This window comes from Actinobacillus pleuropneumoniae (genome assembly GCF_003290385.1).
Taxonomy (GTDB): domain Bacteria; phylum Pseudomonadota; class Gammaproteobacteria; order Enterobacterales; family Pasteurellaceae; genus Actinobacillus; species Actinobacillus lignieresii.
In genome coordinates, this window is the sequence record NZ_CP030753.1 from 692,057 (window position 1) to 807,399 (window position 115,343).

The following is a 115,343-nucleotide window of genomic DNA, read 5'->3' on the forward strand; positions in this document are numbered from 1 at the left end:
TAACATAGACGGCTCTCAAGTTAGCAAATAGATTTTATATTTTATAGAAATTTAGCTGTCGGGAAAATATGACATTTTATTCGTGATTAAATTCTTATGTTTTATATAATTGTATAAAATCTAGTGAATAGGAAAAAGGCTTATTTTTCATTTAGATAGCTCGCAACCGTTTGCTTGACGGTTATTTGAGAAACAGATCACAAACTTACTAAAAAGATGAAAGAAATCATTTTTATTTATGTTATTTTCCGCTAGGCTATATATGTTTTATCATTTATTTTTTAGTATAAGGAATTGCTATGAGTACAATTTTTACTATCGCACAAAACTGGTTGGCACAAGATCCGGATCAAGAAACTCGTGCCGAATTAGTTCGACTTATCGAAGCAGCGCAAGCAGGCGATGAAAAAGCCTTAGCGGAATTGACCGCTCGTTTTGACGGTCGTTTACAATTCGGCACGGCTGGTTTACGTGGTCGCTTACAAGCAGGTTCTATGGGGATGAACCGAGTATTAGTGGCTCAAGCTGCCGGCGGTTTAGCGGATTACTTGAAAGGCTATGATAAAGAACCTTCAATCGTTATTGGTTATGACGGTCGTAAAAACTCGGACGTGTTTGCACGTGACACCGCGGAAATTATGGCGGGTGCAGGTATCAAAGCTTACTTATTACCTCGTAAATTGCCAACGCCTGTACTTGCATATGCAATTAAATATTTTGATACTACAGCAGGCGTTATGGTAACCGCAAGCCACAACCCACCGGAAGATAACGGTTATAAAGTGTATTTAGGTAAAGCAAACGGCGGCGGTCAAATCGTTTCGCCAGCGGATAAAGATATTGCGGCATTAATTGATAAAGTGGCGGCAGGTAATATTGCGGATCTACCACGTAGCCAAGACTTTACCGTATTAGATGATGAAATCGTAGAAGCATATATCGAAAAAACAGCTGCATTAGCGAAAGAGCAGGCAGCAGAGATTAACTATGTTTATACCGCAATGCATGGTGTCGGTTATGAAGTGTTAAGCAAAACGTTAGAAAAAGCCGGCTTACCGCAACCGCATTTAGTGGCAGAACAAATTCAACCGGACGGTTCTTTCCCAACCGTGAATTTCCCGAATCCGGAAGAAAAAGGTGCATTAGACTTAGCAATTAAATTAGCGAAAGAGAAGAATGCGGAATTTATCATTGCAAACGACCCGGATGCAGACCGTTTAGCGGTAGCTATGCCGGATGCACAAGGTAACTGGAAAGGTTTACACGGTAACGTTGTTGGCTGTTTATTAGGTTGGTATTTAGCTAAACAGTATCACGCACAAGGTAAACAAGGCGTATTAGCTTGTTCATTAGTGTCTTCGCCGGCATTGGCTGAAATTGCGAAAAAATACGGTTTACAATCGGAAGAAACTTTAACCGGCTTTAAATATATCGGTAAAGTAAACGGCTTATTATTCGGTTTTGAAGAAGCGTTAGGCTATTTGGTTGACCCTGATAAAGTACGTGATAAAGACGGTATTTCAGCGGCTATTGTGTTCTTAGATTTTATCCGTAACTTAAAAGCACAAGGTAAAACGTTGCAAGACGCAATCACCGATTTCAATAATGAATTCGGTGCTTATGTAAGCGGTCAAATTTCAATTCGTGTTAGCGATTTATCTGAAATCGGTAAATTAATGACGGCGTTACGCAACAACCCGCCGAGTGCAATCGGCGGTTTCAACGTAGCTCAATTAATTGACCATACGAAAACGGATCGCCAAAGCGATATTTTGGTATTCGTATTAGAAAACGGCAGCCGTTTAATCACTCGTCCGTCCGGTACGGAACCGAAAATTAAGTTCTACTTAGATGCGAAAGGTAAAGATGCAGCGGATGCAGATAAAGTATTAAGCCAATTTGACGAAAGCGTACGTGAATTGCTACGCCAAGAGCAATACGGCAAACAAGATTGCTAATTAGCATAAAGAAAAGCCCTGTGTTTACAGGGCTTTGAGCTATTTTTGAAATGAATTGAAATTAACTGAAAAGCGGATTTTTTATTCCCATTCAATCGTTGCAGGCGGTTTACCTGAAACGTCATATACCACGCGAGAAATGCCGTTTACTTCATTGATAATACGGTTTGAGATTTTACCGAGTAAATCGTATGGTAAATGCGCCCAATGTGCGGTCATAAAGTCGATAGTTTCTACCGCACGGAGTGAAACAACCCAGTCGTATTTACGACCGTCACCCATTACACCCACCGATTTTACCGGAAGGAATACGGTAAACGCTTGGCTTACTTTGTAATACCAATCCGCTTTGTAGAGCTCTTCGATAAAGATTGCATCCGCTTTACGCAGTAAATCGCAGTATTCTTTCTTGATTTCACCTAATACACGCACACCTAAACCCGGACCCGGGAATGGGTGGCGATTTAACATTTCTGCCGGTAAACCAAGTGCTAAACCAATTTTACGTACTTCATCTTTGAATAATTCACGTAACGGTTCCACTAAACCGAGTTTCATATAATCCGGTAAGCCGCCTACGTTATGGTGAGATTTAATCACGTGCGCTTTACCGGTTTTGCTCGCAGCAGATTCGATAACGTCAGGGTAGATTGTGCCTTGTGCCAACCATTTTACTGAGGTCAGTTTTTTCGACTCATCATCGAATACATCGACAAACACTTTACCGATGGTTTTACGTTTTGCTTCCGGTTCATCAATACCTTTTAACGCATCTAAGAAACGGTCTTCGGCATTTACACGAATGATATTTAAACCGAATTTATCGCCGAACATTTCCATCACTTGATCGCCTTCGTTTAAACGAAGTAAACCGTTATCCACGAATACGCAGTGTAAGTTTTTGCCGATTGCACGATGTAGAAGAAGTGCGGTTACTGATGAATCCACGCCGCCTGATAAACCTAAAATGACTTCGTCATCGCCTACTTGCTCTTTAATACGAGCGACAGCGTCTTCGATAATATTTTCTGCCGTCCATTTACATTCGCAACCACAAATGCCTACTACGAAGTTAGTTAATAACTCTAAACCGCTTTTCGTATGAGTTACTTCCGGGTGGAATTGCACACCATAGAAACGACGGCTTTCGTCTGACATTGCTGCAATCGGGCAAGTTGGCGTTATACCTGTTACTTGGAAACCTTGCGGTAAACGAGTTACTTTATCGCCGTGGCTCATCCAAACGTCTAATTTCGGCTCGGAAGCGGTCAAATTATCGTTTAATTTTGCAAATAACGCATCGGTCGCTTGTAAATCAACGGAAGCATAACCGAATTCACGATGATCAGAAGTTTCAGTTAAACCGCCTAATTGCATCGCCATGGTTTGCATACCATAGCAAATACCAAGTACTGGCACGCCTGCGTTAAATACATACTCCGGCGCACGAGGGCTGTTTTCTTCAGTGGTACTTTCAGGACCACCTGAAAGAATGATCCCGGTCGGGTTAAATTCACGGATTTGTTCTTCGGTGACATCCCACGCCCAAAGCTCGCAATAAACCCCAATCTCACGCACACGACGTGCGATTAATTGCGTGTATTGTGAACCGAAGTCCAAAATTAAAATTTTATGATTGTGAATGTTGGTCATTTTGTTTCTCTGTTTTATTGTTTAATTGGTTTTATTGAAAGGTAAGTTCCACCTTTGGGATCAGCAATATAATAAATATCAAATTTTTCGGTATGATTACAACCTGTTGCAGTCCAAATTTCGTGTGCATTCCCTTGCTTAGGGATCTCAATAATTTCAGTATAAATAGAGCCAGGGATACAATTATGATCAGCTCTGAAAAAAGTATTTATCATCATTTCAGTATCAAATTTAAGAAAATAATCCGCAGTAGTATTTCCTGAATATGATGGACCGAAAATAGCACAACCCGATAGTAATAATGTTACTAATGTAGATAACTTTTTCATTTTATATACTCTCAGACCTAAATTATTTAAGGAATAATCAAGCGGTCAAATTTTGCAAAAAATTGGCAAAATCCGACCGCTTGTCAAGATTAACCCATACGATAGTTAGGTGCTTCTTTAGTAATCGTTACATCGTGAACGTGGCTTTCTTTGATACCTGCACCGCTAATACGTACAAATTGTGCTTTAGTTCTTAGATCTTCAATGGTTGCCGAGCCGGTTAAGCCCATACAAGAACGTAATCCCCCCATTTGTTGGTGGATGATTTCTTTTAAGAAACCTTTGTAAGGGATACGGCCTTCGATACCTTCCGGTACTAATTTATCTGCCGCGTTGTCCGATTGGAAATAACGATCTGAAGAACCTTTGCTCATTGCACCTAATGAACCCATACCACGGTAAGATTTAAATGCACGACCTTGGTAAAGTTCGATTTCACCCGGTGCTTCTTCGGTACCGGCAAACATAGAACCTACCATCACACAGCTTGCGCCCGCTGCGATTGCTTTTGAAATATCGCCGGAGTAGCGGATACCACCGTCAGCAATAACCGGAATACCACGACCTTCTAATGCCGCCGCCGCTTCTGCAATTGCAGTAATTTGCGGTACACCTACGCCGGTCACGATACGAGTAGTACAGATCGAACCCGGACCGATACCGACTTTTACCGCGCTTGCACCGGCATCCGCTAATGCGATTGCACCTTCGGCAGTTGCGATATTACCGGCAACAATCGGTAAATTAGGATATTTTGCACGGGTTTCACGGACACGTTGTAATACGCCTTCAGAATGACCGTGCGAAGAGTCGATTAATAACACGTCCACTCCTGCTTTTACTAACGCATCAATACGTTCTTCATTACCCGGACCTGCACCAACCGCTGCGCCGACACGTAAACGACCGAATTCATCTTTACACGCATTCGGTTTTTGTTCCGCTTTTTGGAAGTCTTTAACGGTGATCATACCTTTTAGTTTGAAGTTATCATCAACCATTAATACTTTTTCAACGCGATGTTGATGCATTAATTCAAGGATTTCTTCACGATTAGCACTTTCTTTTACCGTGACTAAACGTTCTTTAGGCGTCATTACTTTAGCAACCGTTTTAGTTAAATCTCTTACAAAACGTGTATCACGTCCGGTAATAATACCAATCAGATTATTTTCACTGTCCACTACCGGATAGCCGGCAAAACCGTTTTTCTTAACTAATTCCGCAAGCTCGGCAAGCGTAAGATCCGGAGAAACCGTTACCGGCTCGGAAACGATACCGCTTTCGAATTTCTTCACTTTACGCACACGATCCGCTTGGCGTTCGATCGACATATTTTTATGGATAAAACCGATACCGCCTTCTTGTGCTAAAGAAATGGCTAATTTCGTTTCGGTAACGGTATCCATCGCCGCCGAAAGCATCGGGATATTAAGACGAATATCTTTAGTAAGTTGAGTTGAAAGATCTGCGGTATTCGGAAGCACGGTAGAGTGTGCAGGGACTAGAAGAACATCATCGAATGTGAGGGCTTCTTGTTTGATACGTAGCATTGCAATAGTTCCTTTGAGATTCAAATAAAAAAATAGGTATGGGAAAAATTGCGAGCGGATTATACAGAGGTTTCCTTTTTTTGTAAATTTGAATTTTGGCAAACGATTGCTTTTTGCTGAAATTTTGATGAATATTTTTGTTTATTACAAAAATTTAACTTTCCGATAGCTTTTCTCTCTTGAATTGAGTTAAATTGCCCTTATTATGGTAAACTATATTTTTTAGGTAGATAGAGAAGAGATTATTAGAGAATGGGCAGAAAAAGAAGTGCCAGTTCCTCTCGCTGGTTGGCGGAGCATTTTAAAGACCAGTTCGTACAGAAAGCACACAAACAAAAGTTGCGTTCGCGCGCTTATTTTAAATTGGATGAAATTCAACAAACCGACCGTTTGTTCAAACCGGGCATGACCGTAGTGGATTTAGGTGCGGCACCGGGCGGTTGGTCTCAATATGCGGTAACACAAATCGGCAGTAAAGGTCGTATTATTGCTTGCGATATTTTGGACATGAATCCGATTGTCGGTGTGGACTTTTTACAAGGCGATTTCCGAGAAGAATCGGTACTGAATGCGCTGTTAGAGCGTGTCGGTGATGATATGGTGGATGTGGTAATGTCGGATATGGCGCCGAATTTCAGCGGTATGCCGTCGGTCGATATTCCGCGAGCAATGTACTTAGTTGAACTGGCTTTGGATATGTGCCGTCAAGTGCTTGCACCTAAAGGCAGTTTTGTCGTCAAAGTATTCCAAGGTGAAGGCTTTGACGATTATTTAAGAGATATTCGCGCAATGTTTACGACGGTGAAAGTACGTAAACCGGAGGCTTCTCGAGATCGTTCAAGAGAAGTTTACATTGTCGCAACGGGATATAAAGGTTGAGATAAGCGGTCAAATTTTGCAGAAATTTTGTAAAATCCGACCGCTTGTTAAAATGAAGATAACGAATTTTTTATTCTAAAAGAGGAAATTAACCTTGAACGATATGGTTAAAAATATAGTCCTTTGGGTAGTGGTCGCTATCGTGTTGATGACTGCTTTTGAAGGGTTTAATTCAAACTTTGGTAACAACAATACGGTTGCTTATTCAACTTTCTTGAACGATATTAAATCGAATAACCTCAAAGAAGTGGATTTCAAACGTAACGATGAAACCATTTCCGTGACTAAAAACGACGGTACGCAATACCAAACCGTAATGCCGATGTATGACGAATACTTATTAGCGGATTTGGCGAAAACAAACGCTACCGTGACCGGTCAGCCGGAAGAACGTCGCGGTTTGTTATCTCAAATCTTAATCTCGTGGTTCCCGATGATAATGCTGATCGGCTTCTGGCTGTTTTATATGCGCCAGATGCAAGGCGGAGGCGGTCGAGGCGCAATGAGCTTTGGTAAGAGCAAGGCTAAAATGCTGACGGCAGAGCAAGTTAAAACACGTTTTACCGATGTTGCGGGCTGTGATGAAGCCAAAGAAGAAGTCGGTGAAGTGGTGGACTTCTTAAAAGACCCGAGTAAATTCCAAAAATTGGGCGGACGTATTCCAAAAGGTATTTTGATGGTCGGCCCTCCGGGTACGGGTAAAACATTATTGGCGAAAGCGATTGCCGGAGAAGCGGGCGTACCGTTCTTTACGATGGCGGGTTCCGACTTCGTAGAAATGTTTGTCGGTGTCGGTGCTTCTCGTGTGCGTGATCTTTTCGAACAAGCGAAGAAAAATGCACCTTGTATCATTTTTATCGATGAAATTGATGCGGTAGGTCGCAAACGTGGCGGAGCCGGTTTCAGCGGCGGTCACGATGAGCGCGAACAAACGCTTAACCAAATGTTAGTTGAGATGGACGGTTTTGAAGGTTCGGAAGGGGTGATTATTATTGCTGCGACTAACCGTGCCGATGTGCTTGATGACGCTTTAACTCGTCCGGGACGTTTCGACCGTCAAGTAACGGTCGATTTACCGAATGTAAAAGGTCGCGAGCAAATCTTAAAAGTACATATGAAAAAAGTACCGCTTGCACCGGATGTTGATCCGATAGTGGTCGCACGCGGTACGCCGGGCTATTCGGGCGCACAATTGGCAAACTTGGTTAATGAAGCGGCATTATTTGCAGCGCGTAAAAATCAGCGCGTAGTCACTATGCTCGATTTTGAGCAAGCACGCGATAAAATCAATATGGGACCGGAGCGTCGTTCAAATACGATGACGGAAAAAGAATTGATGAATACCGCTTATCATGAAGCCGGTCACGTAATTGTCGGTTATTTAATGCCGGAACACGATCCGCTCAATAAAGTGACGATTGTGCCGCGCGGTCAAGCGCTTGGTTTTGCGCAATTTTTACCGGAAGGCGACCGTGTGAGCGAAACCTTTACTAAGTTAGAAAGCCAGCTTTCAACCTTATTTGCGGGACGAATCGCCGAAGGACTGATTTTCGGTGAAGATAAAATTACCACCGGTGCGTCTTCGGATATTCACCGTGCGACACAAATTGCTCGTGCGATGGTAACGCAATGGGGCTTCTCGAAAGCGTTAGGCCCGTTATTCTATCAAAATGAAGACGGTATGGGCGCAATCAAAGGCGTATCGGAAGAATCGCAAAAACTGATTGACCAAGAAATGCGTAAGCTTATTGATCGTAACTATGAGCGAGCGAAGAAAACCTTAGAAGACAATATAGATATTTTACATGCGATGAAAGATGCGTTGTTAAAATATGAAACCTTAGATCGTAAACAAATTGACGATTTAATGAATCGTCGTCCGGTTGGTGAACCGGCGGGTTGGAACGATAAAGGTGATGACAGTTCGTCAAGCGATTCCGCAACGACATCAAAAAGTGATGAAGAACAGCCGTCTAAAGATGTTCCGCATACCGATGCGGTAGCCGATAAGCAGGCGGATGCTTAATTATTCGTCATAAATGAATAAAGCCGAGAAGCGAAAGTTTCTCGGCTTTTTTGTGTAAGAAATTGTCGATTTTACAAGCGGTTGAATTTCATTGGAAACTTACAACGGATAAAGTGAAACTAAGTCATTGATTCTAAATGGTGTAATAATATGTTTACAGTGAAATTTTTTCGTTACATTTTGTTTTTGTTCTTGTAGAATACCTCGACTGATAACAATCTTAGAGGTTATAAGAATATGCAAAATAAAACTTTTGGCAGCACATTGATTGTGGCGGGGACGACAATCGGTGCGGGAATGCTGGCGATGCCTCTCACTTCTGCGGGAATCGGTTTCGGCTGGACGGTGGCATTACTCATCGCACTTTGGTTATTATTGTCATTTGGTGCGTTATTATTCGTAGAACTTTATCAAAATGCCGAAAGTGATGCGGGTATCGGTACTTTAGCCGAAAAATATTATGGAAACTTCGGTCGAATCGTTTCTACCGCAGTGTTAGTGATTTTCCTGTATGCAATTCTTTCCGCTTATGTGTCCGGAGGAAGCTCGTTATTGGCAGGTATCATGCCGACGATCGGCGATAGCGAAACCACCAAAAGAATTGCAGGTGTGATTTTTACCCTTGTGTTCGGTACTTTTGTGGTTATCGGGACAACCAGTGTGGATGTGGTAAATCGTATTCTTTTCTTAACGAAAATCGGTGCGTTTTTCTTAGTCTTGGCATTATTATTACCGAATATTTCCGTGGATAATTTACTTGAAATGCCGATTGATAATGCGCTATTGATTTCCGCTACACCGGTTTTCTTTACGGCATTCGGCTTCCACGGTTCAATTCCGAGCTTAAATAAATATTTAGACGGTAATGTCAAAGCGTTACGTATTTCGATTTTAGTCGGTACGGCGATTCCGTTAGTCGCTTATGTATTATGGCAGCTTGCAACACACGGTTTATTGAATCAAACCGAATTTTTACAATTGATTGAGAAAGATCCGACATTAAACGGTTTAGCGGAAGCGATTCAGCAAATGACAGGCAGTTCGTTAATTGGCGGTACGGTTAAATTATTCTCGGCATTGGCGTTGATCACCTCATTTTTAGGGGTTGCATTGGGTTTATTTGAGTGTTTAGAGGATCTATTTAAGCGAGTACATATTAACGCGCCTCGAATTTCACTCGGTCTTTTAACCTTTATTCCGCCGATGTTATTTGCCTTTTTCTATCCCGAAGGTTTTATTGCTGCATTAGGTTATGCAGGGCAAATGTTTGCTTTCTATGCGCTAGTTTTACCGATTGCGATGGTTTGGAAGTTCCGTAAACAATATCCGGAGGCTAAATACAAAGTATTCGGCGGAAATATTGCATTGTTAGTTGCATTATTATTAGCAATATTTATTATTAACGTTCCATTTATTATTGAAGCGGGTTATTTACCGAAAGTAGTGGGATAATAGGGAGTGTAAGCGGTCCGATTTTGCTAATTTTTTACAAATTTCGACCGCTTGTTAAAATTAAATTGTAAACACAATGATTGGTTATATTAGAAATGAAAAATAAAATTTTAGGTAGTGCGTTAATGATTGCCGGCACTACGATTGGTGCGGGGATGTTAGCGATGCCGCTGACTTCTGCGGGAATGGGATTCGGAGCGACGGTTGTTTTACTGGTTTGTTTATGGGCGTTATTGGCTTATACCGGTTTATTGTTTATGGAAGTGTATCAAACTGCTCCCAAGCAAGACGTCGGCGTAGCGAGTCTTGCAGAGCAATATTTCGGCATAACCGGACGAGTATTGGCAACCGCAAGTTTATTGATTTTGCTTTATGCTTTATTAGCCGCCTATATTACCGGCGGCGGCTCGTTGCTTTCGGGATTACTACCTGAAATCGGTGATGCGCATACCACGACTCAAGTAGGGATTTTACTCTTTACCGTATTACTCGGTTCGTTTGTCGTGATTGGGATTAAAGGCGTTGATGGTTTAACTCGTTTATTATTTATCGGGAAAATCGTTGCTTTTGTCTTTGTATTACTAATGATGCTACCAAAAGCAAAATTGGAAAATTTAACCGCTGTACCGTTAGATAATCTGTTTGTTGTTTCAGCCGTGCCGATTTTCTTTACTTCGTTCGGCTTCCACGTGATTATGGCGAGTATCAATACCTATTTAGATGCGGATATTCGTAAAATTCGTATTGCGATTTATATCGGTACCGCGATTCCGTTAGTGGCGTATTTATTGTGGCAACTTGCAACCCACGGCGTTTTAACGCAAGCGGAATTTGTGGAGATTTTAAAACAGGATCCGACCTTAAACGGTTTGGTTAAAGCAACCAGTCAAATTACCGGCAGCACGATTTTAGGCGAAATGGTACGTTTATTCTCGGCACTTGCATTGATTACCTCATTCTTAGGTGTGGCAATGGGCATTTTTGAGTGTGTTGGTGATTTATTAAAACGTGTGAATTTACCGGCAAATCGTTTATGGCTGACCTTAGCGACCTTTATTCCGCCGGTATTGTTTGCATTATTCTATCCGAACGGATTTATTGCGGCGTTAGGTTATGCGGGTTTATTATTTGCATTCTACGGCATGTTATTGCCAATCGGTTTGGCGTGGAAAGCGCGCCAGCAACATCCTAATTTGGCGTATCGCGTGATTGGCGGCAAAGCTGCGCTGATAGTCGCACTAATTGCCGGCATTATTATTATGATTATTCCGTTCCTTATTCAGCTGGGGTACTTGCCGCAAGTTGCAGGTTAAATATAAATGCCAAGCGGTCAGAAATTGCAGAAATTTTGCAAATTCTGACCGCTTTTTTATATGATAAAGATGATTGCTTTACAGGATTTTTAGTTAGGAATAGCAGATGAATATTGATGTTAAGTCACAACTTGCCGAGTTTAATACGAAACAACGTCACGATTTTTCCCAAGAAGACGCTTTTGAACTGATTTATCAACGCAGTGATTTTTATGACGAATTACTTGTTAGCTTGTGGCGTCAGTTCGGTTTTGAGAAACGTAGCGATATGGCATTGATCGCGGTCGGAGGATACGGCAGACGAGAAATGTTCCCGCTTTCCGACGTAGATATATTGGTGCTAACGGAACAGAGTGTCGATGAGGAAACCGCGGAAAAACTTAACGCATTATTTAATGCATTGTGGGATTGTAAATTACAAGTCGGTGCGAGTATTCGTACGCTTTTCGAATCCCTAGATATCGGTCGCGAAGAAATTTCGGTGGCAACCAATATTTATGAAGGGCGTTTTCTAACCGGTAATAAAAAATTATGGACGGCATTAGTCGAGCAAATTTATCAAGCCGACTATTGGCCGATAGAAGCTTTTTTTCAAGCTAAAATCGAAGAAAAGAATGAACGTTACGCCCGTTATCATAATACCAGCTATAACTTAGAGCCGGATCTCAAACATAACCCGGGCGGACTGCGTGATCTGCATTTGGTTTCTTGGATCTTTTTACGTCATTTCGGAACCTACTCCTTCGAAAGCCTATTGAATAAAGGCATTTTATTTGCGGAAGAGTTTAAGGAATTGAATAGCGCGCAAGCGGTATTATTCCGTATGCGTTTTGCCTTACATCTGCAGCTCAAGCGTTACGACAATCGCCTACGCTTTGATCGCCAATTGCAATTGAGCGAGTTGCTTGGTTATCAAGGCGAAGGAAATCAGCCGGTCGAAGCGATGATGAAATCGTATTTCCAAGCGACTCAAACGATTTCTCAATTAAGTCAATTATTACTGAACAGTTTTGAGCAACAAGTATTACGACCGCAAAATAATTTGGAAAAACAACCGCTTGATCAATATTTTTATCTACAAGGATCGGAAATTTATTGCCAAGATCGTAGATGCTTTACTCACACGCCGGCATCAATTTTGGATTTATTCTTTTATTTAACGCAATATCCCGATGCGAAAGCAAGTGCAACGATGTTAAGACATCTGCGTTTGTCATTACATAAACTCGGGCAACCGTTAAGCGAATTACCTGAAGCAAGAACACGTTTTATTCGTTTATTGGAACAACCGAATGTAGTTAAAAAGGCGATCGTACCTATGCACCAATTAGGCGTATTAACCGCCTATTTGCCGCAGTGGCGACATATTGTCGGCTTAATGCAGTTTGATTTGTTCCATATCTATACGGTAGATGAGCATACGATTCGCGTGATGCTAAAAATCGAAAGTTTTTTAGATGCGGAAACAACGGAACAACATCCGCTTTGTTGCCAATATTTTACCGCTTGTCAGCATAAACCGTTACTTTATTTAGCCGCATTATTCCACGATATAGCGAAAGGGCGAGAAGGCGATCATGCAGAAGTCGGCGCATTAGATATGGAACAATTTGCGCTACAACACGGTTTTGATCCGATGCAGGTTGCGAAAATGGTGTGGTTGGTACGCGAGCATTTAACTATGTCGATTACCGCACAACGCCGCGATATTCATGATCCGTTTGTGATTAAAGCCTTTGCCGAAAAGGTAGAAAATCAGACCGCTTTATCGGATTTGATGTGTTTAACCGTCGCCGATATTTGTGCGACTAACGAAACGCTTTGGAACGATTGGAAGCGGTCGCTTTTCGCTCAACTTTTTCAATTTACCAATCAGCAACTGACGAAATCGCTTGATTACCGTAAAGAAGCCGAAACGAACCGCCAACAAGCATTGGAATTGATTAAATTTGCCTTAAAACCGGATGAACGAACCCGCTTGCAGCAATTCTGGCAAGTCTGTCCGGACAGTTATTTTTTACGCCATAAACCGAAACAATTGGTTTGGCACGCGTTAGCTTATCTTAAACAACGGATAATGCCATTAGTGCTGGTAAGTAACGAATATGCCAGAGGCGCAACCGAAATTTTTATTTATTGCGAGGATCAAGCCCAGCTTTTTTTACGAATCGCACAGATATTAAGCCAGAAAAAAGTCAGTATTCATGACGCACAAATTATTACCAGTCAAAACGGGTTGGTTTTAGATAGTTTTATTGTGACGGAATTAAACGGTAAACCGCTTGAGGAAATGCGTTGCGAGCAAATTAAGCAATCGCTAGAGAAAGTATTGAATACAAGTGAGCCGAAAGTATGTAACTTGGAACGCAAGCCGGTAAAACATCAATCGTTCAAACGCCAAACCAAAGTGAGATTTTTAGCGGATTCTCAGCAAAATCGAACCGCTTTCGAATTGTTTACGCTTGACCGCGAGGGATTGTTAGCTCGGGTGAGCAGTGTGTTTAATCAATTGGGTTTAAATTTAGTCAATGCGAAAATTACCACGATTGGCGAAAGAGTGGAAGACTTTTTTGTGGTCACGACACAACAACATCAGGCATTGGACGATAAGGCTCAGAAAGCATTGAAATCGGCATTGTTAGACGAATTGTCGGAGTAGTGTAGAGGGCGTAACGCCCTCTAATTTAAGTATTAAGATTGGGTTTTAAGCAAACCGGACGAACCTTCGGAATAATCGCGAGGTTGATTACCGTTAGTATTTTCAACATTATGCGTAATTTGCGGTTGTTTAAAAAATTCCGCTTGTTTTGCTTCCGGCACCAGTTTTTCCGAACCGTTTGCTAAATGCGTATAAAGTTTTTTATAGTCTTCGGCAAGCGTTGAAAGCAGTGCGGCGGATTGTTCGAAATGTTGCTCAAGCTGTTGTTTTTGCTCCTCAACTTTTTCTTTTGTCGCTTTAAGCTCGGTTTCAAGTTGAATATGCTGTTTTACATTACCTTTAAGTACTCGAACAATTGCACATCCTACAACAATGCCGACAAAAAATGCCGCTCCAATCGCAAGCCATACATCAGGTGTCCATTGTTCCATAGTAGAATCCTCTTGGTTGTGAAAATTGACCTTTTGTACCATGTTAATTTAAGTAATAGAAGCGTTTCGGACGATAAAATTTTGAAAATTTGAGCTTTCCGACATTTTTCAGATTTAATGCAAAAAAACTTAGCTTTTTAGATAAAATATCTGTATAATCCTCACACCCTGTTTTGTTTGGATTTTCCCGCCGAACAAGTTTGGTCAGATTTTGACTCGAAGGGGTCGGATTCTACCGTCATATAGGTAATTCGCTTATTGATAAGCGGATTGGGTTATAACTAAAAATATTGGTATTTAATTAATGAAAACTTTTGTAGCAAAACCAGAAACAGTAAAACGTGACTGGTACGTAGTAGATGCGACAGGTAAAACTTTAGGTCGTTTAGCTACTGAATTAGCACGCCGTTTACGCGGTAAACATAAAGCTGAATATACTCCGCACGTAGATACAGGTGATTACATCATCGTTATCAATGCAGAGAAAGTAGCGGTAACTGGCAAAAAAGAAACCGATAAAATCTACTACTGGCACACTGGCTACGTAGGTGGCATCAAAGATGCAACCTTCAAAGAAATGATTGCACGCCGTCCGGAAGCAGTGATCGAGATCGCAGTTAAAGGTATGTTACCAAAAGGTCCTTTAGGCCGTGAAATGTTCCGTAAATTAAAAGTTTACGCAGGTAACGAACACAACCACGCTGCACAACAACCACAAGTTTTAGACATCTAATCACGGAGCATCGAAAATGACAGCAGCAAATCAAAACTACGGCACAGGTCGCCGCAAAAGCTCTTCAGCTCGTGTATTTATCAAACCGGGCAATGGTAACATTACCATTAACCAACGTTCTTTAGACGTTTACTTCGGTCGTGAAACTTCACGCATGGTAGTTCGTCAGCCGTTAGAATTAGTTGAGTTATTAGATAAATTAGATTTATACATCACTGTTAAAGGTGGTGGTATTTCTGGTCAAGCAGGTGCGATCCGTCACGGTATCACACGTGCATTAATGGAATACGACGAAACTTTACGCCCTGCATTACGTGCAGCTGGCTTCGTTACACGTGACGCACGTCGCGTTGAACGTAAAAAAGTGGGTTTACACAAAGCACGTCGTCGTCCACAATACTCAAAACGTTAATTTCGAGTATTATCGATATACGAAAGTATTATCAGCAGAAGGCAGGATTATTCCTGCCTTTTCTGTTTTTATCGTCTGACAAGTGCTAAAATAAGCTAAATTTTTAACCAAGGTATTTTTTATGTTAGCCATTATTTCTCCTGCAAAAACATTAGATTTTGAAACGCCCGCACTTAATTTCCCATTTGCAAATTCTCAACCGAAATTAACCGCTTATAGCCAACAACTGATTGATATCTGTAAACAATTCTCGCCGGCGGAATTAGGTTCTTTAATGTCTATTAGCGATAAACTCGCGAGTCTGAATGTAGCCCGTTTTGCCGAATGGCAATTAGAACATAACGAACAAAATTCTAAAGCGGCTTTATTTGCGTTTAAAGGCGATGTTTATACCGGGCTGGATGCGGAAACCCTTACTCAAGCACAAGTAGAATATGCACAGGTTCATTTACGTATGCTATCTGGCTTATATGGATTACTCAAACCGCTGGATTTAATGCAGCCATACCGCTTAGAAATGGGAACGAAGTTAGTTAATCCGAAAGGCAAAGATCTTTATGCGTTTTGGGGCGATATTATTACTCAACATTTACAAACGGCGATGGATGAACAAGGCGATAATATCTTAGTGAACCTTGCTTCTGACGAGTATTACGGTGCGGTGAAGCCACAAAAACTACAGGCAACCATTATTAAACCGGTATTCTTAGATGAGAAAAACGGCAAGTTTAAGCAAATCAGTTTTTATGCGAAAAAAGCGCGCGGTATGATGGTACGTTTTATTTTAGAAACGCAGCCGACTAGCGTGGAACAATTAAAAGCCTTTAATTACGGCGGCTATTGGTTTGATGAAGATGCTTCCGGCGCAACGGAATTGGTCTTTAAACGTGAGGAGCAAGCGTAATGCGTTGGCTTTTTCTTGCAGGATTTTCACTGTTTTTAACCGCTTGCGGCTTAACGCAAAAACAATTCGATTTGCCTGAAAAAGTGGATTTTCAAGGCAAATCCTATGTGAAGGTAACGGATAATCTTATCGATGAAATGCGACAGTTACTTTATTTACCGTCTGATGGAAAACAAGATCCCGAACATTGGAATACGGGAATATTATTCTTTTTAGATCAAAACTCGCAGGGTAACACGTTACAGCAACGTGTCGAACTTCGCCAAGCGGCTTTTGCTCAGCAAAATAATACGCAATCTAAAATTCGCATTGAGAATCAAGAGCTACGTAGCGAAGTGATTTATCCGCCGACAGAACGGTTTAACGACGTATTGCTTGAGGTTTCCCGAGGTAGAAATTTGCAATGCGGCTACGGGCAGATTCAATATTTGGACAAGCGGTCTGTTTTGACAAAAAAAGAACGAAATTCAACCGCTTACCAAGCTTCATTGCTTCAATTGGCACAGCAACTTGCGGCAATGCCGTGGTTAGTCACGTGTAAATAAACCGAATAGGGTATAAGGGAGGTGTATGGAACAGCAATATATAAAACTAGTAAAACGAGCGGCAAATTTAGCGATTACCATTGCTTGCGTATTAATTGTTATCAAAATGTTTGCATGGTGGAAAACCGGCTCAATTTCGATTTTAGCGGCGGTAACCGATTCGGTTGTCGATTTATTAGCCTCGATCACTAATATTTTAGTGTTACGTTTTGCGCTTTTGCCGGCGGATGAAAACCATACTTTCGGGCATGGTAAAGCGGAATCCTTGGCTGCGATTGCGCAAAGTGCGTTTATCGGCGGTTCGGCGGTGTTTCTAGTGCTGCAAGGCGTGCATAAATTGATGCATCCGCATTTTATTAACGGATCTGAAATCGGGATAATTGTCAGTCTGATTTCGATTGTTTTTACCGCCGGGTTAGTTTGGTACCAAAAGCGGGTGGTTGCATTAACTAAAAGTCCGGCGATTGCGGCGGATTCGCTCCATTATCAAACCGATTTATTAATGAATGCGGCGATTTTAGCGGCAATGTTGCTTAATTTATACGGTTTTGTGTATGCCGATGCGATTTTTGCCATCGGAATTGCACTGTATATCAGTCTTAATGCGCTAAAAATGTTTTGGGAAGCGGTACAAGTGCTGCTGGATAAAGCGTTACCGCAAGAAGAGATTGATCAAATTATCGAATTGGCGGCAAAACACGAACGAATTATCGGTATTCATGATTTACTGACACGTCAAGTGGGAGCCGTGCGTTTTATCCAACTTCATTTGGAATTAGCCGATAATCTCACTTTAATTGAAGCGCATGATATTACCGATTCGTTGGAACAAAAAATTCTGGCGATTTTTCCGCGTTCGGAAATTATTATTCATCAAGAACCGACCTCAATTGTTCAGCAAGAGCTTAAATTAGGGCAAGTAAAAGATTATGTACCAAGTTATCGCTAATTTCAGTTATCAAAATTTTGAAAGCGATCCTGTCACGTTTATTAGTCAAATTGTTAATCAATGGCGTTTTAACGGGCAAATTATCGGGCGTGAATTTGCGGTGACTTACCATCAAAATCCGCAGGCACATTTCCAAGTACGAGTTTCAACTCCGGAGCAAACCAGTCTAATGTCGGAATGGAATAGTGCGGAAGTCAATGAGGCATTATTACAAGCGGAAGAAAACGGCGTAGAGTTTGAATCGTTTGAAGTTGTCGGTAGAGATTACCAAGCGGAGCAAACCAGTGAACAAGAACAACCGGCATTCCAAATTCTCTACACGACGCATTTAGATAGTTGTTCACCAGTGTATAACGGAGAGGATTTCGGTGCGATTGCGCTATACAAAGCCACCAAACAACAGCAACAGCTTGGCGAGCAGCTGATTAAGTGGCAAGAAAATTGGCAAGCCTGCGATCAGCTACAAATGAACGGCGAAACTTTGGAACAGCAGGCACTGGCGCAAATCAGCGAAGTAGATAGCGAACTTTCCCAAACGGGAATAGATCTTTGCCGGCAGCTTGAAGCGATGAATGGGGTGCCGACTTTTTATTATTTATATCGTTTAGGTAACGATTTATCCGCAGAACATCAACGTAAATGCCCTAAATGTGGCGGAGAATGGAAATTAGCACAACCGTTACATCAAATATTCCATTTTAAGTGTGATAAATGTCGTTTAATTTCTAATTTAAGTTGGGAAATTCAATAAAGATATAACTTTTAGATCTATAAAATGAAGAAGTTGTATTGAAACGATAAGGCGAGAGTTATATGCTCGCCTTTCTTTTTTATTGTGTGGAGGTTCGGATGACTATCCTTAATCTAGCGGTGTTTACCGCATTATTATACCTACTTTCCTTACTGTATAAACATACGCAAAAGCTAGGGCAAACCGTATTTATCGGCTTATTACTTGGATTGGTAAGCGGTGCGATTTTGCAAAATTTTTACCAAAAAGCTGAAATTGATGCGACATTGGAATGGATCAATTTAGTCGGTAACGGCTATGTACGTTTGTTACAAATGATCGTAATGCCGTTAGTGTTTATTTCGATTTTATCGGCAATTACCCGTCTAAAGCAAGCCGGTTCACTTGGAAAAATCAGCTTTAGTGTACTATCGGTTTTATTGGTTACTACTGCAATTGCGGCGGCAATCGGTATTGCGATGGTGTATTTATTCGATTTATCGGCGGAAGGATTAGTTGCCGGCGAGAGAGAATTAGCTGCCCAAGGCAAAGTAGCGGGGCGTGCGGAGCAAGTATCAAACTTATCCGTCCCGGCGATGTTGCTCTCTTTTATTCCGAAAAATCCGTTCTTAGAATTAACCGGTGCAAACCCGACTTCAATTATTAGTACGGTAATTTTCTCGGCATTTTTAGGCGTAGCGGCATTAAGTTTGGCTAAAGAAGATGCGGCATTAGGCGAACGTATTGCCAGCGGTGTGGATACGTTAAATAAACTGATTATGCGTTTAGTCCGCTTTGTGATTCGTTTAACCCCTTACGGCGTATTTGCATTAATGGTAAAAATGGCGGCCACCTCAAAATGGGCGGATATTGTCAATTTAGGCAGCTTTATTGTGGCGTCTTACTTAGCAATCGCTTTGATGTTTTTGGTACACGGCATTTTACTTTTTGTCGCAAAAGTGAATCCGTTCGAGTATTACAAGAAAGTTTTACCGACACTTAGTTTTGCGTTTACTTCTCGCTCAAGTGCGGCGACTTTACCGTTAAATATTGAAACGCAAACGGATAAATTAGGTAATAACAATGTGATCGCCAATTTCTCAGCAACCTTCGGCGCAACTATCGGGCAAAACGGCTGTGCGGGGATTTATCCGGCAATGCTAGCGGTAATGGTCGCACCGACCGTAGGCATTGACCCGTTTAGCTTAGGCTACGTTGTCACGTTAATTTTGGTTGTGGCGATTTCTTCATTTGGTATTGCTGGTGTAGGCGGTGGTGCGACCTTTGCTGCAATCGTGGTGCTTTCGACCTTAAATTTACCGATTGAATTAGTTGGTCTATTGATTTCGGTCGAACCGTTAATTGATATGGGCCGTACTGCATTAAATGTAAACTGCTCAATGGTGGCGGGTACGTTAAGCAACAAGTGGCTTAATCGAGCGTAACAAGCGGTGATTTTTGGCAAATTTTTTACGAAATTTGACCGCTTGCAGCAGAAAATAGAAAAGGGGCATTAGCCCCTTTTTTGTTGCTATAGTCGAATAGTTTATTCCACCCAGCTAATTACATCTTCAGCCGGTTTACGGTATTTTTTGGTAATCGGTTTTGCACGATAACCAAAAGTCACCATACAAGAAACGCCGTATTCGTTAGCGTCAAACAAGCCTTCTTTCGCTAAGATTTTGTTTACCGCATCATAGTTAAAGCCTTCAATCGGGCAAGAGTCAATCCCAATCATCGCCGCACCGGTCATCATATTTCCAAGTGCGATATAAGTTTGTTTTGAACACCAATCGAATAAGCTACGCTCACTTTCTAACACTTTAATATCATCGGTTTGGAACGATTTATAACGAGCAATAGTCGCTTCCATTTGTTCCGGCGTTAAGCCACGTTTAGATAATCCTTGACGGAAGAAATCCGAATCGTAGCGCGCATTTTTCTTTGCAAGAATGATGACTAAATGGCTCATTTCGTGCATCGGGTGTTTAATTCCCCAAGAAACCGGTGCAATTTTTTCACGAATCGCTTCGTTTTGCAGCACAATAAATTTCCATGGTTCGGAACCGACCGAGCTTGGAGATAATCGCCCGAGTTCCAAAATATATTCCATATCCTCACGGCTGATTTTTTTAGCCGGGTCATAGCTACGACAAGCGGCACGAAAGCTAAATGCGTCTAATACGTCTTGTTTTGCGATATGTGACATAGTTTCCTCATCATATTGTAAATAAGCACTGCGATAATACGCTTTTCTCAACTATTAAGCTAATGCTTCATAAAAGCAAATCACCAAACTTTGTTTTATTTCTAATTTTTGCAAAAAAACTCCAAAAATAAACCGCTTGTATAGATAAATCATTCAAATTAATTGTTTTTGTGAAACCTTAAAAATCAACACTTTAGCCTAACTTTACATTTACTTTCTTCAGGCAAAGTATTATCATCACAATAATTTTTCATCAATATATTTAGAGGATAGGTAATGCAACACCTAAAAGAATTAACAGAGAAAGCGAGAAATGCTTTAGATGCCTTAGATCAAGGTTTAGATGCGTTAGAAGAGTTCCGTGTTGAATATTTCGGTAAGAAAGGTCATTTTACTGCGTTAATGCAAGAATTACGCAATGTGGCGGCGGAAGAACGTCCGGCTATCGGTGCGAAAATCAATGAAGCGAAGCAAGCGATTCTTGATATTTTAAATGCGAAAAAAGAAGCATGGGAACAAGAAGCATTAAATGCAAAATTAGCGGCAGAAAGTATTGACGTATCATTACCGGGTCGTAAAACCGAATTAGGTGGTTTACATCCAGTCTCAATTACGATTGAACGTGTCGTAAAATTCTTCTCTGAATTAGGTTTTACCGTGGCAAGTGGTCCGGAAATCGAAACGGATTACTATAACTTTGATGCGTTAAATATTCCTGCTTACCACCCGGCACGTGCGGATCACGATACGTTCTGGTTCGATGCGCAACGTTTATTACGTACACAAACATCAGGCGTACAAATTCGTACCATGGAAAATATGCAGCTGCCAATCCGTATTGTGGCACCGGGTCGTGTATATCGTAACGACTACGACCAAACACACACACCGATGTTCCATCAAATCGAGTTGCTTTATGTGGACAAAAAGGCCAACTTTACCGAGTTAAAAGGTTTGATTCACGATTTCTTAAAAGCGTTTTTCGAAGAAGATTTACAAGTGCGTTTCCGTCCGTCATTCTTCCCGTTCACAGAGCCTTCGGCTGAAGTGGACGTAATGCGTCAAAACGGTAAATGGTTAGAAGTATTAGGTTGCGGTATGGTGCATCCTAACGTATTACGCAACGTAGGTATCGATCCGGAAGAATACAGTGGTTTTGCGGTAGGTATGGGCGTTGAGCGTTTAACGATGTTACGATACAACGTAACGGACTTACGTTCGTTCTTTGAAAATGACTTACGTTTCTTAAAACAATTTAAATAATAGTTAGCTACGGAAATTCACTGAATACACGGGAATGACAAGCGGTCAAAATTAAGTGGAATTTTGCAAATTCCGTGTAAGAAAATAGAGGATATAAAATGAAATTTAATGAATCTTGGTTGCGTGAGTGGGTAAATCCTGCAGTATCAACAGAGCAATTATGCGACCAAATCACCATGTTAGGTTTAGAAGTCGATGATGTTGAGCCGGTTGCCGGCGCATTTAGCGGTGTGGTTGTCGGTGAAGTGGTTGAATGTGCTCAACACCCGGATGCGGATAAATTACGTGTCACTAAAGTTAATGTTGGTGGCGATCGCTTATTAGATATCGTATGCGGTGCGCCAAACTGTCGTCAGGGCTTAAAAGTGGCGTGTGCAACGGAAGGCGCGGTATTACCGGGCGATTTTAAAATTAAGAAAACTAAATTACGTGGCCAACCGTCAGAAGGTATGCTTTGTTCATATTCTGAATTAAGTATCAAAGAAGATCATAGCGGTATCATCGAATTACCGGCGGATGCGCCAATTGGTAAAGATTTTCGTGAATATTTAGATTTAAATGATGTGGCTATCGAAATCAGCTTAACGCCAAACCGTGCGGACTGTTTAAGTATTGCCGGTATTGCACGTGAAGTAGGTGTAATTAACCGAGCGGAAGTGAAAGCACCGGTGATTTCAGAGGTACCCGCAACGATTGCGGATAAAGTAGCCGTAGAATTACAAGCACCGGAAGCTTGCCCTCGTTATCTTGCTCGTGTGGTGAAAAATGTAAACGTAAAAGCAACTTCGCCATTATGGTTACAAGAAAAATTACGCCGTTGCGGTATTCGTTCGATTGACCCGATTGTCGATATTACTAACTTAAGCCTGTTAGAACTTGGTCAACCTATGCACGCTTTCGATGCGTCTAAAATTGACGGTGCTATCCAAGTACGTATGGCAAAAGAGGGTGAGGAATTAGTTTTATTAGACGGTACAACCGCAAAATTACAGCCAAATACTTTAGTCATTGCCGATAGCAAAGGCGCATTAGCAATGGCGGGTATCTTTGGCGGCGAAGCAAGCGGTGTAAATGAAAATACGACTGACGTAGTATTAGAATCCGCATTCTTTGCGCCGTTAGCGATTACCGGTCGTGCACGTCAATACGGTTTACACACCGATGCGTCGCACCGTTTTGAACGTGGTGTTGATCCGCAATTAGCACGTGATGCGATGGAACGTGCAACTGCATTATTACTTGAAATTTGTGGCGGTGAAGCGGGTGAAATCGTAGAAGCAGTAAGTGAACAACATTTACCAAAACGTAATACGGTTACCTTACGTCGTAGCAAATTAGATGCGGTAATCGGTCATCACATTGAAGATGAAACGGTAACCGATATTTTAACTCGCTTAGGTTTAAACGTAATCTTTGCAAATGATAGTTGGACTGCAGTAGCTCCAAGCTGGCGTTTCGATATTGAGATCGAAGAAGATCTTATCGAAGAGGTTGCACGTATCTACGGTTATAACAGTATTCCGAATAATTCTCCGCTTGCGCACTTAACGATGAAAGGCACACCGGAGAAATTATTAGAAGTAAACCGTATTCGTACTGCATTAGTGGATAGCGACTATCAAGAAGTGGTGACATACAGCTTTGTTGATCCGAAAAAACAAGCATTATTGCATCCGAATCAAGAAGCGTTAATTTTACCTAACCCGATTTCAAGCGAAATGTCGGCAATGCGTTTATCACTTTTAACCGGTTTATTAGATACGATTGCTTACAACCAAAGCCGTCAGCAAACACGTGTTCGTATTTTTGAAGGCGGTTTACGCTTTATTCCGGATGCGGCGGCAGAATCCGGTATTCGTCAAGAACTCGTATTCGGCGCGGCAATTGTCGGTGATAAACGTCCGGTACATTGGGAAAGTAAAGGCGAAGCGGTAGATTTCTTCGACTTAAAAGGCGATATGGAGCGCGTATTGTCTCTAACTTCGGCTCGCCATGATTTAAAATTTGTGGCAAAACAATTCCCTGCATTACATCCGGGACAATCTGCAGCGATTATGTTAGACGGTAAAGAAATCGGCTTTATCGGTTCCGTTCATCCGTCAATCGTGCAAAAACTCGGCATCAAAGGTAAACCGGTGGTATTTGAAATTCTCGGTGATGCGATTGCAAATCGTCCGGTTCCTGCGGCAAAAGAAATTTCTAAATTCCCTGCGAATAACCGTGACATTGCGGTTGTGGTAGATGAAAATGTACCTGCCGGAGATGTATTGGATGCGTGCCGTCACGCCGGCGGTGTAAAATTAGTTGCAGTAAACTTATTTGACGTTTATCGTGGTGCGAATTTAGCGGCAGGTAAGAAAAGTTTAGCAATCAGTTTAACGGTTCAAGACACGGAAAAAACGCTTGAGGAAGAAGAAATTTCGACTGTAATTCAAGCGGTCTTAGCAGAATTGGCACAACGTTTCCAAGCATATCTAAGAGATTAGATTTAAGGATTATTTTTATGGCACTCACTAAAATTGAACTCGCAGAAAGCCTCGTTGAAAAATGCGGCTTTGATAAACGTATCGCCAAGCTCTTTGTAGAGCAATTTTTTGAGGAGATTCGAAGTTCTTTGGAAAAAGGCGAAGAAGTTAAATTATCCGGTTTCGGTAATTTCTCGTTACGAGAGAAAAATGCACGTCCGGGTAGAAATCCGAAGACTGGTGAAACGGTTGCGGTTACCGCTCGTCGAGTGGTCGTCTTTAAGCCCGGTCAAAAGCTTAGAGATAGAGTTGAAAATGTAAAAGTGAAGGCATAAATAAGACATTCCATAGCCTCTATTGGGGCTTATGGAATGTTTTTTATAGGTAACCTTATATGATTAAATTCAGTCAAAAATATTTACCGCTGGCGGCGGTTATGTCTTGTGCCGTATTATTAACCGCTTGTTCAAATGATATTAGCGTTTCAGGTCCGATTAAAGCGAGGGCGGGGATTTTTCGTACCCATCACAGCACTTTATCCGATCCGATAATGGCGATTAGTAGCTTGAGCGAACAGCAACATGAATGGAAGGGAACACGCTATCGTTTAGGCGGTAACAGTAAGGCGGGTATTGATTGTTCCGGCTTTATGCAAGTGACTTTCCGAGATTTATTCGGGATTGATTTGCCAAGAACGACTTCCGAGCAAGCGGAAGAAGGAACACGAATCGACCGTGAAGAAATTAAAACCGGTGATTTGGTGTTTTTCAAAACCGGACGAGGACCTAACGGAAAGCATGTCGGTGTGTACGTGAAAAACGGACAATTTTTACATGCTTCAACAAAAGGCGGGGTAATTTATTCGGATATGAATTCCCCGTATTGGTCGAGAACATTTTGGCAAGCACGCCGTTTATAATGATTTAATGTGAAGTAGTTCACATTTTTAAGAAAAAGAAGCAAATTATTGAAAGTAATGCTTGCAAAGTTTAATAAATTGACATATTCTATACAAACTTAATAAAAAGTGTTGTGTACAGCAACCGATTTCATAAATTTGCTTTCCGAGTAGCCCCTAAGTTGAGGGGCTTTTTTTATGCCGTTTTGTTGCAAGCGGTCAAATTTTTAATTTATTTTGTTGAGTGCAGTAAAAAGCTCCTTAACTGATCTGACCCCAAAAAGTTAGACTGTTTAATTTAAGGACTGAGTTCTGTATTGTACAGGGCTGAGTCCTTTTAATTTCACTTGAATACGCTCATTGTTGTAATAATGAATGTACTCGTGAATCACTTTCTCAAGTTGTTCGAAAGTTTCAAATCGCTTACCAAAGTAACATTCCGTTTTCAATCGCCCAAAGAAACTTTCCATTGCCCCATTATCCAAGCAATTCGCTTTTCTCGACATACTTTGTTTAATATGATGTTTTCTCAGCATGTCTTGATAGTCTGCCATCTGATATTGCCAACCTTGGTCGGAATGTAAAATCGGTTTAGCGTCCTTAGGCAGTTTTGCGACCGCTTGCTTTAGCATCCGCATCACTTGCTCAAAGTCAGGGCTTCTTGCTAAATCATAAGCAAGAATTTCACTATTAAACAAGTCCTTAATAGGCGATAAATAGAGCTTACCTTCCGCACATTTAAACTCGGTGATATCCGTGACGAGCTTTTCATTTGGCGCCGTTGCGTGAAAATCCCGTTGCAATACATTCTCGGCAATTTTACCCACTTCACCTTGATAAGAACGATATTTCCTCTGCTTACATTTCCCTTTTAAATCAAGCTGTTGCATTATCCTTTGAATACGCTTATGGTTAATCGCACCCAAAAAATCACGTAACTTTAACGTAATACGACGATAGCCGTAATTGCCATCATTATCTTGATAAATCTCAATCACTTTCTGCCTAATCACTGCATTTTTATCGATTTTAGGCGGTAAGTGATAAAAGAGCGTACTACGTTTTAAACCAGTCAAAGGGAGGAGGATTTCTAAGGGAAAATCCACTCTCAACGTTTTTACGATGGCTGCTTTAGCCGCATTTTTTGTTGGTTGAACTCCCGCAACTTTTTTAGGTAAGCATTCTCCGCTTCCAGCTCTAAAATACGATAACGTAAGCGTTCTTCTTCAGTTTTAGGTGGAGGAGGCATTTTGGGGTATTTCGGTTTCATTGTCGGACGACCTTTGGGCTTGGGTAATAAGCCGTTTATACCTTGTTCTTCAAAGATGTGCAACCATTGGCTAATCGAACCTGAATTAGCAATGCCAAAATGAAGGGAGGCGCTTTCCGCAGAAAATTGCCCCTTTTTGACCGCTTGTATGACGGTTAATTTGAATTCGGGGGAATATTTTTGCTTCTTACCTATCACCGCTAGCCCATTGATTCCGTTATGATTAAATTGAGCAATCCATCGAGTTAAGGTTTTCTTGGATAATTGAAAATGTCGTTGAGTGAATAAACGGTTTTTGTCATTTTGAAGATAAAACTCGATGACTTGTTGTTTGAATAGCGAGTTATATTTAGTCATAAAAAATCTGCACCTTAATCCGTTGGAGGTTTAGTCCAACTTTTGGGGGGCAGATCAAACGGAGCTTCTGTCTTATTTATTAAAATATTGTAATAACGGTTCGGGATTTTGAATATACGGCGTGAGATCTCTAGTGTACGGGTGTCCGATATAAGGAATCTGCCCGAGCAGAGGAGCATCAATTTTTTTACTCAATAATTCAATGAGTTCCGCATAATGTCTTAATCCCGGATTGACTCTATTCGCAATCCATCCAACTAATTTAACCCCTTGTTGCTTAATCGCTTGTGCCGTCAGTAACGTGTGATTGACACATCCTTCCTTGATCCCGACAACCAGTATAACCGGCATATTATTTTCTTTTACCCAATCGGCAAAACTTAAGTCTTTATTAATCGGCGTAAGCCAACCGTGCGTACCTTCTACGACAATATTAGTGTATTTTTGTTGTAAACGGTCGAGGTCATTATTTAATTTTTCTTCTTGAATATGATGAACCGCATCTAATGCCGCAAAAACTGGCGTGCTGGAATGAATAAAGGTATAACTGTTAATTTCTCGATATTCCACCGGTAAAGGGCAGCTATCGAGAATGGTTATAACATCAGGATTATCTTCACTGGCATAATCGACTTGATTTTGTTCTGTAGGTAACGAATCGTCGCCACCGCAAGCAATAGGCTTATAGCCTACCGCTTGGACATGATGCAGTGTGAGCGTTTGTAAAATTGCACGAGTGGCGGTTGTTTTTCCTACATTGGTATCCGTACCGGTAATAAATAATGAAGGCATATGCTATTCTCTAACAAAAAAGTTACAAAATTGCCTATATTTTAACGGATTTTTTAAGGCTGAATGATGTCCTTGATCAAATTACCTTCATAAATTCCTTGTTTTATCGCCGAACAAGCAATCAGCGGGTCGTTCCACGCATATTGACTGGAAACTAAATCTACAGAGTTGTCAATGAGTAAATTCTTGCCCAATTTAGCTTGTATTTGTTCAAACAATTTATGTTTTATTTGTAACAACGGTGAATTCAACATAATTTTCTCGGTAGAGAAAATATTGATAAGATTCATTAATACATAGGCTAAGTTATCACTGATATGGGATAATATCCGTAACGCTTCGGGATTATTCGATTCCACCTGTTCACATAAAAATTGAATTTTTTCATTTTGATGCTCTAAATTATTCGGCAAATATTTATCAATTAAGCGAATAATTGCCGAGAATGTAATTTGATTTTTTAATTGATATTTTTCAATATCATTACAATCGATAGCGGTAGTTTCATCGCTTAACGTACTGAATTTAGGCATAAGCATCTTATCTACATTCATTTTGGATTGCTGATGCAATAAGGTTCCTCTTAATAATACGCTTAAATTCACCGAATCGTCTAATTGTAGGAAAATTACGTTGTCATTACTAATCAAACTGCCTAATGTGGATTCGGTAAACAGCCATAATTGAAAATGCTCGTTAAGTAGAATCGGTCGCTCAAAATGGTTTTGTAACGTAGTAACAATTGGGCAATGTAATTCGGTTTGTCCTAATTGAATAATTTCCGTTTTATTTGCATTAATCCGTCCGATTACACTGACGGAAACGGCTAAAATACGATGTTCCTCCAGGGGAGAATGCCAGAAAAAGTCTTTTAAGCAGAGAAGAGTATGCTCGGCGAGTATCGGATAATCCGTTTCAAGCAGAGGATATTCTTTGGATTGAATCGGTTTGCCATTTAATTCGCAAAGTGAAATTTCAATTTTCTCGGGAGAAACGGTAAAACAAAGCAATTGCCAAAAGAAATTAGACACCGAAAGACCGACGGCGGGACGTCCTCTAGACGTATTATTTTGTACGGAACGTTCTAAAATAAATTTATGGTCGATAAGCGATTTGGTCAGATTCGTAATGGAAGCGGGCGCAAAACCGGATAATTTTGCAAGATCCGTACGCGAAATTAATTCGAATTGTTCAACAAGGCGATAAATTGTGCCTAAGTGTTGGGTTTTATTATCAGAAATCATAGTATAATCCTTAAATAGACCAAAGATAAAATCAGGTCAAAAAATTTAATTTAAACACTCCATACGATAATTATTTTGCTTCAATATTGGGGAATCACAACTGTTTTATGTTAATTCTGTGAATTAGCTCACAGAATTAATTTATCTTTTAAAAAAATTGGTGAGAAAGAGAATAAAAATGAATCAAATCATTCACTATCATTGGATTGATACGGACGAAAAATTAAAAACGGTTTGCGAGAACGCTTGTCGGAAATCGGCAGTGGCATTGGATACCGAATTTATTCGAACCCGTTCGTATTATCCGAAACTTGGTCTTATTCAGCTTTTTGACGGCGATACTGTCAGTTTGATTGATCCTAATCCAATCTCCGATTTCTCTCCGTTTATCGGTTTATTGACGTGTCAAAACGTCGTAAAAGTATTACACGCTTGCAGTGAAGATTTAGAGGTTTTCCAGCACCTTTTCAAACAGTTGCCTACACCTTTGGCTGATACGCAAATCATGGCAGGATTTGCAGGGGGCGGCATTTCGCTAGGTTTTGCTAAACTTGTCGCGCATTATTTAAATGTCGAGCTGGATAAAGGCGCCTCCAGAACGGACTGGCTCGCACGACCATTAACGGAAGAACAATTACAATACGCAGCGGCGGATGTATGGTATTTGTTACCGGTTTATCAACGCTTGGTTTCGGATCTGGATGCGACACGTTGGCAAAATGCCGTTGAACAGGAATGTCGATATTTATTAAGTAAAAGAGAATCCGTCGCAAATATTGCTCAAGCGTATAAAGATATTTCAAACGCATGGCGTTTAGAACCTCAGCAACTGGCTATATTAAAAGTACTGGCGAAATGGCGAATAGAAGAAGCGGAAAAACGAGATTTAGCATTAAATTTCGTCGTGAAAGAAAATTGTTTATTTGAAATAGCTAAATTGCAACCGAAACATACTTCGCAATTATTGGAATTTATGCATCCGAACGAAGTACGTATTCATGGTAAAAAATTGTTAATGCTCGTTGAACAGGGGTTAGCCGTATTACCGGAAAACTATCCTGAAAAAATTATACGTTTAGTAGATCAGGCAAACTATAAATATAAATTGAAGGCGATGCAGCAAAAATTAGCGGAAATTCAACCGCCTGATTTAGCACCCGAGTTATTAGCCAGTAAACGGCAATTAAATCAACTTTTCAGTTGGCATCAACAAGGGCAAAATGAGGATAAACTACCGGAACTACTGAGCGGATGGCGTCGAGAGTTCGGTTTACAAATTCTTTCGGTTTTGTGACCTTTCTTCAACCAACATCATTAGACCGAATAAGATAAAACTTGTAGAATTAAATATTAGTAAAAAAACTGGGAAGACAGGCAAATGGAACATAAAAAACTACCTAAAGCACTAGATGCTATTGACTTAAAAATCTTAAATGAGCTACAACGTAACGGAAAAATCTCTAATATTGAACTTTCTAAACGTGTCGGTTTATCGCCGACACCTTGTTTAGAACGAGTAAAGCGTTTAGAAAAGCAGAATGTGATTATGGGATACCGTGCATTACTGAATCCGGAATTGCTTGAAGCACCGCTATTAGTGATTGTGGAAATTACCTTAGTCAGAGGTAAGCCGGACGTATTTGAGGAATTTAATCGTGCCGTTCAACAATTGGATGAAATTCAAGAATGTCATTTGGTTTCGGGTGATTTCGATTATTTACTCAAAACAAGGGTAGCGGATATGGCGGCTTATCGAAAACTTTTAGGTACGACTTTACTGCGATTACCCGGTGTGAACGATACGCGAACCTATGTCGTAATGGAAGAAGTGAAACAAACCAATTATCTGTTATTAAAATAAGGAGTTAATCGGTGATTGAACGATTAAAACCGCGATTAAAGGGTAAAGAGAATTTAATCAATCTGATGTTTATCTTACTGGGATTACTCGGATTATATTTAATCGTGGCATGGGCAAGCTATAGCCCGCTGGATAACGCTTGGAGTGTCGGAAGCAGCGTGACGGAACTGGAAGTATTAAATAAGACGGGGGCTTTAGGCGCTTGGTCTATTGATTTACTTTATACTTTTTTAGGGAAAGTTGCCTTTATTGTACCGTTTGCTTTACTCGGCATCGCCGCATATTCTCTTATATTGGGATTAGCTAAAGAATGGACGTGGAAACGTTTGCTATTCCGAGCCGTTAGCTTTCTATTACTTATAGCCGGTTTAGCCGGACTGTCTGGTGTGATTTTTTCAAATAGTGCTTATTATGTATCCGGCGGTTTTATCGGCGGAATGATTCAGACGTTATTAACGGATGTTATCGGACAATTCGGCGCATTATTCGTTGCGATGATCTTTACCGCAGTAGGTTTTTATTTCTGTTCCGGACAATTATTACTGCCGCTATTAGCTCGATTTTATGACTGGATTGTAGCAAAAGATAAAGCTAAAACGGTAAATGATAATACAGTGACGGAATTGCAACAAAATGACGAAAACCAACCGCTTGTTGATAACGAATCGTTAAAGCATTCTTCTGTTGCAAATGAAAATACGGAACAGGAGCAATTAACCGATCTTTCGTTATTCAATAGACCGAATATTAGCGGATTACATAAAGAGCAAGAAATATCTGAAGATGCTTTAACTAATCCCGCTATGTTTAAGGTGGAAAAAGAATTAGAGTTACCGAAAATTAATATGCAAGGGCAAGAGTTTTCTGTTGAATTAGCGACAAATTCAGCGGAGGAGTATGTTGCCGACCTAGACTCGCCGACTTTACCGAAAGTTCGCTTAAATGTATCGTTAGCGGATAATTCCTATGAAGAACCTGCGGTTAACCATGTCGAAACAAGCGAATCTCCGGAAGAAGACATCACAACCGAATTACAAGATCCAACGGTAATGCCTGCTTTTGTACAGGAAGTTAAACCAACCGTTCGTTTGCAATCGATAGAAGAAACCGTTTTCAAGCAAACGGAAGAAACCGAAACGGATTACGAGGCGGAACTAGCCAGAGAATTTGAACAGGCCGAACAAATGCGTCTGGCACAAATGGAACAGCGAGCTAAAGCGCAAGGACTGGAGCAAGCGTTTGAGCAAATTATCAATAGCAAATCTGAAGTTGTCGTGCCAACGGTAAAAATGGCGAATGAATCGGAAAATGCGCTGTCCGTATCCTCGAATAAATCTCCCGACTATCCGAAAGGATACGGTAATACGTTGATACACCCGTTATTACAGCGAAGCCATAGCGTTGAAAAACCGACCACGCCGTTACCGACCTTAGATTTATTGGATGAAGCGCCACGCCAAACGCAGCAAATTACCGAGCATGAGATTGTTGAAACCTCTCATCGTTTAGAAAGTGCGTTAGCCAATTATGGGGTGAAAGCAACGGTCGAAGACGTATTGGTCGGTCCGGTTGTTACTCGTTATGAAATTAAACCGGCTGCTGGTGTAAAAGCGGCGAAAGTAGTCGGATTAGCCAGCGACCTTGCCCGTGAATTAATGTTCAAAGCGATTCGTATTACGGAAGTAGTGCCGGGTAAACCTTATATGGGGATTGAAACGCCGAATAAGCAACGTGAAACGGTTTGGCTTCGTGACGTATTAAACAGCGATGCGTTTAAACACAGTAAGGCAACATTACCGATGGCACTCGGTAAAGATATTAGCGGCGAGCCGATCGTTGTCGATATGGCGAAAATGCCGCATTTGTTGGTTGCAGGGCAAACCGGCGGCGGTAAATCGGTCGGTGTCAATACTATGATCTTGAGTTTATTGTTTAAACTCTCGCCGGAACAAGTACGTTTTATTATGATCGACCCGAAAGTAGTCGAGCTTTCCATTTATAACGATATTCCGCATTTATTAACGCCGGTCGTTACCGATATGAAAAAAGCGGCAAATGCGTTACGTTGGGCAGTGGAAGAAATGGAACGCCGTTATTTATTAATCAGTCATTTAAACGTGCGTAATATCGAAGGTTATAACGATAAAATCGAACAAGCGGCGGCAATGAACTTTCCGATTCCCGATCCGACTTGGCGTCCGGGAGATTCAATGGATCAACTGCCGCCGGCGTTAGAAAAACTCAGCTATATCGTACTGATTGTGGATGAGTTCGCCGATTTAATGATGTCTGCCGGCAAAGAAGCGGAAGAGTACATTATGCGTATAGCGCAAAAAGCACGAGCGGTCGGAATTCACTTAATTCTTGCAACGCAGCGTCCATCAACCGACGTAATTACCGGCGTGATTAAAGCGAATATTCCGAGCCGTATCGCCTTTACCGTCGCAAGCCAAATCGACTCGCGTACCATTTTGGATGTCGGCGGTGCGGAAGCGTTGCTAGGGCGCGGCGATATGTTGTATTCCGGTGCGGGGAGTCCGGATATTATTCGTATTCACGGTGCATTTATGAGTGATGCGGATGTGCAACGAGTGGCGGATAACTGGCGTGCAAGAGGTAAACCGCAATATTTGGAAAGCATTGTCGCTTCCGTCGAAGAAAGCGAAGGCACTAGTCGTGCAGACAGCGGTGCGGACGTAGATCCTCTTTTTGACGAAATCGTCGAGTTCGTAATTGAAAGCGGCGTAACTTCGATTAGCGGTATTCAGCGCCGTTTCTCGCTCGGTTTTAACCGAGCGGCACGTATCGTTGATCAAATGGAAGCCCAAGGCATTATTTCCGAACAAGGTAAAAACGGAAAGCGTGAAATTTTAGCCAGATAAATAGCGACATTGTCACGTTATTTTTATAAAGCAAGCGGTTGAATTTTTCCCTAAATTTGCAAACTTTAAGGAAAATTCGACCGCTCTTTTATTGCCGACTAAAACAAATCAATTACTTGTAGGATATAGATTGATATTCGTATAAAATTAATACCGTATTTTTACTTTAATTAAGGAAAGCAATATGCGTTTAGATAACGAAAGAGAAAGTTCGAATGTGGAAGATCGCCGCGGGCAATCCGGTTATGGTGCTCGTCGTGGCGGCGGACGAGCCAAAGGCGGAATTTTAGGTTTTATTATCGTATTGGTCGGCGCTTATTATGGGGTCGATTTAACCGGCTTAATGGGTTATAGCGATTCATCGTCTTATCCGCAACAGCAAACGACTCAGATGCAAACTTCTGCGGAAGAAGAAGCGCTAAATACGATTGCCCGTAAAGTGTTATATACTACGGAACGTATTTGGGGCGATTATTTTAAACAAAACGGTTTGACTTACAGGGAGCCTAAATTAGTGCTTTATCGAGGCGTTACGCATACGGCTTGCGGAACGGGTCAATCTGCGATGGGGCCGTTTTATTGTCCGGCGGATCAAAAAGTTTATCTCGATTTATCCTTTTATGACGATATGAAATCACAATTAAAAGCATCGGGCGATTTCGCATTTGCCTATGTAATTGCGCATGAAGTCGGACATCACGTACAAAATTTATTAGGGATTAGCGAACAAACGCAACGAGCGCAACAAACCGCTCGCAATCAAGCGGCGGCTAATAAAATTTCCGTGAATGTAGAGCTTCAAGCCGACTGTTTTGCGGGAGTTTGGGGTTATCAAATTCAAAAAGAAGGCAAATTGGATGCCGGTGACGTAGAGGAGGCTTTCGTTGCCTCACAAGCCGTAGGCGATGATCGCTTACAGAAACGCTCTCAAGGTTATGTCGTTCCCGATAGTTTTACTCACGGTTCATCCGCAGAACGCTTAACTTGGTTCCGCAAAGGGCTACAATCGGGTAATCCTGCCGTTTGTAATACTTTTACAAGCCGTTAATTCAGATAAATTGTTTTGTACTAGTAAAATAGTTCAAAACAATTTGACATACTTCTCTAATTCATCTACTTTAGTTCCACCCTTATTAATTTTGCCTATAATTTAAAACAAGAGAGCACACAATGTCTTATAAAAATGATGATCTTCGTATTACGAATATTGAACAACTTTTACCGCCGGTTGCGCTATTGGAACGTTTTCCCGCAAGTGATATTGCCGCCGAAACCGTAGAAAAAGCACGTAAAGCCATTCATAAAATTATTCACGGTGCGGACGACCGTTTATTGGTGGTGATCGGACCTTGTTCCATCCATGATCCTAAAGCGGCGCTAGAGTATGCACAACGTATAAAAACAATTCGTGCGAATCCTAAGATTAATCAAAACCTTGAAGTGGTAATGCGCGTTTATTTTGAAAAACCGCGCACGACCGTCGGTTGGAAAGGGTTAATCAATGATCCTTATCTTAACGAAACTTACGCGTTAAACGACGGTTTACGTATCGCTCGTAAAGTATTATCGGATATTAACGATTTAACCGTACCGGCGGCAGGCGAATTTTTAGATATGATCACACCGCAATATATGGCGGACTTTATGAGTTGGGGTGCAATCGGCGCACGCACGACCGAATCGCAAGTTCATCGTGAATTAGCATCCGGTTTATCTTGTGCGGTCGGCTTTAAAAATGCGACAAACGGCGGTGTAAAAATCGCATTAGATGCAATCGGTGCGGCGGAAGCTCCGCATCATTTCTTATCAGTCACCAAATTCGGACATTCCGCAATTGTTTCTACGGCAGGTAATCCGGATTGCCATATCATTTTACGCGGCGGTGATAAAGGGACGAACTATGATGCCGAATCGGTCGCCAAAGTATGTGCGGATATCGAGAAATCCGGTCGCCGACCGCACGTAATGATTGATTTCAGTCATGCCAACAGCCAAAAACAATTTAAACGTCAGATGGACGTTTGTGCGGACGTATGCCGACAAATTGCAAGCGGTTCGGAACTAATTTCCGGTGTGATGATTGAAAGTCATTTAGTGGAAGGTCGCCAAGAATTAGGTGACGGTAATTTAGCGCATTTGGTTTACGGACAAAGTGTAACGGATGCCTGTATCGGTTGGGAAGATAGCGAAAAAGCGTTGTTTGCCTTGGCTGATGCGGTTGAACAACGCCGCAAACATATTTAATTCAGTAAATTTATCAAAACACGGAAATAGAGGGTTTTACAAAATTCTTTGTAAAATTGACCGCTTATTTCCGTGTTTTCTGTCGTTTTAAGGTAATAAATTCATGAACAACACCATTCTTGCTATTGATACAGCTACGGAAGCCTGTTCGGTAGCGTTACAACATAACGGAAAACTAACTTCATTAGATGAGTTAAGTCCGAGAACACACACACAACGTATTTTGCCGATGATTGACGAATTATTGGCACAAGCGAATATTTCCATTAAACAAGTGGATGCGCTCGTATTTGGTCGAGGCCCGGGAAGTTTTACCGGTGTACGAGTCGGAGTAGGAATCGCTCAAGGGCTTGCAATGGGAGCAAATCTACCCGTAGTACCGATTTCCAACTTATTGGCTATGGCACAAGCCGCTTATGAGCAAACGGGTGCAACAAATGTCGTTGCACTGATTGATGCTCGTATGAACGAGATTTACTTTGCTCAATATGAAAGAGTGGGGCAAATTTGGCAAGAAATGGTAACCGAGCAAGTATGTTCTCCGGAATCCGCAATTAACCAAATTCAACTTAAAGCAAATACCGTCGTCGTCGGTACCGGTTGGGCGGCATATTCACAATTTGCAGAGGCAAAACTCCCCCTTTCAATCAGTGATATTACCTTACCTTCGGCAAAATCAATGCTTAAATTGGCAGAACTGGAATTAGAGCAGGGTAAAGCGCTATCCGCGCTACAAATAGAACCCGTCTATTTGCGTAATGAAGTCACTTGGGAAAAATTGCCTCACAAACGATAAATCGTTTTACTTATTCTTTTGTATAAAAATACAAAAAATATGAGAAAGGTACGCATAAAAAAACGTACCTTTTTTATTTTGTAAGATCCTACAAAACCCTCTCCGATAATAAATTCCTCCGTATATTCCTGCTTACAAGCACGTAAATAGCATTAATCCGTACATATATTGAGCAAATGCTCACATTTAAGCGTATAATTTAACCATTGTCATACCTAAATTGGAGTGTAATGCGGATCTTGGAGTGAGTGTTTTTAGTTTGCTTATCTTTGTAAATAGATCGTTACGCTCCATTTTGATGAGCAAACGCTCACTTATTATTTAACTGAAAGACGGAATAAAGACTTAAATACAGGAAATAAAAACAGAGGAAAAGAAAGATAAAGAAAAAGCGGTTGTTTTCGTAAAAATTTTTGTAAAAACAACCGTTTATAAATTAGATTAGAGTTTATTGAGTTTTTGTTTGTAATGATAACGACATACGGAAAGATATTTATCATTTCCGCCGATTTGAATTTGGTCTCCGTCGGCGACCGCTTCACCTTTTTCGTTCATACGAATCACAAAATGCGCTTTTCGACCGCAATCGCAAATCGTTTTAAGTTCTTGCAGTTCGTCCGCCCATGCCAATAGGTATTGACTGCCTTCAAAAAGTTCGGCTTGGAAATCGGTACGTAAACCATAACAAAGCACCGGAATCTTAAGTTTATCCACCACGTCGGTTAATTGATAGACCTGCGCTTTGGTCAGAAATTGGGCTTCGTCAATTAAGATACAGTGTAACGTTTCTGTTTGATGAGCCAGTTCGATTTCGTTAAATAAATTAGTGTCCGACTGAAACAATAATGCTTCTTGTGAAATTCCGATACGAGAACTGACTTTACCGATGCCGTAACGATCATCAATCGCTGCGGTATAAACCAACGTATTCATACCTCGCTCTTGGTAATTATAAGAGGATTGAAGCAGGGTGGTTGATTTGCCCGCATTCATTGAAGAGTAATAGAAATAGAGTTTTGCCATAATGTTATACAAATAAAAAACGGCTAATGCAAATTAGCCGTTCTATTGAAAAGGAACAATTATACGTTATCGATTTGACCTAAAAGCGAACGTAAACGATCTTGGAAACTTTGTTGCTCGGATTTTAATTGTTCGTATTCTTGGCGTAATGTTTCTTTTTCTTGCTCTACGGTAGTATTTTTTTCTTTTAATTCTTCCACTTCTAATTGGAGTAATTGAATGGTTTCCACCGCTTGTTTAATTTTTTCTTCAAGTTGGTCAAGAATTGGTAATGACATAATTGGTTCCCTCTTAAAAACAGATATGTAAAGTGTAAGAATTATAACTCAATTAGGTGTTGATTTCATTGAAAAGTTCATACATTTTGGAATTTTTCTTCATTTGCCGATTTTTTAGTAACCTAATCGATTGCGAGCTGATAAAATATAAATAATATCGGTTATTTTATATAAGGAACATAAGATGAAACGTGCTATTTCTTTTGAGTTTTCTCGGGTAACGGAAGCTGCCGCACTTGCCGCTTACGAGTGGATCGGTCGAGGTGATAAAAATGCCGCCGACGATGCGGCGGTAAAAGCGATGCGCTTAGTTATGAATAAAATGGAAATACGCGGCGAAATCGTAATTGGTGAAGGCGAGATTGATGAAGCGCCGATGCTGTATATCGGTGAAAAAGTAGGTCGTTCTCAGCCTGAAGATAAAGAAGTGGCAATTGCGGTTGATCCGATTGACGGTACTCGTATGACGGCGATGGGGCAAGCCGGGGCGTTATCGGTTTTAGCGGCAGGTAGCAAAGAAACGTTTCTCCAAGCACCGGATATGTATATGGAAAAACTGGTGGTGGATAGCGAAGCAAAAGGTATGATCGACTTGGATCTGCCACTTGAGCAAAATATTCGCCGTGTTGCGTCTAAAAAAGGCAAATTGCTTACACAAATGACGGTGGCAATCTTGGCGAAACCGCGTCACGATGAAATTATTAAAACCGTGCAGAAATTAGGTGTAAAAGTTATGGCGATTCCTGACGGCGACGTTGCCGCCGCAGTACAATGTTGCTTACCGGATAGCGATTTGGATTTAGTTTATGGTATCGGCGGTGCGCCGGAAGGAGTGGTTGCCGCCGCTGCGGTTCGCGCTTTAGGCGGCGATATTCAAGGTCGCCTTATTCCTCGTAATCAAGTCAAGGGTAATTCGCCGGAAAATCTTTCCGCCGCAGAAAAAGAGCTTTCTCGCTGTGCGCAAATGAATGTACCGGTTAATAAAGTATTAAAATTGGAAGACTTGGTACGTGACGATAATGTGTTGTTTACCGCAACGGGTATTACTACCGGCGATTTGTTAAAAGGCGTGCAACGCAAAGGCAGTATGATGTTTACCGAAACGTTATTAATTCGAGGTCGTTCCCGTACGATTCGTAAATTGGCTTCTTATCACGATATTTCTCGTTTATCTGAAGACTAAATCCCAGTAAAAAAGTCGTACCTTTTCCGATACGACTTTTGCATTTTAGGTTCTTTCAAAGATTACGCCGGGTTATCAATATCAATAAATTCCACTTCTAAGCCGTATTCTTTTGCCAGCCATTCGCCGAGTGCTTTTACGCCGTCTCGTTCCGTTGCGTGGTGTCCGCAAGCGAAGTAATAAATACCTTGCTCACGTGCGGAATGGGTAGTCTGTTCCGAAATTTCACCGGAAATAAACGCATCACATCCTTTACTTGCCGCTAAATCGATATAACCTTGTCCGCCCCCGGTACAAATGCCGACTTTTCGGATTAATTTATGCGGATAATCCGCAATAAATTCATGGCACAAAATTGGTTTACGATTAAGCGCTTGTTCGATACGCTTCGCTAATTCTTGTGCGGAAATCGGCGTATCCAGCTCACCATAGACAGGAATGGAATTAGGACGATCTTCCAAGCCTTGTAGATTCGTCACACCTAATTTCGCCGCCAATTGTGCGTTATTGCCTAATTCCGAATGGATATCCAACGGCAGGTGATAACCGAATAAATTAATGTCATTTACGAGTAATTGTTTGATGCGTTTACCTTTCATTCCGCGAATACAAGGCGATTCGCTTTTCCAAAAATAACCGTGATGCACCAAAATCGCATCGGCATTTTTCTCTATCGCTTTTTCAATCAGCGGCAGACTTGCGGTCACGCCGGTAATAATTCGTTGAATATGCGTCTTACCTTCCACTTGCAAGCCGTTCGGTGCGTAGTCTGTAATCGCTTTGCTATTTAATTTTTCATCAATAATTTGTTCAAGTTCGAGATTCGACAGTCCCATTTTTATTCCTTTTTTTAAGAAAAACAAGCGGTTAAAATTTATGAAAAATTTGCAAATTTAACGCTAAATTCAACCGCTTGTCGTGAATGAATTACTCTTGTGCCAATGCGGTAATCGGATTGAGTTTGGAGGCGTTTTTTGCCGGCATATAACCGAATACGACACCGATTAACGTAGAGCAGAATACCGCCAATACTACGGAAGCAGGCGAAAGAATCATTTTGAAATTTGTACCTAAGGTATTGAACGAGAAAATTATCGCCATTGCAAACAGAATCCCGATAATACCGCCTAATAAACAGATTAATATCGCTTCAATTAGGAATTGCTGCAAGATATTGTTTTGTTTTGCTCCGATTGCCATACGTACGCCGATTTCTTTAGTACGCTCCGTTACCGATACCAACATAATATTCATTACACCGATACCGCCGACAATCAAAGAAATCATCGCAATAGACGAAATCAATAATTTCATCGTATTGGTGGTACTGGTAATCGTTTGTTTGATGGTATCGCTGTTCATCACAAAGAAATCTTTTTTACCGTGCTTAGCGGTAAGTAGTTCGTTAATACTTTTTTCCGCCGTTTGGCTTTCGACATTGTCTTTCACTTTTACCGTCAATGAATCGATAAATTTTTCGCCGGAAATACGTTGCATAAGCGTAGTATAAGGCATCCACATTTTTAAACTGGTTTGATTCAAATTATTCGATTCTTGTGCCATACCGATAACGGTAAGCGGTTTTTTATCCACCAAAATGACCTTGCCTTCGACGGGGTCGGTTAAACCGAGATCTTTTTTGGTATTGCCGTCAATCACGACAACTTGTGATGATAATTTAACTTCATCGGCATCAAAAAAACGCCCTGAAATCATTTTCAACCCTTTAACATTGACAAATTGTTCGCCTACACCATTGATTGAGGCGGTTACATTCGTATTGCCGTAAATCACCGTACCGTTTAAATTACTCGAAGGGGTGGTACTATCTACAAATTGTTGCTTGTTCAGCATCATAGCGTCACTAATGGTTAAATTTTTAGTCAAATTCGCTCGACGATCGCCGAAACCGGTACCGTTCATAATCGTCATAGTATTGGTACCCAAGCTATTAATATTGGAAAGGATTTGTTGCTGAGAACCTTGTCCTAACGCTACAACGGAAATTACCGAGGTAATACCGATTACAATGCCCAACATGGTTAATAATGCACGTAATTTATGTGCCGTAATCGCATTAATCGCCATTTTAAACGATTCGATTAATTGGTCAAAAAAACGCGGCTTTTTATATTCACGCTTAGTGAGTTTCAGATCTTCCGAATAAGGTTGCTGGCGTTCGTCTCGAATAATATAGCCGTCTTTAATTTCAATGATTCGACTGGCATTCGCCGCAATATTCGCATCATGGGTCACCATAATAATCGTATGACCTTCTTTATGCAGATCTTTTAAGATCTCAAGTACGGTTTCACCGCTTTTTGAATCCAATGCACCGGTAGGTTCGTCGGCTAAAATAATTTCGCCGCCGTTCATCAAAGCTCGGGCAATACTGACACGTTGCTGCTGACCGCCGGAAAGCTGATTCGGACGATTTCCCGTTTTATCGGCTAAGCCGAGTTTCTCTAATAATTGATTAGCCCTTGCTTTACGTGAAGTATTGTCCATTCCCGCATAAATTGCAGGGAGTGCAACGTTTTCGTTTGCCGTAAGAGCGGGGAGCAGGTTATAACGTTGAAAAATAAAACCGAACTTACGCTGACGTAAATCGGAAAGTTCGTCGGACGTCATATTTAACGTTTCTTTTCCGTCAATTTTACATACGCCGGAACTTGCGGTGTCTAAGCAACCGATAATATTCATTAAGGTGGATTTACCCGAACCGGAAGCACCGATAATCGCAACAAAATCACCTTGTTCAATAGTAAGATTAATGTCTTTTAACACATGTGCGGTATTTTCACCCGAACCGAAATATTTGTTTAGTTTTTCAATTTCAATCAATTTCATTTTATTGCCGATATTCTTGGATGGGGTACTTAAACGAATTTTAGCGTAATAGATTATGTATTTAAATATATAAAGAAAGGTTATAGAGTAGAAACAAGCGGTCATTTTTGCTTAATTTTTTGCAAAATAAACCGCTTGCTAATTTATTCAATCCATAAAGGTAACTTAATTTCAATTCTTAAGCCGCCTAACGGACTTTTCATCGCTTGTACGCTACCTTTATGCTGTTGAACCGCATTCGCCACGATAGCAAGCCCTAGCCCCGTACCGCCGGTTTGACGGTCACGAGCTTCATCGACACGATAGAAAGGACGGAATATTTGTTGATATTCCGTTTCGGGAATGCCTTTGCCATCATCATCAATCGCAATAATTAAATCCGTATTATCAATATAAGTCAGAACCTTAATGCTTTTCTTGGCATATTTTTGTGCATTACGAATAACATTTTCCATGGCACTTGCCAAAATATTTTGGTTACCGTTAATAAAGAAATTTTCAGGATGCGTTATTCGCTGACTAATAAATAAATCAAGATGATTTTGTTCGGCATCGAATTTCGCATCTTCCAACAAATCGTCCCAAATTTTATTGATAGAGAAAATTTCGCGGGTCAAATGCTGATTGACTTGTTGTCGCGAGAGAACTAATAAATCATGAACCATGGTATCCAATTTTTGGATTTGATTTTCGATCCGAGTTAGTTCCGGCGATTCGCCGTTACGGCGACGAATTAATGCGGTTGCCAAATGCAAGCGTGCAAGCGGCGTTTTCAGTTCATGCGAAATATCCGATACTAAACGTTGTTGGTGTAAAGTTAAATCTTGTAATGAAGTGATCATTTGGTTAAAACTTTTTCCCACTTCACGTAACTCGTTAATGCCTTCCGTTTCTAAAGCGGGGTTTATAGCAAAGTTACCGGTAGCCACCGCATTGGCCGACAGACGAAGCGCTTTTACCGGACGAGAGATTTTCCATGACAGCCATAATAGAATAGGAATACTTACCCCTAGCACGATCAATAACATTAGCCACGGCGAATCAAAAATTTGATTGAACAGTTCTTCTTGAGGATCAACGGACTGGGCGAAATATTGGAAATATTCCCTTTTACTGGATTTTACTAAAAACGGGCCGTAAATTTCTAAATTACCAAAGCGACGTTGTAACGGCTCTGCCGGGCTATCCGCTCGGTATAAGAATACTTGGAACGATTTTATCGTATGCGGATCAACACCGACAAAAACACCCGTTTTCCAGTCTAATAGGATAACGCCAAAGCCGTTTGTCGTCGCCACGGAAAGTTTACGCTCAAAAATTTCGTCTAAATTATACTGCATTTCCGTACTATGACTTTCTTGCTGGAAAAAATCTCGTTCATCCGTTTCAATCGGTAAGAATGAACGGGCATCAAAATTAGGGATGGCTAGTGTAATAGCAAGTAAGATAGCGAAAGTTAATCCGAAATAAGCAAAAAGTTGGTAAGCAAGATAATTTCTCACCGATTTAATCTTACTTAAGATATAAGCAATATATTTAGACATGAATTTTTACACTTAATTTAAAAAGAAAATCCCTCGATAAGCGAGGGATTTCAAAGAAAAGGACTTATTTTTCAGTAACGAGTAAATAACCTCGACCGCGTAACGTTTTAAACCAAGGCAAGTTATCGTTTCGTTCCGGTAATTTTTTACGAAGATTAGAAATATGCATATCGATAGCACGATCATAAGGAGTAAGGCGTTTGCCTAAAATTTCTAAACTTAATAATTCACGGGAAAGAATTTGCCCCGGATTGCGCATTAACATTTGGAGTAATGCAAATTCCGTACCGGTCAGATCTAAATCTCGACCTTCAAAAATCGCTTGTTGGCGACCCGGATGCAATTCGACATCGCCGAATGAAAGTTGTTTACTATTTTCTTTCGGAGACTGGTTGGAATAAGTAATGACATCGGGATTTGATAAAATATTGGATGTCGTACGACGTAAAATCGCTTTAATACGAGCAACTAGTTCGCGATCGTTAAAAGGTTTAGGTAAATAATCGTCTGCGCCTAATTCTAAACCGAGGACGCGATCAATTTCATCGTCTCTGGCGCTTAACATCAATACCGGCGTAGAGTGTTTTTGACGTAATTGTTTTAAGGTTTCAATACCGTTTAATACCGGCATCATCACATCTAAAAGGATAAGATCATAACTTTGTAATTCTAATTCCGTAAGTGCATCTTGACCGTTATGCACACAATGAATCTCGAAACCTTCCAGCGAAAGTAATTCGGCTAACAGTTCCGTCAGTTCAATATCGTCATCAACGAGTAAAATTCTAGGCATAAATAATTCCTATTTTTATTTAATTATGTTTATTACTGTAACTAATTGACATAGTTATGATAATTTACAACTTTATCAAGGTTTGTCAATTCATTATAGTGATTTTATTTGATCCCAAATAAAATCAAGTTCGTGCAGAGAGCATTCTTGTACGGATTTCCCTTGCGCTTTCACTGCGTTTTCTACTTTTCTAAAACGGTTTTCGAATTTAACGTTCGCATTCCGTAAACTTGTTTCGGCATCAATTTTATAATGGCGGCAAAGATTAACGGCGGCAAATAGGAAATCTCCCAGTTCTTCTTCCAATTTACTTGCGCTTTGAGGGTATTGCGCCATTTCATCTTTGACCTCTTGCAATTCTTCTTCGACTTTAGCCAATACGGCGTGCGGATTATCCCAATCGAACCCGACTTTAGCGCAACGTTTTTGCAGTTTATTTGCTCGAGTTAATGCCGGTAAAGCGAAAGGCACATCATCTAAAACGGACTCCTGTTGTCGGCGTTTAGTTTCGGCAGCTTTTTGTTCTTCCCAGTTTTTTAAAGCTTCTTCACTGTTTGAAGCGGTTTTATCGCCGAATACATGAGGATGTCTGTAAATTAATTTTTGATGAATGTCATTTAGTACGTCGTCAAAAGTAAAAGTTCCTTCTTCTTTTGTCAATTGACTAAGAAATACGACTTGTAATAATAAGTCGCCTAATTCTTCGCGCAAAGAGGCTCTATCTTTAGCATGAATGGCTTCTGCGACTTCGTAAGTTTCTTCTAATAAGCAGGGGAGCATAGAATCGAAATTTTGTTTTATATCCCACGGACAGCCCGTTTCGGGATCACGTAATTTTGCAACGACTTCAAGAAATTGATTGATAGTAGCCATAAACTTTTCCGGTTAATTTATATAATATTTCGCTTATTTTGGCAGGTTAGTGATGAGATTCAACTAAAAATTCACACTTTCTACAGAAAATTGTTAAAATAATCAAAATGAACAAGTTTTCTAATGTGGAAATATGGCGGCTGAAAAATTAACAAAGAAACGATTAATACAAATTTTAGTGATGTTAGGTATTCTCATCGCTGCATTTATTTATCGTACTTACACATATAGCTGATATTTCGGCTGATCAGAGCAGATTGTATGACTAAAGCATATTCAAAAGGCTGAAATTATGCTTTAATAACAATAATTTTTTGTCAAAAGAATAAGGTTAAAAAATGAGCTGGATTGAAAGAATTTTAGGTAGAACCTCTTCATCGTCAAGCAGTAGCAAATCTAAAGTGCCGGAAGGCGTTTGGACAAAATGTACCAGCTGTGAACAGGTGCTATACAGCGAAGAACTTAAACGTAATATGCACGTTTGCCCGAAATGTAATCACCATATGCGTTTTGATGCACGTACTCGTTTATTATCGTTATTAGACCAAGATAGCGCACAAGAGATTGCGGCGGAATTAGAACCGCAAGACGTCTTAAAATTTAAAGATTTAAAAAAATATAAAGATCGTTTAACCGCAGCGCAAAAACAAACCGGTGAGAAAGACTCTTTTATTACCATGTACGGTACGTTACATAATATGCCGGTAGTTGTCGCATCATTTAACTTTGAATTTATGGGCGGCTCAATGGGCTCGGTTGTCGGTGCGAAATTCGTGCGTGCGGCGGAGCGAGCTTTAGCGGACAATATTCCGTTTATCTGTTTCTCGGCATCCGGCGGTGCTCGTATGCAAGAAGCATTGTTCTCTTTAATGCAAATGGCGAAAACCAGTGCGATCTTAGCGAAAATGCGTGAAAAAGGCATACCGTTTATTTCCGTATTAACCGACCCGACATTAGGTGGCGTTTCGGCAAGTTTAGCGATGTTAGGCGATATTAATATTGCGGAGCCTAAAGCGTTAATCGGTTTTGCCGGCCCGCGTGTTATCGAACAAACCGTACGCGAAAAACTACCGGAAGGTTTCCAACGTGCAGAGTTCTTATTAGAACACGGTGCGATTGATATGATTGTGCAACGTAAAGATATGCGTGATACGCTTGCTCGTTTATGTGCAAAAATGACTAACAAGCCAACGCCTTTTAAAACGGCAGAATTAATTGTTGAAGAAGCCTAATTTTATTTAAGCATAACTTAAGCCACGTAATACGTGGCTTTCTTTTTGAGAACGATATGATGAATACTTTAACTGTTCCGACTATTAATGATAGCCTCGCCATATGGTTGGATTACTTAGAAAAATCACATTTTAAGCCGATTGATATGGGCTTAGAACGCATTAAAGGCGTAGCACAAGAATTAGACTTACTTCAACCGGCGCCTTATGTTATCACCGTTGCCGGTACTAACGGTAAGGGTTCAACTTGTCGTTTATTAGAAGTAGCTTTGCTAAAAGCCGGTTATCGAGTCGGTGTCTATTCATCGCCTCACCTAATTCGTTATAACGAACGGGTAAGAATTCAAGGCGACTTACTCAATGACGAAGCGCACGTGCAATCATTTGTAAAAATCCAACAAAAAAAGACCGCTTCTTTAACTTATTTTGAGTTTAGTACGCTTTCGGCATTACAACTTTTTAAAGATACAAATTTAGATATTGTGATTTTAGAAGTTGGACTTGGCGGACGTTTAGATGCAACCAATATTGTTGATCCGAATTTAGCTGTCATCACATCTATTGATATTGATCACGTTGAGTTTCTTGGTGATAACCGAGAAGATATCGGTCGAGAAAAAGCAGGCATTTTCCGTGAAAATATACCGGTGATTATCGGTGAACCGGATTGTCCGAGGAGCATTTTACAGCAAGCGAAAGCACTTAATTGCCAAGTGGTTAGACGCAATATAAATTGGAAATATTCCGTAGAAAATAACCACTTCCACTGGCAATCGGAATCTATTGATTGGCAAGATTTACCGATGCCGCAAATTCCGATTCCGAATGCCGGTACCGCTTTAGCCGCGTTGGCTCAACTTCCGTTTGAAATTAATGAACAAGTGGTTAGAGCCGCACTGCAAGAAGCGCAAATGACCGCTCGTTTCCAAACGCTAAACGAACAAAATTTTGCAAACTTTTCCGGAAAACGACCGCTTGCCCAAGTGATCATTGATGTCGGACACAATCCGCATGCGGCAAAATATTTAGCAGGGCGACTAACGTCACTGAAACAGCCGAATCAAAAGATTTATGCGGTATTTAGCGCATTAGTTGATAAAGACTTAAGCGGCATCGTAGAGCCATTAGAAAATGTGATTGACGAATGGCATTGTGCCGGTTTAGCCGGATACCGCGGGCAATCGGGTGAAGAGGTTTATCAAAAACTTGCAAAAGTTTTACCAAATTCGACCGCTTGTTATTACCGAACCGTTCCCGAAGCGGCCGAATCATTATTCGCCAAAACGAGCAAAACCGACATTATCCTGATTTTCGGCTCATTCCACACTGTGAGCGATTTTTTGGTTTGGGTTGAACAGTAATTTGTTGTTTTGTTCACCAAACGAAAATAAATTCGCAAAAAGTGCTTGCATTGGTTTTGGAAATCTCTATAATAAGCCACATCAGACGCGGGGTGGAGCAGCTTGGTAGCTCGTCGGGCTCATAACCCGAAGGTCGTTGGTTCAAATCCGGCCCCCGCAACCAGTTTTAAGGCTCACAGTTTTGGTTAAAACTGTGAGTTTTGTTTTATATAGTCTGTACTGATTTTCGATAACGAACATAAACGTACAAAATACGGTATAAAACAAACCGCTTAAAGCCCCACGGTTTTCCGTCTGGGGTTTTTTTGTGGCTGGTACATAATAATCGTATCAAAAGAGCTGGTTAAGGCTCTTTTTTTATATCTGTCATTTAGGAGGCTTCCTTGGCAACTTTAGAACAAAAATTAGAAGAACTCGTTTCCGATACCATTGAATCAATGGGCTGTGAATTAGTCGGTATCGAGTGTCAGCGAGCAGGGCGTTTTTTAACCGTACGCTTATATATTGATAAAGAAGGCGGTGTAACGATTGATGATTGTAGTGATGTAAGCCGTCAAGTGAGTGCGATTCTTGATGTTGAAGATCCGATTGCGGATAAATACAACTTAGAGGTTTCATCACCGGGTTTAGATCGCCCGCTCTTTACCCTTGCTCATTACCAACGTTTTATCGGGCAAGAGATTGTAATTCATTTACGTATTCCAATGTTTGACCGTCGTAAATGGCAAGGCAAATTAGAGAGTGTGGAAGGTGATTTAATTACACTTACTGTAGATAACGAAGCTCGTCAATTTGCATTCGGTAATATTCAAAAAGCAAACTTAGTTCCAGTTTTTAATTTCTAGAAGGTTAATTCAGAAAATGAGTAAAGAAATTTTATTAGCCGCAGAAGCGGTATCTAACGAGAAGTTACTGCCAAAAGAAGCTATCTTTGAAGCGCTTGAAACGGCATTAGCCATTTCGACTAAAAAGAAAAAAGAGATGGATATCGATGTGCGTGTGGTTATCGACCGTAAAACCGGTGATTTTCAAACTTTCCGCCGTTGGATTGTCGTTGAGCAAGTACACAATATGACTCGCGAGATCAGTTTAGACGCGGCGCAATACGAAAATCCTAGCGTGCAATTAGGCGATATCGTTGAAGACGAAGTGGATTCGATTCCGTTCGACCGTATTACGATGCAAACGGCACGCCAAGTGATCAGTACAAAAATTCGTGAAGCGGAACGTAATAAAGTGATTGAACAATTCCGTTCACAATTAAATACCATCATTACTGCAACCGTTAAAAAAGTAAACCGCGAGCAAATTATCTTGGATTTAGGTAATCAAGCGGAAGCGGTAATCGTGCGTGAAGATATGCTTCCGCGTGAAAACTTCCGTCCAGGCGACCGTGTACGCGGCGTATTATATGCGATTAAACCTGAATCAAAAGGCCCGCAACTTTTCGTAACACGTGCAAAACCGGTAATGTTAGAAGAGTTATTTAAACTGGAAGTACCGGAAATCGGTGAAGATGTCATTGAAATTAAAGGCGCATCACGTGATCCGGGTTCTCGTGCGAAAATTGCGGTGAAATCACATGATAAACGTATCGATCCGGTAGGCGCTTGTGTTGGTATGCGCGGTGCACGTGTGCAAGCTATTAGCAATGAATTGGGCGGTGAGCGTGTAGATATCGTACTTTGGGACGATAATCCGGCGCAATTCGTGATTAACGCAATGGCACCGGCGGAAGTAAGCGCGATTGTCGTGGATGAAGATAAACATGCGATGGATATTGCGGTTGAAGGTAAAAATTTAGCCCAAGCAATCGGTCGTAACGGTCAGAACGTACGTTTAGCGACACAATTAACCGGCTGGACGTTAAATGTCATGACTACCGAAGATTTAGATAAGAAACATCAAGCGGAAGATAACAAAGTTATTAGTTTATTTGTTTCCGCGTTAGAAATCGACGATGAATTCGCTCAATTATTAGTGGATGAAGGCTTCTCTAGCTTAGAAGAAATCGCATTCATTCCGGTAAGCGAATTAACCGCAATTGACGGTATCGAAGATGAAAATCTAGCGGAAGAATTACAAACTCGTGCGAAAAACGCAATTACCGCAAAAGCGTTAGCGGAAGAAGAAGCGTTAAAACAAGCGCATATTGAAGATCGTTTATTAAATTTAGAAGGTTTAGATCGCCATATTGCATTTAAACTGGCTGAAAAAGGCATCACAACGCTTGAAGGACTGGCGGAACAAGCAACTGACGACCTTTCGGATATTGAAGAATTATCAGCGGATAAAGCAAGCGAATTAATTATGGCTGCACGTCAAATTTGCTGGTTTAGCTAATCGTTGTGAGGAGATAAAACAATGAGTGATAACGAAATTAAAAACGAAGCACCTAAAAAATTGAGCTTACAACGTCGTACTAAAACTACTGTCGCGGACGGTAAAGTCCAAGTTGAAGTACGTAAGTCACGTAAAATTGATACGGCAGCGGTTAAAAAAGCGCAAGAAGAAGCGGCGTTAAAAGCGAAACAAGAAGCGGAAGCAAAAGCTCAAGCGGAAAAAGCGGCGGCAGAGCAAGCGAAGGCGGAAGCAGAAGCGGCTAAAAAAGCGGAAGGAGCAAAAGTAGAAGCGACCAAAAAATCCGCACCTGCCGTACCGGTAATGCCGAACAGTAAACCGAAAGCAGCCGCACCGAAAGCGGAACAACCTAAACAAGAAAAAGCGCTTGATCCGGAAAAAGAAGCGAAGAAAAAAGAAGAAGCTGAACTTCGTCGTAAACAAGAAGAATTAGCACGCCAAAAAGCGGAAATGGAAGCAAAACGTGCGGCGGAAAATGCCCGTCGTTTAGCGGAAATCGCTCGTGAGGAAGCGGCTGAAAGCGGCGAAGAATTTGAAGATGATCGTTTCACATCTTCTTATGCGCGTGAAGCGGATCGCGATAACGACCGTCGTAGCGAAGCAAACCGCGGACGTGGTAAAGGCGGTGTAAATAAAGCGAAAAAAGGCGATCGTGAAGATAAAAACGAACGTAACGCAGACCGTCGCAACCAAAAAGATGTGAAAGGTAAAGGTAAAAATGCGAAGAAAGGTTCGGCATTACAACAAGCTTTCACTAAACCGGTTCAAGTGAACAAAGCGGATGTCGTTATCGGCGAAACCATCACTGTTGCGGAACTTGCGAATAAAATGGCGGTAAAAGCAACCGAAATCATCAAAACTATGATGAAAATGGGTGAAATGGTTACGATTAACCAAGTTATCGACCAAGAAACCGCTCAACTTGTTGCGGAAGAAATGGGCCATAAAGTAATTTTACGTAACGAGAACGAACTTGAAGATGCGGTAATGGAAGATCGTGACGTGGATGCGGAAAAAGTAACACGTGCGCCGGTTGTTACCATCATGGGTCACGTTGACCACGGTAAAACCTCATTACTTGACTATATCCGTAAAGCGAAAGTCGCTGCCGGCGAAGCGGGCGGTATTACGCAGCATATCGGTGCTTATCACGTTGAAACCGAAGACGGCAAGATGATTACCTTCTTAGATACTCCGGGACATGCGGCGTTTACTTCTATGCGTGCACGTGGTGCGAAAGCAACGGATATCGTAGTTCTTGTTGTGGCGGCGGATGACGGCGTAATGCCTCAAACAATCGAAGCGATTCAGCACGCACGTGCGGCTGGTGCGCCGATTGTAGTTGCGGTAAACAAAATTGATAAACCGGAAGCGAATCCTGATCGTGTAGAACAAGAGTTACTTCAACACGAAGTAGTTTCGGAAAAATTCGGTGGCGATGTGCAGTTTGTGCCGGTTTCAGCGAAAAAAGGTTTAGGTATCGATGACTTGTTGGAAGCGATTTTACTTCAATCGGAAGTATTGGAACTAACGGCGGTTAAAGAAGGTATGGCAAGCGGTGTGGTAATCGAATCTTACCTGGATAAAGGTCGCGGTCCGGTAGCAACCATTCTTGTTCAATCCGGTACGTTAAACAAAGGAGATATCGTACTTTGCGGTTTCGAATACGGTCGTGTGCGTGCGATGCGTGACGAAAACGGTAAAGAAGTAGATTCTGCAGGTCCGTCAATTCCGGTTGAAGTTTTAGGTCTTTCCGGCGTACCGGCTGCCGGTGACGAAGCAACGGTTGTACGTGACGAGAAAAAAGCACGTGAAGTAGCGTTATTCCGTCAAGGTAAATTCCGTGAAGTGAAACTTGCTCGTCAGCAAAAAGCGAAACTTGAAAATATGTTTAGCAATATGACGGCAGGTGACGTTGCAGAATTAAACGTAATTGTAAAAGCGGACGTACAAGGTTCGGTAGAAGCAATCTGTCAATCATTAGCGGAACTTTCAACCGACGAAGTAAAAGTGAAAGTAGTGGGTTCCGGTGTCGGCGGTATTACTGAAACGGATGCAACATTAGCGGCAGCTTCAAATGCGATTATGGTCGGTTTCAACGTACGTGCGGACGCATCTGCTCGTCGTGTTATCGAAGCGGAAAACATCGACTTACGTTATTACTCAATCATCTACGAATTGCTCAACGAAATCAAAGCGGCGATGAGCGGTATGTTACAGCCTGAGTTCAAACAAGAAATAATCGGCTTGGCTGAAGTACGTGACGTATTCCGTCATCCGAAATTCGGTGCAATCGCAGGTTGTATGGTAACCGAAGGTGTGGTTAAACGTAACAACCCAATCCGCGTATTACGTGATAACGTAGTCATCTTTGAAGGCGAGTTAGAATCTCTCCGTCGCTTTAAAGATGACGTTTCGGAAGTACGTAACGGTATGGAATGCGGTATCGGCGTGAAAAACTATAACGATGTGAAAGTCGGCGACCAAATCGAGGTATTCGAAGTAGTTGAAGTGAAACGTAGTATCTAATCTCGTTTCATTACTCACAAGCGGTCAGATTTCTGCATAAATTTGCAAAAATTTAGTGGAAACTGACCGCTTGTTTTTGGCTTAACATCGCTAAAAAAGACAAATTAGGGTATAATCCCAACAAAATTTTGAGGCGCTTTTGGAGTGCCTCGTTTGCATTTTGGAGAAAACATGAGCAGAGAATTTAAACGCAGTGATCGTGTAGCGCAAGAGTTACAAAAAGAGATCGCTGTCATTTTGCAACGAGAAGTAAAAGACCCTCGTATCGGGATGGTAACGGTATCGGATGTGGAAGTAAGCCGTGATTTGGCGTATGCGAAAATCTTCGTAACATTCTTATTCGATAATGATCAAAGCGTAATTGAACAAGGGATGAAAGGTTTAGAAAAAGCAAGCCCGTATATTCGTTCGTTAGTCGGTAAGGCTATGCGTTTACGTATCGTACCGGAGCTTCGTTTTATTTACGATCAATCCTTAGTCGAAGGTATGCGTATGTCTAACCTTGTCTCGAACGTGATTAAAAACGACGAAGCTAAACATAAAGAGGAAGAATAGGTGTCCAGACCTCGTAAAAAAGGGCGTGATGTTCACGGCGTATTTTTATTAGATAAACCGCAAGGAATGTCGTCAAACGATATTTTGCAAAAGGTTAAACGCCTGTTTCAAGCGAATAAAGCGGGGCATACCGGCGCATTAGATCCGCTTGCGACCGGAATGCTTCCGATTTGTTTAGGCGAAGCGACCAAGTTTTCACAATTTTTGCTTGATTCGGACAAACGTTATCAAGTTACTGCAAAATTAGGCGAACGCACCGATACGTCCGATGCGGAAGGTCAAGTGGTGGAAATCCGTGCGGTGAACATAGGTGAAGCGGAAATTATTACGGCATTGGAGCAATTTCGCGGCGATATTTTACAAGTGCCGACTATGTTTTCCGCATTAAAACATAACGGTAAACCCCTTTATGAATATGCTCGCCAAGGCATTACGGTAGAAAGAGAAGCTCGCCCGATTACGATTTTCGAATTGCGTTTTATCGAATATGCCGCACCTTATCTTACGTTAGAGGTACATTGCTCGAAAGGCACTTATATTCGTACTTTAGTCGATGATTTAGGCGAAGTATTGGGCTGTGGTGCGCACGTGACGGTTTTACGTCGCTTAGCGGTGGCAAATTATCCGATTGAAGCGATGATGAGCTATGCGGATTTGCAAAATTTAAGTGAAAATCAACCGCTTGAAGAATTAGATAAATATCTTTTACCTTTAGATACCGCAGTAGAAAGCCTACCAAAACTAAACTTAACCGCAGAGCAGACTAAAGCGGTCGGTTTCGGTCAAAGAGTGAAATTTGAAAATAACGATCAAATTTACGGACAAGTTCGTTTATTTTCGCATAATATGCAATTCCTCGGTGTCGCGGAAATTACGACCGATAATGTCATTCGCCCAAGCAGAATGGTAAATATTTAATTTACAAGCGGTCGGTTTTAAAGATCGCTTTACTATATAAATGCTATGAAATTACGATTTTTAACGATTCCGGTAATGTTTAGCTTATTCCTTGCCGGATGTTCAAATAAAAATAGTACGTATCCGGAGCTTCCGATGGACGCTCAATACACTAAAGCGCGTACGCTCAATAATTTTAATGATTACGTACATTTTCTTAAGCAAAAGGCTGCCGGTGCCGGTGTGTCGGATAACGTATTAAATACCCAAAAATTTATTCGATATAACGCCAGATCCATTCAGTTGGATCAAGCTCAGGCAGCTCGTAAGCGTGATCCGAATACGACTCCGCCACCGCCGAATCCAAACGGTGTCACTAACTATTTAAGTAAGGTACTCACTCAAAATAAAGTGAATTTGGCCGCTGAATATTGGTATGAATTTAATACGCAATTAACTCATGCCAGTAACAAATATAATGTTCAGAAAGAATATATTTTAGCGTTGTGGGGGATGGAGAGCAGTTTTGGTCGTTACCAAGGCGATTTTGACGTATTGTCCGTGTTAGCTACACTTGCTTTTGACGGACGCCGTGAAAAATTATTTACCCAAGAATTCGTCAATGCGATGAAAATGTTAGATGACGGCACGATTAATCGTTATGAAATGCTAGGTTCTTGGGCGGGGGCAATGGGGCAAACTCAGTTTATGCCGACCGCCTATTTGAATTACGCGGCGGACGGCAACGGTGACGGCAAAAAAGATATTTGGAATACGGAAGCCGATGCTTTTGCCTCTATCGCTTCTTATCTTTCAACGGTAGGTTGGGATGATGAAGTGCCTTGGGGCGTAGAGGTAAAACTTACCAGCCCGATTGATCTGTCTTTCTCCGGCATTGAAGCAAACAAAGCCAAAACCCTCGGAGAATGGCAGTCTTGGGGTGTTTACCTCGCTTATCCGACCGCTCGAGAAACCGCAAAATTAAGTGCGTTAAACGGTAATAAATTATGGTTGATTCGACCGGATAAAGAAGCCGGACGAGCTTTCCTCGTATCAAATAATTTCCGTACCTTAATGGACTGGAACAAATCGAATAATTTCGGCATCAGCATCGGTAAGTTTGCGGATCGCATTTTAGAAAGCGTGGGGCGGTAATCGTTCTACAAGATTAAAAGATACGTAAATAAGCGGTAATTTTTACCGAATAAATTGCAATTTATACCAGAATCGGTAAGCTATTCATACCAAACATAAGTTTGGGATTTTCAGATAAGGAAAATGGTATGTATTTTGAAATTTATAAAGATGCAAAAGGCGAATTTCGCTGGCGTTTAAAATCCGGCAACCATCAAACAATCGCAACCGGTGGTGAAGGATATGCGACAAAACAAAACTGCCAAAAAGGCATTGAAGCGGTAAAAAAAGTTACTGTTGAAACTGAAGTTAAAGATTTAACAAAAGAAGCATAATGAGAAAAGTCCTGTGATATCGCAGGGCTTTTTTTGTGGCAAAAAGATTGAGAAACATCACCGCTTATCAGCATAAAAAAATGCCCTCATTTGAGGGCATTTCGCTATTTGTAAGATAATTAACCTTGTGTCGCTTGGATTGCGGTTAATGCGATCGTATAAACGATATCATCAACTAACGCACCGCGAGAAAGGTCATTCACCGGTTTACGCATACCTTGAAGCATTGGGCCGATAGACACTAAATCCGCAGAACGTTGTACCGCTTTATAGGTCGTATTACCGGTATTTAAGTCAGGGAATACGAATACTGTCGCTTTACCCGCTACCGGAGAGTTCGGTGCTTTAGAGCGTGCAACATCTTCCATTACCGCCGCATCATATTGTAACGGACCGTCAATGATTAAATCAGGGCGTTTTTCTTGTGCGATACGAGTCGCTTCTTTCACTTTCTCAACATCCGCACCGGAACCTGAAGTACCGGTTGAGTAAGAAATCATTGCCACACGCGGGTCGATACCGAACGCTTTCGCCGATTCCGCAGATTGAATTGCAATTTCAGCTAATTGTTCTGCCGTCGGATCCGGGTTCACCGCACAGTCACCGTACACAAGCACTTGATCCGGTAATAGCATAAAGAAGATTGAAGAAACAATCGAGCTACCCGGTGCGGTTTTGATGATTTGCATCGGCGGACGAATCGTATTTGCCGTAGTATGTACCGCACCCGATACTAAACCGTCCACTTCGCCGGCTTCTAACATCATTGTACCGAGTACTACCGTATCCGTTAATTGCTCACGCGCAACCACTTCCGTCATACCTTTATTTTTACGTAACTCGACTAAACGAGCCACATAGTTTTCACGTACTTCTTCAGGATTGATAATCGTAATACCTTTACCTAATACCACACCTTGAGATTCCGCTACACGTTGAACGTCCGTCGGATTTGCTAAAAGCACACATTCCGCGATACCGCGTTCGGCACATAATGCCGCCGCTTTAACGGTACGAGGTTCGTCACCTTCCGGTAATACGATACGTTTTTTCGCTTGACGTGCATATTCGGTTAATTGATAACGGAATGCTGCCGGAGATAAACGACGAGCGCGTGTTGCCGCTTTAGAAATTTCATCAATGAAACCGTGGTTAAATTGGCTTGCAACATATTCTTTAATCGATGAAATACGTTCTTTCTCATCCGCAGGCACTTCTAAGCTGAAACTTTGTAAGTTAAGTGCAGTTTGCCATGTATTACCTTCTACACGGAACACCGGAACGCCGGATTCAAATGCTTGTTGGCAAAGTTTTGCAATCGGTGTTTCGATTTTATAGCCGCCGGTTAATAAGATTGCGCCGATTTCCACACCGTTCATTACCGCTAAAGACGCTGCAACCAATACTTCCGGACGGTCTGCAGAGGTCACTAATAAGCTGCCCGCTTTAAAATGATCAACCATATGCGGAAGACTACGCGCACAGAATGTTACGCCACGGATACGACGAGTTTGTAATTCACCTTCATTGATAATAGCCGCACGTAAGTGTTTCGCTAAGTCGATAGCACGTGTTGCAATTAAATCGGATTTCCACTCAACACAAGCGAGTAATTTAATCGGACTTTTTGCAAATAACGCTTCAACTTCCGCAATATTTTGTGTGCTGTGTTGGAAAGAATCGAAAATTTCGGTTAAGTCCGGACGAGTACGACCCGACTCATCAACCGGTGCGTTAAATTTATTGATAATTACGCCTAATAAGTTAGGGTTGTGACGACCGCCGAACTCTGAAGCGGCCGCTTCTACACGCTCTTTTAATTGGGTCGGTTTATCCGAACCCGGTGCGGCAACTAAGATAATTTCCGCATCTAATGCTTGAGCAATATCATAGTTTACACTGTTAGCGTATGAATTTTTACGAGTAGGGATTAAACCTTCAACAACAACGATTTCATTGTTTTTGCTGAGTTGTTGATGACGTTCAACCACTTTTTCTAATAAAACGTCCGATTGGTTTTGACCGATTAACGCCTCCGCCTCGCTCAACATAAACGGCTCGCCGACTTCTGTCGTTTGCGCCGAACGAATAATCGAAGTAGAGCGGTCTAACGTATCTTCGCCGCTGATAGGTTGCGCGATTGGTTTTAAAAAGCCGACTTTAGAACCTTTTTGTTCCAAAGCATGTACTAAACCGAGACTAACACTCGTTAAGCCGACACCGGTTGTTGTTGGGATTAAGATAATAGTTCTGGACATATTTAAATTCCGTTTGTGTGAAATAGTAAAAGGGCAGAATATCTGCCCTTGGAAATTATAGTGCTAATTTAGCCGTATCTTGTGCAATCACTAATTCTTCGTTAGTCGGAATTACGACCGCTTTGAATGTTGAGTCGTCCGCAGTGATAACGCCGGATTTACCGAAGCGCGCCGCTAAGTTACGTTCAACGTCTAATTTAACGCCGAATAATTTTAAGTGATTTAACGCTAATTCACGTACGTGACCCGAGTTCTCACCGATACCGCCGGTAAATGCGATAGCGTCTAAGTGGTCATCACCTAAGATCGCCATATATGCACCGATGTATTTTGCTAAACGGTAGCTATATACGTCTAATGCACGTTTTGCTTCAGGTTTTGACGCGTCCTCGTAGTTATCTTCCGCATAACGACAGTCGCTGGTTACTTCAGTTAAACCTAAAAGACCCGATTTTTTCACTAACGTATCTTCGATTTGCTCCATTGACATACCTAAGTTTTTGTATAGGTAGAAAACGATTGCAGGGTCGATATCGCCCGAACGAGTCCCCATCACTAAACCTTCTAACGGTGTTAAACCCATTGACGTATCGATACATTTACCGTTACGTACCACAGATACGGAACCGCCGTTACCTAAGTGACAGATAATCGCATTGGTTTGATCTACCGGTTTGCCCGCTAATTCGGCAACTTGTGAGGTGATGAATAAATGGCTGGTACCGTGAGCGCCGTAACGACGGATACCGTGTTCTTTATAGAGTTTGTACGGAAGTGCGTATAAAAATGCTTCTTCCGGCATAGTTTGGTGGAAAGCCGTATCGAATACCGCAACGTTTTTCTCTTTTAACTCAGGGAAAATACGGAATGCTTCTTTGATACCGATTAAATGCGCCGGATTGTGAAGCGGTGCGAATTGAATTGCGTGTTCGATGCCTTTAACTACATCATCATTGATTACTACGGATGAAGTGAATTGCTCACCACCGTGAACGATACGGTGACCGATAGCACCGATACTGGATTTTAATTCTTCTGATAATAATTCATTTGCAATGAAAGTTAATGCTTCGCTATGCGCTGCACCCGCACCTAAATCTGCATTGCCTTTTTCGCCGTGTAATTTCCATTTAATACGAGCATCTTCTAAATTAAATGCTTCCGCTAAACCGGATAATTTCTCGTCACCCGTTTTAGGATCTAACACCGCAAATTTTAAAGAAGAACTACCGCAGTTAAGGATAAGGATTAAGTTTTTAGACATGTCAAACACCTTTATTTCTTTGTTTATGAAAGGATTGATAACTTGTGTGACGCAAATATGCGTACGTCTTTATAAGCATACACGTTTCATGCGCTAAAATAAATTCCTATTCAAAAAATATCCTTAAAAATTGCTCAAAATTTAAGAATTATTCTCATTTTTAGCTTAATTTGTGCAGATTACCGTCCGTTAATTTGGCAAATATCATCAAACCTATAAAAAGCACTAGAGTACAAGCGGTTATTTTTCTACAATAATTTGCAATATCCAATATATTGATAACGTAGGAGAATACAATGTTAAACAGACGACGTTTTATACAATTAGGCGCAAGTACCATGCTCATACTCGGAACGAATAAATTAGCTTTCGCAAAAGCCGGCAATCAAGCGGATTTGCGTATTATCGCTACCACCGATATTCACGGCTTTTTAACGGATTTCGATTACTACAAAGACGCACCGACAGAGAAATTCGGTTTTACCCGTACGGCAAGTTTAATTGAACAGGCGAGAAAAGAAGTTAAAAATAGTGTGTTAGTTGATAACGGCGACTTAATTCAAGGTAATCCGATTGCCGATTATCAAGCTGCCGTAGGTGCTAAACAAGGAAAAGCCGATCCGGCAATTGCTGCTTTAAATGCAATGAAATACGAAGTGGGAACACTAGGAAATCATGAGTTTAACTATGGTTTGGATTATTTAACCGGCGCAATGAAGCAAGCGAATCATCCTATTATCAATGCGAATATCGTTAAACCGGGAACGGACGAGCCTTTCTTCCAACCTTATTTTATTCAAGAAAAAGCCATTATTGATACGCACGGTCAAAAACAAACGATTAAAATCGGCTATATCGGCTTTGTACCGCCGCAAGTGATGGTTTGGGATAAAGCAAACCTTGAAGGTAAAGTGGAAGCTCGAGATATTGTAAAAACCGCAGAAAAATACGTACCTATCGTGAAAGAGAAGGGGGCTGACGTCATTATCGCCTTAGCACACACAGGACCGTCCGATGAACCTTATAAAGAAGGTGCGGAAAATTCGGCATTCTATTTAGCCGATGTAAAAGGCATCGATGCGGTTATTTTCGGTCATTCGCATCGTTTATTCCCGAATAAAGAATTTGAAAAATCACCGAATGCCGATATTGCAAAAGGGACGATGAAAGGTGTTCCGGAAAGTATGGCAGGATACTGGGGAAATAATATCAGCGTAGTTGATTTAAGCTTAGCCGAACAAAACGGCAAATGGGCGGTAGTTGATGGTAAAGCGGCGCTTCGCCCGATTTATAATGCAGAAACTAAAAAAGCGGCGATTGAAAATCATCCGGAAATTGTCGCATTACTTAAAGAAACGCACGAGGCAACCCGTAAATTCGTATCCCAACCAATTGGTAAAGCAACGGATAATATGTACAGCTACTTGGCATTAGTACAAGACGACCCGACCATCCAAATCGTAAACCAAGCGCAAAAAGCCTATGTTGAAAATGTAGTGGTTAAAGGACTGCCGGAACTTACCGGTTTGCCGGTATTAAGTGCCGGCGCACCGTTTAAAACGGGCGGGCGTAAAAACGACCCGACGGGCTTTACCGAAGTGGATAAAGGTCAATTAACCTTCCGTAATGCGGCGGATCTCTATCTCTATCCGAATACGTTAGTCGTTGTAAAAGTCACCGGAGCAGAGTTGAAAGAATGGTTGGAATGTAGTGCGGGTATGTTTAAACAAATCGACCCAACCAATACACAACCGCAAAGTCTATTAGACTGGACCGGCTTCCGTACTTATAACTTTGACGTGATCGACGGAGTAGAGTATCAATTTGATATTACTCAACCGGCTCGTTACGATGGCGAATGTAAATTAATTAATGAAAACTCGCACCGTGTGGTGAATTTAACCTTTAATGGAAAACCGGTTGATCCGAAACAGGAATTTTTAATCGCCACCAATAATTATCGTGCATATGGGGCTAAATTCCCGGGTACCGGTGACAGCCATATCGTATTTTCCGCGCCGGATGAAAACCGTCAAGTGCTTTCCAATTACATTTCGGCGGAAAGTAAGGAGAAAGGTCATGTCGTACCGACCGCAGATAAAAACTGGCGTATTGCACCAATCAATGCCAAAGCGAAATTAGATATTCGTTTTGAAACTTCTCCGACTGAAAAAGCGGCGGCGTTTATTAAAGAAAAAGCGCAATATCCGATGACATTGGTCGGTACGGACGAAATCGGCTTTGCGGTATATCAAGTTGATTTAACGAAATAATTTGCGTTATTTTAATCATTACGGAATACTCGGAAGTTTTATCTAGACCCATCCGAGTATTCCTTGGTGTTATATTTGCATATTAATATTCGCTCTAATTTGATCGAAACTAATACGTTTCACTAATTTGCCATTCTCAAAAACCAGCTCGAGTAAATCATCAGAAAAATCATCTTGTGAAGTTAATCCGTCAATATAATGTTCGGATGAAAGAACTTTTACCCGACCTTTTTGCGATTTCTTCAACCCGTCATCCGTTTTCGGATTTTTAAAAATCGCTTTTTCAACTCCATTAATCGTAATCGAGGTTGCTTTTACGGCAAAACCGAGCGTATCTCGCGTATTGCGTTGATAAGTTTGCGCACCCACACCGAATACAATATTACTGGATGCGAATCCTTTTCGTTCGAGTCCTTCTAAAATAGACAGCATTTTATCGTAAGTCACGACATCGCCATAAATTGCGCCGATATGCGGATCTAACACTTTATAGCCTTTAGTTGCTGTCCCACCAAATATATCCCATAAACATTCAATAAGCCCCTTGCGTTCATGCTCATCACAAGCGGTCGGATTTCCGCAAATAATTGCAAAAAAATCACCGCTATCCGGACGTATAACCACTCGAGCATGCGTAGGGCGAGCCATGATTTCATCTTTCAGTAATGGCAAATTCACGCTGATGTTATGCCAAATATTTTATATTTATAGATAAATCTATTAAATAGATAATTATTTATAACATATACAACTCATATTATGAATCCATAAAACTTCGCATAAGATAGATTATGTTAAATAATAAACTGGTTTGGTATTCTTTATAGTAAAACAAAACCCCAACAGTTTTTACTATTGGGGTTTTTTTAAAGCTTATTTTTAAAACATTGGTAACAAATTACCAGTAAACACGCATACCTACACCGATAGCTTTATCAGTTACACGATCTTTCAAGTTACCAGTTAAATTTCCATCTTTATCGAAGCCTTTATTTTTAACATATTTACCTTCAACAAATGCTACAACTTGTTTATGTAATTGATAATCAACACCTAATAAGAATCCATGAGTTTTACCTTTTACATCTGAATCTGATACTTCAGTACGCTCATATAAATAGTTACCATAGATACGTGAAGCAGGGATAACTTGGTATTGGAAGCCTGGAGCTACAAAGAATGCTTTAGTACGCGCTGCACCATTTTTCTCATATTTATAACCGAAATCGGAAACTAATTTAAAGTCACCAATAGCATAACCTAATGCTAATTCATAACCATCTTGGTAATGTTTGTGGTTTGTACCTGTTGCATAGTTAGAACGACCGATACCACCTTCAACATTAAATGTGTTACCACCTAATTGCGTTTCATATACCGCACCTAAACCATATGCATTTTTGAGTTCATTTACTAAAACTTCACCTCTCGCATTACGTTTTTCAGCGAAATTATAGTTTGCACCAATTTGTAAACCTTCAATACCTTTATAGTCATAACGGATCACTTGGTTACCTGAAGTTGCGATATATGATGGTACGATACCGTATTCGTAATCATCTGTTTGACCGTAATCATCAGCAATTGTTAATTGACGACCAAATGTTACTTCACCATACTGTTTGCTACCTAAACCAACATATGCACGTTTAGCGTATAAATCACCAAATTGGTCATCTGAATTGTTTTTATCAAAACGAATTTCTAAACGACCTAATGCATAGAAATCATTACCTAAGTCATGATTTACACGTACACCAAAACGTGAGCCAGCATTACGTAATTGTGAATGCGCATTTTTATTTTTTACTGTTTTACCGTTTGCATATTTAGTTTTTGAACTTGCTTGTTCAAGCACTAAACGTAAAGAACCATCAACCTGTACTTTAGTACCTTCTGCGTCATACACTGTTACAGCTGAAGCTGATGCTGCGAATGCCGTTACTGCTAATGCAACTAGAGTTTTTTTCATAATGTTCACCTTAATTTTTAATTTTAAGTTTATTTAAAATTACTCTCGATAAGGTGTAAGAGTAATTTTCCAAAACTGACATTTACTTATGGAAGTTTAAGTAAATGCTGATTGCGAGTGAATAATGGCAAAATCATTTATCTATGTCAATAGGTAAACTCTCTCTTTGAAATAAACCAAAAACAATAATAAAAACAAATGGTTACATTGTTTTTTGATTTAAAAAAACAATAAACGTTTAAAAAATGGTTATATACTCCATTTTTAGGTAATTCGTAACATATTGAATTATAATGACTTTATCTTAAATTCTTGATATTTATTAACTTTTTCCCATAAAGCATTTTTTTGTGACTGAAATCACATTTCCGGAAAAAAGTAAATTTTTAGTTGTTTTTTTAAACATAAATAACGCATTACAATTGTTCCGAACCATTCTATAATATAGAAAAACACAATGTAATTAACTATGTTTTCAGACTTCCTTCAAGTTATTCAACAAAAATTAACGGTATTTTCTCCTTTTTTAGAGCAAGAAGTTATCGTGAAAGGAAATCTCTTTTCGCAAAATCAGAAAAAAGTGAGTGATTTTATACAAGAGATAATACACACGGCACAGTTGCTTTCTCAACAAACAACGGAAGATTACGCCGATTTCTATGCCACCAAACTTCTTCGCCAGTTTGATGCGTTAAATCATGCCGTTTTTATGCTTGAAAAAGCGGATTTATCTGCTAGAGAAGTATTTACTACGTCTTTTTCATTCCCAAAAAACATTCACGCCCTCCCCCCTGCCCGTCGATTAAATGAATATCGTAAGGCATTAAGGGCATTAAATGAAAAAATTAGTTGGTTATTAGAAAAAAGCTATGCTGCTAATGAGAACGAAAAAATAATGTGGCAACAGCAAGTTGAAGAAACCGAATATCGTAAGATGAAATGCCAAAAGGCTATTGAAGAGTTGGAAGAAAAACTATCTAAAATATAAGGACGCTAATTGCGTCCTTAGTTATTCTTGGTTATAACGTTTTAGCTAATTTTTTAATAAATTCTTTAAAGTTATTGCCGAACTTATCATGACGTAAACTATATTCGGTAAATGCCTGCATATAACCTAATTTATCGCCGCAGTCGAAAGTACGACCTGTCATATGAAATGCTTCTACCGTTTCTTGCTCAATTAACATATCAATAGCATCGGTTAATTGGATCTCATCGCCTACACCAACCGGTGTTTTCTCTAATAAATCCCAAATACCTGCGGAGAATACGTAACGACCGACAACCGCTAAATTAGAAGGTGCTTCTTCTACACTCGGTTTTTCAACCATTTTCACGATTTTTGCAGTTTCACCTGCCGGAATTTCAACACCGTCACAATCCGCTACGCCATAGCTGCTGACATCTTCTCTCGGTACCGGTGCAACCATAATTTGGCTATGTTGTGTTTCGTTGAAACGTTTAATCATCGCCGCAAGGTTTTCCGTTTTTTGATTCGCAGTAAAATCGGCTAAAATTACATCCGGTAATACGACTGCAAAAGGTTCGTTACCGACTACAGCTCTACCGCATAATACCGCATGACCTAAACCTTTAGCTTGACCTTGACGTACATGCATTAATGTAACGTCTTTTGGCACAATTGAGCGCACTTCTTCTAATAATTGGCGTTTAACACGTTTTTCCAACATAGTTTCAAGTTCAAAAGACGTATCAAAATGGTTTTCGATAGCATTTTTTGAAGAATGAGTCACTAATACGATCTCTTTAATACCAGCCGCTACACATTCGTTCACGATATATTGAATAAGCGGTTTATCCGCAATCGTCAGCATTTCTTTTGGAATCGCTTTTGTTGCAGGAAGCATTCGCGTACCTAAACCCGCTACCGGAATAATTACTTTCATTACATAATCCTTACAAGGTGCATAGCACCGTTTAAATCAAATACGATATCGTATCACATAATAAAGACCGCTCGCATAAGCAAGCGGTCTAATTTCATCTAAATTTTACTCGTTACTGACGAAGTAATGCAAGGATTTCATCAGTTTTCTCTTGCATTAATACTTTATCGCCGCGAGTTTCTAAATTTAAGCGTACAACAGGTTCGGTATTTGAACTGCGTAAGTTGAAACGCCAGTTTTCAAATTCAACGCTGATACCGTCTAAGGTTTCGACTTTACCGTCTTTATACGCTTCTTTAACACGTTCGATAGCCGCTTTAGCATCAGTTAATTTACTGTTAATTTCACCCGGTGACGGGAATTTATCCAAACGAGCACCGACTAATTCGCTTAACGGTTTACCTGTCGTACATAGTAGTTCTAACGTTAATAGCCATGGAATCATACCGCTATCACAGTAGAAGAAATCACGGAAATAATGGTGAGCAGACATTTCACCACCATAAATCGCATCTACTGCGCGCATTTTCTCTTTAATAAACGAGTGACCCGATTTTGACATCACCGCTTCGCCGCCGGCTTCCGATACTAATTCTTCCGTATTCCAAATTAAACGCGGATCATAAATAATCTTAGCACCTTTATTTTTCGCTAAGAATGCTTGAGATAATAAGCCTACTACATAGTAACCTTCGATAAACCCGCCTTTTTCATCAAAGAAGAAGCAACGGTCGAAATCGCCGTCGAATGCAATCCCCGCATCCGCATGATTCGCTAATACGGCTTTAATTGAATCCTCACGGTTTTCATGCAGAATCGGGTTAGGAATACCGTTAGGGAAATTGCCGTCCGGATTATTATGTACTTTAACAAATTCTACCGGCACGTTACGCGCTTTAAATTGTGCTTCAATCGCATCAATGATATGACCTGCCGCACCATTACCCGAGTTAATTACTAGTTTTTTCGGGGTAAGTTTATCTAAGTCGATATAAGAGAGTAAGTGTTCTACATATTCGCCCTGCACGCTTTTTTGCGTATAGCTTCCTCTTTGTGTAACCGGTGGAAAATTATTCTCTTCGGCTAGGCGTTGGATATCGGCTAAGCCCGTATCGGCACTAATCGGACGAGAACCTTCTCTGACTAACTTCATCCCGTTATAATCCATCGGGTTATGGCTTGCCGTTACTTGAATACCGCCGTCGGTTTTAAGGAACGATGTGGCGAAATAAACTTCTTCCGTACCGGTAAGGCCTAAATCAATGACGTTCACTCCCGAATCTAACAAGCCGTTAGTCACCGCACTTTTTAATTCGTTACTTGTTAAACGAACGTCCCCACCGACAACAATACTTTTCGGTTTGAGATATTGTCCAAAAGCACGTCCGATACGGTATGCAATATCCGTATTCAATTCTGTGCCTAATTGACCGCGAATGTCATAGGCTTTAAAACAAGTGAGTTTACTCATAGATTAGTCCTTACTCTGTTAGTGATAAAAATATTTACTGTTGCGTGTCACTAGCGACATCATCCGCTAATGCTTTGATTCTTTGATAAATTTCTTCTCGATGAACAGAAACTTCTTTCGGCGCATTCACACCTAATTTAACTTGATTGCCTCGAACGCTGAGAACGGTAATCTCAACATTATCTCCTATTAGTAAACTTTCCCCAATTTTACGAGTGAGTATAAGCATATAGCCTCCCGAGTCAAAAGCTCTAAAAATTTAGAACTTACGGCAAGATCAATCCGTAGATCTTGCCTAATAATTTAATTAAAGTTTTGCCTGAATCCATTCTTCCGCAAATTTGAGTGCGTTGTCTAAGTTTTGAGGTTCAGAACCGCCTGCCATTGCCATATCCGCTCGACCGCCGCCTTTACCGCCGACTTGTTGCGCCATAGCGCCGACTAATTCACCCGCATTCACTTTACTTGATAAATCTTTCGTTACACCGACAATTAAATTGACTTTCTCGTCCGCTACCGTACCGAACACGACAATTGCGCTTTCAAGTTGATTTTTTAAATCATCCACCATAGTACGTAACGATTTAACTTCTACATTTTCAAGTTTTTGCACCACAACATTAACACCGTTAATCTTGTTAGCTTGCTTCACTAATTCCGAACCCGCCTGTGCGGCAAGTTTATCTTTAAGCTGCTGCAGTTCTTTTTCCGTGCGTTTTGCCTTATCTTGCAATTGTTGAATTTTTTCAACTAATGAATTACTGTCCGCTTTTAAGAATTCCGCACTTTGTTGCAATACTTTTTGCTGATTGTGTAACCATTCGATTGCCGTTTCCGCAGTTACCGCTTCAACACGACGGATTCCTGCGGCAACCGCACCTTCGGATACCAGTTTAAATAAGCCGATATCGCCGGTTCTTTGTACATGAGTACCACCGCAAAGCTCAATAGAAAATTCCGTCATACCGACAACGCGAACAACATCACCGTATTTTTCGCCGAATAATGCCATTGCACCTTTTTTCTTCGCCGATTCAATATCCATGGTTTCAATCGTTACTTGAATATTTTCACGAATTTTACGGTTTACAATACGTTCGATTTCTTCTAGTTGAGATTTACTAATTGCTTCCGGCTGTGAGAAGTCAAAACGCAAAATATTCTCGGAAACCAACGAACCTTTTTGCGCTACATGATCACCTAATACTTCTCTTAATGCGGAATGTAATAAGTGTGTCGCACTATGGTTTGCGGTAATCGCTACACGACGAGTAGCATCAACAGTTGCCGTAACTTTATCGCCGATAGATAAACTACCCGATGTTAATTGACCGATATGTCCGAATACTTGACCGTATTTTTGCGTATCATTTACCGCAAAATTGCAAATTCCCGTTGAGATTAGACCGCTATCCCCTACTTGCCCGCCCATTTCCGCATAAAATGGCGTTTGGTCTAGGATAATTACCGCTGATTCGCCGGATTGAATCGTATCAACCGCTTTACCGTTACTAAATAAACCGACGATAGTCGCTTGAGCTTCTAGATTATCATAGCCGATAAAATCGGTTTGACCTTCCACTTTAATCACATTGTTATAATCGGTACCGAAATTGCTGCTTGCTTTCGCACGCTCGCGTTGAGCGGTCATTTCCGCTTCAAAACCTGCTTTATCAATGGTGAGCTCACGTTCACGGCATACGTCGGCAGTTAAATCTAACGGGAAGCCGTAAGTATCGTAAAGTTTAAATGCCACTTCGCCCGAAAGCGTATTGTTTTCAACTTTTGTCAGAGCATCTTCTAATAATGCCAAACCACGCTCAAGCGTGCGCGCAAATTGTTCTTCTTCCGCTTTTAATGTTTTTTGAATATGCGCTTGTTTTTGCGTTAAAACTTCGCCGGCATGACCCATTACGGTTGCAAGTGTCGGTACTAATTTATAGAAGAACGCTTCTTTTGCACCTAAAAGGTTACCGTGACGAACCGCACGACGGATAATACGACGTAACACATAGCCACGACCTTCATTTGACGGAACTACGCCATCCGCAATTAAGTACGAACACGCACGAATATGGTCTGCCACTACACGTAACGATTTATTATCTAAATCGCTTACATTCAATAAACCGGCAACTTCCTTGATGAGCGTTTGGAAAATATCCGTTTCATAGTTTGAGTTCACGTGTTGCATTACAGCGGTCATACGCTCTAAACCCATCCCCGTATCTACGGACGGTTTCGGTAATTTTTCCATCGTACCGTCTGCCAAACGGTTAAATTGCATAAATACGATATTCCACACTTCGATATAACGATCGCCGTCTTCTTCCGGACTACCCGGTAAACCGCCCCAGAAAGTTTCGCCGTGATCATAGAAGATTTCCGTACAAGGACCGCACGGACCGGTGTCACCCATTGCCCAGAAGTTATCCGAAGCATACGGTGCACCTTTGTTATCACCGATACGAATAATATGATCGGTCGGAACACCTACGATTTTATTCCAAATGTCATAGGCTTCATCATCCGTTTCATAAACGGTTACATATAATTTTTCTTTCGGCAGACCAAGCCATTGCGGAGAAGTTAAATATTCCCAACCGAATTGAATCGCATCATGTTTGAAGTAATCACCGAAACTGAAGTTACCCATCATTTCAAAAAATGTATGGTGGCGCGCGGTATAGCCTACGTTTTCTAAATCATTATGTTTACCGCCGGCACGCACGCAACGTTGTGCGGTGGTCGCACGAGTATAAGGACGTTTTTCTAAGCCGAGAAAAACATCTTTAAATTGATTCATCCCGGCATTAGTGAATAATAAGGTAGGGTCATTTTCAGGTACCAATGAGCTACTCGGTACAACGGTATGTCCTTTACTGTGGAAGAAATCCAAGAAAGATTGTCTGATTTCTGAAGTTGTTTTCATTTAATAACACTCTAAATAATGTATAAGTAAATAACTAGTGATAAATGCCTTTATTCTACACGTTTTTCATTCCTTTGATAATTGACTACGGCTTTTTTAATGAAAAACTTCTTATATTTACTATAATTTATTAAAAAACAACCGCTTGAAAAGCTAAAGAACTTTTAAGCGGTTGAGTTTAAGGTTATTTATCTGCTTTTATATCAATGTTTTTTAGCATTAGCGTTATTCGTCGGCTAACGGCACCACAAGCATATCTACGGTAACGTTGTTCATTACTTGGCGAGTGGACGACATAAACTTACTCCAGAAATCCTGATGATGACCGGTAATTAATAAGTCAATTTTGTGTTTTGCCACGGCGTCTTCCAATACCTGACTGAAATCGCCCGTGCCGTTAAGACGTTCCGAAACCGGATAATTCACTTTAGCCGATAATTCGGCTAACGCTTTAGTGGTTTCTTCCAGTACGCTATCTTGTACTGAAGACATATTAATATCAATTAATCCCGTATAAAGATCGGAGAAATTAACGTCCACATGAATCAAAGAAAGTTTTGCGCCGCATTTTTCCGCTAAATCCGCGCCTTTACGAAGTAAAACAAGACTTTCTTCAGAGAGATCAACCGCAACTAAAATATGTTTATACATAAATAGACTCCTTCTTGTATGCCTAATCATTTTTTGTTTGAAGATACTAGCATATTCTTTTTAGAGAAAACTTGAGCTAGATCTCATTTTTGAAAAAACATTTCAATGTCTGAAATATTTTTTAATTCGGAGCATATAAGCATAAGATTGAAAATAACTTTTTAAGGTTAAATAAACCGATTACCGACTTTATTATCCTAATAAATAATGTTAAAATTTGCTTGAAATCAAACTTTTACCTATTTTAAAAGACGGTAGCCCTTATGAAAATTGTATCTGACGCTAAACATACAGGCCGAACGGCTTGCACTATTCATTGCCAGAATTGCAGTATTAGCCAACTTTGCTTACCTTTTACGTTGAGCGAACACGAATTAACTCAGCTTGACAATATTATCGAACGCAAAAAACCGGTTCAAAAATCTCAAATCATTTTCCAATCCGGCGATGAACTTCGTTCCATCTATGCGATTCGTTCAGGTACAATTAAAAGCTATACGATTAGTGAAAGCGGCGAAGAACAAATTACGGCGTTCCATTTACCCGGTGATCTGGTCGGATTTGATGCGATTATGAATATGAAACATGTCGGTTTCGCACAAGCGCTCGAAACGTCGATGATTTGCGAGATTCCATTTGATATTTTAGACGATCTCGCCGGCAAGATGCCTAAAATCCGTCATCAAATTATGCGTTTGATGAGTAATGAAATTAAAAGCGATCAAGAAATGATTTTATTACTTTCAAAAATGAGTGCGGAAGAAAAGTTAGCGGCGTTTTTACATAATTTATCTCAACGTTATGCGGCACGCGGTTTTTCCGCTCGTGAATTCCGTCTGACTATGACTCGCGGCGATATCGGCAACTATCTCGGCTTAACCATTGAAACTATCAGTCGTTTATTAGGACGTTTCCAGAAAAGCGGTATGATTACGGTACAAGGTAAATATATTACCATCAATCGTATGGACGAACTGACCGATATGGCGGGTGTAACACGTTCACAAATTCCGGTAATACAAACGGCGTAAGCCTTATAAAAACAAAAATACCACTATTTTCTAATAGTGGTATTTTTTTTGTTCGGAACATATTGCAAATAACTTAAGAAATTTAACCGCTTATTTATCTATTTGACTAATTTCAAATGTGTCGGTTTTTTCTTAGCTTTAGGCTTACTTTCTTCTCTGTCGGCTTGCTGATTAACCCTTTCGCTATATGCTTGTTCACTATAATAAGCCTCGTCTTGGAACATAATTCCGTCGCCGGTTTCTTGCGCATAAATGGCTTCCGTTGCACCAAAAGGAATATAAATATCACGCAACATCCCTTGGAAACGAGCATTAAAGCTGATTGACTCGTCATTAATTACATATTGTCCGATGGAACGCGGTGCGATATTCAAAATAATTTTGCCGTCCCGAACAAATTCGACCGGCACATCCACATCCGGATATTCCGCATTTACTAATAAATAAGGCGTATTATCGTTATCTAAAATCCAGTTGTAGTACGCGTGGTAAAGATAAGGGCGCAAAGGTTTCATTAGTCTTTATCATCCATTAAGTGTTTCGGAGCCGCACCACCGATAGACTGAACGAAGCTCTCACGTTGGAATACGCGAGTCATATAGGTTTTAATTGCCTTACTGCCCGCACCGCTAAATTCAATTCCTGAACTGTGCATTTTCCATAATAACGGCGCAACGTAACAATCGACCAAACTGAATTCTTCGCTCATAAAATACGGTGTTGCGGCAAAGACAGGACCTAATGCCAACATTTCGTCACGAAGCTCCATCAACGCTTTTTTCGCTTCTTTAGATTCAGGATCTTTGTTTGCAATATCAATTAATGAGTACCAATCTTGTTCGATACGGTGCATGGTTAAACGACATTTACCGCGTAATACCGGATAGACCGGCATTAACGGCGGATGAGGAAAACGCTCGTCTAAGTATTCCATAATGATACGTGAATTAAATAATACTAAATCGCGATCAACTAATGTCGGTACATTACCGTATGGGTTTACTTCCACCAAATCTTCAGAAATCGTATCAGGACTAATATTTTCAATTTCATAAGGAACGCCCTTCTCTGCCAATACGATACGTACTTGATGACTGTAAATATCGTTTTTATCTGAAAAAAGGGTCATTACTGAACGTTTATTCGCACTACTCGTCATATATCTTCTGTCTCCGATTCTGCTTGCAAACACATAAATTTTAAAAATGGTCGTATATCGTAACACATTTAGCAACCGAGTTGATAGTTTTAAATTGTGCTTTGTCGATAATTCTTTACATTATTTGGTCTGATTCGTCCGTATAAATTCACAAGCAAACGTTTGCCTATTATGTTATACTGAAAAAGTTTTCCCCTCTTGTTTCAAAAGGAATCAATATGTCTGAAAAACCTGAAATTACAATTGTTATGGGTTCAAAAAGCGACTGGGCGACCATGTCGGAAGCAACACAAATCTTAGATCAGTTTAATCTTGCTTATCACGTTGAAGTGGTTTCGGCACACCGTACGCCGGACAAACTTTTCTCATTTGCGGAAAGTGCGGAACAAAACGGTTATAAAGTGATTATCGCTGGGGCAGGCGGTGCGGCGCATTTGCCGGGTATGATTGCGGCAAAAACCATCGTTCCTGTATTAGGCGTTCCGGTAAAAAGTTCGATGCTAAGCGGTGTAGATAGCTTATACTCTATCGTTCAAATGCCTAAGGGTATTCCGGTCGGTACGCTTGCGATTGGCCCTGCGGGTGCGGCGAATGCAGGTTTACTCGCTGCTCAAATTTTAGCGGCGTTTAACCCTGAGTTAGCTCAAAAGCTACACGCATTCCGCAATGAACAAACGCAATCGGTATTAGATAATCCAGATCCACGTAACTAATAGATTTTCATGACAAAGAAACTTTTAATCCTACATACGGGCGGTACGATTTCAATGAGTGAAGGCGAAGACGGTAAAGTTTCGCCTTCCGAAAAAAATCCGCTGCTTGCCGCATTAGAACGTTTAAATCACCCGGCTCAACTCAGCCAAGAATCGGTGCTTAATGTGCCTTCGCCTCATATTACTTTACAGCATTGGTTATTATTAAAAACACGTATTGAAAAAGCGGTAAATGAAGAACAGTATAACGGTATCGTGATTACCCACGGTACGGATACGTTAGAAGAAACCGCTTATTTCCTTGACTTAGCGCTGAATGTAAATGTACCGGTTGCAATTACCGGCGCAATGCGTTCAAGTAACGAATTGGGTTCGGACGGTTTAATTAACTTACAAAGTGCGATTTTGGTTGCACTTTGTCCGGAAAGTCGAAATAAAGGCGTATTAGTGGTGATGAACGATGAAATTCATAACGCTAAATTTGTGACTAAAACGCATACGACCAACGTAGCGACATTCCAAACGCCGACTTTCGGCCCTTGCGGCTTAATTGCGAAAAACCGCGTACTGTATTTTCAACAATTAACCGAATACGAACGCTTCCCGATACAAACCGTTACCCGTACTAACGTACAGCTGGTTAAAGCCTATGCCGGTATGGACAGTTTCTTATTGGAACAATTAGCTCATCACGGCTGTGACGGAGTGGTAATTGAAGCATTAGGTGCAGGTAATTTACCACCGAGTTGTTTAGCCGGTTTAGACGCGCTATTACGTGCCGATATTCCCGTTGTATTAGTTTCTCGTGCGTTTAACGGCGTTACTCAGGATGTGTACGACTATTTAGGCGGTGGTAAGCAGCTTAAACAACAAAATGTGATTTTTACCACCGGTTTAAGCGGTCAGAAAGCACGTATCAAATTGTTAGTCTTGCTAAATCAAAACTTGAGTAAACCGCTCGCCGAATATTTTTAATCTCTGATAAACACAGAAAGTTTGAGGTTTCCGAGCCGTACAAGCGGTCAAATTTACCCCAAAAATTGCAAATCGAGCCTCAAACTTTCCGCAAACGGAATCATAAAAAATGCAAAAAAGTGCCATTTATCCCCCAATTTATGTGCTTGGTAACGGTCAGCTCGGCAGAATGTTACGCTATGCCGGCGCACCGCTTGATATTGAAGTAAAACCGCTTGCGTTTGATGCGCCGGTTTTTGAGCTTGAACAAAACAGTATCATTACCGCAGAAATCGAACGTTGGGCAGAAACGCCGCTCACACAATTACTCGGCAATCATAAAAACTTTGTCAATTTAAACGTATTCGGCACAACGGCGGATCGTTTTACCCAAAAATCCTTATTAGACAAGCTCCAACTTTCCACTTCACCATGGCAATTATTGGAATCTGCCGAACAATGGCAAAGCGTATTTAGCAATGTCGGCGAAAAAGTGGTGGTAAAACGTCGTACCGGCGGTTATGACGGCATAGGTCAATGGATTGTGACACAAGACAGCATTGACCAAATCACACCGGATCTGTTCGGTGAAGTGATTGCGGAAAAGTTTATTCCGTTTGACGGTGAGATCTCGATTGTCGGCGCCCGTTTCCGTGACGGTTCTACTCGCTTCTATCCGATTAGCCATAACTTGCAACAAAACGGCATCTTGCGTTACTCCGTTTGTGATGTGAATTTACCGAATCAGCAAACTTACCAAACTCAAGCAGAACAAATGCTTGGCACGATTATGCAAGATTTAGAATATGTCGGCGTAATGGCAATGGAATGTTTTGTGGTGGGCGATACGTTATTAATTAATGAACTCGCTCCGCGTGTGCATAACAGCGGACACTGGACGCAATTAGGTTGCTCAATCAGCCAGTTTGAATTGCATTTACGTGCATTGCTTGACTTACCGACACCGCAACTTAAACAAATTGCACCGAGCGTAATGGTCAATCTGATTGGTATTGAACACAATAATGCGTGGTTGGAAGTCCCGTTCTCACAACTACATTGGTATGGCAAAGAAGTTCGTGCAGGGCGTAAAGTCGGACATATCAATTTATGCCATCCGGAACAAGCTCAGTTGATCCAATTACTCGAACAGCTTCGTCCGTATTTAACCGATGATTTCCATTCAGGGTTAGATTGGGCGATTAATAAACTCAAATAAGTACAGGCGGTCTATTTTCTTGTGAAATTTGCAAAAAATTTTCAAAAATAGACCGCTTCTCTATTGCTAAAATAGCTAATGGATTGTATAAATATTTCTAATTTCAAACACAACTTTATAGAGGACACATTATGTCAATGTTCAACCACATTCAGGCTGCTCCGGCAGATCCGATTTTAGGTTTAGGCGAAGCGTTTAAAGCGGAACAACGTGCAGGGAAAATCAACCTTGGTATCGGTGTTTATATGAATGCGGAAGGTAAAACACCTATCGTGAAAGCGGTAAAAAAAGCGGAAGCGTTATTATTAGAACAAGAAACGAATAAAAACTACCTCACGATTGACGGTGTACAAGCATTTAATGCTTATACGCAAGAACTTTTATTCGGTAAAGGAGCGGAAATTATCGCTTCAGGTCGTGCAAAAACCGCACAAAGCTTAGGTGGTACGGGCGCATTACGTATTGCGGCGGAATTTATCAAACGCCAAACGTCAGCAAAAAATATCTGGATTTCCAACCCGACTTGGCCGAACCACAATGCGATTGCCGAAGCGGTCGGTTTAAATGTCAAAGGCTATCGTTATTACAACCCTGAAACACACGGTTTAGATTGGGATAACTTGCTTGCCGATTTAAGCCAAGCGGAAGCCGGTGATGTGGTGTTATTACACGGTTGCTGTCATAACCCGACCGGTATCGACCCTACACCGGAACAATGGGACGCATTAGCGAAACTTTCTGCGGAAAAAGGTTGGTTACCGTTATTTGACTTTGCTTACCAAGGTTTCGGTAACGGTTTAGACCAAGACGCATACGGCTTACGTGCGTTTGTGAAAAACCACAAAGAATTATTAATCGCAAGTTCATACTCAAAAAACTTCGGTTTATATAACGAGCGTGTCGGTGCATTTACCTTAGTGGCGGAAAATGCGGATGTGACAAATAAAGCATTCACCCAAATTAAATCAATTATTCGTGTGCTTTACTCTAACCCGGCAGCACACGGTGCAAATGCGGTTGCTCGTGTATTAGGCGATGAAGCGTTACGTGCGGAATGGGTCGCGGAATTAGATGAAATGCGTGATCGCATTAAAGGTATGCGTAGCCGTATGGTGCAATTATTAAAAGAGAAAGGAGCAAAACAAGATTTCGATTTTATTGCAAAACAAAACGGTATGTTCTCATTTAGCAGCTTAACACCGGAACAAGTGGATCGCCTACGTGAAGAGTTTGCAATTTATGCGGTACGTTCCGGTCGTATCAATGTTGCAGGTATCACCGACCAAAACATTGGTGCACTTTGCGAAGCGATTGTAAAAGTGCTTTAATTCAAAGCATAAGTACAAACAAATTAAAGGCACAATTTATATTGTGCCTTTTTCTATTTTACCGAACGTTCATAATCGCTTCAATATCAGCAATTTCTTTCGGGCAACCGCTTGTCAGATTTTTATTGCCATATTCAGTAATCAATAAATTATCCTCAATACGCACACCAATGCCTTTGTATTGCTCCGGCACATCCGCATCACTTGAAATATATAAACCCGGTTCAAGCGTTAGCACCATACCGATTTCAAGCGGACGATCTCGCTCCGTGCCATAATTACCCACATCGTGAACGTCTAAACCAAGCCAATGCCCCAAGCCGTGCATATAAAATTGACGATAGGCTTTCTCTGCGATTAATTGCTCTACTTCGCCCTTCAGAATGCCTAAGCGGACTAAACCTTCGGTTAGCACTTGTACCATTTTTTCATTGGCAATTTTGATCGAACTTTGTGGAACAAGCCATTTAGTTGCTTCTTTCATTGCGTCTAAGACTAACTGATAAATTTCTCGCTGAGGTTCGGAAAACTTACCGTTAATCGGGAAAGTACGGGTAATATCACCGGCATAGTGAGCAAACTCCGCTCCGGCATCAATCAGCAATAAATCGCCGTCTTTTAGCACCTGATCATTTTCATTGTAGTGCAAAATACAGGCATTTTTACCGCTTGCTACAATCGAATTATAAGCAGGGAATCTCGCCCCAAAGCGGGTAAATTCGTGCTGAATTTCGCCCTCAATTTCCAATTCATAACGATTTGGACGAGTTTGCTTCATCGCACGAATATGTGCCAAACCCGAAATATGGCACGCTTGCTGAATTAAAGCGATCTCCGCTGTCGATTTAATCAAACGCATTTCCGACAACATCGGCTGCCAGTCAATCACGTCAACAAACTGTTCCGCAACTACGCTATCGCCCCATTCCTGTAAACCTTTGGCATAGTAACAAGCGGTCAAATTTTGCGTTTTTTCTGCAAAAACACGAGAAATATCCTCAATATCAAACGCTAAATCTACGTTCAAATTTTCAGGGGCTTTTTCAATCCCCAAACGGCGACCATTCCACGTTTCCATTAGCGGATCTTTTTTACGCACAAACATCACACTCTCATTTTTGCCGTCTTTTTTAATCAACAACAATGCCGATTTCGGCTCGGCAAAACCGGTTAAATACCAGAAATAACTATCCGGACGGAACAAATAATCGCAATCGCTATTACGGCGTTTCTCGGTTTCGGTAAACACCACCAACGCAGAATTATCCTGCATTTGCTCAAACACACGACTTCTACGCTCAATAAATTCTTCTCTCGGCAATTCGGCTAGGTAGGCAAGATCCATACTATTCTCCTCTTCAAATGTCTGTTTATTCTAACACAAGCAAGCGGTCTGATTTCTCGAAAATTTCACAAAGCCACCACATAAAAAAGAAAAAGTCAGTTTAATTTAAGACAACATCATAAATTAAACTGACTTTTGGGATATTTTCCCCCTCTCTCTGCTTGTTTCGCTACACGCTTCAACAAGCTGTCTCTCTCCCGCAAGGGGCGAGAGTGTAATGTAGTACAACATTTCCTAGCACATCCGCCTAAACTTTAGCTCATATAACAAGCGGTTAAATTTTCTGAATTTTTTGCAATTTGCAAAGTTTTTAGAAAATTTAATCGCTTGTTAAACAACTCTCTCCCCCTTGCGGGAGAGAGACAGATTTGAGCAAAGTAACAGCTTTGCGAAAATCAGAGAGAGGGGACAGAGTTATATCAATATTAATCTTTATTCCTAAACGGATTTGAAGAGCTTTTAACTTTATTTTCGCCTAATAAAATTCTAAAGCTTTCTTTATATATATTTGCACCTTGAGATAAATATACTCTATGAATATTTTCCTTAACAGGAACCGCATACTCTACATAAGTCTGGTTATATTCAGTATCCAAAATAATTTTCGGATTATCCAACGGAGAGATATATACCATTCTACATTCTTGCTCTTCTTTAAAAGCAACGTGTTTAACTAAATATCTTAATGGTAAAATAATCTCACTTATTACTTCCAATAGTTCATTTCTATTTAGCTTGTTAGCTTTTTTAGATAATACTATGTCTATGCAAGATTTAATTTCTTTTAATAGATTCGTTACTTCTTTATTACTTTCAGATAGTTGTTTATTATATCTTTTTAAATCTTTTTGGTTTGTTGCTTTTTCTCTATAAAAAGTAATATCTTCTCGTCTTGCTAAACTGATATAAGCACTTTCAGGATCAATATAAATACAACGATACAGTGGAAGTTTATCAACTAATCGCTTCTCTTTTTCAATATCCTCTTGAAGATAATTTAGCTCTTTGAGTAATTTCGAACTATAATCTAATGCGATAAATTTTTCTAAGCTTTGCTCAAAGAACAGAGAGCCATCAAAAACGACACTTACGCCCGTTACTTCTTTGTTATTCTCTTTACCATATAATCTAAATTGATTAAGGCTATCATGGTTAAAAGTAAAACAACTAATAAATGTAATATAACTATCTTCTAGCTCATTAATGCCTAGATATTGAAATAAAATTTTTCCTTCTGTTGGATCATTAACGCCATTAATCGAACTTAATCTAAATCTAGAAAATATATCTTTCTTTCCGTCTTTACTAAATTCATTTGGTAATAATTTAAATAAAGTACTTGGTCTAGTATAATGTGCTATATGTACCTCACTAGGATTATTTATACGTAACAAACTCGAAATATCATCTATACAGCGATGTATATTAAACAAAGATATCCTAATTTCTTTCTTACCTATATTCAGTACCTTAAGGTACACCTGAGCTTTCGTATATAATTCAACACTATCACTTAATCTTATATTATTAAAAGCATCTCTTGCCTCATCTAGCTTATCTTGGCTCTCGAAAATAAGCCCAAGTAAAAATTGTACTTTCACATACAGTTTCGCACTATCTTCACGATTTACATTACGATAAGCAACTATCGCTTCATCTCCCCTCCCCTGCTTTCTTAAAGTAATGCCTAGATTCACCTGTGCTATAGCATACAATTCCGTACTATCTTCACGGCTTACATTGTTAAAAGCAGCTATTGCTTCATCAAATTTTCCTTGTTCACCGAGAGTAATACCAAGATTTATTTGTGCTCTTACATACACCTCTGCACTATCTTCACGATTTACATTGCGATAAGCAACTATCGCTTCATCAACTTTTCCTTGCTTTCCTAAAGCAATACCAAGATTCACTTGTGCTATAGCATACTGCTCAGCACTACCCTCACGAGTTACATTGCGATAAACAACTATCGCTTCATCAACCTTTCCTTTCTTTTCTAAAGTAATACCAACATTCAGCTGTGCTCTTACATACGCCTCTGCACTATCTTCACGATTTACATTGCGATAAGCAACTAGCGCTTGATCAACTTTTCCTTGCTTTCCTAAAGCAATACCAAGATTCACTTGTGCTATAGCATACTGCTCAGCACTATCCTCACGAGTTACATTGTAATATGCTTCAATTTCTTCATCAATTTTCCCTTGCTCACCGAGAATAATACCAATATTCAGCTGTGCTTTTGCATACTGTTCCGCACTATCTTCACGATTCACATTGCGATAAGCAACTAGCGCTTCATCAACTTTCCCTTGCTCACCAAGAGTAATACCAATATTCAGCTGTGCTCTTGCATACGACTCTACACTATCTTCACGATTTACATTGCGATAAGCAACTATCGCTTCATCAACTTTCCCTTGCTTACCGAGAATAATACCAATATTCAGCTGTGCTCTTGCATACTGCTTTACATCATCTTCTTGCGAAATTGTAGAAAGAATCGCTACAACCTTATCCAAATCACCTTTATCAAAGAAATGCTTAGCTTCTTCAAATTTCTGTTTAATATCATTCATAGTTATTCCTTAAGAAATCTCTAAATTTCTAGCAAATACGCCCTCAACTGCCCAATCTTATCCCTTACCTCAGCCGCTTTTTCGAACTCTAAATCTTTAGCGAAATCTCGCATTTGTTGCTCAAGTTGTTTGAGTTCTTTTTCCAGCTCTTTGCGGGATTTTGGTTTGTAGGTATTTGCAGATTTTTCTTCGACTTTGACCGCTTGTTTGCCTCGTTTCGGCTTGTCGGTTTGTCCGATGTCGAGCAATTCGCCTACTTTTTTGTTGAGGGCTTGCGGAGTAATACCGTGTTCTTCGTTGTATTTTTGTTGTTTTTCTCGGCGGCGTTCGGTTTCGGTAATCGCTTTTTGCATAGAGTTAGTAATGCGGTCGCCGTAAAGAATTGCTTTACCGTTCAGGTTTCGAGCTGCACGTCCGATGGTCTGAATTAATGAACGTTCGGAACGTAAAAAGCCTTCTTTATCCGCATCTAAAATCGCCACCAGCGACACTTCCGGCATATCCAAGCCCTCACGCAATAAGTTGATGCCGACCAATACGTCAAACATTCCCATACGCAAGTCGTGAATAATTTCTACCCGTTCAACCGTATCAATATCGCTATGCAGATAACGCACACGCACGCCGTGTTCATCGAGATAATCGGTTAAATCTTCCGCCATTTTTTTGGTTAGCGTAGTAATTAACACTCGTTCATCAACCGCCACTCGTTTATGGATTTCCGATAACACATCATCAACTTGCGTGGCCACAGGGCGAACTTCTATGATCGGGTCTAATAATCCCGTTGGGCGAACCACTTGATCCACCACATCACCGTTTGATTTTTCTAATTCATAATTGCCCGGTGTTGCCGAAACATAAATTGTCTGTGGGGCTAGGCGTTCAAATTCTTCAAAGCGTAACGGGCGGTTATCCAATGCAGACGGCAAGCGGAAACCGTATTGCACCAACGTTTCTTTTCTGGCTCGGTCGCCTCGATACATACCGCCGATTTGCGGCACGGTAACGTGGCTTTCGTCAATAATCAGCAAGCCGTCCGCCGGCATATAGTCGAATAATGTCGGAGGCGGTTCGCCCTCTTTTCTGCCCGACAGATAGCGTGAATAGTTTTCAATGCCCGAGCAATAGCCCAGCTCATTCATCATTTCAATATCGAATTGCGTGCGTTGAGTAATACGTTGTTCTTCCAACAATTTATTTTCTTTGATGAAATACTCGCGGCGTTCCACCAGCTCTTGTTTAATTTCTTCAATCGCATTCAAAATGCGTTCACGAGGGGTAACGTAGTGCGTTTTCGGATAAATAGTATAGCGAGGCACTTTGCCCAAGCTATGTCCGGTAAGCGGATCAAACAACGAAAGGCTTTCGATTTCATCGTCAAACAATTCAACACGTAATGCAATTTCGTCCGATTCGGCAGGGAAAATATCAATCACTTCGCCACGCACACGGAAAGTCGAACGCTGAAATGCTTGATCGTTGCGAGTATATTGCAATTCGGCAAGGCGAGCGAGAATCTCTCGTTGATCGATAATCGCCCCCACTTGTAAATGCAACATCATTTGCATATAAGCGTCCACGTCCCCCAAGCCGTAAATGGCTGAAACAGAAGCAACTACAATGGTATCTCGGCGTTCAAGGAATGATTTGGTTGCCGACAGTCGCATCTGTTCGATTTGTTCGTTAATCGACGCGTCTTTTTCGATAAAGGTATCGCTACTCGGCACATAGGCTTCCGGTTGGTAATAGTCATAGTAAGAGACAAAGTATTCCACCGCATTTTCTGGGAAGAAGGCTTTCATCTCGGCATACAGCTGAGCGGCAAGCGTTTTATTCGGCGCAAGCAACATTGCCGGACGATTGAGTTGAGCGATCACATTAGCAATGGTAAAGGTTTTACCCGAACCGGTTACCCCCAGTAACGTTTGATGCGCCAATCCGTCATTTAGCCCTTCGGTCAATTTGGCAATCGCTGACGGCTGATCGCCAGAGGGTTTAAACGGGCTATGTAAAATAAAAGGTTTGCCTTGCTTGCTCATATCACATCCTATCCAAGAAATTTCGGATAGGATTTTAGCACAAGCAAGCGGTCAATTTTCTAAAAAAATTTACAAATTAAAATGTGAATCAGATCACAAAATTAATACTCTTGTTTTGATAATGATTATTAATAAGAATATGATTACCACACTATTCTTAGATAGAGGAAATTTTTATGCGTTTAACAAAATTAGCCGTGCTACTTTCCGGTGTATTACTGACGACTCAATCTTTTGCATTAGACTTAAGCAAAGAAACCGAAACTTATAAACAATTTGTGGTTGAGCAAATCGACCGCTTAGTTACCGACACCGAGAAATTTGTTGCTTATTTAGATAAAGGCGATGTGCAAAAAGCGAAACAAATTTACCCGCTTGCACGAATGTATTTTGAACGTTCCGAACCGATTGCCGAGAGTTTTGGCGATTTGGATCCTCGTATTGACGCACGCCTTGCCGATTTAACCGAAGAAGGCAAAACGGAAAAAGATTGGTCCGGCTTCCATAAAATCGAAAAAGTTTTATGGGAGAAAAATACCACTAAAGGTACAAAAGCGACTGCGGAACAACTGCTAAAAGACGTTAAAGAATTACGCGCTAAAATTCCGACGGCGGAAGTTACTCCCGAATTAATGATCACCGGTGCGGTGGATTTATTAAATGAGGTGTCCACCACTAAAGTAACCGGTGAAGAGGAAATTTTCTCTAAAACCGACCTTTACGATTTCAAAGCGAATATTGAGGGGGCGGAAAAAATCTATGAAATCTTTAAACCGCAATTAGACAAAACCGATGCGAAACTTTCGGCGGAAATCGCCGCTCGCTTTGCTACGGTCAATAGCTTACTGGCAAAACACAATAAAGCGAAAAACGGTTACGATTACGTAGCATATAACAAACTGTCAAAAAACGATGTTAAAGCATTAGCCGAGGCAGTAAACCAACTGGGCGAGCCGTTGGCGCAATTAGGCGTTCTCTTAGAGAAATAAGGTAGGAATAAATGATGGCAGAAATCCGTTCTCGCCGTGATTTTCTAAAAAATACCGCATTGGTAGGAGCTGGCTTATTGTCGGCTCCTGCTTTTGCTTTAGAATCACGACAACTCACTGCGCAAGCACATAACCAATATCCTTTTTATGGTAAACACCAAGCCGGCATTGTTACCCCTGCACAAAAACATATCTATTTTCTCGTCTTGGATTTAGATACCGCCGATATTGCAAAAGTGAAAGAGATTTTCCAAACTTGGACGCGTTATAGTAATAATCTGACACAAGGTAAAAATGTAAAACCCTATAGCAACAACGCTTATGTTCCGCCTGCGGATACCGGTGAAGCGGATAGTTTGGACCCGCAAGACCTCACTATCACTTTCGGTGTAAGTGCTTCGTTCTTTAAAAAACTGGGTATTGAAAAGCATAAGCCGACCGAATTACAAGATTTACCGCACTTTCCTCGTGATCAATTGCAAGCCGAATTTAGCGGCGGCGATATTTGTATTCAAGCCTGTGCCGATGACCCTCAAGTCGCCTTCCATGCAGTGCGTAATTTGGTACGTGCGGCTCGCGGTGAAGTCAAAATGAAATGGTCGCAAATGGGCTTTAATTCATTTTTAAATAATGAAACGCCGCGTAACTTATTTGCATTTAAAGACGGTACGGCAAATGCCGAGAGTTTAAAAGCTCAGGACAATGTGGTCTGGGTACAAGACGGTTGGCTGAAAGGCGGTTCCTATTTAGCCGTTCGCCGTGTCAAAATGTTCTTAGAAACCTGGGATCGTACGCATTTAAGATCGCAGGAAGAAACCTTCGGTCGTTATCGCGATTCCGGTGCGGCACTCGGCTATAAACATGAATTTGAAAAATTCGATCTGGCGAAAAAAGATGACAAAGGTAATCCGGTGATGCCGGAAATTTCACATACGCACCTTGCCCATAAAACCGGAGTAAAAATGCTCAGACGTTCGTTCTCCTACGCCAGCGGTATTGACGATAAAGGGCAATTTGACTCGGGCTTACTGTTTATTTCGTTCCAACAAAGCCCCGAGCAATTTATCAAAGTGCAAAACGCTTTAGGAAATATCGACAAAATGAACGAATATATTACCCATATCGGCAGCGGCTTATTTGCCTGCTTTGCCGGTGTAAAAGACGAAAATGATTATCTTGGCAAAGCCTTATTCGATTTACTCTAAGGAATAGCAAATGACATTAAAAAAATTAATCATCATTCCTCTGCTCTTTGCTAGTTCAATCACATTAGCGAAAGTAGATGTTAGCCCGTTATTCGTACAGCTCTCTGAAGCAATGGCAGAACTTAAAAAAGGTGAAGTTGCAAAATCTCAGCAAAATTTGACCGCTCTACAGCAAGCCTTTAATCAGTTTGAGGGACATCATTCGGAAGCGGGCAAAAATGTAGCGGACGCTTTAAACCAAGCGATTAAAACTACGGATCTAGCCAACGTAGAAAATGTCGCTAAGCATCTATATCGTTTTGAAAAAGCACAAAACCCGGTGGACTATGCGGCTAAACAGCAAACTTTCGTTAAACAAATGACACCGCTTTATCAAAATTTGCAACTTGCAGTACAGACCAAAGAGATTAAGCAAATCAGAACGGCGGCACGTCATTTCGGTAAGAATTGGGCAAAATATGAAAAACCGATACGTGAGATGAGTTTAACCCACTATGGTAAATTTGAACGTTCACTGGGCTTAATGCGTATTGCAATTACGGCAGAAAAACCAGATATGACTAAAATTGAACAAAGAGTGGCGGCTCTCGGCGAGGTCATGGCTGAATTTAGCCAATTTAAAGTGAAATAATTCAGATAAAGCAAAGGGCGTTTAACACGCCCTTTTCCTTAAAATAAATCCCAAATCGGTTTGCAATCCGCCGGCAGTATTAGCCCTCTGCCAAGCTCAATCCAACCGGTCGGGTAATGGAAATCCGAACCGACCGAAGCATATAAATCAAACTCTTTTGCCCAACGAGCGATCAGTTGGCGTTGATCCGGTGTTTGCCCACAGCCGGCAACTTCAATGCCGTCGCCACCGGCTAATTTAAAGTCAGCGGTTAAGCGGCGAATCCAACGTCCGGTTAATTTATAACGCAACGGATGTGCAATGCAAATCACGCCGCCCGCTTGGTGTGTGACTTCAATCGCTTCTTCTAAACTGCACCACATTGGCTTAACGTAAGCCGGCTTACCGCCACAGAGATACTTTTTAAAGGCGTGTTCGATATTTCGGACATGACCGTTTTCGTGTAAAAAACGCCCGTAATGCGCACGAGTCACCTCTCCGCTTGCTAACGCTTTTGCCCCTTCATAAGCATTCGGAATACCGGCTTTTGCAAGTTTTTCGCCGATTTCGACCGCTCTTTGCTCACGCAGTAACGCTTGCTTATCTAACAATGCCACTAATGCAGGATGCGTTTCATCCACATTTAAAGCGGCAAGATGAATACTTTTGCCTTCCCAAACGATAGAAATTTCCACGCCGGCAATAAAGCGAATCGGTTGCCCTTGTGCTGCGTGTTTTGCTTCTTGAATCCCCGCTACGGTATCGTGATCGGTTAAGGCAAGCATTTCTATTTGTTGCTCTAACGCACGCTGAACCAACTCGGTCGGGCTAAGCATACCGTCCGATGCGGTACTGTGTGAATGTAAATCATATTTCATGCGTTAAAGTAATCCTGCTTGAATAAAAAATTGTCGGTACGCCTCAATTTTCTTAGCTAAACTCAATGGATAAGCCCGAGAGGTAGAAGGCAAACGGTAAAGGAAAAGTTCACGCTCGGCACAGTACGGATAGTGAATCCATTCGTTTGTTTTCGGCGCTTTAATTTTCTCATTTAATAAACCGAGTAACGTATCTGTTGCCAAACCGCCGGTAGTAAAAATCCATTTTACATGGGGTAACGTTTTTAATAATTGCGACATATCCACCGGTTCAACGATTTTTAAATCCTTATCCGAAGCGTTACCCTTTAAACGAATTGCCGTTTGTGCCGATGAACACAACGCAATGCCCTTTTCTCGTAAAAACGCTTCGATTTTTATCGGATCAAAACGTTTTTCATCGCCGACACGGAAATGGTCGGTATCATCATAGAAAACCGCGCCCATAATACGCCACATATCATTTTGGAAATTCGGGTAATGAAATTCCATACAGCGTTTTTCGCCTGTCGGCGGAAAAGTCCCCATCATCGCTACGGTTGCGGAGGTTGGTAGCACCGGTTCAAACGGATGATGTTCTAAAGGTTGTTGCATAGCCGTTTTCTCTCACTTATTTAATTAATGTCTTTAGCATTTCCAACTTCGCCGCTTTATTCACCCTCTGTTCCGCTACTTGGTTTAAGGCTGAAACCAACTGTTCATTTTGTTCATTAGCGGTGTGTTTAACTACCTGAAATTCCGCAATTTGTGCAGCGTAAGCGGTCAAATTTTCCAATAATTTTACCTTTTCCGGATTATCGTGATGAATTTGGAATAAGCTATCAATCGCTTCGGCAAATTGTGCCGATTTGGCATCTATCTGCTGATGACAATATTTCTGCCATTTAATCTGTTCCGCTCGGCTCAATGTTTCGGGATAATGTCTGGCTCGATAATGAAATAACAAAGCTTCTACTCGTTCATCGGCGAATTGTAAGCCGTGATGCGCCAATTCTTGCGGCGGTAACGTACGCAAAATCGACATATTATTTTTATCTGCCGGTGAGAAAAAGCCGTCATACAGAGTCGTTTCCACATTCGCAGAAGGTTCAAAGCTCCGTTCTTCCATAAAAATTTCGGTCACTTTCTCACGCACTAAACTTTTATTCGCCTTCAGTAATTTGAGATTTTCCAAACAACGCTCACGATCAATGCCTAAGCGAGCCGCATTTTCAGGCAACAACACTTTTGCCGGGGCAATAATCGGACAACGATTAATATGTACCCCTTTTAATGGAACGGGTGCAACACCTTCAGCCAGCTCTTCTTTTTTAGTGTATAGACGAGTACGTAATTCTTCCGCTGAATCCGTTAATAAGGCACTAACATCGCCGGATAGATCGCAACATAACACTTGATTTTGATTAGTTGGGTGCCACGCAATCGGTGCAATCCAAGCGGTATTAGCACGCGCATTACCGAACATACCGGAAACGTGTACCAACGGGGTCATTTCACCGGTATCAATCATTTTCTCAATTTCCTTCTTACCACGATTCTCAAAGAAAAATTGGAAAAGTTTCGGCTGTTTTTGCTTAATCAATTTCGCCATCGCAATCGTGGCGTAAACGTCCGCCATTGCATCGTGCGCATTTTCATGAGCAATGCCGTTCGCTTTAGTGAGATTCTCTAATTTGAAATTCGGCACACCGTTTTCATCTATTACCCATTCAATGCCGTCCGGACGCAGTGCATAACAAGCTCGAACAAGATCTAACAGATCCCAACGAGAATTACCATTTTTCCAGCTATATTCATACGGGTCAAAGAAATTGCGGAAAAAGGTATAACGGGTCATTTCATCGTCATAACGAATATTGTTATAGCCTAAAATGCAAGTGTTCGGCTGGCTGAATTCAGCGTGGATTCGTGCAGCAAATTCCGGTTCCGGCACGCCTTCAGCGTTACACTGTTGCGGAGTAATACCCGTCACCATCACCGCTTCAGGCGAAGGTAAATAATCCGGTGTTTGCTTACAATAAAACATCACCGGCTCACCGATGATATTAAAATCACTATCGGTACGAATACCGGCAAACTGTGCCGGACGATCTAACGCCGGACCCACACCGAAACTTTCGTAATCATAAAAGAAAAAAGTAAGATTTTTATTCATTGATCGCTTCAATTAGGAAAAATTAGTCACATTGTAGCATAGCTAAGCGGTTAAATTTGCAGGAAATTTTACAAATTAAAAGAATTGCGGGCATAAAAAAACCCGGCACCAAGAAAGCGATGCCGGGGGAGGTCTTACCTAAGGAAATGAAAAAAACTTACATAAATTCTGTCAGTTAGCGTTATTTAAGACTGAGCCGTTTTAAAAAAGTTCCAAATATTTTAAATAAAATATAATATTTTTATTTAATCCTTTTATCTTCTTGTTTTAGAAGGGATTTCTCACGTTTTTCTTCTTGTACTCTTTGTCTGAAACGACCGGCAGCCAAGTGATAAAAAGGTTTTGGACAAAAATAGCGGGAAACGATTGAGGCAATCAGGCTTGCAATCAGCACCCAAAAAAGAACCGGTTGGCTTCCCGTCATTTCCATAACGACGACGCTGGCACTGATCGGCGACTGCGTTGCACCTGCCAAAAACGCCGCCATACACAATAAAACCAATAATCGCTGATCAACCGTACCGCCGCTCAAAAACCATATTTCGCTGCCGATTCCCGCACCTATTGTTAAAGACGGCGTAAATATTCCGCCGGCAATACCCGTCCAATAAGTGGCGACCGTTGCAAAGAGTTTGGCAATTCCGACCGCTTGCGGGGTAATTTCCTCTCCTTCCAATGCTCTTGCAACAACATCATAACCCGTTCCATAAGTTTGACCTTGCGTATAATGCCCTAATGCCGCAAGAATAAGCCCTAAGATGAATGCAATATAGATTGGATGACGACGAACCCAACCTCTGATTTTAGGCGGAGAAATACCGGCAACGCCTTTCGCTAATAAACGGGCGAATACGCCGCCCAGTATTCCGCACACCACACCGCATAATGCAACCCATAAGATCATTTTAGGGACAGAAGACGCACCTTGATACTGGGGAAAATACGGATTATTTCCTTCAATCGCAATTAAAATAAATCCAGAGGCTAACACACCGAGAACAACTCGTCTGCCCCAACGCAATAATACGCCTCGTCCTAATTCTTCAATGGCAAAAATCACACCGGCAAGCGGGGCGTTAAAAGCGGCCGCTAATCCACCGCCGGCTCCTGCCGCCATAAGCTCGTTTGCACTTAAACCTTTAAAGGCATAGCCGTGTTTATGACAGAAATTGCCCCAAGCCAACATTACCGCCGCACCGACTTGTACGGAAGGACCTTCCCGTCCGACGGAAGCCCCGCATACCATGGCTAAAAAAGTAAGCGGAATTTTCCAAAGCGTTTGCCAAAATGCGACTAATTTACTTTTCAGCGCACCGTGCGGCAGGCTCATTGAGGCTATCACTTGCGGAATACCGCTTCCCGCCACATAAGGCGTATATTTCGCAGTAAACCAAGCTAATGCGGCCATTCCCAACGGCATTACAAACCAAACGGCTAACGGATATTTGGCCGTCCATTGTGCATTCAAATGTAAACCGAACTCGGCTAATTTAGCAAAACCTAACGAAAAGAATGCCACCAAAGCGGCTCCGATAAGCAAACAAGCAAATTCAATACTTTTTCGAGAAATCTGATGTGTTTGGTGAATTTTTCTATGCAAAAAACGATGTAATTGAAAAGTGAAAGTTTTAGAACGGGTAAACATAGTTTGGAACGCGTATATAAGAAATTTTTGTTAAGGATAAAGATTCATCAAGGATTTTCAATTTATTTTTCTTAGAACGGCGCAAATATGTCATATCCTGCGTAAATATCCAAAAAAATCGACAATTTCCTTTATTTCCTTACTTATTCTTGTAAAATACCGAACGATTATTTTCTGTAAAACTCACCATAAAGATTGAGGTATTCAATGTCTAAATTTCCAACAGTTTCGGAAATCCTATCGGGCAAAGTAGCGGTAGGCGAAGAAGTTGCGGTACGCGGTTGGGTACGTACCCGCCGTGACTCAAAAGCAGGTTTATCATTTTTAGCCGTTTATGACGGTTCTTGTTTTGATCCGATCCAAGCGATCATTAATAACGATTTAGCAAATTATAACGATGAAGTATTACGTTTAACCGCAGGTTGTTCCGTTATCGTCACCGGTAAAGTGGTTGAATCGCCGGCAGAAGGTCAAGCGGTCGAATTACACGCAACGCACGTGGAAGTGGTCGGTTGGGTTGAAGATCCGGATACTTATCCGATGGCGGCAAAACGTCACTCAATCGAATATTTACGTGAAGTTGCGCACTTACGTCCTCGTACCAACTTAATCGGTGCGGTTGCGCGTGTTCGTCACTGCTTAGCACAAGCGATTCACCGTTTCTTTAACGAGCAAGGTTTCTACTGGGTAGCGACTCCGCTTATTACTGCATCGGATACGGAAGGCGCGGGCGAAATGTTCCGTGTTTCAACATTAGATTTAGAAAACTTACCGCGCACTGAGGAAGGCAAAGTCGATTTTAGCCAAGACTTTTTCGGTAAAGAGTCTTTCTTAACCGTATCAGGTCAGTTAAACGGCGAAACTTACGCTTGTGCATTAAGCAAAGTTTATACGTTCGGCCCGACATTCCGTGCGGAAAACTCAAATACCACTCGCCACTTAGCGGAATTCTGGATGGTTGAGCCTGAATTTGCATTCGCAACCTTAGCGGACAATGCAAAATTAGCGGAAGATATGCTGAAATATGTGTTTAAAGCGGTACTTGAAGAGCGTAAAGACGATATGCAATTCTTCGCAAAACATATTGATAAAGATGTTATTACTCGCTTAGAAAACTTTATCGCTGCACCGTTTGCGCAAGTTGATTACACCGATGCAATTGAAATCTTATTAAAATCAGGTAAAGAATTTGAATTCCCGGTTTCTTGGGGTATCGATCTTTCTTCCGAACACGAGCGTTTCTTAGCGGAAGAATATTTCAAATCGCCGGTGGTTGTGAAAAACTATCCGAAAGACATTAAAGCATTCTATATGCGCTTAAATGATGACGGTAAAACCGTGGCGGCAATGGACGTATTAGCACCGGGAATCGGTGAGATTATCGGCGGTTCACAGCGTGAAGAACGTTTAGACGTATTAGACACACGTATGGTTGAAATGGGCTTAAATCCGGAAGATTACTGGTGGTACCGCGATTTACGTAAATACGGTACGGTTCCGCACTCCGGCTTCGGCTTAGGTTTTGAACGTTTAATCGTTTATGTAACCGGTTTACAAAATATCCGTGAAGTAATTCCGTTCCCACGTGCACCGCGTAATGCGAATTTCTAATCGAAACTAACGAAAAAGGGCGAATAAGATTATTCGCCCTTTTGCATATAAGCGGTCAAAATTTGCAAAAAATCAGCAAAATTTAACCGCTTGTTTATACGCTATCCCATCAATGTTTTATTTGGCTCTCTCGCAATTTCTCTGGCTAATTTCGGTACCAAATAACCCGATGTTATTCTCTGCAGTTCTTTATAAATTTCCGCCGCTTGTCGATCTTCGATAAAGAAATGACTTGCGCCCTCCACTTTATCCAATAAATGTAAATAATACGGCAGTACGCCGCTCTCAAATAATTTATTACTTAATGCTTTCAATATTTGCGCATTATCATTTACTCCTTTGAGTAAAACGGATTGATTGAGTAACACAACCTTTGATTGGCGCAATTGATTAAGTTTATCGGCTAAGACTTCATCCACTTCGTTAGGGTGATTGATATGGGTCACCATTACCACTTTTAAACGAGATTTTGATAATCGGTCACACAATTGTTCGGTGATACGGCTCGGAATCACCACCGGTAAACGGGTGTGAATACGTAAAGTTTTGATATGAGGAATCTGTTCCAAAGCGGAAATCAGCCAGTCTAATTCACTGTCTTTCGCCATCAGCGGATCACCGCCGGAGAAAATCACTTCTTCTAATTCCGTATGTGCCGCAATATAGTCCAGTCCTTGTTGCCAAACCGCTTTACCGCTTTTTACTTCATCATAAGGAAAATGACGACGGAAGCAGTAACGGCAATTAATTGCACAGCTATTTTTAATCATAAATAGCAGACGGTTATGATACTTATGCAAAATATTTGGTGCAGGGCTATGCTGCTCTTCCAATGGATCTTTCACAAAGCCTTCTACCTGTACAAACTCTTCCGCTGCCGACATTGCCTGTAAAAAAAGCGGGTCATTTTTATCGCCCTTTTGCATTTTTTCCACAAACGGACGAGGCACACGTAATGCAAACAATTTACGTGCTGTTATTGCCGTTTCAAACTCTTTCGGATTAAGCTCAAGATGTTCTAATAAGGTGATAGGATCATTAAAAGCCTGTGCCAATTCAATAAGCCATTGGGGTTTGGAAGATTCAATTAGGATTGGTTGCATAATTCGTAGAGGTGTATTGCATACACCCTAAATATTAATAAAAAACAAAAAAGGGCGTAATACTACGCCCCTCCGCAAAATTAGAAATTATTGTACTAAATTACACGCAAGCGGTGAACCGTTTGGATTAACCATTACAACCGGCGCAGACGGACTACCTTGGGCTGCAATTAAATACTGCACGCCGGAAATACAATAACGGCGATAGCCGTCTGTTTTTTCAACTAAGAACGGATCAACTTGACCACCAATGCTCTTAAATGTCGCTACTGCAGCCGGTGCGGTATTTGCAGCATTTTGTGCATTTTGAACCGCTTGCGGCTGAGTTGTCGCCGCAGCTTGCTGTGTCTGAGTTTGCGCTTGTGCTTCGGTCGGCGCAAGCATTTCACTTAGCACATAACCTGCCGCCGCACCGGTTGCGAAACTCGCTAAACGGTTTCCGCCATTCGCTTGTGGCTGTTGATTTGGAATCGCACGATTTTGTTTGTTATCAAATGTTGCATCTTTTTGCGTATTTGATTGAATAGATTGCGTTTTTTGTGCCGCAATCGGTTTACCCGTTACCGAACGAGACAAACCTCCGCGCTTTGCTTCCGCAACGGTTGCGATAGATAATGCGATGACGGCAGAAAGCGTAATAACTTTTTTCATTGAGTTTCCCTTATAAAACAAGATTTTTGAAGTATAGCGTAAAAACTTTTAGAGATCTTTCGCTAATTGCTGTATTATATGGGTCTTTTTGACAAATCCAATAGCGGATTTTTAAATTTTGTTAATCTCTTGTTAATTATTGAGGAAAAAATGGCTAGTTACAGCACTAATGACTTCAAACCGGGTTTAAAATTTATTCAAGATGGCGAACCTTGCGTAATCGTTGAAAATGAATTCGTAAAACCGGGTAAAGGTCAAGCGTTTACCCGTACCAAAATCCGTAAATTAATCTCTGGTAAAGTATTAGAGATCAACTTCAAATCAGGTACTTCTGTTGAAGCAGCGGACGTTGTAGATTACAACTACACTTACTCATACAAAGACGAAGATTTCTGGTACTTTATGCACCCTGAAACGTTCGAACAAATCTCTGTAGATGAAAAAGCATTAGGCGACAACGACAAATGGTTAGTTGATCAAGCCGAATGTATCATCACATTATGGAACGGTTCCGCAATCTCTGTAACTCCACCGAACTTCGTTGAATTAGAAGTGGTTGAAACCGATCCGGGCTTAAAAGGCGATACGGCAGGTACCGGCGGTAAACCGGCTACATTAAGCACCGGTGCGGTTGTTCGTGTACCGTTATTCGTACAAATCGGCGAAGTCATCCGTGTTGATACTCGTTCAGGCGAATACGTTTCACGTGTAAAATAATCTGATTTTATAAAAATTCAAGCGGTCGAATTTCTTGCAAATTTTGCAAACAATTCGACCGCTTTTTTATTTCTCTCTGTTTGTCGCTTTATGAAATTTGCAATACGGTGTAGAATACTCTGTTATTTTTATTTAAAGGCAACAGAGAACAATTATGACAGAAGAAATTTTAGAAAATGCGCCGGAAACCCGTGCGAATTTTATTACCCATATTATTGATGAAGATTTAAAAAGCGGTAAACACAATAACGTTTACACTCGTTTCCCACCTGAGCCGAACGGCTACTTACATATCGGTCACGCAAAATCTATCTGCTTAAACTTCGGTATTGCCCAAGAATATAAAGGCTTATGTAACCTTCGTTTTGATGATACGAATCCGGTAAAAGAAGATGTTGAATACGTTGATTCAATCAAACAAGACGTAGAATGGTTAGGTTTTAAATGGGAAGGCGAACCGCGTTATGCATCTGACTATTTTGATCAACTTTACGGCTATGCAATTGAGTTAATCAACAAAGGTTTAGCTTATGTGGACGAACTTTCGCCGGATGAAATGCGTGAATATCGCGGTACATTAACCGAACCGGGTAAAAATAGCCCGTATCGTGACCGTAGCGTGGAAGAAAACTTGGCGTTATTCGAAAAAATGAAAAACGGCGAGTTTGAAGAGGGTAAAGCGTGTTTACGTGCTAAGATTGATATGGCATCGCCGTTTATCGTAATGCGTGACCCGGTTATCTATCGTGTCAAATTTGCTCACCATCACCAAACCGGTGATAAATGGTGCATCTATCCGATGTACGACTTCACTCACTGTATTTCGGATGCGATTGAGCGCATTACTCACTCGTTATGTACACTTGAATTCCAAGATAACCGCCGTTTATACGATTGGGTACTTGAAAATATTTCTATCGAGCGTCCATTACCGCACCAATACGAATTTTCTCGTTTGAACTTAGAAGGCACGCTCACTTCTAAACGTAAATTATTAAAATTAGTCACAGACGGTACGGTGGACGGTTGGAATGACCCGCGTATGCCGACAATTTCAGGTTTACGTCGTCGTGGTTATACACCGGCATCATTACGTGAATTTTGTCGCCGTATCGGTGTGACAAAACAAGATAACGTGGTGGAATACTCTGCACTTGAAGCTTGTATTCGTGAAGATTTAAACGAAAACGCACCACGTGCAATGGCAGTAATCAACCCGGTTCGTGTCGTGATTGAAAACTTTGGCGATAAAGAAATCTTAAAAGCACCGAATCACCCGAATCGTCCGGAATTAGGCGAACGTGATTTACCGTTTACACGTGAACTTTATATCGATGAAGCGGATTTCCGTGAAGAAGCGAATAAACAGTACAAACGTTTAGTATTAGGCAAAGAAGTGCGCTTACGTAATGCTTATGTAATTAAAGCCGAACGTGTAGAAAAAGACGAAAACGGTAAAATCACTACCATTTTCTGTACTTACGATCCGGAAACTTTAGGTAAAAATCCGGCTGACGGCCGCAAAGTAAAAGGTGTGATTCACTGGGTATCTGCAGAAGATAATAAACCGGCTGAATTCCGTATTTACAACCGTTTATTCACGGTAGCGAATCCGGGTGCAGAAGACGATATTAATACGGTATTAAATCCGGAATCACTGGTAATCAAACACGGCTTCGTTGAGCAGAGCCTCGTTAATGCGAAAGCGGAACAAGGCTACCAATTCGAACGTGAAGGCTATTACTGCTTAGACAGTAAAGACGGTTCGGCTGAAAATCTAGTGTTTAACCTAACCGTAAGTTTAAAAGAAGGCTTTACGGCTTAATTTTGATAATAAGCGGTCAAAAACGGCCGCTTTTTTACACTATTCGAGGCAATATGAAAAAAGTGATTTTATTAGTCGCAAGCATTTTGGCAATTAGTGCTTGTTCGCAATCTAAAAACGTTTATTTTAACGGAGCAGAAGGTTCAAATTCCGGGATTAAATACGAATCAACAACCAAAGAGTTTTCTCTAAACTAGATTTAAACAAAAACGGTCATTAAGACCGTTTTTTATGCTTGTTTACTATGTAAATGATTGCCGTCTTGTTGAGCTAAACGGGCAATATTAAGTGCCAATATTAACCCGAATATTGCCGAGGTAAGGAAAGTATAACTGAATGCCTGCGTTAATAATGCGTCCGTTTCACCGATATTCGCACGATACATACCGAGAATCACGGCAGATACCGCTATTCCTATTCCGATACCGACTTGCTGAACCACACTCATCATGGTTGAACCGGCACTGGCGTATTGATCGCTTAAATCGCACACCGTTAGGATATTTACTGCGGTAAACATAAACGACATACAAGTCCCGAACCACATCACCAATAAAATAAGCCAAAGCGGTGATTGAGCGTCTAAGAACGACATTCCGATAATGGCGCACGTCATCAATAACGCATTAATCAATAAGGTATTTCGATAACCCAGCTTTTCTAATACCGAACCGATAAACGACTTTGCCAGAACCGAACTTAATGCTAAAGGTGCCATAAGCCAACCGGCGATATCCGCACTATAACCAAAAGCGACTTGTAGCATTAACGGTAATAAAAACGGGATACCGGAACCGCTTAACCGAATCAACATATTGGATAAAATACCGATTCGGAAAGTGCGAATCTTAAACATCGCCAAAGGCAATAACGGCTCCGCTACTCAGTAAGCATAAAGACAATAGGCACAGATAAGAATAAAACCGACCGTTAAAATCGGTACGGCTCTCATAACATTATCCGTATCTTCCGCCGCAAATTCTAAACCTAGCGTTAATCCGACTAAACCGCTTGCAAATAGCAAAAAACCGATCCAATCCAATTTACGCGGCGGTTGTGTGAGATTCGGCATATATCTGCCGGCAATAGCGATGCCTAGCAATCCGATCGGAATATTAATTAAGAAAATCCAATGCCACGAGGTATAAGTAACCAACCAGCCGCCTAAAATCGGCCCGAGGATCGGTCCGGTTAAACCTGCCATCGCCATTAAATTCCAAGTAGCGACCAGTTGCGTTTTCGGTACGCTACGAATAATCGTCAAACGAGCAACCGGCATCATTAATGCTCCGCCGACACCTTGTACGATACGAGCCACTACTAAGCTGTTTAACGACCAAGACAACGCACAAGCGACGGATCCTAATACAAATAACAAAATCGCACTGCGAAATACTCGCAATGTACCAAATTTATCCGCTAACCAGCCGCTTAACGGAATTAAAGCGGCAACGGTCAAAGCATAGCTGATAATTGCCATTTGCATATCTAACGGCGATTCTTTTAGACTGTCGGAAATCGCCGGTAAGGCGGTATTAAGAATGGTTGCGTCCAATGCTTGCATAAATAACGCTAGTGCGGCAATCCATGCCAAGCCTTTATTTGAAACGTCTCCCATTATAAACCTCATAAGATAAGGATAAGATAAGCGGTTGAATTTTTGAATTATTTTGTAAAATCGCTGAAGAATTTAACCGCTTGTATTATACGCTTCATCACTATTTTCGTATATTCGTGATAACCACTTTTTATCTATCGCTAAAAAAAGCAAGTAGGTTAATCCACTTGCTTTTCAAACTTAGTATTTTCTCTGCCATTCGTCTTTATAGAACATTATCGGCTTCTCTACTTTTTGTAACAACTGTTGATAATAATCGTAAGCGACGACATTTTGTACATAACCGCGCGTTTCATAAAACGGAATAGAAGCGACAAATTCGTCTAAAGCAAGTTTTCCGTTTGCTCTGGCAAGCCAACGCTCCACCCTGCTTGCTCCGGCGTTATAAGCGGCGGCAATCAGAAATCGATTATTCGAATATTTTGCATTAAGCTCCGCAAGATGTGTCGTACCCAACATAATATTGTTAAACGGCTGTAATAAATCCTGCTCATTACGATAAGGCAGTTGATTATCTTGCGCCGTTTTTTGTGCGGTACTCGGTAGCATTTGCATTAATCCCAAGGCATTAGCGTGCGATCTGGCTTGGAAGTTCCATGCACTTTCTTGACGGGCAATCGCCATCGCAAAGGTTTTGCTTATCGGCTTACCTTCCAAATTCAGATCAAACCAATCGGAATAGGCATTCGGCAAACGCAGCGATAAATAATCGAATGCTTTTGCCTGAATCGTACCTTCCACCGCCAAATCATACCAATTTTGTTGTTTGGCATAATCGGTAACCGCTAATTTATCATCGACGGAAAGTTCATCCAGTAATTCAATCCAAGCCGTTTTAGCTTGTGCAAAACGCTGTAAATCACGCAATTCTTTAATGCGATCAAATTGCGGCTGTAAACGGCTTTGTACATCCGATTTCAACAATAATCCTTGCGTTGGCACATACTGTTTTCCGAGTAACTGTGCGGCTAACATCGGATAAAAACCGCGCTCTTTAGACAGAGCGATAAGCGATGCTTCCCGTTTTTTCGCTTCTTTTTCGTTTTTTGCCGCCCAATAACGCCATTCCGGCTTACTCTTAGCCTCATTCGATAACAACGACAGCCAGTCGGCTAACGGCGCTTGCTGCAAAATGGCTAAACGAATCCGACGTTCGGTCAGATTATCCGCTTGTAATTGTTGGATCTGCTGATCTCGCCATATTTGGAAATTGCCGTTCTCATTATCAAACAAACGATTTAAGAAAGTCACTTTCCAAGCTTTTTGTTCCTCAGCGGATAAGCCCAATTTATCCGCCCACGTTTGATAAGGAGTAAAATCCGGATTTCCCGTATTCTCGGCGATTGTTCTCATAAACTGCGGAAACGCCTTATTGGCAATCATACGGCTCTGTTCATCCGCCGTGGCTTGTTCGATAAAAGCCGGCAATGTTGTCGGTTGTTTAGCTAATTGCTCCACCGTAACCAGCCAATTTTTAAGTTCCGGCGTTTGATTCTCTGCTATCGGCAACAGATTACTCAATTCGGATTTTGCATTTTTATCAAATAAATGCACCGCTTTTAAACGAATTTTCTCCGCAGTAATACCTGACTTCGCTTTCCAATAACTTTCCAATTCCGTACATTCAGACGGCAAAGCGGTCGTTTTTAGCCATAATTTTTCAAACTGCGCCAATAAATCGGCAATAAGAAACCTATTACTTTCCGTTTGCGCTTGCGGCGATTCCGATTGCAACTTTTCCGATAAGAGTTGGAATTGTGACGCCAATACTCGACACTGATTATCCATTCCGACCGGCGTAACTTTTTCGCTGTATTTTAATAAGTCAGCCCATTTTTTCCGCTCATATAATTGCGCAAAAGGCAATTGCTCGAATTGCTTTTGATAAGGTGAATTCGGATATAATGCCGAAAATGCGCGAATATCGTCCGCCGTAACTTGTTTACTCTCAATTTTGGCTTTTAATACCGCCCAATCAATATCACGTTTAAGCGGATACGTATCTAATGAACGAATAAGGGCATTTACCAATCGCTGCGTTTCCGCCGAAAATTGTTTGCTTGAGATCGCCGTTTTAAGCAAATTATCGGCAATTAAAAAGGCTTCCCGTTGTTTCTCTCTTTGTCCCGCTTGTTGTAACCATTGCGTTTTCTGTTCGGCAAGCCATTCCGCTTTTAATGCGGTTACCTCGCTTTCGCTAAATGTCTTTTGCGCATGAGATTTTTTCTCTGCCGCCCATACTGAAGAACTTAAGACAAGTAGCGTCAATAACGTTTTTTTCCAAATCATAATATTCCCTACTATTCTATGTGATAATGCGTAAAATTTTAGTAAAAGAAAACCGCTTGAAGTTCACTTAAGCCTTACAAGCGGTCAAATCTTAGTAAAAGATTGCAACTATGCGTCCATTACAACCTTACCGATAAAATCAAGATTACGATATTTCTGTGCATAGTCGATACCGTAACCTACGACAAATTCATCCGGAATCGCAAAACCGACCCATTCGACCGGCACTTCCACTTCACGACGAGAAGGTTTATCCAGTAAGGTACAAATCGCTACCGAACGAGGCTCGCGTAAATTCAAAATATCACGCACTTTGCTCAAAGTAAAACCGGTATCAATAATATCTTCGACGATTAACACGTCTTTACCGTGAATTTCACCGTCAAGATCTTTTAAGATCTTCACGTCACGGCTCGACTCCGTACCGGAACCATAGCTGGAAGCGGTCATAAAATCCACTTCAACCGGTACATTAATCAAACGCACCAAATCCGCCATAAACATAAACGAACCACGTAATAGCCCCACGACCACCAGATTTTCACTGCGTGCGTGTTCATAATAATGATTAATTTCTTTCGCGAGTTCGATAATGCGAGATTGAACTTCTTCACGAGAAATAAGGGTTTCAACATGGTGTTTTTTCATAATGTTTAAGCTCTCTTAATAAAAATAGAGGGTAATGATAATGACAATTAATACTAAAATCAAAATAAATTTGGCATAACACCAAAATGTTATGCCAATTTACTTATTTTAGTTGTCCGAACGCTTGGCGTAAATCCGCTTTTAAATCTTCAACATGTTCCAAGCCAACTGAGAAACGCAGTAAGTTATTGGTGATACCACGTGCAATACGCTCCGCTTCCGGAATATCCATATGTGTTTGAGTGGACGGATAAGTGATAAAACTTTCCGTACCGCCTAGACTTTCTGCAAAGGTAATTAGATTGATCGCTTTTAAGAATTTCGGTACCCACTCTTCTTTTTGTAAACGGAATGAAAGCATACCGCTCTTACCTGAATAAAGTACGCTATCAATCTCTGGTTGCTCGCTTAAGAATTTCGCTAATTCCGTTGCATTTGACTGATGGCGCTCCATACGTAACGCAAGGGTTTTTAAGCCACGCACCGCAAGGTAAGAATCAAACGGCGAAAGCACCGCACCGGCACAGTTTTGGAAGTAGAATAAACGTTCCGAAAGCTTTTGACCCGCTTCGTTTTTGGTTGCTTCCGAATCTTTCGCAACGATTAAACCGGCTAACACATCATTATGACCGGAAAGGTATTTCGTTGCACTGTGAATCACGATATCCGCACCGTGTTCAATCGGACGGAATAAAATCGGCGTTAAGAAGGTATTATCCACAATTAACATTAAGTTATGTTTTTTCGCAATTTTAGAAATTGCATCAACATCACACTCTTCCATTAATGGGTTTGACGGTGTTTCAACAAAAATCGCTTTAGTGTTTGGGGTAATTGCCGCTTCAATCGCCGCCAAATCTGCGGTATTTACATAAACCGGTTTTACTGTATTGTGGTGTTTATGACTGAAATCGAATAAACGGTAAGAGCCGCCATATACATCACTTGAAATAATCCACTCATCAGGCGCTTTAAACAATGACATCACTAACTGAATTGCCGCCATACCCGATGCCATTGCGAAACCTGCATCACCGCCCTCTAAATCTGCAATACCTTGCTCTAACACGGCACGGGTCGGGTTTTTGGTACGAATATAATCCCAACCGGTCGATTCGCCCAAACCGTCACGACCATAAGCGGTCGATAAAACAATCGGTGTGGCTACCGCTCCCGTTCTAGGGTCGGTGCGGTTGCCTAACTGTACTAATGTGGTTTCAATGTTACTGTATTTGGTCATTTTCATTCCTTTTTGAGTTTATTTTGGACACACTCAATGCGCCCCTATACACAATTCTTGCAATTTTACCAATAGGGACACGCTAGGTGTATCCTTTCTAATATTTCAATTAGTTATAAGTTATTCAAATCCAGCACATCCGTCATATCAAACAGACCGTTTTGTTTTGTATTCAACCATTTTGCCGCACGCACCGCACCGTTGGCGAACGTCATACGGCTAGACGCTTTATGAGCAATTTCCACTCTTTCGCCTTCATCGGCAAACCATACCGAGTGTTCGCCGACCACATCGCCGGCACGAATGGTTGCAAAACCGATTTCATCACGTTTACGTTCGCCGATAATGCCTTCTCGGGCAAATACACCGTGCGTTTTGAGATCACGTCCAAGTGTTTTAGCGATATGTTCGCCCATTGATAGTGCTGTGCCGGACGGTGCGTCCACTTTATGACGGTGGTGAGCTTCAATCACTTCGATATCGCAATAATCGCCCATCACTTTTGCCGCTTTTTCTAATAATTTGAATACGAGGTTCACACCGACACTATAATTAGAAGCAAACACAATCGAAATTTGCTCTGCCGCCGTTTGAATCGCTTGTTTACCCGCATCATCAAAACCGGTTGTACCGATGACCATTTTTTTACCGTTTGCTACACAAAATTTAATATGCTCGAGCGTGCCTTCCGGACGGGTAAAATCAATTAATACGCCAAAATTGGTATTTTGGCTTAAATCATCGCTGATTTTTACCCCTGTTGCACCAATGCCCGCCACTTCACCGGCATCCGCACCGACTAAACTTGAACCTTTACGTTCAAATGCCGCACCTAACTCCACGCCTTCCGCATTTTGTACCGCAGTAATCAGATTGCGTCCCATACGACCGCCGGCACCGACGATTCCGATTTTTAATGTCATTGTGTCTTCCTCTATAACGTCTTGTTCTTGTTAAAATAAGCGGTCTGATTTTGCCATAAATTTGCAAAATTTTGTGAAAATTTTACCGCTTATTTATGTTGGTTTTGCTTATTGGGGTTTACGTCCCATGACCGCAATATGTACGGTAATTTCTTCTCTATCATGATAGAGATGTTTTGCTTGAATTTTAAACCAAAAACCTTGTTTTTCGAGTTCTTCTTCAAGATACGCTAAACATAATTGCACTTCTTGATAACGTTTTTTCATCGGCAATTTCAAGTTAAAAATCGTTTCACGGCACCAACCGTTAATTAACCATTTACCGATTAATTTACTAATCCGCATCGGCTGTTCCACCATGTCGCACACCAACCAGTCGATAGTTTTACGTTTAGGCGGTTGGAATTTAAAACCGTCTTCTGGACAATGCTCAATACGCCCTGTTTCGTGCAGGCTTGCCGCCATTTTGCCATGATCCACCGCATACACGAATACGCCACGTTTAACCAGTTGATAAGTCCAACCGCCCGGGCAAGCACCTAAATCTACCCCGGTCATTTCATCGGTAAAACGTTTTTTCTCTTCCGCTTCCGGAATAAAAGTGAGGATCGCTTCTTCTAATTTTAAGGTCGAGCGACTTGGGGCTTCCGCCGGGAATTTCAAACGGGGAATCCCCATAAAAAACGGCGACTTATTATCGTTATAGGCATAGCCGACATAGCAACAACCCGGCCGCACAAATAAAATATGTAAACCAATACTACCCTTTGCACGTTCAGACTTGGTTAGCCAACCTTGTTTTTTCAAACTATTACGTAGCGGTACGGTAAATTTACGGCAAAAGGTCAGTAATTCTTTTGCTTCGTTAGTATCCGGCGTTTCAACAAAAATATCCGAACTGTGGCGAGGATTTAACGCTTGGTATTGGGCTACAATCGGTGAAATACGATCTTCTGCCGGCAAGTCTTGTAACATATCGCCGACTACAATCATTTGACGAGCAAAAATCAGTTGTTCGAATTTTAATTCTCTGGCTAAGCGATCCGCATCGCCGGCTTGATAACATTCAAAAATAATATAACCGCTATTTTCTTTTAAATTCACAAAGCCAAACACGCCAAGTTGTGCCGCTTTATCGGTAATCTCACCGGCGGTTTCTTTTTCAAATCCCGCTCGGCAATATAATGCTAGTTTATTCATAGGTTTTCTAATGGATGAAAAATGCGATTAGTATAGCGTTTTACGTACTATTTTGATAGGAAAAACAAATAATTGATTAAAAATACAACATGGATATAATAACAGGTGTTGTTTTTGCAGTGATGTGAAAACAATAGGTGGCAGGGAGAATGCAAAAATCCCTGCGGCAACAGGGATTTTGTGTTTGACCTGCTTTTGATTAACTCATTAGACAGGAACTATAAAATGCAATTTAAATTAACCTGTAACGAAGGTAAATTGCAATTGTCAATCAAAATTGATGTCGGAATCATTCTAGCCTTGATTGCGTTGGCAAGTCAATACCTGACACCATAAAACCAAAAACAATGTTTTCCGCCTATTCTAACTGATTAGGCGGTTTTTTTAGCACGTAAACTCACAAAAATTAATGCCGCCCAACCGATCATAAAAAATACGCCGCCAAGCGGTGTACTCCACACAAATAATCGTTGTCCGAATAATGCTAACGCATATAAGCTACCGCTAAATAACAAAATGCCTAATATCCAACTACCGCCGATAATGTTTAAGGCTTTTGCTCTGCAAGCGGGCGGATTTTGTGCGGCATTTACTAATTGGAACAAACCTAAAGCCAGCAAAGCTAAGGTGTGAAACATTTGGTATTGAAGACCGGTATCAATCCAACCTAACGCCTTTGCATCTAATGTTTTTGCCAATCCGTGTGAAGCGAAAGCACCGAAAGCAATACAGAAAAAGCCGCTAATTGCTGCAAATAAGATAAATTTGTTTTTCATCGTTTCTCCTTAAAAAAATAATGCTAAATATAGCATAAAATTTATTACACATTTAGCCATCTTTTGTTATGATTTTGTTAATTTTATACTAAGGAGGCTTATCATGTCTGCACATTTACTGATTCCACAACTGACCGAAATCGTTGGTTCTCAACACATTATTACCGATGCGGCTAAAAGCGAAGCTTATCGTAGCGGCTATCGTTTCGGGACGGGAAAAGCACTTGCCGTGGTGCGCCCTGCAACATTATTAGAATATTGGCGAGTATTAAAAGCCTGCGTACGTCACGATGTCATTGTGATCAGCCAAGCCGCCAATACCGGCTTAACCGGCGGCTCAACGCCGAACGGTAACGATTACGATCGAGAGATTGTGATTATAAATACTATGAGAATGGACGGTATCCAGTTGATCAACAATGCGGAACAAGTGGTCTGTTTACCGGGTTCGACACTCAATGAGTTAGAAATTAAACTTAAACCGCACGGACGTGAACCTCACTCTGTTATCGGCTCATCTTGTATCGGTGCTTCGGTGATTGGTGGTGTGTGTAATAACTCCGGCGGTGCATTGGTACAACGAGGCCCGGCTTATACCGAAATGGCGTTATTTGCTCAACTAAACGAACAAGGCGAGCTTGAGCTTAAAAATCACTTAGGCATTGATTTAGGCGAAACGCCGGAAGAAATTTTAGAAAATCTGCAAAATAATCGCTATCAACGCAAAGATATTCAACTAGATTGCGGCAAAGGTCATGATCATACTTATTGCGATCACGTCCGTAAAATTGATGAAGACTCCCCTGCTCGCTTTAATGCCGATCCGAATCGCCATTATGAAGCCTCCGGTAGTGCCGGTAAATTAGCCGTGTTTGCCGTGCGTTTAGATACTTTCCCGTTAGAAAAGCAAACCGCCGTGTTCTATATAGGTACAAATCACACCGCTACCCTAAACGATTTACGCCGTCATATGCTTGCCAACTTTAAGCAATTACCGATTTCCGGTGAATATATTCATCGTGATGCGTTCGATATTGCCGCGCGTTACGGTAAAGATACGTTCTGGGTCATTAAAAAATTCGGTACGCACTGGTTACCGAAATTATTCGCCTTAAAAGCCAATGCCGACCGTATTGCGAAAAAATTCTCGTTCTTACCTCATCATTTAAGCGATAAATTTATGCAGACATTATCTAAACGTTTACCGGAACATTTACCGCAAAGTTTATGGCAATATCGTGAAAAGTATGAACACCATTTAATTCTGAAAATGGGCGGAACCGGCGTTGCCGAGGCTCGTGAATATTTAAAACAATATTTTTCCGAAAGCGAGAAAGGCGGTTATTTCGAATGTAATGCGGTGGAAACACAAGCGGCAATGTTACACCGTTTTGCGGTAGCCTCTGCTGCTATTCGTTACCGTGCAACGCACGAAAATGAAGTAGAAGATATTGTAGCGTTAGATATTGCATTACGCCGTAATGATCAAGACTGGTTTGAGGTATTACCGCCGGAAATCGATCAAAAAATCTTACATAAGCTCTATTACGGACACTTTATGTGCCACGTATTCCATCAGGATTATATTGTGAAAAAAGGCGTAGATTGTGTTGCGTTAGAACACGAAATGTTAGCCTTGTTGGATAAACGCGGCGCACAATATCCGGCGGAACATAACGTCGGGCATTTATATGAAGCGAAACCGACGTTACGTAAATTCTATAAAGATTTAGATCCAACCAATAGCTTTAACGTAGGTATCGGACAAACTTCTAAGAAAAAATACTGGAAATAGTATAATAAAGCGGTCTATTTTTGCTTTTCCTTTGCAAGAAAATTAAAAAAAATAACCGCTTGTCATTCAGTTAATATAAATATAAAAACGCACTAAAGCCCTTCACTTTAGTGCGTTTTGTTTACTTATTCTATAACACTATGCTTGGGTATATTTCGGTTCTTTAAATACCGTTACTTCCGGTGCAACGCCGGTAAATTTCTCTACTTGTACCGTTGCGGTATTCGGTGAGTTACCTTGTGCTAATTTTGACGTACCTTCATCACGAGTCAGCACATTCGGGTTACCGTTTTTACAAAGCGGTTGTTCCGATTTACCGAGATCCATCGGATCGTACCAAGCCCCTTCGTGTAACGCGACAGTGCCTTTAATGATACCGTCTGTTACCACTGCACCGGCTAATACTTGGCCGCGTTTATTGAAAATACGCACGATGTCACCGTTTGCGATGCCGCGAGCCGCAGCATCCTCAGTATGAATTAATACCGGCTCACGATCATTTACCGCATAGAGTTTACGTAACGAGCTGTAAGCTAATTGGCTATGTAAACGATATTTTGAATGCGGAGTGACTAACGCAAGCGGCGCTTCTGCGGTAGTTTTACCGGCAAACTCTTCGTGTTCCATCCAAGTCGGATGACCTTTACAATCATCGTAATTCATTTTCGCCACTACATCAGAGAAAATTTCAATTTTGCCTGATGGTGTACCTAATGGATTGAGTAACGGATCGTTACGGAATTCTTCATAACGTACCCATTTTTTCGCTTTTTCAGTCGCTTTAAAGGTAATCGGCTTGTTATCCGCCCAGAACTGTTCAAATTTAGGCATTAATACACGGTTTTTACGTGCCGCATCAAATGCAGTTTGATAGAAACCTTTTAACCAATCCATTTCCGATTTACCTTCGGTAAATTCTTGTTCTTTACCTGCACGTTTTGAAAGCTCTGCAAAAATATCGTAGTCGTTTTTCGCTTCAAATTGCGGCGGAACAACTTGCTTCATTGGGAAAATATTCATCATTGAATAATCTCCTGACATCGTTAAGTCATTACGCTCATAACTTGTTGTTGCCGGTAAAACAATATCCGCCATACGTGCGGTTGGTGTCCAGTGACATTCGGTGACAAACACACTGTCCGGTTTTTGCCACGCTTTTACTAAGGTATTGGTGTCTTGGTGATGCGTAAACGGGTTACCGCCTGACCACCAAATTACTTTAATATCCGGATAAGTCACTTTTGTGCCGTTATAGTCAATGGTTTTGCCCGGATTTAATAACGCATCGGAAATACGTGCAAGTGGGAAAGAGAATTTAGAGGTTTCATCCAACCAAGTTTTTGAACCCGCTTCAGTAGATGGACTTGCAGAAATCGATCCTAAAATACCACCGGTTGCCGTCGGTGCGCCACCGTTCGAATAGTGATAACTTAAACCGAAACCACCGCCCGGTAAACCGATTTGACCTAACATTGCCGCTAATGTCACTAACATCCAGTGACTTTGTTCACCGTGACGTTGGCGTTGGATACCCCAACCTGCCATTAACATCGTACGTTTGCTTTGTAACTCTAATGCCAATTTTTTGATGGTTTCCGCCGGTACGCCACAAATTTTGCTTGCCCATTCCGCATCTTTCGGCTGTTTATCTTCCGTACCAAGCAAGTATTTTTCAAATTGTTCATAGCCTTTAGTATATTTTTTAAGGAATTCTTTATCGTGTTTATTTTCTGCGACTAAGGTATGCGCCATACCTAACATTAACGCTACGTCCGTTCCCGTATGAACCGGAACCCACTCTGCACCTAAATATTCGCAACTTTCGCTTCTTACTGGGTCAATACAGATAATACGCTTACCGCTTTCTTTGAATTTTTTGAAGTATTCCAAACCTTGTTGATCAGTCGAAGTCCAAGCAATACGCAACGTATTTAACGGGTTTGCCGACCATAACACGATCACATCCGTGCTTTCTAAAACAACTTCCCAGCTGGTTTGTTGTTCATACACTTCGATCGTTCCCAATACGTGCGGCATAATCACTTGTGCCGCACCGGTTGAATAGTCGCCTTTCACGCCGACAAAACCGCCGGTAATGTTTAGATAACGTTGTAATAATGTACGTGCTGCGTGTAATGAGCCTGAGCTATACCAGCCGTAAGAACCGCCGAAAATTGCACTTGGGCCATGTGCGTCACGCACACGTTTCATTTCGTTTGCAACTAATTCAAACGCTTTATCCCAAGAAACACGTACCCACTCATCACGACCACGTAAAGTCGTATCTTTATTACCTTCTAAGTAACCTTTACGTACCATCGGATATTTAACGCGAGTTTCACCGTGTACTTGATCAGGCACGACAGTTTGTAATTCGTTTTCGATTGACGGAGGCATAGCAGGACCGGATTTAACCACTTTACCGTTTTCAACCACGATACCTAACGCCCCCCAGTGTGCTGCTGTCATTACGGTTTGCATCTCCGCTGCGGCCGCTTCCGTTGAAATTAAGGCATTTACACTACCGCCCGCTAAAGATGTCCCAGCAAGACCGAGAGAGGTATTTTTAATAAAACCACGACGACTTGCATTAATTTTTTCTTGAGTTTTCATATGCATAACCCTCTGAAAGTTAAGTTGAATTTGACACCTTTCTAAACACGAGGGGATAGTGCATTTCTTTACTATCCGGTGTGTAAGCGGTCTGATTTTGCAAAAATTTTGTGAATTTTAACCGCTTGCCACAGGCTTGCACACCTTATCTAAGACTTAGGCATACAAGCTCGGTATCCTGTAAGTTAAATAAAATTAGTGTGAGCTACCCGCAACATCTTTTGCGTTACGTTGTAGATAGATAGTCACGGCACGCACATCATCCGCTGTCATTGAAGTACGGTCTTTCATGGAATTCACTACACCGATCCATTGATTCGCCGTATAGTGATCCGCACCAATCGGCGCATGACAACCGCTACAATGGGTTTGATTTAAATTATCGCCGAAATGATTAAGCGAATTAATATCGGAAGTCACCGCCGTTTTCGGTAATGAAACTTCAACGCTGACTTCTTTCCAGTACGAATTGGTCACATTGTCATGAACCGTTTGATGAACCGTGAGTTTATCTTTTACTTCATCTGCGACTAAACCGACCATAATCCGCTGACCTAGTCCCATATAAATAATGCTTTCCGCCCCCGCTTGTTGCCAGCCTTTAATCGTACCGGACACTTTATCACCGGATTCTTTCCATTGTGATACTTCCGCAAACGGTAATAAACGAATTTCTCCGCCCTGTGCCACTTGTGCCGGCGCCATCGCCAAGTTATACAATGTTTTGTCACTCGCACTAAATTGTCCGGCGTGTTTGGTTAATTCGCCCAATGCCGCACTGTTATCTACTTGCATTTCCGGCATAAAGTGGGCAATACCTTTATGGCAGTCGATACAGGTTTGGTTGGTTTCTTGTGCCAACTTATGCATTTTCTGTGCCGATTCTTTTTGTTCGGTAAGCACCATTGCTTCAAATGAATGGCAACTACGACAAGTCGCCGAATCGGTTTCTTTCATTTCCGCCCAAACACGTTGCGCCATATCCAAGCGATGTTTTTCATAGGCTTCTTGATCGGGCAATTTATCGGTGACAAAGGTATGCCATACGTCTTTCAAGGCAATTATCTTAGCTTTTACATAATGCAAACCGTCTTGCGGAACGTGGCAATCGGAACATTCCGCTCGAATTCCTTTACGATTTGAAAAGTGTACCGTACCTTCCCATTCCGCTTGCGGATGACTCATTGAATGGCAACTTACGCAAAATTCAGTAGAGCTGGTCGCTTTCATTACCGACTGTACGCCAAATAACGCTGCAGCACCCAATACGGCGCAAATCACTCCGCCTGCCAGTGATAATTTAAATTTAGACATACATTTCCCCACATAAAAAAATAACTCTTTAGTAGTAAAAGATTAGCACTTATATAAAAGTGTCCCTTGTTTAAGATCAAATTATGTCAGTTTTATATGTAAATTAAGCCTTAGACGTACAATACTGCTTTCTGACTATTGCATGAAATGCCTTCGCACTTTAGAATGGCGATATTTATCAACAGACTCCGAGCTTGTGAACCTAACTTCTCGGTCGTTTTACAAATTTTCGTTAAATTCGACCGCTTTTTGTAAGAATATGGTAGCAATGCCTGTAATTAGCTTATACGTAGCTGATTCAAGGGAATTTCAAGAAATTGTTGTTCCTCTCGTGTTTAGAAAGGTGTCCAATGCAATCCATTCCAATTAAAAATGTTGGGGCGGATAATGTTTCTCAGCTTATTGATCGCTTTGAACGACAATATGTTTATTTACGTTTATCCGTTACCGATGTCTGCAATTTTCGCTGTAATTATTGTCTGCCGGACGGCTATAAACCGCCTTCACACAAGCAGCAATTTTTAAGCGTATCCGAAATTCAACGTGTCGTGCGTGCTTTTGCTGATCTCGGCACGGAAAAAGTGCGTATTACCGGTGGTGAACCGACTTTACGTAAAGACTTTTTAGAAATTGCGCATACCGTTTCGCAAACGAACGGCATTAAAAAAGTGGCGTTAACGACTAACGGTTATCGTATGGAACGCGATATCGATTTATGGCAACAAGCCGGTATTACCGATATTAACGTTAGCGTAGATAGCTTAGATACACGTCAATTCCAACTCATTACCGGTGAAAATAAGCTACAATCGATCCTCAAAGGCATTGATAGAGCGTTTGAAATCGGTTATCGCAAAATTAAAGTGAATGCGGTGTTAATGAAGCAATACACCGCCCCCGAATTAGATAAATTCCTCGCTTGGATTAAAGATAAACCGATTCAAATGCGTTTTATTGAGCTAATGGAAACCGGTGAAATGGACAGTTTTTTCCAAGCGCAACATTTATCCGGTCAGTCGGTAATGCAACGCTTGTTACAAGAAGGCTGGCAATTACAGCCAAAAGCGTTATCGGACGGCCCGGCGAAAGTGCTTTCACACCCTGATTACCAAGGCGAAATCGGTTTGATTATGCCGTATGAGAAAAACTTCTGCGCCAGCTGCAACCGCCTGCGTGTTTCGGCACTCGGCAAATTGCACCTTTGCTTATTCGGCGAGGAAGGCATTGATTTGCGAGATTTACTCTCGGAAGATACCCAACAAGCGCAATTGAAAGCACGCTTAAAAGCCGCATTACAAGGTAAACGGGAACATCACTATTTGCATATCGGTGATAGCGGGATTCGAAATAACCTCGCCTCAATCGGCGGCTAGTTTCTCTGTTACTTTTCTTTGCGTTGCCAAAGAAAAGTAACCAAAAGAAAGGCAACCCTACTTCACCGCTGTTCTTCACTTAGTTGAAATTTGCTTAACGGAACATTTTAGATTCGCCTACGGCTCAAGAAAAATGTTCCTACAAATTGCAACACGCTCAGGCGGTTCAGAAGGGAACCCAAGCGGTCATTTTTGTTAAGTTCTTTGCAAAAAAATTTTCGATAAAGCAAAGAGAGTGACAGAAAAAGCAATGATTCAATGTTATTAATATTAAAATACTTATCATGAACCAATTTACTCACATCAATACCAACGGCGAAGCCAATATGGTCGATGTTTCGATGAAACAAGAAACTGTCCGTGTGGCTCGTGCCGAAGCATTCGTTTCGATGAATGCCGAAACATTACAAATGATTATTTCCGGTAACCATCACAAAGGCGATGTATTTGCGACTGCTCGTATAGCAGGTATTCAAGCGGCAAAAAGAACCTGGGAACTTATTCCACTTTGCCACCCACTACTCCTCTCAAAAGTTGAAGTGCAACTTGAAGCGCTGCCGGAAACCAATCAAGTACGCATCGAATCACTGTGCAAATTAACCGGTAAAACCGGTGTGGAAATGGAAGCGCTAACCGCTGCCAGTGTTGCTGCACTAACGATTTACGATATGTGTAAAGCGGTACAAAAAGATATGGTGATTGAAAATGTTCGTTTACTACATAAAAGTGGTGGTAAATCGGGCGAATTTAATGCGGAATAAGAATTACATTTAGGGATAAATATGATTAACGTTTTATTTTTTGCACAGGTACGCGAATTGGTTGGCGTTGATGCTTTAACCGTTCCTGCCGAATTTGAAACCGCTGAACAATTACGTGAACATTTAAGCCAGCAAGGTAAAAAATGGCAATTAGCCTTAGAAAAAGGCAAATTATTAGTGGCAATTAACCAAAGCATTTCACCGTTGGAAAGTGCAATCAAAGACGGTGATGAAGTAGCATTCTTCCCACCGGTGACAGGAGGCTAAATGCGCACGACGTTAATCGAAGTTCAACAAGAAACCTTTGATCAAAATGCGATTTATCGTTGGTTAAGCGAACATCATAGTGTTGGAGCAACCACGCTTTTTGTCGGCAAAGTGCGAGAAATGAATTTAGGTGATAATGTGTCAGGTTTATATCTGGAACATTACCCTGCAATGACTAAAAAAGCCCTCCAAGAAATTGTGGATGAGGCACGTAGCCGCTGGGATTTACAACGTGTAGCGGTAATTCATCGAATTGGGCAACTTCATACCGGCGATGAAATTGTATTGGTTGGGGTAAGTTCCGCTCACCGAGGCGATGCTTATCACGCTAACGAATTTATTATGGATTATCTTAAAACCCGTGCTCCATTTTGGAAACGTGAAACTACGCAAGATGGTGACCGTTGGATAGAAGGACGCGAGAGTGACCAACTTGAAGCGGATAAATGGCAATAAATCACGCCCTTAGATTCACGGAATGTGTCGGAAGGTTTATAATATTCGACAACATTCCGTTTTTTATATATTGAGAATTTATGACAACACCAATTATTGATTTACAAATTGCTGCTGAGAACAGTGAAAATCTCCCATCTTTAGCACAATTTACCCAATGGGTACAACGTGCGTTAGCACACGAGGCACAAACCGAAGATTTCCCTGAAACGGAAATCACGATTCGTATCGTGGATGAAGCGGAAAGCCACGAATTAAACTTAACTTATCGTGGTAAAGACAAATCGACCAATGTGCTTTCATTTCCGTTTGAAGTGCCGGAAGGCATTGAATTGCCATTATTAGGAGATCTGATTATTTGCCGCCAAGTGGTGGAAAAAGAAGCGCAAGAACAACAAATTTCCTTAGAATCACACTGGGCGCACTTAGCGATTCACGGCACGCTACACTTACTCGGTTACGACCATATTGAAGATGCGGAAGCGGAAGAAATGGAAGGTTTAGAAACCGAGATTATGCAAAGTTTAGGTTTTGAAGATCCGTATATTTCAGAAAAAGTGATTGAAGAATAATGCGTAAACTGGTGATTTTAGCTGAAATGCCTCCGCTTGACGGGGGCATTGTTATTCATAGCGGCAATATCTCCCAAGCCAAACAGTATTTGGGGCAAGAACACCCCTATGCGATTTACGATATGCGTGCCGAAGGCGGTGTGTGTCTTAACTTAGACGCATTAGCAATTATTGCCGGTACGATTCAGGCTCAAGGCACACTCTACCTTATTTGCCCGAACTGGGATACGCTCGAACAGCAACTAGATTTTGATTCGCAACGTTGGAATGGCGGTAAGGTGATTGCCACACCGAATTTCTATCGCTACTTTAAGGCATTGGTACAAAAATTCGGTTTTCAATTCCAAACATTGGAAGAAACGGATTTTAGCTTGCCAAAACAGCCACCTCAATGCCAAGCGACCGAAAGTCTTACGCCACAACAGCAAAAAATCTTTGAAAAATTACCGCTTGATTCGTCAGCTATTCATTTAATTACCGCGCCTCGTGGGCGAGGCAAATCGACCCTCGCCGGTAAATTAGCTCAGCAGTTAGCTAAAACGGAATCGGTATTGATTACTGCAAGAAGTCACTCGGTCTTACCTAATTTCTGGAAGTCTGCTGCGCAGAATATTCCTTTTTTTGCACCCGATCATCTATTACAAAAAATTGCGGCAAATCAAATTGCAGCAAAGAGCTGGTTATTTATTGATGAAGCGGCAAGTTTGCCGTTGCCGATGTTACATCAGCTCTGTGCTTACTTCGATAAAGTGGTCTTAACCACGACTACACATAATTATGAAGGTACCGGGCGAGGCTTTAGCCTGAAATTCCCACAACAGCTTACCAAGCAGTATCGAGAATGGCGACTGACTAAGCCGCTTCGTTGGCATGAAAATGATCCGTTGGAACAATTTATCGATGAATTATTGATTATGTCACCACCAAGCGAAACCAATCAATATGCTGAATTTTATCATTTACTGGCGGAAGCGCATTACAAAACGACACCCAGCGATTTACGCCGCTTATTTGATGCTCAAGATCAGTTACTACATTCTTTCGCCGAGCATCAGCATTTAGTCGGCGGCATTTGGGCTGTACCTGAAGGTGGTTTGGAACCTGAATTAACTGAAGCCATTTGGCGGGGAGAACGCCGCCCACAAGGCAATTTAGTCGCACAATACCTCTGCTTCCAAGGCAACTTACTCGAAGCCTGTCAGCTACGTTCAGTACGAATCTCACGTATTGCAGTACAACCTGAATTGCAACAG

Annotated in this window: 96 protein-coding genes, 1 tRNA gene, 2 pseudogenes and 2 riboswitches (2 of these 101 running past the window's edge); of the genes and pseudogenes, 54 read left to right on the forward strand and 45 right to left on the reverse strand. The window is 41.2% G+C overall.

Translation table 11 applies throughout. From position 1 onward, the window contains the following. Positions 1-6, reverse strand: the 5' end (the start) of a protein-coding gene (locus tag DRF63_RS03210; protein WP_005596829.1) for a DUF1919 domain-containing protein. It extends 615 nt beyond the left edge of the window; 6 of the gene's 621 nt are visible here — the first part of the coding sequence; it begins with the start codon at positions 4-6; its stop codon lies beyond the left edge, outside the window. A gap of 293 nt (positions 7-299) precedes the next feature. Here DRF63_RS03210 and DRF63_RS03215 point away from each other — a divergent pair, with 293 nt between their 5' ends. After that, the gene (locus DRF63_RS03215) at positions 300-1,958 is read left to right on the forward strand and encodes a phospho-sugar mutase (protein ID WP_005596831.1); all 1,659 of its coding nucleotides are present in this window, start codon (positions 300-302) and stop codon (positions 1,956-1,958) included. A gap of 81 nt (positions 1,959-2,039) precedes the next feature. Here DRF63_RS03215 and guaA read toward each other — a convergent pair whose 3' ends face one another. The 3 genes from guaA to guaB all read right to left on the reverse strand — a co-directional run bounded on the left by guaA (position 2,040) and on the right by guaB (position 5,493). Continuing rightward, complete coding sequence (gene guaA, locus DRF63_RS03220; protein WP_005596834.1) at positions 2,040-3,611, reverse strand: glutamine-hydrolyzing GMP synthase; 1,572 nt, start codon at positions 3,609-3,611, stop codon at positions 2,040-2,042. Positions 3,612-3,625: 14 nt separating this feature from the next. After that, positions 3,626-3,940, reverse strand: coding sequence for a hypothetical protein (locus DRF63_RS03225; protein WP_005618885.1), 315 nt, complete (start codon positions 3,938-3,940; stop codon positions 3,626-3,628). 89 nt (positions 3,941-4,029) lie between these two features. Next, positions 4,030-5,493 carry an IMP dehydrogenase gene (gene guaB / locus DRF63_RS03230; protein ID WP_011848436.1) on the reverse strand — a complete coding sequence of 488 codons (1,464 nt, stop codon included), beginning with the start codon at positions 5,491-5,493 and terminating at the stop codon, positions 4,030-4,032. 252 nt (positions 5,494-5,745) lie between these two features. On the opposite strand from guaB, the gene rlmE reads away from it, so the two are divergent. The 5 genes from rlmE to glnD all read left to right on the forward strand — a co-directional run bounded on the left by rlmE (position 5,746) and on the right by glnD (position 13,822). Continuing rightward, complete coding sequence (rlmE, locus tag DRF63_RS03235; RefSeq protein WP_005596838.1) at positions 5,746-6,372, forward strand: 23S rRNA (uridine(2552)-2'-O)-methyltransferase RlmE; 627 nt, start codon at positions 5,746-5,748, stop codon at positions 6,370-6,372. A gap of 103 nt (positions 6,373-6,475) precedes the next feature. Next, positions 6,476-8,398 (forward strand): ATP-dependent zinc metalloprotease FtsH, encoded by a 1,923-nt coding sequence (ftsH, locus tag DRF63_RS03240; protein ID WP_043991791.1) that lies wholly within the window; start codon positions 6,476-6,478, stop codon positions 8,396-8,398. Positions 8,399-8,635: 237 nt separating this feature from the next. Beyond that, positions 8,636-9,850 (forward strand): aromatic amino acid transport family protein, encoded by a 1,215-nt coding sequence (locus DRF63_RS03245; RefSeq protein ID WP_005596842.1) that lies wholly within the window; start codon positions 8,636-8,638, stop codon positions 9,848-9,850. Between the two features lie 95 nt (positions 9,851-9,945). After that, positions 9,946-11,163: an aromatic amino acid transport family protein gene (locus DRF63_RS03250; RefSeq protein WP_005596844.1), complete on the forward strand. Its 1,218-nt coding sequence runs from the start codon at positions 9,946-9,948 to the stop codon at positions 11,161-11,163. 106 nt (positions 11,164-11,269) lie between these two features. After that, positions 11,270-13,822, forward strand: a complete 2,553-nt coding sequence (gene glnD / locus DRF63_RS03255) for a bifunctional uridylyltransferase/uridylyl-removing protein GlnD (protein WP_005596845.1) — start codon at positions 11,270-11,272, stop codon at positions 13,820-13,822. Positions 13,823-13,854: 32 nt separating this feature from the next. Here the strand turns inward: glnD and DRF63_RS03260 are convergent, their stop codons facing one another. Continuing rightward, on the reverse strand, positions 13,855-14,253 hold the full coding sequence (locus tag DRF63_RS03260; protein ID WP_005596846.1) for a Z-ring associated ZapG family protein: 399 nt from the start codon (positions 14,251-14,253) through the stop codon (positions 13,855-13,857). Positions 14,254-14,557: 304 nt separating this feature from the next. On the opposite strand from DRF63_RS03260, the gene rplM reads away from it, so the two are divergent. From rplM to DRF63_RS03295, 7 genes are all read left to right on the forward strand, one after another. Then, complete coding sequence (gene rplM / locus DRF63_RS03265; protein ID WP_005596850.1) at positions 14,558-14,986, forward strand: 50S ribosomal protein L13; 429 nt, start codon at positions 14,558-14,560, stop codon at positions 14,984-14,986. 16 nt (positions 14,987-15,002) lie between these two features. Beyond that, positions 15,003-15,398, forward strand: a complete 396-nt coding sequence (gene rpsI / locus DRF63_RS03270) for a 30S ribosomal protein S9 (protein ID WP_005596852.1) — start codon at positions 15,003-15,005, stop codon at positions 15,396-15,398. A gap of 121 nt (positions 15,399-15,519) precedes the next feature. Beyond that, positions 15,520-16,302, forward strand: coding sequence for a peroxide stress protein YaaA (yaaA, locus tag DRF63_RS03275; RefSeq protein ID WP_005596854.1), 783 nt, complete (start codon positions 15,520-15,522; stop codon positions 16,300-16,302). Next, positions 16,302-16,847 carry a hypothetical protein gene (locus DRF63_RS03280; protein ID WP_005596856.1) on the forward strand — a complete coding sequence of 182 codons (546 nt, stop codon included), beginning with the start codon at positions 16,302-16,304 and terminating at the stop codon, positions 16,845-16,847. Before yaaA ends, DRF63_RS03280 begins: the two co-directional genes overlap by 1 nt. 25 nt (positions 16,848-16,872) lie before the next feature. Continuing rightward, positions 16,873-17,796 carry a cation diffusion facilitator family transporter gene (locus DRF63_RS03285; protein ID WP_005596858.1) on the forward strand — a complete coding sequence of 308 codons (924 nt, stop codon included), beginning with the start codon at positions 16,873-16,875 and terminating at the stop codon, positions 17,794-17,796. After that, complete coding sequence (locus tag DRF63_RS03290) at positions 17,777-18,547, forward strand: Zn-ribbon-containing protein (RefSeq protein WP_005596859.1); 771 nt, start codon at positions 17,777-17,779, stop codon at positions 18,545-18,547. The genes DRF63_RS03285 and DRF63_RS03290 overlap by 20 nt, the downstream gene beginning before the upstream one ends. Before the next feature lie 98 nt (positions 18,548-18,645). Then, complete coding sequence (locus tag DRF63_RS03295) at positions 18,646-19,971, forward strand: L-cystine transporter (RefSeq protein ID WP_005596860.1); 1,326 nt, start codon at positions 18,646-18,648, stop codon at positions 19,969-19,971. Between the two features lie 101 nt (positions 19,972-20,072). Here DRF63_RS03295 and DRF63_RS03300 read toward each other — a convergent pair whose 3' ends face one another. Beyond that, a complete protein-coding gene (locus tag DRF63_RS03300; RefSeq protein WP_043991785.1) occupies positions 20,073-20,735 on the reverse strand; it encodes an NAD(P)H-dependent oxidoreductase in 663 nt (220 codons plus the stop codon). Positions 20,736-21,011: 276 nt separating this feature from the next. On the opposite strand from DRF63_RS03300, the gene pheS reads away from it, so the two are divergent. From pheS to DRF63_RS03320, 4 genes are all read left to right on the forward strand, one after another. After that, positions 21,012-21,998: a phenylalanine--tRNA ligase subunit alpha gene (pheS, locus tag DRF63_RS03305; RefSeq protein ID WP_005596862.1), complete on the forward strand. Its 987-nt coding sequence runs from the start codon at positions 21,012-21,014 to the stop codon at positions 21,996-21,998. Positions 21,999-22,096: 98 nt separating this feature from the next. Continuing rightward, a complete protein-coding gene (gene pheT / locus DRF63_RS03310) occupies positions 22,097-24,484 on the forward strand; it encodes a phenylalanine--tRNA ligase subunit beta (RefSeq protein ID WP_005596863.1) in 2,388 nt (795 codons plus the stop codon). A 17-nt stretch (positions 24,485-24,501) separates the two neighbouring features. Then, the gene (locus DRF63_RS03315) at positions 24,502-24,798 is read left to right on the forward strand and encodes an integration host factor subunit alpha (protein WP_005596864.1); all 297 of its coding nucleotides are present in this window, start codon (positions 24,502-24,504) and stop codon (positions 24,796-24,798) included. Positions 24,799-24,857: 59 nt separating this feature from the next. Next, positions 24,858-25,382 carry an NlpC/P60 family protein gene (locus tag DRF63_RS03320; protein ID WP_005596865.1) on the forward strand — a complete coding sequence of 175 codons (525 nt, stop codon included), beginning with the start codon at positions 24,858-24,860 and terminating at the stop codon, positions 25,380-25,382. Between the two features lie 272 nt (positions 25,383-25,654). Here the strand turns inward: DRF63_RS03320 and DRF63_RS03325 are convergent. The 3 genes from DRF63_RS03325 to DRF63_RS03335 all read right to left on the reverse strand — a co-directional run bounded on the left by DRF63_RS03325 (position 25,655) and on the right by DRF63_RS03335 (position 29,024). Next, positions 25,655-26,988, reverse strand: a protein-coding gene (locus DRF63_RS03325; RefSeq protein ID WP_108744151.1) for an IS3-like element ISApl3 family transposase whose coding sequence is annotated in 2 segments (ribosomal slippage) — positions 25,655-26,535 and positions 26,535-26,988 — 1,335 coding nt in all. Because the reading frame shifts where the segments join, the coding sequence is not laid out codon by codon here. 72 nt (positions 26,989-27,060) lie between these two features. After that, positions 27,061-27,780, reverse strand: coding sequence for a dethiobiotin synthase (gene bioD / locus DRF63_RS03330; RefSeq protein WP_005596872.1), 720 nt, complete (start codon positions 27,778-27,780; stop codon positions 27,061-27,063). 53 nt (positions 27,781-27,833) lie between these two features. Further along, a complete protein-coding gene (locus tag DRF63_RS03335; RefSeq protein WP_005596873.1) occupies positions 27,834-29,024 on the reverse strand; it encodes an ROK family protein in 1,191 nt (396 codons plus the stop codon). Between the two features lie 178 nt (positions 29,025-29,202). Here DRF63_RS03335 and rnd point away from each other — a divergent pair, with 178 nt between their 5' ends. From rnd to tsaB, 6 genes are all read left to right on the forward strand, one after another. After that, entirely contained in the window at positions 29,203-30,318 is a 1,116-nt protein-coding gene (gene rnd / locus DRF63_RS03340) for a ribonuclease D (protein ID WP_005596875.1), read from the forward strand. 84 nt (positions 30,319-30,402) lie between these two features. Further along, positions 30,403-30,885: a leucine-responsive transcriptional regulator Lrp gene (gene lrp / locus DRF63_RS03345; RefSeq protein ID WP_005596879.1), complete on the forward strand. Its 483-nt coding sequence runs from the start codon at positions 30,403-30,405 to the stop codon at positions 30,883-30,885. Positions 30,886-30,896: 11 nt separating this feature from the next. Then, a complete protein-coding gene (locus tag DRF63_RS03350; protein ID WP_005596881.1) occupies positions 30,897-33,767 on the forward strand; it encodes an FtsK/SpoIIIE family DNA translocase in 2,871 nt (956 codons plus the stop codon). Positions 33,768-33,951: 184 nt separating this feature from the next. Then, complete coding sequence (ypfJ, locus tag DRF63_RS03355) at positions 33,952-34,815, forward strand: KPN_02809 family neutral zinc metallopeptidase (RefSeq protein WP_005596883.1); 864 nt, start codon at positions 33,952-33,954, stop codon at positions 34,813-34,815. A 122-nt stretch (positions 34,816-34,937) separates the two neighbouring features. Next, positions 34,938-36,011: a 3-deoxy-7-phosphoheptulonate synthase AroG gene (gene aroG / locus DRF63_RS03360; RefSeq protein WP_005596886.1), complete on the forward strand. Its 1,074-nt coding sequence runs from the start codon at positions 34,938-34,940 to the stop codon at positions 36,009-36,011. Positions 36,012-36,114: 103 nt separating this feature from the next. Then, complete coding sequence (gene tsaB / locus DRF63_RS03365) at positions 36,115-36,807, forward strand: tRNA (adenosine(37)-N6)-threonylcarbamoyltransferase complex dimerization subunit type 1 TsaB (protein WP_005596888.1); 693 nt, start codon at positions 36,115-36,117, stop codon at positions 36,805-36,807. A 441-nt stretch (positions 36,808-37,248) separates the two neighbouring features. Here the strand turns inward: tsaB and DRF63_RS03370 are convergent, their stop codons facing one another. Further along, positions 37,249-37,830 carry a thymidine kinase gene (locus tag DRF63_RS03370; RefSeq protein WP_005596891.1) on the reverse strand — a complete coding sequence of 194 codons (582 nt, stop codon included), beginning with the start codon at positions 37,828-37,830 and terminating at the stop codon, positions 37,249-37,251. 59 nt (positions 37,831-37,889) lie between these two features. Further along, entirely contained in the window at positions 37,890-38,108 is a 219-nt protein-coding gene (zapB, locus tag DRF63_RS03375) for a cell division protein ZapB (RefSeq protein ID WP_005596893.1), read from the reverse strand. 184 nt (positions 38,109-38,292) lie between these two features. Between zapB and glpX the strand changes: the two genes are divergently transcribed. Beyond that, the gene (gene glpX, locus DRF63_RS03380) at positions 38,293-39,291 is read left to right on the forward strand and encodes a class II fructose-bisphosphatase (RefSeq protein ID WP_005596895.1); all 999 of its coding nucleotides are present in this window, start codon (positions 38,293-38,295) and stop codon (positions 39,289-39,291) included. Between the two features lie 62 nt (positions 39,292-39,353). On the opposite strand, the gene DRF63_RS03385 is transcribed toward glpX, so the two are convergent. The 5 genes from DRF63_RS03385 to mazG form a co-directional block, all read right to left on the reverse strand. Beyond that, complete coding sequence (locus DRF63_RS03385) at positions 39,354-40,127, reverse strand: Nif3-like dinuclear metal center hexameric protein (protein WP_005596897.1); 774 nt, start codon at positions 40,125-40,127, stop codon at positions 39,354-39,356. Positions 40,128-40,218: 91 nt separating this feature from the next. Continuing rightward, on the reverse strand, positions 40,219-42,141 hold the full coding sequence (locus DRF63_RS03390; RefSeq protein ID WP_005596899.1) for a MacB family efflux pump subunit: 1,923 nt from the start codon (positions 42,139-42,141) through the stop codon (positions 40,219-40,221). Between the two features lie 143 nt (positions 42,142-42,284). Next, positions 42,285-43,685, reverse strand: a complete 1,401-nt coding sequence (gene cpxA, locus DRF63_RS03395; protein WP_005596904.1) for an envelope stress sensor histidine kinase CpxA — start codon at positions 43,683-43,685, stop codon at positions 42,285-42,287. A gap of 64 nt (positions 43,686-43,749) precedes the next feature. Beyond that, complete coding sequence (locus tag DRF63_RS03400; RefSeq protein ID WP_005596906.1) at positions 43,750-44,478, reverse strand: response regulator; 729 nt, start codon at positions 44,476-44,478, stop codon at positions 43,750-43,752. Positions 44,479-44,571: 93 nt separating this feature from the next. Further along, positions 44,572-45,351, reverse strand: a complete 780-nt coding sequence (mazG, locus tag DRF63_RS03405) for a nucleoside triphosphate pyrophosphohydrolase (protein ID WP_005596908.1) — start codon at positions 45,349-45,351, stop codon at positions 44,572-44,574. A 338-nt stretch (positions 45,352-45,689) separates the two neighbouring features. On the opposite strand from mazG, the gene accD reads away from it, so the two are divergent. The 10 genes from accD to DRF63_RS03455 all read left to right on the forward strand — a co-directional run bounded on the left by accD (position 45,690) and on the right by DRF63_RS03455 (position 55,755). Then, positions 45,690-46,583 carry an acetyl-CoA carboxylase, carboxyltransferase subunit beta gene (gene accD, locus DRF63_RS03410; RefSeq protein WP_005596910.1) on the forward strand — a complete coding sequence of 298 codons (894 nt, stop codon included), beginning with the start codon at positions 45,690-45,692 and terminating at the stop codon, positions 46,581-46,583. A gap of 56 nt (positions 46,584-46,639) precedes the next feature. Continuing rightward, complete coding sequence (folC, locus tag DRF63_RS03415; RefSeq protein ID WP_005596912.1) at positions 46,640-47,944, forward strand: bifunctional tetrahydrofolate synthase/dihydrofolate synthase; 1,305 nt, start codon at positions 46,640-46,642, stop codon at positions 47,942-47,944. 86 nt (positions 47,945-48,030) lie between these two features. Beyond that, positions 48,031-48,107 (forward strand) — tRNA-Met (locus DRF63_RS03420). Between the two features lie 220 nt (positions 48,108-48,327). Then, positions 48,328-48,789, forward strand: a complete 462-nt coding sequence (rimP, locus tag DRF63_RS03425; RefSeq protein ID WP_005596913.1) for a ribosome maturation factor RimP — start codon at positions 48,328-48,330, stop codon at positions 48,787-48,789. Positions 48,790-48,805: 16 nt separating this feature from the next. Beyond that, positions 48,806-50,287: a transcription termination factor NusA gene (nusA, locus tag DRF63_RS03430; protein ID WP_005596916.1), complete on the forward strand. Its 1,482-nt coding sequence runs from the start codon at positions 48,806-48,808 to the stop codon at positions 50,285-50,287. A 21-nt stretch (positions 50,288-50,308) separates the two neighbouring features. Further along, positions 50,309-52,834 carry a translation initiation factor IF-2 gene (gene infB / locus DRF63_RS03435; RefSeq protein ID WP_005596918.1) on the forward strand — a complete coding sequence of 842 codons (2,526 nt, stop codon included), beginning with the start codon at positions 50,309-50,311 and terminating at the stop codon, positions 52,832-52,834. A 171-nt stretch (positions 52,835-53,005) separates the two neighbouring features. Then, a complete protein-coding gene (gene rbfA / locus DRF63_RS03440) occupies positions 53,006-53,389 on the forward strand; it encodes a 30S ribosome-binding factor RbfA (protein ID WP_005596920.1) in 384 nt (127 codons plus the stop codon). Continuing rightward, complete coding sequence (truB, locus tag DRF63_RS03445) at positions 53,390-54,307, forward strand: tRNA pseudouridine(55) synthase TruB (RefSeq protein WP_005596922.1); 918 nt, start codon at positions 53,390-53,392, stop codon at positions 54,305-54,307. Between the two features lie 45 nt (positions 54,308-54,352). Then, complete coding sequence (locus DRF63_RS03450; RefSeq protein WP_005596924.1) at positions 54,353-55,441, forward strand: lytic murein transglycosylase; 1,089 nt, start codon at positions 54,353-54,355, stop codon at positions 55,439-55,441. A 128-nt stretch (positions 55,442-55,569) separates the two neighbouring features. Further along, entirely contained in the window at positions 55,570-55,755 is a 186-nt protein-coding gene (locus DRF63_RS03455) for a YegP family protein (RefSeq protein ID WP_005596927.1), read from the forward strand. 119 nt (positions 55,756-55,874) lie between these two features. Here DRF63_RS03455 and pta read toward each other — a convergent pair whose 3' ends face one another. Together pta and DRF63_RS03465 are read right to left on the reverse strand one after the other, a co-directional pair. Beyond that, positions 55,875-58,013, reverse strand: a complete 2,139-nt coding sequence (gene pta, locus DRF63_RS03460; RefSeq protein ID WP_005596929.1) for a phosphate acetyltransferase — start codon at positions 58,011-58,013, stop codon at positions 55,875-55,877. Positions 58,014-58,068: 55 nt separating this feature from the next. Then, entirely contained in the window at positions 58,069-59,277 is a 1,209-nt protein-coding gene (locus tag DRF63_RS03465; protein ID WP_005596931.1) for an acetate kinase, read from the reverse strand. 296 nt (positions 59,278-59,573) lie between these two features. On the opposite strand from DRF63_RS03465, the gene cpdB reads away from it, so the two are divergent. Further along, entirely contained in the window at positions 59,574-61,550 is a 1,977-nt protein-coding gene (gene cpdB, locus DRF63_RS03470; RefSeq protein WP_005596934.1) for a 2',3'-cyclic-nucleotide 2'-phosphodiesterase, read from the forward strand. 69 nt (positions 61,551-61,619) lie between these two features. Here cpdB and DRF63_RS03475 read toward each other — a convergent pair. Then, positions 61,620-62,249: pseudogene (locus DRF63_RS03475) on the reverse strand (nicotinate phosphoribosyltransferase); the annotation flags it as partial. Positions 62,250-62,448: 199 nt separating this feature from the next. Continuing rightward, a complete protein-coding gene (locus tag DRF63_RS03480) occupies positions 62,449-63,522 on the reverse strand; it encodes a porin (protein WP_043991795.1) in 1,074 nt (357 codons plus the stop codon). Positions 63,523-63,991: 469 nt separating this feature from the next. On the opposite strand from DRF63_RS03480, the gene priC reads away from it, so the two are divergent. After that, positions 63,992-64,510 carry a primosomal replication protein PriC gene (gene priC, locus DRF63_RS03485; RefSeq protein WP_005596940.1) on the forward strand — a complete coding sequence of 173 codons (519 nt, stop codon included), beginning with the start codon at positions 63,992-63,994 and terminating at the stop codon, positions 64,508-64,510. A 31-nt stretch (positions 64,511-64,541) separates the two neighbouring features. Here priC and galU read toward each other — a convergent pair whose 3' ends face one another. From galU to DRF63_RS03510, 5 genes are all read right to left on the reverse strand, one after another. Next, positions 64,542-65,429 (reverse strand): UTP--glucose-1-phosphate uridylyltransferase GalU, encoded by an 888-nt coding sequence (galU, locus tag DRF63_RS03490; protein ID WP_005596942.1) that lies wholly within the window; start codon positions 65,427-65,429, stop codon positions 64,542-64,544. Positions 65,430-65,541: 112 nt separating this feature from the next. Further along, entirely contained in the window at positions 65,542-66,900 is a 1,359-nt protein-coding gene (locus tag DRF63_RS03495; RefSeq protein WP_005596944.1) for a phosphohexomutase domain-containing protein, read from the reverse strand. Positions 66,901-66,934: 34 nt separating this feature from the next. After that, on the reverse strand, positions 66,935-67,129 hold the full coding sequence (gene csrA, locus DRF63_RS03500; protein ID WP_005596946.1) for a carbon storage regulator CsrA: 195 nt from the start codon (positions 67,127-67,129) through the stop codon (positions 66,935-66,937). Positions 67,130-67,207: 78 nt separating this feature from the next. Continuing rightward, positions 67,208-69,832 (reverse strand): alanine--tRNA ligase, encoded by a 2,625-nt coding sequence (gene alaS / locus DRF63_RS03505; protein WP_005596948.1) that lies wholly within the window; start codon positions 69,830-69,832, stop codon positions 67,208-67,210. Positions 69,833-70,057: 225 nt separating this feature from the next. Beyond that, positions 70,058-70,483, reverse strand: a complete 426-nt coding sequence (locus DRF63_RS03510) for a universal stress protein (protein ID WP_005596950.1) — start codon at positions 70,481-70,483, stop codon at positions 70,058-70,060. Between the two features lie 263 nt (positions 70,484-70,746). On the opposite strand from DRF63_RS03510, the gene DRF63_RS03515 reads away from it, so the two are divergent. After that, positions 70,747-71,514 carry an FNR family transcription factor gene (locus DRF63_RS03515; RefSeq protein WP_005619781.1) on the forward strand — a complete coding sequence of 256 codons (768 nt, stop codon included), beginning with the start codon at positions 70,747-70,749 and terminating at the stop codon, positions 71,512-71,514. A 98-nt stretch (positions 71,515-71,612) separates the two neighbouring features. Here the strand turns inward: DRF63_RS03515 and DRF63_RS03520 are convergent, their stop codons facing one another. Both DRF63_RS03520 and sspA read right to left on the reverse strand, forming a co-directional pair. Next, positions 71,613-72,029, reverse strand: a complete 417-nt coding sequence (locus DRF63_RS03520) for a ClpXP protease specificity-enhancing factor (protein WP_005596955.1) — start codon at positions 72,027-72,029, stop codon at positions 71,613-71,615. Further along, positions 72,029-72,673 (reverse strand): stringent starvation protein SspA, encoded by a 645-nt coding sequence (gene sspA / locus DRF63_RS03525; RefSeq protein ID WP_005619778.1) that lies wholly within the window; start codon positions 72,671-72,673, stop codon positions 72,029-72,031. The genes DRF63_RS03520 and sspA overlap by 1 nt, the downstream gene beginning before the upstream one ends. 218 nt (positions 72,674-72,891) lie before the next feature. Between sspA and purE the strand changes: the two genes are divergently transcribed. From purE to DRF63_RS03545, 4 genes are all read left to right on the forward strand, one after another. Further along, positions 72,892-73,386, forward strand: coding sequence for a 5-(carboxyamino)imidazole ribonucleotide mutase (gene purE / locus DRF63_RS03530; protein ID WP_005596959.1), 495 nt, complete (start codon positions 72,892-72,894; stop codon positions 73,384-73,386). A gap of 9 nt (positions 73,387-73,395) precedes the next feature. After that, the gene (locus DRF63_RS03535) at positions 73,396-74,361 is read left to right on the forward strand and encodes an asparaginase (RefSeq protein WP_005596961.1); all 966 of its coding nucleotides are present in this window, start codon (positions 73,396-73,398) and stop codon (positions 74,359-74,361) included. 109 nt (positions 74,362-74,470) lie between these two features. After that, entirely contained in the window at positions 74,471-75,559 is a 1,089-nt protein-coding gene (gene purK / locus DRF63_RS03540; RefSeq protein WP_005596963.1) for a 5-(carboxyamino)imidazole ribonucleotide synthase, read from the forward strand. Positions 75,560-75,690: 131 nt separating this feature from the next. Then, positions 75,691-76,887, forward strand: a complete 1,197-nt coding sequence (locus tag DRF63_RS03545; protein ID WP_005596965.1) for an amino acid aminotransferase — start codon at positions 75,691-75,693, stop codon at positions 76,885-76,887. A gap of 58 nt (positions 76,888-76,945) precedes the next feature. Here the strand turns inward: DRF63_RS03545 and pepP are convergent, their stop codons facing one another. The 3 genes from pepP to uvrB form a co-directional block, all read right to left on the reverse strand. Beyond that, positions 76,946-78,232 carry a Xaa-Pro aminopeptidase gene (gene pepP / locus DRF63_RS03550; protein ID WP_005596967.1) on the reverse strand — a complete coding sequence of 429 codons (1,287 nt, stop codon included), beginning with the start codon at positions 78,230-78,232 and terminating at the stop codon, positions 76,946-76,948. 425 nt (positions 78,233-78,657) lie between these two features. After that, positions 78,658-80,814 (reverse strand): tetratricopeptide repeat protein, encoded by a 2,157-nt coding sequence (locus DRF63_RS03555; RefSeq protein ID WP_005596968.1) that lies wholly within the window; start codon positions 80,812-80,814, stop codon positions 78,658-78,660. A gap of 20 nt (positions 80,815-80,834) precedes the next feature. Beyond that, entirely contained in the window at positions 80,835-82,856 is a 2,022-nt protein-coding gene (gene uvrB / locus DRF63_RS03560; protein ID WP_005596970.1) for an excinuclease ABC subunit UvrB, read from the reverse strand. A gap of 176 nt (positions 82,857-83,032) precedes the next feature. Here uvrB and efeO point away from each other — a divergent pair, with 176 nt between their 5' ends. From efeO to DRF63_RS03580, 3 genes are read left to right on the forward strand one after another with little or no spacing between them, the layout of a single operon-like run. Further along, on the forward strand, positions 83,033-83,845 hold the full coding sequence (efeO, locus tag DRF63_RS03570; protein WP_005596972.1) for an iron uptake system protein EfeO: 813 nt from the start codon (positions 83,033-83,035) through the stop codon (positions 83,843-83,845). An 11-nt stretch (positions 83,846-83,856) separates the two neighbouring features. Beyond that, on the forward strand, positions 83,857-85,050 hold the full coding sequence (efeB, locus tag DRF63_RS03575; RefSeq protein WP_005596974.1) for an iron uptake transporter deferrochelatase/peroxidase subunit: 1,194 nt from the start codon (positions 83,857-83,859) through the stop codon (positions 85,048-85,050). Positions 85,051-85,060: 10 nt separating this feature from the next. After that, positions 85,061-85,681 (forward strand): hypothetical protein, encoded by a 621-nt coding sequence (locus DRF63_RS03580; RefSeq protein WP_005596976.1) that lies wholly within the window; start codon positions 85,061-85,063, stop codon positions 85,679-85,681. Between the two features lie 38 nt (positions 85,682-85,719). Here DRF63_RS03580 and DRF63_RS03585 read toward each other — a convergent pair whose 3' ends face one another. From DRF63_RS03585 to DRF63_RS03600, 4 genes are all read right to left on the reverse strand, one after another. Continuing rightward, positions 85,720-86,538, reverse strand: coding sequence for a PHP domain-containing protein (locus tag DRF63_RS03585; RefSeq protein WP_005596978.1), 819 nt, complete (start codon positions 86,536-86,538; stop codon positions 85,720-85,722). 3 nt (positions 86,539-86,541) lie between these two features. Beyond that, positions 86,542-87,132 carry a hypothetical protein gene (locus DRF63_RS03590; RefSeq protein ID WP_005596980.1) on the reverse strand — a complete coding sequence of 197 codons (591 nt, stop codon included), beginning with the start codon at positions 87,130-87,132 and terminating at the stop codon, positions 86,542-86,544. Between the two features lie 16 nt (positions 87,133-87,148). After that, positions 87,149-88,693 carry an exodeoxyribonuclease I gene (gene sbcB / locus DRF63_RS03595; RefSeq protein WP_005596982.1) on the reverse strand — a complete coding sequence of 515 codons (1,545 nt, stop codon included), beginning with the start codon at positions 88,691-88,693 and terminating at the stop codon, positions 87,149-87,151. A 241-nt stretch (positions 88,694-88,934) separates the two neighbouring features. After that, complete coding sequence (locus DRF63_RS03600) at positions 88,935-90,338, reverse strand: chloride channel protein (RefSeq protein ID WP_005596983.1); 1,404 nt, start codon at positions 90,336-90,338, stop codon at positions 88,935-88,937. 207 nt (positions 90,339-90,545) lie between these two features. Between DRF63_RS03600 and asnS the strand changes: the two genes are divergently transcribed. After that, positions 90,546-91,949, forward strand: coding sequence for an asparagine--tRNA ligase (gene asnS, locus DRF63_RS03605; RefSeq protein WP_005596985.1), 1,404 nt, complete (start codon positions 90,546-90,548; stop codon positions 91,947-91,949). A gap of 101 nt (positions 91,950-92,050) precedes the next feature. On the opposite strand, the gene epmB is transcribed toward asnS, so the two are convergent. Together epmB and DRF63_RS03615 are read right to left on the reverse strand one after the other, a co-directional pair. Further along, the gene (gene epmB, locus DRF63_RS03610) at positions 92,051-93,052 is read right to left on the reverse strand and encodes an EF-P beta-lysylation protein EpmB (RefSeq protein WP_005596987.1); all 1,002 of its coding nucleotides are present in this window, start codon (positions 93,050-93,052) and stop codon (positions 92,051-92,053) included. Positions 93,053-93,139: 87 nt separating this feature from the next. After that, positions 93,140-93,703, reverse strand: coding sequence for a hypothetical protein (locus DRF63_RS03615; RefSeq protein ID WP_005596989.1), 564 nt, complete (start codon positions 93,701-93,703; stop codon positions 93,140-93,142). 150 nt (positions 93,704-93,853) lie between these two features. Here DRF63_RS03615 and efp point away from each other — a divergent pair, with 150 nt between their 5' ends. Both efp and glnS read left to right on the forward strand, forming a co-directional pair. Beyond that, positions 93,854-94,420: an elongation factor P gene (gene efp, locus DRF63_RS03620; protein WP_005600860.1), complete on the forward strand. Its 567-nt coding sequence runs from the start codon at positions 93,854-93,856 to the stop codon at positions 94,418-94,420. 154 nt (positions 94,421-94,574) lie between these two features. After that, on the forward strand, positions 94,575-96,245 hold the full coding sequence (glnS, locus tag DRF63_RS03625; RefSeq protein ID WP_005596994.1) for a glutamine--tRNA ligase: 1,671 nt from the start codon (positions 94,575-94,577) through the stop codon (positions 96,243-96,245). Between the two features lie 229 nt (positions 96,246-96,474). On the opposite strand, the pseudogene DRF63_RS03630 reads toward glnS, so the two are convergent. From DRF63_RS03630 to DRF63_RS03660, 7 genes and pseudogenes are all read right to left on the reverse strand, one after another. Further along, positions 96,475-97,863 (reverse strand): annotated as a pseudogene (locus tag DRF63_RS03630) (DHA2 family efflux MFS transporter permease subunit). Between the two features lie 180 nt (positions 97,864-98,043). Further along, complete coding sequence (locus DRF63_RS03635) at positions 98,044-100,152, reverse strand: transglycosylase SLT domain-containing protein (protein ID WP_005597003.1); 2,109 nt, start codon at positions 100,150-100,152, stop codon at positions 98,044-98,046. Between the two features lie 108 nt (positions 100,153-100,260). Further along, on the reverse strand, positions 100,261-100,800 hold the full coding sequence (gene hpt, locus DRF63_RS03640) for a hypoxanthine phosphoribosyltransferase (protein ID WP_005597005.1): 540 nt from the start codon (positions 100,798-100,800) through the stop codon (positions 100,261-100,263). Between the two features lie 103 nt (positions 100,801-100,903). After that, entirely contained in the window at positions 100,904-102,040 is a 1,137-nt protein-coding gene (locus tag DRF63_RS03645; protein ID WP_043991798.1) for a methionine biosynthesis PLP-dependent protein, read from the reverse strand. 113 nt (positions 102,041-102,153) lie between these two features. Next, positions 102,154-102,963 (reverse strand): 4-hydroxy-tetrahydrodipicolinate reductase, encoded by an 810-nt coding sequence (gene dapB, locus DRF63_RS03650; protein ID WP_005597009.1) that lies wholly within the window; start codon positions 102,961-102,963, stop codon positions 102,154-102,156. Positions 102,964-103,071: 108 nt separating this feature from the next. Then, on the reverse strand, positions 103,072-104,163 hold the full coding sequence (gene rlmM / locus DRF63_RS03655; protein ID WP_005597011.1) for a 23S rRNA (cytidine(2498)-2'-O)-methyltransferase RlmM: 1,092 nt from the start codon (positions 104,161-104,163) through the stop codon (positions 103,072-103,074). Between the two features lie 371 nt (positions 104,164-104,534). Beyond that, on the reverse strand, positions 104,535-104,939 hold the full coding sequence (locus tag DRF63_RS03660) for a DUF423 domain-containing protein (RefSeq protein WP_005597015.1): 405 nt from the start codon (positions 104,937-104,939) through the stop codon (positions 104,535-104,537). A 103-nt stretch (positions 104,940-105,042) separates the two neighbouring features. On the opposite strand from DRF63_RS03660, the gene dld reads away from it, so the two are divergent. Then, positions 105,043-106,734: a D-lactate dehydrogenase gene (gene dld, locus DRF63_RS03665; protein ID WP_005597017.1), complete on the forward strand. Its 1,692-nt coding sequence runs from the start codon at positions 105,043-105,045 to the stop codon at positions 106,732-106,734. A 138-nt stretch (positions 106,735-106,872) separates the two neighbouring features. On the opposite strand, the gene torA is transcribed toward dld, so the two are convergent. Beyond that, entirely contained in the window at positions 106,873-109,347 is a 2,475-nt protein-coding gene (torA, locus tag DRF63_RS03670; protein ID WP_005597019.1) for a trimethylamine-N-oxide reductase TorA, read from the reverse strand. 18 nt (positions 109,348-109,365) lie between these two features. Further along, positions 109,366-109,535, reverse strand: a riboswitch (molybdenum cofactor riboswitch). 7 nt (positions 109,536-109,542) lie between these two features. Next, complete coding sequence (locus DRF63_RS03675) at positions 109,543-110,661, reverse strand: NapC/NirT family cytochrome c (protein ID WP_005597023.1); 1,119 nt, start codon at positions 110,659-110,661, stop codon at positions 109,543-109,545. A gap of 174 nt (positions 110,662-110,835) precedes the next feature. Next, positions 110,836-111,023, forward strand: a riboswitch (molybdenum cofactor riboswitch). On the opposite strand from DRF63_RS03675, the gene moaA reads away from it, so the two are divergent. From moaA to DRF63_RS03705, 6 genes are all read left to right on the forward strand, one after another. Then, on the forward strand, positions 111,012-112,034 hold the full coding sequence (moaA, locus tag DRF63_RS03680; RefSeq protein ID WP_005597025.1) for a GTP 3',8-cyclase MoaA: 1,023 nt from the start codon (positions 111,012-111,014) through the stop codon (positions 112,032-112,034). (Overlaps the previous riboswitch by 12 nt.) Before the next feature lie 284 nt (positions 112,035-112,318). After that, positions 112,319-112,795, forward strand: coding sequence for a cyclic pyranopterin monophosphate synthase MoaC (gene moaC / locus DRF63_RS03685; RefSeq protein WP_005597027.1), 477 nt, complete (start codon positions 112,319-112,321; stop codon positions 112,793-112,795). A 21-nt stretch (positions 112,796-112,816) separates the two neighbouring features. Beyond that, entirely contained in the window at positions 112,817-113,062 is a 246-nt protein-coding gene (gene moaD, locus DRF63_RS03690; protein WP_005597031.1) for a molybdopterin synthase sulfur carrier subunit, read from the forward strand. Next, positions 113,063-113,518, forward strand: a complete 456-nt coding sequence (gene moaE, locus DRF63_RS03695; protein ID WP_005597033.1) for a molybdopterin synthase catalytic subunit MoaE — start codon at positions 113,063-113,065, stop codon at positions 113,516-113,518. Between the two features lie 80 nt (positions 113,519-113,598). Then, positions 113,599-114,090: an rRNA maturation RNase YbeY gene (gene ybeY, locus DRF63_RS03700; RefSeq protein WP_005597035.1), complete on the forward strand. Its 492-nt coding sequence runs from the start codon at positions 113,599-113,601 to the stop codon at positions 114,088-114,090. Beyond that, positions 114,090-115,343, forward strand: partial view of a tRNA(Met) cytidine acetyltransferase TmcA domain-containing protein gene (locus DRF63_RS03705; protein WP_005597036.1) — the 5' portion only. It continues 549 nt past the right edge of the window; only the first 1,254 of its 1,803 coding nucleotides appear in the window; its start codon is at positions 114,090-114,092; its stop codon lies off the right edge, out of view. The genes ybeY and DRF63_RS03705 overlap by 1 nt, the downstream gene beginning before the upstream one ends.

What these genes read in the sequence shown, in the direction of transcription:
- lrp (WP_005596879.1), top strand. Translation starts at nt 30,403, where the DNA reads ATGGAACATAAAAAACTACCTAAAGCACTAGATGCTATTGACTTAAAA.
- guaA (WP_005596834.1), bottom strand. Translation starts at nt 3,611, where the DNA reads ATGACCAACATTCACAATCATAAAATTTTAATTTTGGACTTCGGTTCA.
- aroG (WP_005596886.1), top strand. Translation starts at nt 34,938, where the DNA reads ATGTCTTATAAAAATGATGATCTTCGTATTACGAATATTGAACAACTT.
- rnd (WP_005596875.1), top strand. Translation starts at nt 29,203, where the DNA reads ATGAATCAAATCATTCACTATCATTGGATTGATACGGACGAAAAATTA.
- DRF63_RS03390 (WP_005596899.1), bottom strand. Translation starts at nt 42,141, where the DNA reads ATGAAATTGATTGAAATTGAAAAACTAAACAAATATTTCGGTTCGGGT.
- DRF63_RS03285 (WP_005596858.1), top strand. Translation starts at nt 16,873, where the DNA reads ATGGAACAGCAATATATAAAACTAGTAAAACGAGCGGCAAATTTAGCG.
- rplM (WP_005596850.1), top strand. Translation starts at nt 14,558, where the DNA reads ATGAAAACTTTTGTAGCAAAACCAGAAACAGTAAAACGTGACTGGTAC.
- zapB (WP_005596893.1), bottom strand. Translation starts at nt 38,108, where the DNA reads ATGTCATTACCAATTCTTGACCAACTTGAAGAAAAAATTAAACAAGCG.
- efp (WP_005600860.1), top strand. Translation starts at nt 93,854, where the DNA reads ATGGCTAGTTACAGCACTAATGACTTCAAACCGGGTTTAAAATTTATT.
- ybeY (WP_005597035.1), top strand. Translation starts at nt 113,599, where the DNA reads ATGACAACACCAATTATTGATTTACAAATTGCTGCTGAGAACAGTGAA.
- DRF63_RS03600 (WP_005596983.1), bottom strand. Translation starts at nt 90,338, where the DNA reads ATGTTTACCCGTTCTAAAACTTTCACTTTTCAATTACATCGTTTTTTG.
- sbcB (WP_005596982.1), bottom strand. Translation starts at nt 88,693, where the DNA reads ATGAATAAAAATCTTACTTTTTTCTTTTATGATTACGAAAGTTTCGGT.
- DRF63_RS03245 (WP_005596842.1), top strand. Translation starts at nt 8,636, where the DNA reads ATGCAAAATAAAACTTTTGGCAGCACATTGATTGTGGCGGGGACGACA.
- DRF63_RS03315 (WP_005596864.1), top strand. Translation starts at nt 24,502, where the DNA reads ATGGCACTCACTAAAATTGAACTCGCAGAAAGCCTCGTTGAAAAATGC.
- DRF63_RS03645 (WP_043991798.1), bottom strand. Translation starts at nt 102,040, where the DNA reads ATGACCAAATACAGTAACATTGAAACCACATTAGTACAGTTAGGCAAC.
- efeO (WP_005596972.1), top strand. Translation starts at nt 83,033, where the DNA reads ATGCGTTTAACAAAATTAGCCGTGCTACTTTCCGGTGTATTACTGACG.
- DRF63_RS03370 (WP_005596891.1), bottom strand. Translation starts at nt 37,830, where the DNA reads ATGGCAAAACTCTATTTCTATTACTCTTCAATGAATGCGGGCAAATCA.
- DRF63_RS03225 (WP_005618885.1), bottom strand. Translation starts at nt 3,940, where the DNA reads ATGAAAAAGTTATCTACATTAGTAACATTATTACTATCGGGTTGTGCT.
- DRF63_RS03515 (WP_005619781.1), top strand. Translation starts at nt 70,747, where the DNA reads ATGAAAATTGTATCTGACGCTAAACATACAGGCCGAACGGCTTGCACT.
- DRF63_RS03455 (WP_005596927.1), top strand. Translation starts at nt 55,570, where the DNA reads ATGTATTTTGAAATTTATAAAGATGCAAAAGGCGAATTTCGCTGGCGT.
- rpsI (WP_005596852.1), top strand. Translation starts at nt 15,003, where the DNA reads ATGACAGCAGCAAATCAAAACTACGGCACAGGTCGCCGCAAAAGCTCT.
- DRF63_RS03335 (WP_005596873.1), bottom strand. Translation starts at nt 29,024, where the DNA reads ATGATTTCTGATAATAAAACCCAACACTTAGGCACAATTTATCGCCTT.
- DRF63_RS03295 (WP_005596860.1), top strand. Translation starts at nt 18,646, where the DNA reads ATGACTATCCTTAATCTAGCGGTGTTTACCGCATTATTATACCTACTT.
- priC (WP_005596940.1), top strand. Translation starts at nt 63,992, where the DNA reads ATGTTTTCAGACTTCCTTCAAGTTATTCAACAAAAATTAACGGTATTT.
- DRF63_RS03555 (WP_005596968.1), bottom strand. Translation starts at nt 80,814, where the DNA reads ATGAATGATATTAAACAGAAATTTGAAGAAGCTAAGCATTTCTTTGAT.
- purK (WP_005596963.1), top strand. Translation starts at nt 74,471, where the DNA reads ATGCAAAAAAGTGCCATTTATCCCCCAATTTATGTGCTTGGTAACGGT.
- rlmM (WP_005597011.1), bottom strand. Translation starts at nt 104,163, where the DNA reads ATGAATAAACTAGCATTATATTGCCGAGCGGGATTTGAAAAAGAAACC.
- csrA (WP_005596946.1), bottom strand. Translation starts at nt 67,129, where the DNA reads ATGCTTATACTCACTCGTAAAATTGGGGAAAGTTTACTAATAGGAGAT.
- DRF63_RS03545 (WP_005596965.1), top strand. Translation starts at nt 75,691, where the DNA reads ATGTCAATGTTCAACCACATTCAGGCTGCTCCGGCAGATCCGATTTTA.
- sspA (WP_005619778.1), bottom strand. Translation starts at nt 72,673, where the DNA reads ATGACGAGTAGTGCGAATAAACGTTCAGTAATGACCCTTTTTTCAGAT.
- nusA (WP_005596916.1), top strand. Translation starts at nt 48,806, where the DNA reads ATGAGTAAAGAAATTTTATTAGCCGCAGAAGCGGTATCTAACGAGAAG.
- guaB (WP_011848436.1), bottom strand. Translation starts at nt 5,493, where the DNA reads ATGCTACGTATCAAACAAGAAGCCCTCACATTCGATGATGTTCTTCTA.
- DRF63_RS03675 (WP_005597023.1), bottom strand. Translation starts at nt 110,661, where the DNA reads ATGTCTAAATTTAAATTATCACTGGCAGGCGGAGTGATTTGCGCCGTA.
- rbfA (WP_005596920.1), top strand. Translation starts at nt 53,006, where the DNA reads ATGAGCAGAGAATTTAAACGCAGTGATCGTGTAGCGCAAGAGTTACAA.
- DRF63_RS03590 (WP_005596980.1), bottom strand. Translation starts at nt 87,132, where the DNA reads ATGCAACAACCTTTAGAACATCATCCGTTTGAACCGGTGCTACCAACC.
- DRF63_RS03280 (WP_005596856.1), top strand. Translation starts at nt 16,302, where the DNA reads ATGCGTTGGCTTTTTCTTGCAGGATTTTCACTGTTTTTAACCGCTTGC.
- DRF63_RS03320 (WP_005596865.1), top strand. Translation starts at nt 24,858, where the DNA reads ATGATTAAATTCAGTCAAAAATATTTACCGCTGGCGGCGGTTATGTCT.
- hpt (WP_005597005.1), bottom strand. Translation starts at nt 100,800, where the DNA reads ATGAAAAAACACCATGTTGAAACCCTTATTTCTCGTGAAGAAGTTCAA.
- DRF63_RS03535 (WP_005596961.1), top strand. Translation starts at nt 73,396, where the DNA reads ATGACAAAGAAACTTTTAATCCTACATACGGGCGGTACGATTTCAATG.
- DRF63_RS03635 (WP_005597003.1), bottom strand. Translation starts at nt 100,152, where the DNA reads ATGATTTGGAAAAAAACGTTATTGACGCTACTTGTCTTAAGTTCTTCA.
- efeB (WP_005596974.1), top strand. Translation starts at nt 83,857, where the DNA reads ATGATGGCAGAAATCCGTTCTCGCCGTGATTTTCTAAAAAATACCGCA.
- DRF63_RS03510 (WP_005596950.1), bottom strand. Translation starts at nt 70,483, where the DNA reads ATGTATAAACATATTTTAGTTGCGGTTGATCTCTCTGAAGAAAGTCTT.
- mazG (WP_005596908.1), bottom strand. Translation starts at nt 45,351, where the DNA reads ATGGCTACTATCAATCAATTTCTTGAAGTCGTTGCAAAATTACGTGAT.
- DRF63_RS03290 (WP_005596859.1), top strand. Translation starts at nt 17,777, where the DNA reads ATGTACCAAGTTATCGCTAATTTCAGTTATCAAAATTTTGAAAGCGAT.
- DRF63_RS03615 (WP_005596989.1), bottom strand. Translation starts at nt 93,703, where the DNA reads ATGAAAAAAGTTATTACGCTTTCTGCCGTCATCGCATTATCTATCGCA.
- DRF63_RS03260 (WP_005596846.1), bottom strand. Translation starts at nt 14,253, where the DNA reads ATGGAACAATGGACACCTGATGTATGGCTTGCGATTGGAGCGGCATTT.
- folC (WP_005596912.1), top strand. Translation starts at nt 46,640, where the DNA reads ATGATGAATACTTTAACTGTTCCGACTATTAATGATAGCCTCGCCATA.
- DRF63_RS03300 (WP_043991785.1), bottom strand. Translation starts at nt 20,735, where the DNA reads ATGTCACATATCGCAAAACAAGACGTATTAGACGCATTTAGCTTTCGT.
- moaA (WP_005597025.1), top strand. Translation starts at nt 111,012, where the DNA reads ATGCAATCCATTCCAATTAAAAATGTTGGGGCGGATAATGTTTCTCAG.
- DRF63_RS03580 (WP_005596976.1), top strand. Translation starts at nt 85,061, where the DNA reads ATGACATTAAAAAAATTAATCATCATTCCTCTGCTCTTTGCTAGTTCA.
- infB (WP_005596918.1), top strand. Translation starts at nt 50,309, where the DNA reads ATGAGTGATAACGAAATTAAAAACGAAGCACCTAAAAAATTGAGCTTA.
- dld (WP_005597017.1), top strand. Translation starts at nt 105,043, where the DNA reads ATGTCTGCACATTTACTGATTCCACAACTGACCGAAATCGTTGGTTCT.
- accD (WP_005596910.1), top strand. Translation starts at nt 45,690, where the DNA reads ATGAGCTGGATTGAAAGAATTTTAGGTAGAACCTCTTCATCGTCAAGC.
- DRF63_RS03465 (WP_005596931.1), bottom strand. Translation starts at nt 59,277, where the DNA reads ATGTCTAAAAACTTAATCCTTATCCTTAACTGCGGTAGTTCTTCTTTA.
- asnS (WP_005596985.1), top strand. Translation starts at nt 90,546, where the DNA reads ATGTCTAAATTTCCAACAGTTTCGGAAATCCTATCGGGCAAAGTAGCG.
- torA (WP_005597019.1), bottom strand. Translation starts at nt 109,347, where the DNA reads ATGAAAACTCAAGAAAAAATTAATGCAAGTCGTCGTGGTTTTATTAAA.
- alaS (WP_005596948.1), bottom strand. Translation starts at nt 69,832, where the DNA reads ATGAAAACAACTTCAGAAATCAGACAATCTTTCTTGGATTTCTTCCAC.
- DRF63_RS03215 (WP_005596831.1), top strand. Translation starts at nt 300, where the DNA reads ATGAGTACAATTTTTACTATCGCACAAAACTGGTTGGCACAAGATCCG.
- rlmE (WP_005596838.1), top strand. Translation starts at nt 5,746, where the DNA reads ATGGGCAGAAAAAGAAGTGCCAGTTCCTCTCGCTGGTTGGCGGAGCAT.
- pepP (WP_005596967.1), bottom strand. Translation starts at nt 78,232, where the DNA reads ATGGATCTTGCCTACCTAGCCGAATTGCCGAGAGAAGAATTTATTGAG.
- glpX (WP_005596895.1), top strand. Translation starts at nt 38,293, where the DNA reads ATGAAACGTGCTATTTCTTTTGAGTTTTCTCGGGTAACGGAAGCTGCC.
- galU (WP_005596942.1), bottom strand. Translation starts at nt 65,429, where the DNA reads ATGAAAGTAATTATTCCGGTAGCGGGTTTAGGTACGCGAATGCTTCCT.
- moaE (WP_005597033.1), top strand. Translation starts at nt 113,063, where the DNA reads ATGCGCACGACGTTAATCGAAGTTCAACAAGAAACCTTTGATCAAAAT.
- DRF63_RS03585 (WP_005596978.1), bottom strand. Translation starts at nt 86,538, where the DNA reads ATGAAATATGATTTACATTCACACAGTACCGCATCGGACGGTATGCTT.
- DRF63_RS03385 (WP_005596897.1), bottom strand. Translation starts at nt 40,127, where the DNA reads ATGGGACTGTCGAATCTCGAACTTGAACAAATTATTGATGAAAAATTA.
- DRF63_RS03450 (WP_005596924.1), top strand. Translation starts at nt 54,353, where the DNA reads ATGAAATTACGATTTTTAACGATTCCGGTAATGTTTAGCTTATTCCTT.
- DRF63_RS03520 (WP_005596955.1), bottom strand. Translation starts at nt 72,029, where the DNA reads ATGAAACCTTTGCGCCCTTATCTTTACCACGCGTACTACAACTGGATT.
- glnD (WP_005596845.1), top strand. Translation starts at nt 11,270, where the DNA reads ATGAATATTGATGTTAAGTCACAACTTGCCGAGTTTAATACGAAACAA.
- DRF63_RS03250 (WP_005596844.1), top strand. Translation starts at nt 9,946, where the DNA reads ATGAAAAATAAAATTTTAGGTAGTGCGTTAATGATTGCCGGCACTACG.
- ftsH (WP_043991791.1), top strand. Translation starts at nt 6,476, where the DNA reads ATGGTTAAAAATATAGTCCTTTGGGTAGTGGTCGCTATCGTGTTGATG.
- moaC (WP_005597027.1), top strand. Translation starts at nt 112,319, where the DNA reads ATGAACCAATTTACTCACATCAATACCAACGGCGAAGCCAATATGGTC.
- glnS (WP_005596994.1), top strand. Translation starts at nt 94,575, where the DNA reads ATGACAGAAGAAATTTTAGAAAATGCGCCGGAAACCCGTGCGAATTTT.
- DRF63_RS03660 (WP_005597015.1), bottom strand. Translation starts at nt 104,939, where the DNA reads ATGAAAAACAAATTTATCTTATTTGCAGCAATTAGCGGCTTTTTCTGT.
- yaaA (WP_005596854.1), top strand. Translation starts at nt 15,520, where the DNA reads ATGTTAGCCATTATTTCTCCTGCAAAAACATTAGATTTTGAAACGCCC.
- purE (WP_005596959.1), top strand. Translation starts at nt 72,892, where the DNA reads ATGTCTGAAAAACCTGAAATTACAATTGTTATGGGTTCAAAAAGCGAC.
- pheT (WP_005596863.1), top strand. Translation starts at nt 22,097, where the DNA reads ATGAAATTTAATGAATCTTGGTTGCGTGAGTGGGTAAATCCTGCAGTA.
- DRF63_RS03495 (WP_005596944.1), bottom strand. Translation starts at nt 66,900, where the DNA reads ATGAGTAAACTCACTTGTTTTAAAGCCTATGACATTCGCGGTCAATTA.
- pta (WP_005596929.1), bottom strand. Translation starts at nt 58,013, where the DNA reads ATGTCCAGAACTATTATCTTAATCCCAACAACAACCGGTGTCGGCTTA.
- dapB (WP_005597009.1), bottom strand. Translation starts at nt 102,963, where the DNA reads ATGACATTAAAAATCGGAATCGTCGGTGCCGGCGGTCGTATGGGACGC.
- ypfJ (WP_005596883.1), top strand. Translation starts at nt 33,952, where the DNA reads ATGCGTTTAGATAACGAAAGAGAAAGTTCGAATGTGGAAGATCGCCGC.
- DRF63_RS03480 (WP_043991795.1), bottom strand. Translation starts at nt 63,522, where the DNA reads ATGAAAAAAACTCTAGTTGCATTAGCAGTAACGGCATTCGCAGCATCA.
- uvrB (WP_005596970.1), bottom strand. Translation starts at nt 82,856, where the DNA reads ATGAGCAAGCAAGGCAAACCTTTTATTTTACATAGCCCGTTTAAACCC.
- moaD (WP_005597031.1), top strand. Translation starts at nt 112,817, where the DNA reads ATGATTAACGTTTTATTTTTTGCACAGGTACGCGAATTGGTTGGCGTT.
- epmB (WP_005596987.1), bottom strand. Translation starts at nt 93,052, where the DNA reads ATGCAACCAATCCTAATTGAATCTTCCAAACCCCAATGGCTTATTGAA.
- cpdB (WP_005596934.1), top strand. Translation starts at nt 59,574, where the DNA reads ATGTTAAACAGACGACGTTTTATACAATTAGGCGCAAGTACCATGCTC.
- tsaB (WP_005596888.1), top strand. Translation starts at nt 36,115, where the DNA reads ATGAACAACACCATTCTTGCTATTGATACAGCTACGGAAGCCTGTTCG.
- DRF63_RS03400 (WP_005596906.1), bottom strand. Translation starts at nt 44,478, where the DNA reads ATGCCTAGAATTTTACTCGTTGATGACGATATTGAACTGACGGAACTG.
- cpxA (WP_005596904.1), bottom strand. Translation starts at nt 43,685, where the DNA reads ATGTCTAAATATATTGCTTATATCTTAAGTAAGATTAAATCGGTGAGA.
- bioD (WP_005596872.1), bottom strand. Translation starts at nt 27,780, where the DNA reads ATGCCTTCATTATTTATTACCGGTACGGATACCAATGTAGGAAAAACA.
- pheS (WP_005596862.1), top strand. Translation starts at nt 21,012, where the DNA reads ATGCAACACCTAAAAGAATTAACAGAGAAAGCGAGAAATGCTTTAGAT.